Below are 115343 nucleotides of genomic sequence, written 5' to 3' on the forward strand. Positions count from 1 at the left end.
GAATCATACATTCTACTGGCATTGCTTAACTCCTAACAGTGCTAAAGCACCTTCTGGCAAATTAGCTGAATTAATCAATCATTCATTTGGTTCATTTGATAGTTTTAAAGAGCTATTTAGTAAATCTGCCGCTACTAATTTTGGCTCAGGGTGGACATGGCTTGTTGATAATGGCCAAGGTCAATTAGAAATTATTAATACAGCAAATGCTGACTTACCAATGAAGCATGGTAAAAAGGCATTATTAACGATTGATGTTTGGGAACATGCTTATTACATTGACTATCGTAATGCACGCCCTAAGTATATTTCTGAGTTCTTTAATCTTGTTAATTGGGACTTTGTTAGTGAAAACTTAGGCTAATAGCTACTAAAACTAATTAATAACTACTAAAAAAAGCGATCAAAATCACATTAATCACATTTTGACTAATTAACTGTTGTTTCACCTTGTTGGCTTTCTTGTTGATAAAGCATATCAAAATTAACCGGCGATAAGCATAATTGTGGAAAGCCACCTTTCATGACTACATCAGAGATAACTTCCCTTGCATAAGGATATAGAATATTTGGACAGAATGATTTCAATGCATGGTCTAACTGAGTCTGATCTAAATTAGAAATAGAAAAAATACCTGCTTGATGAATTTCAGCTTTAAATGCTATTTCATCACCACACTTAACATCACAAGTAACAACTAGAACTACTTCATAATGATCTGCTTCTTCCATTTTAGTAAACTGGCTATTTAACTGAACATTTAATTCTGGTTTCCATTCATTTCTAAATGCATGAGAGCCTTGTGGCACCTCAAATGAAATATCTTTAACATAAATTTTATGAATCTGGAAGTTTGGAGCTTGTTCTTCTGCCATTTATTTATTCCTTAATTTAATAACGTTCTCAAAAGATTAACTATTTAGTTTTGTGCAACAATGCATCTAATTTACCAGCATTTTCTAGTGCATACAAATCATCACAGCCACCAATTGGTTTATTATCAATGATAATCTGTGGTACCGTATAACCTGAAGTACGATCAATCATTTCTTGACGTAATACTCTATTTACATCAATCTTATATTCTTTAAATTGAACCTTTTTCTTTTTTAATAATGCAATTGCCCGTGTGCAATAAGGACAACTAACTTTTGTATAAATTTCTACCATAATAAAATATCCTAGTATATTTTTACGCACAAGATAAGAAAAATTAGCTTACCTTTTTAGTATGAATTGGTAATTTTTCATCTTTCCAAGCTTTTAGGCCACCCTGGAGATTATATACTTTTTCAAACCCTGCACTTTTAAGAATGACAATTGCTTGTTTGGCTGTATTACCGTGATCACAATAAACAATGATCGGTCGTGTTTTGTATTTTTGTAAAAACTTGGTACTTTCTTTTAAATTAGTAACTGTCGTTGAAATAGCATCAACAATATGACCTGCTTGATATTTTTTACCATCTCTTATATCAAGAAAAATAGCCTTTTGACGATTAAGCATATAAACTGCCTGTTGAGGCGAAATACCAAAGGCTTTTGATTTTAATTGCATTAATTCAAATATAACATAAATTAGAATTAGTACTGCAAATAGTGCTGTTAAGGCAATATTTTCCGATAAAAGGATTATGATATTCTCAATCATGGTTATGTAAATCTTAATTATTTTATGGTTAACTATATCTTAATTTAGCTAAGTATACCGATTACTTGATAGATTGAGAAGCAAAAAAATGCATACTGACGAAGCTTTAAGATAATTCATTAAAAGCATTATTTGTCGTTAAAGTGCGTAATGAGTTTCTCACTTAATGTATTATGTAATATATAATTTGGATGTGACTTTCTAAACACAAGACCAACTTTGCGATATGGCTTTGGTTCTTTAAAAGGAATATAATGTATTTTATCACTCTGATAAGGCGAGTACTTAATCGCAACTTCAGGTATAACTGTAACGCCCAAACCTGATGCTACCATATGACGTAATGACTCTAATGATGTAGTCGTACGATCAATATTAAATGGATGTTCACTTTGCGCACAAAATTCTAGCGCCTGAGTTCTTAAACAGTGCCCTTCTTCTAATAGCAACAATGGTTCTTCTACTAAATCTTTTAAGGTAATTTGATTTAGTTTAGTTAACGGATGGCCTTTAGGCACAGCAGTAACTAAATAATCATCAAATAAAGGTATAAATTTAAATATTTGTTCATCAACTGGTGCGGCTAATAAAGCACAATCTAGTTGTCCCTCTTTTAGCTGTGCTTCAATTAAAGGTGTTTTCTCTTCAACTGGGTGTAACTGCATATCAGAAAAATTATTTTGAAGCACTTCTAATAAATCAGGTAATATATATTGAGCAATGGTTGGAAACAAACCAAATTTTAATACTCCCTTTAATGGTTGATGATAGCTTTTAGCAACTAATTTTAAATCATTAACACTTTGTAGTATGACTCTTGCTTTATTAACAATAATTTTCCCTGCCTCTGTTAATAGAATACTTTTATGCTGTCGCTCAAATAAAACGACACCTAACTGATCTTCTAATTTTTTAACCTGCATACTCAATGCAGGCTGACTAACAAAACATAATTGTGATGCTTTAATAAAGCTTTTTTCATCAGCAATTGCCACAATATACTCTAAATCACGAATATTCATCCTACTAGATACACCATTTCTCTTTTGCTTATCCTTTTGTATGCTATTATTTAACTAAACTTAAATAATAACAATCACTAAAATAATATAAAGAAACGGAAAATTAATCCATGGCAATTAAGTCAAACCACTATACAGCAGAAAGTATCGAAGTTTTATCTGGATTAGATCCAGTTAAACGCCGCCCTGGTATGTATACTGATACAAGTAACCCCAACCATTTAGTCCAAGAAGTTTTAGATAATAGCGTTGATGAAGCATTAGCTGGCTTTTGTAAAAAAATAATTATCAAACTTTATCCAGATAGTAGTATTGAAATTATTGATAATGGCCGTGGTATGCCAGTTGATCTTCATCCTGAAGAAGGCATTCCAGGTGTTGAGTTAATCATGACTCGCTTACATGCTGGCGGTAAGTTTTCGCAAAATAACTATCAATTTTCAGGTGGATTACATGGTGTTGGTGTCTCTGTAGTTAATGCCTTATCAACTAAATTAGAAATAGAGATTAGACGTGATGGGAAGCGTTATCATATGGCTTTTAGTCATGGCGATATCTCTAGTGACTTAACTCAAACAGGCACCGTTGGACTACGCAATAATGGAACATCTATCAGATTTTGGCCCGATGCAAATTATTTTGACTTCCCAAACTTTGCACTAAAAAAACTAACTGCACTATTTGAAGCTAAAGCTGTGCTTTGCCCTGGTTTGGAAGTTATTTTTGAGAACTTACAAACAAATGAGTCTAAACACTGGTGCTATGATGACGGTCTATCTCATTACCTATTAGAAAAGACCATTCACCACCAATTACTACCGCCACAACCATTAGAAGGTCATTTTGAAGATAAAACTCAAGCCGTTAGCTGGGCATTAGCATGGGCTGAGGCGCCTACAAATGACTTAATATCTGAAAGTTATGTAAACTTAATTCCAACACCGCAAGGTGGTACTCATGTTAATGCTTTACGCTCAGGCTTATTAGATGCTATGAAAGAATTTTGCTCATTACGTAACTTACTACCACGAAATTTAAAATTAACCGCAGAAGATGTTTTTCATAACTTAAACTTTGTTTTATCAATAAAAATAGAAGAGCCACAATTCTCAGGGCAAACAAAAGAAAGATTATCATCTAGACAATGCTCACCTTATATTGTTGCAAAAGTAAAAGATGCAACAAGTCTCTGGCTTAATAAACATGTAACTGAAGCAGAAAAGATTGCTGAGATTGTCATTCAAAGAGCACAACACCGACTGAAAGCTGCTAAAAAAGTCATTCGTAAAAAAACCATTGCAGGGCCTCAATTACCTGGCAAACTAACTGATTGTATCAGCAATGATTTAGCCATGACTGAATTATTCTTAGTTGAAGGAGACTCTGCGGGAGGCTCTGCTAAACAAGCACGTGATAAAGAATTTCAAGCGGTTATGCCCTTACGTGGCAAAATACTCAACTCATGGGAGGTTGATTCATCTGAAGTATTAGCCTCTCAAGAAATTCATGATATTGCTGTTGCGGTTGGTGTTGATCCAGCTAGTAATGATTTAAGTGGATTGCGTTATGGTAAAATATGCATTCTAGCCGATGCAGATTCTGATGGTTTACACATTGCAACTTTACTTTGTGCATTATTTTTAAAACACTTTAAAGCACTTGTTGAAAATGGGCATATCTTTGTTGCCATGCCACCTTTATATCGGATTGATATTGGCAAAACAATTGAATATGCCCTTGATGAAGCAGAGCGTGATCAATTAATAAAAAAAGCACAACAAAGTAACAGCAAAAGTAAGATTAGTGTTATCCGCTTTAAAGGCTTAGGCGAAATGAACCCAATACAGTTAAAAGAATCCACTATGTCGCCAAATACAAGGCGATTATTACAATTACAACTCTCTGATGAATTTGATAGTGATGTAGAAGTATTAGATAAGCTACTATCAAAAAAACGCATTGCTGATCGTCGTCAATGGCTCTCTCAAGAAGGTGATTTAGCAGATATTTAAATCTATCATTTTTAGTAAGCTGACGTATTTTGATGCTCATTTGTGACTGTTTCATATTTGTAATTATAATAGCCGTAACCATAATTTGGCTTTTTGACCAAATTAAATATAAAGCCATCAATAGTAACGCCTGCAGAAGCAAATTTCTTCAATGTTAATTTAATTTCACGCTCATTATGTTGATTATCTGCAAATACAAGCACATTGATACCTGCTTGTTTCATAATCGATACCGCATCTGTTACTGCTAATATTGGTGCAGTATCAACAATAATAAAATCATAAGTCATAGAGAGCTTATCTAACAAAGTTTGTATTTTGTCACTTTTCAAAATATTATGTGAGCCCTGATTTAATTTGCCTGTTGGCATAAAATCTAAATTTTCAAACCTAGTTGTATTAATGGCTTCTTCTATAGATACATTTGACTGTAATACATCAAGAAAACCTGGCTGGCGCTTGTTTGGTGCTAAATAAACATGTAAGTCACCTCTTCTGATATCTGAGTCAATCAATAATGTTTTTTTACCAAATTCTGCAAAAACTTGTGCCAAATTAACTGAAATAAAAGATTTACCAATATTAGGCTTTGGCCCTGAAATTGTGATAATTTTATTTTGCTTATTCTCTTCAAATGATTTGAATATTAAATTTGTTCTAATACCTCTTAAGCTTTCAATATCTATATCATATGGATCAATTTCATGCAGCAACTCCAAATGATTACTTTTCAATTTCTTAAATTTTTTATACATTTTTTCTTGTACTAATGATTTAGCTAATGAACCAATCATTTCAAGATTAAATATCTCTTCTATTGAGACAGGGTCAGTAATATTCTTAAAGAGCTGTCTTCTAAATAGTATAAAAGCTATACATAATATAAGTCCCAGTAGACCAGCAATCATAACCACCTGCCCAGAGGGTTTATTGACAGGAATATAAGGCGTTGAGGCATGATCAATGATATCTAAAGAGCTAATTGTTCCTGCCTTTAAAATTTCATACTGCTGTATTTGCCTAAAAATATTTTCATAAACAATACTTTGCACTTTTTCAGTTCGCATTAAATTAATCACGACTTGATCTCTATCTGGTAAGGATTTAATTGTTTTTTCTAGTTCCTCACGTTGTGCTTTTAATTTAGAAATAGCCATCTGGGCTAATTTTAATTCAGGGTTATCCGCTGTTAATTTTACACCCATTTGATTTTGTCTTAGTTCTAATTCTGCAATTTTACTGTCATATTGGCTTAATTGTTCCAATAATAACTTTGAATTAGCAGGAATTGAAATATAGCCTGTTTTTGAACGATATTTATTTAACTCAGTTTCAGCACTTTGTAATTGGTTTTCTACAGTCGGCAACTGAGCTTTAAGAAACTTTAAGACACTTGCTGAATTAGCAGACTTCCTCTTAATATCTGATCTAACTGCTGAGTTAAGAATTGCATTTAATATTGCAACCATTTTTTCAGGTTCAGCACCTTGATAATGTAATGTTAAAAGATTACCCTTACTGATTGACTCCATAATATTCAAATGTGCTAAAATATTGGCAATTGCAGTATTATCATGAATTCTTTTCATTGAAAATGTAATACCTGTATTGGCATTAATATCTGCTACCTTAATTTTAATCGTATGAATAGCATCTAATTTAACCATTTCTGTTTTACCAATATCACCTGTAAGTAATAACTTGCCATTCGGTGCATAGATTTGGTACTTATTATTACCTAAATAAGTCACTTCAAAATTCTTGTTAATCCAAGCAGAACTGACATCAAACTGATCAATTTTTATTCGACTACCTCCCCAATCGTATTGGTTTAACCCAAACGTTGGTTTAGCTGGCTTGTTTGTATAATTACTATTTTGATAATTAAGCGCCATTCTATGCCCAATCAATGGAAAATAGTCAGGTGTCACAATAATATTCAAGCCAAGAGCTTTAACTACTGGAAGTAAAACACTACGAGACTTAATAATCTGTGCCTGCTTTGCAGCCTTAGAACCATTATTACTAAATAAAGGTAATGAATCACCAAGTAAAGATGTTAAATTATTACTCGCATCGTCATCTGAAATACTAATTAAAGCATTGGCAGTATAAACTGGTATACGAATCAGTGTATATAGTCCTGCAAAAAACATAAATATAACAGTTGTACTTATAAGAATAACTTTATGCTGGTTGAATAATACCAGTAATGCTTTTAAGTCAATCTTGTCATATTTATTTTGATTTTCGATATTTTTCATTCTAATAACCCATTACGTTTGTATTAACCACCAATACTAATAGCTAATGCTGCAGTCGATATTCCTAAACTTAAAATTGGAGCAACATAACCAATAACTTGGCCAACATTAGCAATTTTGCTTGTTGCAACAAATACAATATCATGTGGCATAAGATCAAATTCAGCTGCTAATAACAATGCATCAGGTGATTTTAAGTTAATTGAGTAAACTTCCGGTATATTTTTATAATTTCTAATAACATAGGTATATTCTGGCTCAGACTCACTAGTTACACCACCTGCTGCAACAATAGCATCACGTAATGACATTCTGTCATCTAACATATTGAAGACGCCTGTTTTCTTTGTTTGTCCAATAACATAAACTTGGTAAAGTCTATTATCGGGGACATACACAATGCTACCTTTTTCTAAAATCCAATTTTCCGAAGTGTTTACTGGAGAACGCAATGTATCAAGATTAATAATACTCGTTGCACCATTTTGTTTAACAACAACATGACGAGTATCAGCACAAACTGTTTGTTGATTATCTGTGCTATTTGTTAGTGCATTGCCACAACGCAAAGGCCCACCTGCTGCATTAACCGCATCTAATACTGTGATTGGCACATTTGTTACAGGTATCATTTTAGGTTCTCTTACCGCACCCATCACATTAATTTTTTGACTTTGAAAGTCAATTATTTGTACAGTTACTTGTGGATCTTTAAGGTATTTAGACAATTTTTCTGTAATTAAATCACGTGCTTGGGATACCGTTAGTCCTACAATTTTGACATAACCAATATAGGGGTAAAAAATTTCTCCTTCACTGTTAACTGTAAACCCAGACAATCTTGTATCATTGACATCATTAACTAAAGTACTTTGTGCAGTTAAGCTATTATAATCCCATACTTTAATGCTAACCACATCTTGATTACCAATTAAATAATCATAACCTTTTGCAGATGCACTAAAGCCTTTAGGTTTTTTATAATTGTATTTAAACTTTTTTTCATATGCTTGGCGTTGATGACGTTGCTGAAGTATCAATTGAGGTGTGATAGGAATTAAATTTGCTTTTTGCGCTTGGTTTTGTGCATTTAATGTAGGCGTAAACTCATCGTGTTCTGTCATATACATCCCAGGGAAAGTACAACCACTAAAAAATAATACGCCAATAAATAATAATAAATATTTTATAATAGACAGTTTTTTCAATGATTTCTCCAGACTTTTTTTATCCATATATCCATACAACTATTAATATCAACAGCCATTTTTTCAAAAGCATCTTTGGGTTTATTATAGGGATCAATAATCTCTAAGTTATTTAACCATTTCCCTAAAAGGTGAGCTTTACCTATTGCAAAAGGAAAATTAAGTTTAAGGTAGTCAATACATTCACTATTAACTGCAAGTAGTAAATCTGTGCTAATTAATTGTGTTATGCTTACTTGCCTTGCTTTATGCTCTCTAATATCAAAACCATAATATTCTGATACACTTTGTGCCTCTTCTGCAGCAGAATGATCAACCAAAGCTTTTATGCCAGCTGAAGCCACTTGAATATTTTCATTGATATTTTTTTTTAAATAACCTTCAGCGTAAGGGCTTCTGCATATATTACCAACACAGAGAATTAATACATTATTAAACAAACGGTGACAACTCCTGTAAATTCTTTAAGTTTATCCATAACAGTGATCGTAACAATATTCCACAGCCGTAATGTATAATAGCTTTTGACTTATTTCAACTTAAAGTTACTTAAGAGATTACAATTTATCTAAAATAAATCGCATAAAAAATTATCAACAAATAGACTAAAAATATTATATCATCATTTACATAACTATTTATCCATACTAACCTTTAAACTAGAAACTGGACTAGATGGATGTAAATCATATGAAATGGAAGCATAATTATATAATTAACTTAATCACAATCTTAGCATTTATGGTGTTAAGTACAGCCTATGCTGATACATCAACAACAGGCGCATCAACTACTTCATCAGCTGCTTTAACTAGTGCAGCTGACTCTCCTCAGTCAAAAGATTATTTTTTCACAAAAGATTATCAGAAAGTAGCAACATTACCTGCCTTTAGCCTTGGCGCTCCTGTAGGATTAGTGCCATCATGGGGTGTTATTTTTGCTGGTGCAGGTGGATTAACCAATAGTCCGTCATCAAATGACGTTGATGGTAGTCTTGCTTTTGGTTTTGGTATTGGGGATGCAATTAAAAATGTTGGCGGTGCAATTAGCTTAGGCATTGGTAGCGTCGACCCAACTGATGGTGGTGAATTTAACCGAGGCAATTTTGGTGTATCACTAGGACACTTCTTTACTAAAACACTCACAGCCATATCAGTTGGTGGACTAAATTTAGGTGGTTGGAATGATGGAGGCTCTGATGCCATGGATCCTTCATTTTATGGTGCTATTACACAAATATTACCTAATGATTACTTCCCAGTCATTCTAAATTTAGGTGTTGGTAATAATTCATTTTACTACCTAAAAAGTGATCAAAGACCAACTACACATGTTGGTGTATTTGGTTCAGCAGCTGTTTATATTCTGCCACAATTAAGTGCAATTGTTGATTATACTTCTGGCGTTACCACAGCAGGTGTCGGTATTGTCCCTATTGCAGCATGGCCGATCTCAATTACTTTATCTGTTTATGATATATTTGAATATGTACCTGATCATCCTAGAGTGTCATTTATGGGTTCTATTTCCTATGCATATACTTTCTAACCATTTTTCAAGGAGTATTTTAAAATGAATCGCGTGTTAACTCATTTAATAATTGCTTTTTCGACTTTAATATTTAGCGCATTAACTTATGGCGCACCTAATGATCAAAATAGCTCTGATGGTTCTGCAACTTCCCAAACACCAGGAAGCACGTCATCAGGTAGTGGAGGTGGAACGCCTGCAACAGGCGGCCGCGGTATTGGTGCAGCATTTACTGCTGCAATCACTGGTACGAATGGCTCAACCACCGCTGCTGCAAATAATGCAACTTTTAACGCCATCGCTGAGCAGACTAATAACACACCTTATAGCTATCGGTAATCTTTAATATATGACAAAAACACCTTCATGATTTCACTCTGATATTTTTCTTTATAAATTAACAAATAAAAATAGCGTGATAGATCAATTATCTTTTGATCAATTTTTTTAACTTTTGTGGTTGCTTTAAGTACACTTTCAGAAACACAACCTAAAGCATTGCTATTAGACACAGCTTCTATGACTGCCTCATTACTACCTAATTCCAACAATACATTCATTGATAACTGAAACTCGCTGATCTTCTTTTCAAGCACATTACGTGTTCCAGAGCCCTTCTCTCTTAATACCCAGGAATAGTCCAGCAGATCTTCTATAGTGGTGTTTTTATTATTCAGTAACGGATGATCATCTCTTGCAACAATTACTAAATGATCTTTTTGTAAAGGTACTTTTATAAATAAATCATTGATTACTTCATCTTCAACAAAACCAAAATCTATTTCATAATTAGCTAATTTATCTAAAATCTGCTGACTATTTAAAATCATTAAGCTTAAATCAATATTTGCATATGACTGGTTAAATATAATTAATTTCTGTGGTAGGAAGTAGTTACCAACAGTCATTGAAGCACCAAGAGATAAATTACCAGTTAATTTATTTCGATGTTTGAACATCTTATGAATTTCTTCCGCACCTTGTATAACCATCTGTACTTTTACTCGAATCGCTTTAGCATTCTCATTGAGTATAAGGTTACGCCCGACTCGATCAAATAACTTAACACCTAAGCTTTCTTCAAGCTTTTTTAATGCTAGAGATGCTGCAGGCTGTGATAAAAAGCATTTTTCAGCTGCATCTGTTAAACGACCACATTGAGCTAATGCCAAAAAAAGCTGTAATTGTTTTAAAGTAACCATATATTTATTTTTTAAATTTATACTATTAATTATATAAATTATACAAATATAAAAACACTTTGTACAATCATCTTAAACCAATAAAAGCAAAAAAAGGTTAATTCAAAATGTTAGAAAATATAACAAACAATAATGAAATTAATACATCAAAGCACATAATTAATATAGCTAAATCACTACTACCAGGGATTATCCTTACAGCAATTATCACATGTATAAGCCTTATCTTAAGTGAAATTCCGCAAATTAAACAATTAGGAATTAGTCCATTAATTATTGGCATTTTACTTGGTATGCTAATTACCAATACCATTAAAAATAAGCTACCTGTAAGCATTAATCCAGGTATTACTTTTTCGGCTAAAAAAATATTACGCCTAGCAATTATTTTATATGGGTTTCGCTTATCATTTCAACAAATTGCATCAGTTGGTTTTGATGGGTTTATCATCTCTTTAATCATGCTATCTAGTACTTTTATCTTAGGCATTGTACTAGGGCAAAAGCTATTTAAACTTGACCGTGATACTTCTATTTTAATTGCCTCAGGTAGTTCCATTTGTGGTGCTGCTGCAGTTATGGCAACTGAGTCAGTTTTAAAATCTGATAGCTATAAAAATGCAATTGCAGTTGGAACAGTTGTTATCTTTGGTACTTTAAGTATGTTTTTATACCCTGTTATGTATCAATTAGGTCTTATACCTTTATCCTCATCAGGGTATGGTATTTACGCTGGTGCAACTATTCATGAAGTAGCTCAAGTTGTTGGTGCTGGCAGTGCAGTTGATACTGCTGCGGCTAACACTGCAGTCATTGTCAAGATGACACGTGTTATGATGCTTGCACCACTTTTAATCATTGTTGGCATTATTCTATCTAAAAAAGAAACACTAAAAGCAAATACAAATATCAATACTACTCAAGCCAAATCATCTTGGTTAAAAATTATCCCTCTATTTGCGATTGGGTTTATTATTATTGCTGCAGTTAACTCATTACATATTATTGACCCTTCGATTGTAGGCCATATTAATAATTTAGATACCTTTTTACTCACCATTGCTATGACAGCCCTTGGCCTTGAAACACATATTTCAAAATTTAGACAGGCAGGCCTAAAGCCAATTATCTTAGCCTTTATCCTTTTTATCTGGTTAATATTTGGTGGCCTTGGTATTACTTGGTTGATATATTAGTTTTAACAATGCAAATAAGCCCCAAGTTCCTTCTAAAATAACAAATTTAACTATTATCAGAAATAAAAGACCGTAAACATCCAGATATTGCACCTTTTTTATATACACTTGCAGGTAATACTTCATCTTCTGTTGCTGTATAAATAAATTGATAGCCTAAAGCTGCATAAAAGCCATTTAGTTTGCCAGCAAGATTAAATGCTTCAATTAAATTTTTTTGATCATATCTATCTAGCCAAGGTTTAATCAACTCTAATTTAAGATTATGGTATACTTTACTTTGTGTATCTAAGTCTCTCTGATAAACAAGATTCCACAGACAAGCATTTAATGAAAAAAATGGATGACAAATCGCTATCTCCCCCCAGTCAATAATACCAACATTGTTTGATATTTGATTAAATATCAAGTTACCATCATGAAAGTCACAATGATTTAATGTCTCTGGAATCTGATAAGATTTTAATTTATCTGATAGTTCTATTAATTTAGTGGTTAATTGTACTAACTTTTTATACTCATAATGCCGTAAACCATCAACTTGTAATTGGCTTTGATGGTTAAGCAAATGATTGTATAAGGTTGGCAAATTATCCAATGTATAATCTTGTGCACCCAGTGCTCGTAGCAAAGAAGTTTTACCTTCAAAATAACGCTGTAATTTTGTATAAAATACAGCGCCTTTAATGAATAGATCAATCATTAATTTTTGATCCGAAAGCGCTCTTAATGATATATCACCAATACTTGAAATTAAAAATGCACATAATGGTTTATTAACTGCAACCAAATTAGGTATATAAGATAAATTTAATTGATTTAATAAATATAAAACTGATGTTTCAAGATAAAGTGATACTGGTGTTTGCTTAAGAAATATTACACGTTTGTCAGTTTTAATTCTATAAACAAATGACCACGGCATATTATTTATTTTTTGCTCAGATTCAACTACTTCACCGAGTTCATGCAAATATTTTTTTGCCCAAATAATTGCCCTATTATTTAAAACACTCATTAATTAAACTTTTAAGCAAGTTTTACACCATTAGGCACATCTTGGTCAGGTACAGCTAGAACCACACCATCTTGACGATGAAACCCTGTCACTAAACATTCTGACATAAAAGGGCCTATTTGCTTTTTAGAGAAGTTAACGACAGCAACTATTTTTTTGCCAATTAAATCATCTTTAGCATAAAGGTTAGTAATCTGAGCACTGGATTTCTTAATTCCAATATCATCACCAAAATCAATTGTCAGCTTATAGGCTGGTTTTCGAGCTTGAGGAAAATCATCTACTTGAATAATGCTTCCAACACATAATGCAACTTTTGAAAAATCATCCCAACTAATTTCATTCATCATCTTATTAATCCTTAAAAACAAAAAAAGCGCCTCTTTAAATTAAACATAAAAGAGTCGCTTTTTAAAAGATATGTTGTAAAGAAAAATTAATTTAGTTGTGATTACTCACCTTTTAATTTCTCTTTAATTAAATCACCAATCGTAGTTGGTGCCATTTGTTCTTGCTGCTTATAGTTTGCACGTGCTTTTTTCTCTTGGTCATCAGATAACGCTCTAACCGATAGCGTCACACTGCGACGCTTAGGATCAAGACCAACAATTTTCGCTTCAACTTCGTCACCTGTTTTTAATACATGACGCGCATCTTCAACATGCTCACGAGATAAATCAGCAACGCGGATAAAGCCTTCAATCTCACCACCTAAATCAACTGAAGCGCCATTTTGTTGGACTGTTGTTACAGTACCTTTAACAATAGAGCCTTTTTCATGTTGAGATGAGAAGCTTTCAAATGGATCAGATTCTAGTTGCTTAATGCCTAATGCAATGCGCTCACGTTCAACATCAACAGATAATAAAACAACTTCAATCTCATCACCTTTATGATAAGTTTTGATTGCTTCTTCACCTGATTTATTCCATGAAATATCAGAAATATGAACCAAACCATCAATACCACCATCAAGGCCAACAAAGATACCAAAATCAGTAATTGAGCGAATAGTACCTTTAACACGATCCCCTGCATTACACTTATCAGCATACGCTTTCCAAGGGTTTTCTTGACACTGCTTCATGCCTAGTGAAATACGGTGACGCTCTGCATCAACTTCTAATACCATCACTTCAACTTCTTGACCCATAGTCACTAGTTTATGTGGATTTGCATTTTTATTTGTCCAGTCCATCTCTGAAGTATGTACTAGACCTTCAATACCTTCACCTAATTTAATAAAGCAGCCATAATCAGCAATATTAGTCACTGTACCTGTAATCACTTTACCCACCGGCAAACTCTCAACAACCTGCTGCCAAGGATCTTCACCTAATTGTTTAATACCTAAAGAAATACGATTTTTCTCTTGGTCAAACTTAATAACTTTAACATCAATTTCATCACCAATTGTCAACATATCTCCTGGATGCTTAATACGAGACCATGACATGTCAGTAATATGTAATAAACCATCAATGCCGCCAAGGTCAATAAAGGCACCAAAGTCTGTGATATTTTTGACAATACCCTTAGTCACTGTACCTTCTTGAAGACGTGCTAATAGCTCATCTCTTTCTTCTTTAGTTTCAGACTCAATAACAGCACGGCGTGATACGACAATATTGTTACGCTTAGAGTCTAGCTTAATGATTTTAATATCAATATCTCTATCTTCTAAATGACTGATATCACGAAGTGGACGAACATCAATTAATGAACCAGGTAAGAATGCTTTTAAGCCACGTACTTCAACTGTATAACCACCACGAACATGGTTAACAATACGCCCTTGAACAATCTCTTCATCTTCACAAGCTTTTTCAAGCTCTCTCCAAACTTGTTGACGCTTAGCTTTCTCACGAGATAACTTAGTTGCACCCCATGTGTTGTCAATTGCATCTAATACAACTTCAACTTCATCACCAATTTGAACTTCAACTTCATTATCTCTATTTTTGAACTGTTCAACTGGTACAACTGATTCAGACTTAAGTCCTGCATCAACCCATACGAAATCTTTATCAATTGCTACAATCGTGCCTGTCATTGTATGACCAACACGCATTTCTGTTTCTTTCAAAGACGCTTCAAAAAGTGCCTTAAATGATTCACTCATATACATTTCCTAATTCATTAACCGATGTCTGGTTTAACTTAAGCTGTATCTTCTCTCATCGGGAAAAAAAGACCAACCACTTAAAAGCAGAAGTATTTTAACGGAAAATCATTCATTTTGCTAATATTTTGAACAAAAAAATGGATAAACTACTTAAATTGATAACGAGCGACTAGCTACATTAGATAAATTTTCTGTATTTTTTAATACTGAAAATAAGTCTTTTGGGTCTTCTAATGGTGGAATCATATTAACAACTTCGCCAATTTGATATTGTTGTGATAACTGATAAGTTAGACGTAAAGCTGAAAAATCTTCCAAAGCAATCCCAACAGAATCAAATAAAGTAATCTCATCTTCTGATGTCCTTGCTGGCTTTTGATTGGTAATTAATTCCCATAACTCAGCATACACTTTTGTTTCTGCTTCTTTATGAGTAAATCGTTGAATTTCACCTTCAATAAATGATTGATCAAAATACTCAACCACCGTTTTACTACGATGAAGAATACTTAGTTCAAGCTCAGTTTTTCCAGGGCAGTCACCGCCTAAGCCATTAATATGTACACCAGGTTTAACCCATTCATCTTTGATGACATCAACATGTTTTTTACATGCTGTACAGACGGTTATGATATCTGCACCTTCTACAGCTTGTTTGTGACTATCACATCGCGTTAATTGAATATCATAGCTTTTCATATTACGTTCAAATCGATCCATTGCTTTTGGATCTGTATCAAAATAACGAACCTCTTTAATATCACGCACTAAAAGATGCGCTAATACCTGGAAATCACTTTGTGCACCAGTACCAATCAGTGTTAAAACTGATGCATTTTCTCTTGCTAATAAATCTGAAGCAATTGCAGCTGTTGCAGCTGTTCTTAAGGCTGTTAGTGTTGTCATTTCACTAATTAATAAGGGATAACCATCTTCAATACGAGATAATTGCCCTGTCGCAACGACGGTTTGTTTATTTGATAATGGATTATTTGGATGTCCATTGACATATTTAAATGTAAATAGTGCATCATCTGCAACAGGCATTAATTCAATCACACCGCCTGGAACATGAAAAGCAGGTCTTGGCATTTTATCAAATGCTTGCCAACGCGCAAAATCTTCTCTTAGCGCTTGCATTAAATCCATAAAAAATGCTTTTAAGCCATGACGATGTATTAATTTAGCTAATGCCTCTACTGATAAAATAGTCACCATATTTACTACTCCTTTTTCAAAATGCACTTAAAAGTGATTTTTCTTCTCTTCAATGATACCATATCCAATGCTAGAGTAGTCTAACGAGATCAATGAATGAATGCAAACCTTACGCCTTAATCTATTGCTTAAAAATCAATCTAATAATAAATTTTTTAACTTTTCTTCTTTTACTTCTACTTCCTTGTAATACCGCGACTGTACTGGCAGATGTGATTTTGCTAATTTTAACTGTGAGAGTGCATAGGCAATTTTCCCTTGATAATAATAAGCTTCAGATAAATAAAAATGCATCAAGCCTACTTCTCCTAACTGATCATAGACTAATGCAAGCTTTTGGTAACTGCGATATTGATTAGGGTATTGAGCAATTAAATCATATAAATACCAACGGGCTTGATCAAACTTTTTTGAAGCAATCAAATAATCAGCATACTGAAACTTTAAAGCTTGTGATAATGGATATTGATTTTTTAATACCGTTAATATAGCTTCAGCTTTATTATAATTTTTAGATAAAATTAAAGCCTCTATATAAGATAAACCAATAATTAAATTATCATTACTTTTTTGCCATGCACCATCTAAATATTCTACAGCATGATTAGTTTGCTTATTTAATAAAGCCGTTAATCCTAATTTATAATCTTTTTCTCTTACCGTTAAGTTTTGATCTTTTTTAATTTTTTGATCATGATTGTGTGGCAAGCGCTTCATTGAGACAGCTAGTTTAATTTTAAGTAAACGGTAATTCTGATAGGAAGTAATAATATAGTCTCTAGCTTTAGTTTGCTTTTTTACACTGATAGTTTCTGCCTGACGTTTTTCTACGACTGGGTGCGTTAATAGTGGCTCTATCGCTTTATGATAATTTACTCTTGGTAAATGCGCTAAAAATTCAGACATTGCTGATTTTGGGTAGCCTGAGCTAACCAAAATTTGACCACCAATTCGATCGGCTTCATATTCATGTGCTCGCGTATAGCTAATTAATTGTTCAGAGGTTGCGGCAATTGAGCTTAAAACACCTGCCTGGGCAACTTCTGGTGAAATAGCACCACCAACAAGAATTGATGCAATGATTGCTGCTGCATTAATAACTAGTTGCTGTGTATATTGCTCATACATTCGATTGAAATGTTTCTGTATCACATGAGCAATCTCATGCGAAAGAACTGCAGCTAATTGTGCTTCATTATCTGTATTTAGAATCAAAGCACTATTGAGAATGATAATATTGCCAGGTAAGGCAAAGGCATTCACCTGATCTGATTTAGCAATATAAAAATCAATTTCTGTCGTTGGCTTTGATGAGTGGCTGACTAGATAATTACCTAATTTTTCTAAATAATCATTCCATAATAAATCAGTATAAATCGGTGTTCTATAACTAATCTGGCGTAAAATTTCATTACCTAATGCTCTTTCTTTAGGAGTAGAAATTAATGCGTATTCTGTAACAGCTTGGCTACAGAGAAATATGTTTATTAACAATATTAAACATAATCTATATAAATGATTTTTCATTACAAATACTATGACTAAGCCTTATTAGTATACCTTTATTAGTTTATCGTAAATGTTTGATAAAAACTGTAATAAAACAGCATTAGACAGTTGATCTTTTCAACTACTAAAATTAAATGATCAAAATAAAACCAGGGAGGGGTCACTATGCCACAGGATAAAAGAGTCAAGCAATTTGCATTACTTAACGAAATTTCAACTCAACTTTATGAGCTTGCATCGCCTTCATTAGCAAATCATTTAAAACTACCAGGCATAGAAACTAAAAAACTGCCTAACACGATACCTAAAACATATGTTCCAATACTGCTACAAGCAACGCCAGAAAAATTACCTAAAAATAAATTCACATTACATGCTGATATGATGCACAGCTATTTAAAAACAAATAAAACTAGCATCCTCTATGAAAGTAGTGGCTTTATCTTCAACAGTGAAGATACCTCATTGGTTGAATTTTTAATTGAGTTATATAAAGCTTATAGCAATGATTCATTTGAACAGCTAATCATAGCCATTGATAAAAGCGCCCCTATTAAAGCGCTAGCAAGCATTGCTAGTATTATTGATACTATCTATAAAAGCATATTTACTAAAATAGAAAACATATCAGATAATCCACTTTATCAACAATTTGCATTATCACAAATTTACTTTACCTTTCATCAGGATATATTGTGCTTTATTGCCAATAATGACTATATTCAACAATTAAACTCCATTCATAAAAATACAATTGATACGATATTAGCCTATCCAACTACACGAATACATCGAATATTATTAATTTTTGAAAACTTGCATAAATTATTGATTAAATATAATGATATTACTGAAATTAATACGATTTCTAATCAAAACCTTAATAGTTATACTTCTCAATTACATGATATATTAAATCAGTCTACTCCTTCACAGCATGAAAAAAATTTTATTCGTTTTTATATTGATAAATTCAAAGATTTTTCACAATCCTTTGCAAGTTTTGAAAACGATATTTTATCGATCCTAGATAAACTAAAAGATAATTCTGGCCAATACAAATTAACTAATATGCTAATAGAGTATTCTAATCAACTGTCTAAATATCTAGAACTATACTTAAAACTACAGCTATGCATAAATCAACTAACATCAATTATTAAAGATGAACTAACTGTAATAAACCCCAGTATAAGGAGTGTACTAATTCAGCATACAGATAACTTCAATAACTTTCTAAATAAGCAACATACAACAATATGTTTATTAATAAATAGTTTTAACAAACTCAATGCTATAGAACAAATACTTAAACCATTTGTTCAATTACATGACCAATATACCTGCAATTATGACAAACCCTATTATATTGAAAGCGAAAAGCAAAGAATTTTTGAGTTAATTAAATCAACTGTAAACCGTATTGATTCTAAGCAGGCCGAAATAGCACCTGAGCATTTATCAACCCAACACTTAGACAATAATGATTATCAAACTACTCTTAACCCAAACTTATTTAAGCAAAGCGTAGATAAGCCTGTTGAAAAATCTAGTATAAATGATATGGATAATTTTGATACTACTGAGTCTAAAATTAATTGCACAACACCACCACAGCATTTTTCAGATCATGATTCATCTAGCCATACATTACTTGAAAACTCACTAAAAAAACATTCACTGGCATAATCTTATAATGTGACCTACATTTAATTTATAGTTAGCAAATTATTGTTTAAACTTTTTTATTATATAATCAGATATTAAATAGGAGAAAATGATGACTAAAATAAAATACTTTAATATTAACAAATCATTGACATTAATATTTGGTATTTCATGTATGCTAATATTATCTCTAACAATATGTACCACAAATACTTATGCAACACAACTTAACAACAAAAAGCCACTTTCCAACCAAATAAGTAGTGATCATTCAATCACTATATCTGAAGTCATTCAAGCACAAAATGCTTGGGCAAAAGGCATTGTTACTATTGGAAATGCCTATCTTGATCATAAAGACTATCAACAAGTTGCAAAAAACTTAATTCAACAATTATATGCTTATAATTATGAAAATGGTATTGTTTTATTTAAACCGACCAAAGCTTCTGAAACACCATTTAGAAAAACAAAAGAATCTGCACTATCCTACTTTGTTGGTGACAATGTAAACTATAGCGAAGATAAAGGCTTTGCCATACAGCCATGGACTAAAGTTGTTTTTCATAATGATGAAATGTACTTCCATGGTGATATGGCTATTGCCATGGGCACCTATGACTTTACTGATACCAAAGGTAAAGTAACCAGTGTTGAGTATACCTTTGCTTATGTAAAAAACCCCAAAGGTCAACTTAAGATCGTACTACACCATTCATCCATACCTTATAGTAGCTAAAATTATATATTAATAAGAGTTTTCATTTTTTCTGCTAACATCATCATTTTCTAGTTCCATATGAAATATTGGCTCAGGTTGCCTCATTGCTTCTTCATTAGCAAATAAACCATCCTCACTTGGAGCTGATGGGACAATTTGATCATCTATGCCCTCTATTTCATAATCAGATAACTCACAATCATAGGGAGCTGAAGGGGCTAGAGGTGGATTCCATATACGCTCATATACTTCATCTATATCTTCTTGAGTAGGCCCACTATGCACAGTATAGCAATTATTTGACTCACAGACTGTTTCATAAAATATTTTAGCCCGATCTATTGGCTTGTTTAAAATAAATCTTACAGCATCACCACCTAAACTAATATCAAATGATTGAATATTACTTAAAAGTTTAATTCTTTCTTGATAATCTTCTTGTTGGTATAAGTCTAAAATTTCCCTTAAATTTAATAACCATGGAAATTGATTACTATAAACTGTTTGACTTAATAATTGATTAAATTGCTCGTAGCTATCTGATAATATATTTTCTATTATTCGTTGTATCTGTCTATCCGGATAATATCCCATCTCATGATAATTACTGCACAAATCGAAGCATTGTTTAATTGCATTTGCGTGTTCTTTATTTAAACTAACTTCATCTACTACAGCTTCAAAAACTTTATAAGATAAACTATTTTTATCTGGCAAATTTTGGAAAAAATAACTCAAAGCTGACTTTAAAACCCTCTCTTTAACATCTGGATCATTAAGTGATTCTCCTTGGTAAAGTTTAACTTGCTCTATCATATCATGTAAATTTTTCACTACTTTTGATGGGCCTTTCAGTTTTCTCATCGGCCCCATATTTTCATAATAAGATAAAATTGCATCACTAATTCTGTCGATATAATTCATAACCACAACCCTTATATTTATAGTCACTATTAAACAAATTGATTGATGTATTCCCAAAGTGCTAAGCCTATATTAAAAAAGAAAAACAAATCTAACTACATCAATTATTGATATATAATGTTAAATAATTAACATAAATTGACGGATTTATGGCAAACTATAGCATAAAGATCTATACTAACAACTTTTAGGCTAAAAATGATTCGAGTTAAAATTTGTGGTATTACAAATATAGAAGATGCCCTTTGTGCTTATCATTGCGGTGCAGATGCATTAGGATTTGTCTTTTATAATAAAAGCCCACGCTATCTAACAGCTGAAAAAGCCAAATTAATTATTCAACAACTACCCCCTTTTATTCAAACTGTTGGATTATTTGTTAATCATACTAAAGATGAGATTGATAGCATTTTAAATCAAGTACCTGTCAATCTATTACAATTTCATGGTGATGAATCTGATTATTTTGCACAACTATTTAAACGCCCTTTTATTAAAGCAGTCAGAGTAAAAGACGCATCTGATATTGAAAACGCATCGACTAATTATCCTAATGCACAAGGCATATTAGTCGATCACTATAAAAAAGATAATTTTGGTGGCACAGGAGAGTCTTTTGACTGGTCATTAATACCTGCTCACAGGATAAAGCCTATTATTCTAGCGGGTGGTTTAAATTGTCAAAATATTAATAAAGCCATTACGGCTGTTTCCCCAGATTCTGTAGATGTTTCTAGTGGTGTAGAAAAAGAAAAAGGCATTAAAGATCATAATTTAATCAAAAAATTCATCTCTTGTGCGAAATTGTCCATTATCTAAATAGGGAATATCTTAATACTCAAAAAGACATACGCTATATTTAAGTTTTATTAACCGATGCATAATGTACCTAGTTTAACAGGCAACCCCCTAGGAAGGAGCAGAGTTCTTAAAGGAAAATGAACTTAAATCAACACGGATGTTGATTGCTCCGACCGCTTTAAAATGTTACTCTAGTAACCAATTTAATTTATCATAAAGTAAACATCTATGGTTATTATCGCAAGTGTATTAATCGGATTAGTACTCGCAGCTATCACTTTTATATTATTAAATTATAACAAATCACATCAAAATGCAAAATACCAAAATATTAGCCATATGCTTAATGGCATCATTATTGGATTAGTTTTCTTTTGTGTTAGTTTTTTCAGTTGGTTTTTATTGCATTAATTCCATTAGGCAAAAATTAATTTTGAATATTATCTGACGAAAAATTATAGTTTAGGTATGTTCAACACAGTCATGACGCATATTAAATTCAATCTTCCAGCTATCATCTGAATTTTGTGCGTTGGCATTTAAAATAAGGGTACCGACTTCTGTTTGTGATGCTGATAGATAAACTGGCACCACATCACCTTTTTGATATTTCTCTGATTTTAGATTAATTTCAAGTTGATGCAACTCTTCTAGCTCTTCATTTGCAACATCTGCTAAAATTTCTCCTTCTTTATCTTCTCGGCGAACATTTGAGCCAAAAAACCTAAAATTCACTGGCTCACCAACAACAAGTCCAAAGCTTTGGTCAGATACAGTCACATTTGCGCCAGACTCCATACCAAATGGCGCCACACACAAAGCTTCAATTGGCGGCTCAAAGCCTGGAATTGCAGGCATCGAAGATTCCAAGCCAATATAATAAGACTGTGCACTTCCACCACGTATTCGAATTACCTTACCTGCTTGAACTTGACCAAATACAGAAGCACCTTTGGCAACACTTAAATCATAATCTGCACCGGATAGCTCAACTGCTGGATCACAGTTAGCTTGCATTAACCAACGATTTAAAACACTTAAAAGACGTTGGCGTAAAACTGATGATTTAAATACGCCACCATTAAATAATACTTTATTTGGCTTAATAAAATCTTTTTGTTCATGACCTTCAAGCGCTTTTTTTTGTTTAGTTAAAAAGTCAGCCAAATGGCGCGTAATAGCAGCATCTTGTGCATAATTAAGACTCATACGACTAACACCACTTCTAAGCCTATTAACCGGCTTATCATCTATCTCCACATTAGGGAAAAAGCCATCTAAAATTGTTTTAGCAACATCACTTTGAGTAATTTTTTCTTTAACTGCTCGACCAATTAACTTAGATGACCTACCTGGTATCACAACGGTTGCTTGCTCTAAAGAAGCATCAGATAATAAGCTTTCTTTGGCACTACGAGCGCTATAAGTTAATGATTGAACTTGCCATGGCTCTAATTTTTTACCGTTTTTAGAAAACTTTTCATTGACCATATAAGCTAATAACCAATCCATATTATCGCCACCAACAAGAATATGCTCACCTACAGCAATGCGCTTTAAGCTTAAATCACCTTCATGCTCTTGAACTGAAATTAATGTAAAATCACTAGTACCACCACCAACATCAACAACTAAGATCACATCACCAATTTGTACCTCATTTCGCCAATGATCACCTACTTGATCTAACCAACTATAAAAGGCAGCTTGTGGCTCTTCTAATAGAGTTAAATTATTTAAATCACTTAATCTTGCAGCTTCCGCAACAAGCTCTCTTGCTGCAGGATCAAATGAGGCTGGAATTGTTAAGGTTATTTTTTGTTGAAATAATGGTGCATCGGAAAATGCCCAATCCCAAGCATTTCTTATATGTTCAAGATAGTAAATAACTGCTTGTAAAGGTGAAAACTTTTCAATATCTTCAGCTGCATTGACAGGCAGAATCCCACTTCTTTTATCAATATGTTCCTGACAGAGCCAACTTTTAGCACTCGATACAACACGGTTTGGCGTTTTAGAAGCATGCTCTTTAGCATATGTACCAACAACCACATGACTTTCTTGATCCCATGGCAGAGCAATTTCTTCTGGTCGAATCGTTGCCGCATTAGGCATATAAATAAATGATGGCAATAATTTATGCTTATCAATTGTCCCTGGCTCAGTTACTTGCAATAAAGGAAAAGAAACAACTTTTTGAGGCTTGTCACCATCTTGGTTAATTTCACTATAAGTCACTGCGCAGTGTGTCGTACCTAAGTCGATACCAATGATATACTTTGCATCACTCATAGCTCAACCTCCGCTGGATTAACGATCGAAAGTTTAGCCTTATCTGTTACCTTCGGTAAGTTTATGCCACTAACCTGCCAGCCTTTATGAACTAATACACCTTGATAAGGTGGCTCACCCTGAATATCACCAATAATATGTATTTTCTGTGTATCAAACCCTTTATAAACGGTAATACTTGAGTCTTCATTTTCTTCTCTAATCGCTGTTAATTGAACATGCTCAGATAGTACTTTATTGCATCCTTGATGAACAATTCTTGCAGCAGCGCCCACTTCTTCATCAGTATAATTAAGAATTTCTTCATGTAGAAAATCAACCAAACGCCCATGCTTTTGTAACAGATGCAGTAGCTGCAAAGCAGCTGTTTGATCATGCTCTTTTAATAACATTGACTCACTTTTAATAGTGGATTGATTAACATCTGCCTCTTTATTTAAAGATACTTTCAAGGCATCTTTATCAGTTAATTCTTGCGTATTAACATCTACCTTTCCAAAAATAAGTGCGCTAATTCGCTTACCCCATGATAGTTTTATTTTCATTATTATTCCTTAATTAAAAACAAATTACTCAAACCACACTAATTTTAGCATTTTAATTAAATATATAAAGCTATCTTCGTTTAAGAAATCACTTAAAGTTAACCTATATCTATGCTAAAATTTTATAAATCCAATTTTTGGAGTCTTAAAAAAGCAATGAACGCTACTTATCACATAAATCAAAGCTATCAATGGAATTATGAAAACGGCCCTATATTTGAAGGCGAGATTCCAAAACGTCCTGATATAAAACCAATAAAACTATGGGATTATGAAATCAATTCCCCTATTGGTATCCCAGCAGGACCATTGCTTAATGCAAACTTCATCGCTTTATATGCAAGATTAGGTTTTGATTTGCCTGTTTATAAAACTGTACGCACAATTGAACGCCAATCCCACCCTAAACCTAACTGTTATTATCTTAAGCAACAAGATAGGCTAAAAGAAACTGATATTTTAGCTGACGCCATTACAACTAGAGATATGCCAGAGAATATAGAAGATATATCGATTACTAATTCTTTTGGTATACCAAGTAAACCGGTTGAAATTTGGCAAGCTGATATTGAATTAGCCAATTATTCAATTGATAGAAATCAACTACTTATTGTTAGCTGTGCTGGCACACCTGGCCTTAAAGAAAGAAATATTATAGAAGATTATGCACTGTGTGCTCAACTAGCAATAGAAGCAGGCGCCAAAGCCATTGAACTTAATCTATCCTGCCCTAATGTTGTCTCTAAAGAAGGAAGCATTTATCAAGATGCACAACTGTCTTCTGAGATTACTCAAGCTGTCAAACAAACCATTGGCTCAACACCACTTATGATTAAAATTGGTTATTTTAAAGAACAACAACATTTAGCAAATATTCTAAAAGCGAATGCACCTTTTATTGATGGTGTTGCTGCAATTAATACTATTCCAATGATTGTTCGAGATGAAAACGGTCAACAAGCACTGCCTGGAGAAGGTCGACTGACAAGCGGCATTTGTGGCAATGTCATTCATAATCTAGCCGTCAACATGGTACAAAAAATAGCCCATGAAAAACGCGCCAACCGTTATGATTTTATTATTTGTGGCTCAGGCGGCGTAATGGCACAAGAGCAATTTAATCAATTTTTAGATGCCGGCGCTGACCTTGCAATGAGTGCGACAGGCGCTATGTGGAATCCTTATCTTGCCTATCAGTGGCATTGTGCACAAGCCCAAGAAAATACCTCAGTTCAGCAAACACACTTATTAGCAGATTGACTCATTAAATAGTTTATTTCGACAAATAATTACATATAAACTCATAGCAATAACAGCAACTGCAGGGAATAAAACTGCATTAGCTAGTTTCAAATGTGCTAAATAACCATTTAATAACCCAACTAATGACCAAGATAATGTTGCAACAACATAAATAAATCCTGCCACATTACCTTGGATATTTTTATTAGCCGCATTTGACATCAAAGCACTGACCAATGAAAAAATCATCACATCGCCTAAAAGCGTTGGAAATAGTGATAACCAATACAAACTTTCAGTGATCACCCCCGGCTCAAACCATAAAATAACCCAGCTGGTAACAACGCCTATTAACATCATTATACATGCAATATAAAGCATTATTTTTTGAGAAAATAGTCGGTATAAAACTGGAATAACTAAACCACTGATAATAATTAAACAAACGCCAACTAAACTTACAAATAAGCCAATTCCACTAGCCGATAAATTAAAATGCGTCCTACCAATAACAGGGGCAAATAAGTAATAGCCTCCCCATGCTGCCTGATCTAAAATCAAAAGCATCACCAACCAACGCAATGTGGAATTTTTTAATATCTCTTTAATATTGTTATACCATAATAACATTTGATTGGCATATGCCTTATTTGTTGGCATATACGTATCTTTAAAATAAAATCCAATAAAAAGCCCTAATATTACACCACCTAAACCAATCACAAGAAATGGCCATAAAAAATAGGCATCTAAAAAACTAGCTTCAGCAATATGACTACTTAATAACGGCCCAAACATAAAGCCAATACCAATAAAAAATTGAATTAAACTAACATAGAGTACTTTATTGGTTTTTTCAGAAATATCATTAATAGAAGCCATACAGACAACTTTAGTTGCACTAACTAAATTGTATATAATAAAGCCAATCAATAAAATCCAAAAATTTTTAAGAAAAATCGCAATTATTGCTAAAAGTGCTAATACACCAATGCCTGCAACACAAATCAATAAACTACGTTTTCTGCCAATTTGATCTGAAATACTACCAATAATTGGATTAGAAAACATGGCCGCAAATTGCGTTAAACTTGCAAAAACACCATATAACCACAGCTTATCTGATTCAGTTACCTCATGTGAAAAAAAAGGTGTCACCTGCGAAAAAAAAATCAAGGTTGCTAAGGGGACTAACATACCAGAGATAAATTCTGATAATGTTAATATGCCATAGCTTTGTAGATATTGCCTTGGCAGCTTGGATACGTTTATCATTAGTTGTAATGTTGGTTTAATTATAATTAACTTCGTATCCTACAGCCAAAGTAATAAATGTCAATTTTCTAGTCTAAAACTTAATGAGCTAATTTTATGCCCTTAACAGATTGTAAAAGCATATCACCATAAGATGGTTTATTGGGTATGCCTTTTACTACTGAAAACTGTTGATCAAATGCTGCTTGTAATTGCTGATTTGAACAATGCTTAAAGCTTTCAATTGCTGCTTGTAATGCAGGGAAAAGTACTCCATCTAACTTAACCAATTCACTTCTTAAAGTGGTTAATGATTTAATGGTTGCTTTTGTTGGTGCATCTTTTGGATGATTTCGCCAATAGCTAATCCAATAGCTTTCAATTTGTTTTGAAACATCAATTTGCATTTGATTAAATAGCATAAAGCTACCAGCATTTAAGCCATGGGCTAGCGCATAATCTTTAGCACCATTTAATACTTTTACTTCTTGAGCTGCGGCATATACATTACCATCAGTAACATATTTATTAGCGGCAACCCCTTTAATCAATTCAGTACGCTCTGCCATTAGTTGAAAGGCTGTATTGACTTTTGTCATATCACAATGATCTGCATAGCTTGAACTAGCAGCAGCCAATGATAGAACTGAAGTTGCAATTAAGGTTTTCTTTTTCATTATATTAATCCCCCTAAAGTATTTTATGTTATTGTTGTAATTTTTGTGTGATTATAATGAAATTATTAGCCAAAAACAATTATGAATTATTGAAGTGATTGTTCAGTTTTTTTTAACTCTAAAACTCTATATATGATTCATTTGAACTAGAGCAATCATAATCTATTTGAAACTGATTTTGTTGGCTACTGTTAGAAACAAACTTGTTAGCATCATAACTCTTAAATAAAAAATTATCATAGGTCTTTGTTGTTAGTCCTTGATTTTTCATTTTTTCTTGATTACCAGTTAAAACTGCATCCCATTCTTCTTGAGTAATATCTAATAACTCTTTTGCAGAATCAAAATAATCTTTTGCTACTTGATAAGCTTTTGTTTGCTGTGGATCACTTACAAAACGATTTTGAAACCAATTAGTATGATGGGTTAAAATTCTAACTGATTGTAAAAAATATGCTTTTGTATCTAATATATTAACATCATGCAAAATATATTTCTTTTTATTTGCATCGCCTGTTACTTCATTTGCTAATGAAACTCCAGCAATTACCTTTAAAATAGTCAAAATGTGTTTAGCTGAAAAGTCCTCTGGCAGCGTTAATTGAGAACCCATTGCATAATCAATTAATTTAGCAAGATGTTTATTATGATCAATTAATTGATTATTAAAAATCCACCTAATACCTTCATTTATTAAGTCATCACGAGCATAAGATCTATTATTATGAATGATACAAAAATCACTTAGAAACCCTAATACTCTAATAGCAGCAAATAGATCCAATCCTTCCTTGGTTTCAAGCTTACTTCGAGATGGTACATATAATGGAGCCATTTTTTTAATAATTTTTTGATTGTCTAATTTTTTGCTAAAACCAAAATCAATTAAATGAAGCTTGCCATTTTTATCAATGACTAAATTATCAGATTTAATATCTAAATGTACCATTGGTTGATTTCTTTTAGATGATCGGCCACTATGCATATCATCAAGTAATTGAAATAATTGGATCGCTAAATCAAACTGCTGACTAATCGATAATTGTCCCTGATTTCTTATTAAATAACTTGGCAATGATTCACCTAAATAATGATATACAATATATTGTTTTTCATGGCCCTTATCACTGATTCTTTTATCAATAGCACCAATAGCAACCTGTTGATCTTGTGCAACTTGAACTTCATTTTCACTAACCAGCCTACCAGCTAAAGTTTGTTGAGATAAATCCGCTACTTTGATTGCATAGAGGCGACCTTCTTGATCTTCGGCTAAAGTTGCTTTTCCACAAGCACCTAAGCCTAACTGTTTAGTATTTATTGCTAAGATTTTTTTATCACAAGCACCTATATCAACCTGAATAAAGGAATGTGACTGATGACTTTGTTTATTATTAGGACCTCTTTGATGCTTTTTCTTAAGCGCATCTGGATTATGATCAAAATAATCTATAGCCGCTTGCCATTCTTGTTGTTTTCTTTCATCAGATTCCCAGTTAATTTTAGTTTTAACTTGTGCTTTAGGTAAATTATTTGGCATAAATCCCCCCTTTAAAAATTAATGTCGTCTTTACGACTACCCCGAAAATATATAGTATAATCAATTAAAATAAAAATAAACTAAAAAAATATTTCAAAAAAATATTTTTAAAAACAGATAGTTAAATTTAATATTGATGAATAAAATTACAATAAATTAATTTTCAAATATAACTGAGTTACTTTGATAAGATTCTATTTCCTGCTCTAAAAATAATTTATCTGGTTGCTGCATTTTATCTGTCAAGCCGAGATAAAACTGTGCATTTTTAAAATGGCTAAAAATGCTATGGAATATCTGCTCTTTATTACTTGACTGATTACTATCATACAAACTTAAACCAATATCAATCGCGTTTGTTACTATTTGATTATATTCATCTAATGTTTTATCTTGACGATTATTGATCTGAGTTAGTAAAGTCTGAATCGAATCTACTCTTTCAAAGCTACGATGTGACTTAGCATATGCTAATAAACGATTTAAAGCATAGTTAATTTCATCTTCACCTTGAGAACGATTAACTGCATCAGATAGCTCCTCATCTGTGATTTCATCTAAATATAATTCAACATCGTTTACAGTTTCCAAACTTTTCCCCTCCCCAACTATATGTGTACTACCATTATCAATGATTTTTAATTTTTATAAAAACTAAATATTATTACAAAGATTAATAGCTAAAAACAATCCCTTACTAAAGATAGGCGATGATGACTTATTGACTCTTATTACAATTCAATCAATCTATTTTCAATGACTTCTTTTTTTTCTCACCTTTCGCCCATGCTTTTCTAATTTTTTAACAACACTTTTATTTGGCTGATCTTTAAATGGATTTTCTGTTGGTTTTAACTCCAACATAATTGGCGTGCCTCGTAATTGAAAAGCATCTCTAAAATAATTAATTAAATATCGTTGATAGCTTGCCGATAATTTATCAACTAAATTGCCGTGAATGACAATTCTCGGTGGATTATGTCCACCCATATGGGCATATTTTGGCTTAATTCGATAACGCCCAACTAAAGGTGGCTGATGCTCACTAGTAGCTAATTTTAATATTTCAGTTAATTGTGTTGTTGGTATTTCTTTATAAGCACTGGTATATGCTTTATCAATCGACTCAAATAAATGACCTACATTACTACCATGTAATGCTGATATAAAATGAATATCTGCATAATCACTGACAAAATCTAAACGTCTTTTAATTGCTTCTCTTACCTTTAGGCGCTGACGATCACTTAAACCATCCCACTTATTAATCGCAATAACAATTGCACGTCCTAAGTGAATGGCAAAACCAATCATATGTAAGTCTTGATCAGTTAAACCTTCTTGGGCATCAGCAACAATAACTGCAACATGTGCATCTTTAATCGCTTCAAGCGTTTTAACCACTGAAAATTTTTCTAGCGTTTGTTTAACTTTACCCTTACGTCTTAAACCAGCTGTATCGATAACAGTAAAATCTTTTTCATAACGAGAAAATGGAATATAAATACTATCACGCGTTGTCCCGGGCATATCATAAACAACCACGCGATCCTCACCTAAAATACGATTGGTTAACGTTGATTTACCTACATTAGGTCGACCAATTAAGGCAAAACGAATGCCTTTAGTTTTTTCATTTAGCTGACTTTGATGATCAACTGGTTCACTTGGAAAATATGATGCTAAGGTATCTTCTATCAACTGTGTAATACCGCGTCTATGACTTGCTGCAATTGTTTTAATATCAAAGCCTAGGGTATAAAAGTCTGTTAACGATGACTCAATATCAATACCATCTGTTTTATTGACAACTAAATGAACATCTTTATTTTTAGTCCTAAGCATCTGAGCAATGGCTTGATCACCTGCTGTTAGACCAGATCTACCATCAACTAGAAAATAAACAATATCTGATTCCTCAATGGCTAATAAAGCTTGTTCAGCCATTGGTGTATCAATCCCATCTTCTTCACCTGCTAGCCCACCTGTATCAATAACAATATAGTCATGCCCTTGAAAATTTGCCTGACCATATTGCCGATCTCTTGTCACACCCGGCATATCATAAACCAATGCATCCTTTGTTTTAGTTAATGCATTAAACAACGTGGATTTACCTACATTAGGCCTTCCTACTAGTGAGACTACTTTAGTCATTTTTTATACTCTTAATGATTTAATTTTATACCTAAAAAACTATTGCCTAAGTTTAGCATATCTAACTTGATTTAAATACCTCATTAAGCGTTTGATTAAGTTTTTGCCATTGTAATGTAACGTTATGTTTATTAGATGCTTGGAATGCTTTAACAACAGCATCTTCAGCACTATAACGAATGGAGATAATGGCTAGATTCGTATTCGCCATTACCTGATTAAATTGAGTAATATTTTTTTGACTGTCATCAATAAAAATTACTGCTTTGATTTCAGTTGCTGATTTAGCTAATAATGTTTTTAACAAAATACCTTTATTCTGCCCAGCTCCAAATAAAACACCTTGTTCAAATGCAACTTCTCGAGGCTTTTTATTCATTAGAGCAACCAGAACATCCTTTTCAGTTAGGCCACTATCTTTTAAATTACCTAAACGATACGGATAATAATTGCCTTTAGGCATTGTAACATCAAAGCTATGACTAAAATTCAAGTCATTGTTATTTAAAGCTTTCAAAGTTGTATGATCAAAATCATGACCTCTTGATGTGATAACGAGCATAGGATAGCCTTGAGTTTTCAAATGCTGAATAATGCTAGGAATATCTTTTTCAGTTAAATGCATATCAGATAGTTCAAATAATAACCCTTGTGCTTTTAATAGCCCTTGAAAATTATTTGCTACTAATACTTTAGCATGCGGTTTATTTTTAAGTAAATGCTCTTGCCAGCTAAACCATTGATCACTACCTAAGTTTTGATTCATTGCCAATAAGGTATTATCAATATCATAAACGATTAATACATGGGATGGACCATAATTATTTGCTAACTCTATTGCTTTCGCATTAAGTGTAGAGAATTGATTACTGGTTATGGTTACTATTTTTGCATCGGCATAGCTTATGGATACCAAAATAGATAAACATAAACCAACTATATACTGTTTGAAGCTCGATAATCGCATCATAATGCTCCTAATTTATTTCATCATCATAACCATTGTCAAACAGTATACTGGCTTAGGTTTAAATCACAAGATATCATGTTTTAGAGCCACCTGTAACGCTAACGACTACTAAACCTGCAATGACAAATAAAATCACTGCAAGATAAACAGGTAAAAATACCCCAATAGAGACCAAAGGCCCTAAAAGTATCGCATTAACTGCCCAAGCAATACCAAAGACAGAAACAGTTCCACCCATGATTTGTCCCTGCTCATGATCGTCAACTTTACTTGAAAACCAAGCCAAAATTGCTGAATAAAACAATAATTGGAAAACTGAGGCTAAAATAAACGCAACATATTCCATTAAAACAGATGGATAAACTGCACTTAATAGTAAGGTTATACCTAATAATAATCCATTAACCATCACAAGGCTTTTTAATGAACAATATTTCTCCAAAATAGGTAAAATACCTAAAATGGCCACAAAATAACCCAAAGCTGCACAAACAAATGATAAGCCTATTTGTGCTTGATTTAAGTCAAACTCTGCTGATAAAACTAATGGGAAATTTTGCACATAGAATCCCCATGCTGCTTGCATAAACAAAAACGAAAATGCTAAAACAACCACTCGCTTATCAATAAACATCACTCTAAAGCTAAAAAACATATCAATAAGCCCTGGCAGTTTTCTAGCGCTTTTCTCAACTTGTCTAGTCTCTTTAAGAAATATCCAAACACTTGCCAAATTGACAATCGTAATTAAGCCACCAATTAAACAAGGTAATAATGTTTGCATCATACTATCACCTTGATAAATCTGACCAATAAGCGTTGTTAAACCTGGGCCAATAATAAAGCCAATTGAAGCAGCTAAAGTGACAAAGCTTAAGTTTCGTGTGATTTTATCCCTTGGTGAAACATCAATGATTGTAGCCTGTGCTAAACCAAAAGAACCACCAAATAAGCCAACAGTAAAGCGACTGATAATAAAAACACTTAAATTTTCAGTCATTATCGCAAATACTGATAAAAAGTAACTTAAGGCAACGCCTAATAATGCAATGACAAGTAAACGTTTACGCCCAAAAACATCCGATAAGCGTCCTAAAATAGAACTACCGAAAAACATACCCAAAGGCCATACTGCCATCGTTAGTCCATAATAGAAATAACGCACAGTTGCTGTTGTATCAGCTACTAAAAATAATTCATTACTCTTATCTAAGATTAATTCTGGGATAATTGGAAATATAAGCCCAAGGCCCATCACATCAATTGCAATGGTCACCATTAATATCAAAATAATGTAACCCGATGATATTTGTTTATTACTCATTGTTATTATCCTATTTTCACATACTCTTTTAAGCTAAAGTTTAAACTTAATTATTTCCAAATTGACTGATAATCTTCTAATGCACCACTAAATACTTCCAATTGGCCATTTTTTATTAAATAAAGCTCATCAACTAGTGTTTTTAGTAAATAGCGATCATGTGAGACCACAACCAATGCACCTTCAAAATTATTTAATGCCTCAGTCAGTGCTTGTCGCATATCCATATCCAAGTGGTTCGTCGGCTCATCTAATAGCAATAAATTTGGTTTCTGCCAAATAATTAATGCTAGTGCTAATCGAGATTTTTCACCACCTGAAAATGATGATAATATTCGATAAGAATCATCGCGACTAAAACCAAAACCACCCAGATAAGTTATCAATTCACGCTCAGTTACACCTGGTGCAATGCGCCTTAATAAGGTTAATGCATTGACACTGACATCTAGCTCATCTAACTGATGTTGTGCAAAATAGCCAATTTTAACACCTGAGAAAACTTCAATTAAACCACTTTTCGGTTTTAATTGACCACAAATGCCTTTAATTAACGTTGATTTACCTGCACCATTAATGCCTAATAAACCAATACGTTCACCTGAGCGTATACTAAATTTAAGCTTAGTTAAGATATCAACTTCATTATACCCTAATACAGCCTTATCAAATGTCACCATCGGGTTTGGCATTTTATTGGGCTCCTTAAACTCAAATCGAAATGGTGATGCCTCATAGATAAATTTAATTTTATCCATACGCTCAAGCGCTTTTAGGCGACTTTGTGCTTGCTTTGCCTTCGATGCTTTATAACGGAAACGATCAACATAAGATTGCATATGCGCAATTTGTGTTTGTTGTTTTTTATAGCTTGCATTATTAAGGGCAATTGCTTGCGCCCGTTCATATTCAAATGTTGAATAATTGCCTTTATAAAGCTTAAAAGCCTGATGCTCAATATAGCCAATATGTGTTACCACTTGATCTAAAAAATCCCGATCATGAGATACCAAAACCACAGCACCTTGATAATGCTTTAAAAAATTCTCCAACCAAATAATTGCTTCCATATCTAAATGGTTTGTTGGCTCATCTAATAACAGTAAATCACTCGGCGTGAACAAGCATTTCGCTAAATTAAGGCGCATACGCCAACCACCAGAAAATGATTGATATGGATTCTGCATCGCTTCATCACTAAAGCCTAAGCCATTAAGCATTTTAGCTGCTTTTGCTTGTGCTGAATAACCATCACATTCTGATAATCTCTGATGAGATTTCATCATTAAATCATAATCATTAATTGTCTCTGCATAAGCTAGATCTTGATATATTTTATGTAAATTAGCATCACCTGATATTACAAAATCAATCGCTTTATCATCGCTTTGAGTGACTTCTTGAGCTAAGGACTGTACACGCACACCACCTTTAAGCTCAACTGTCCCTGTTTGCACCTCACTTTGATGGTTAATAGTTGCTAAAAGAGAAGATTTACCACAACCATTATGACCGCAAAGTCCAATAATTTGTTTTTTATAAACCGAAAAGTTAATACCTTCTACCAAAGTATTTGCACCATGCGCTATAGCGACATTTCTAAATGTTAACATTGAAATAAACTCCAAAGTTTTCAACAGAATATTCTGTTGAAAATCATGTTCTTAATTATTAAATTTACCAAACTTTGGGTACACTTACCCTAAGATTTCACCAATTAAGGGGTGATGACTACTCGCATTGGAGTTGTAAGGATAAAGCAATACAACGCCATCTTAGTAGCCCTGCTCGGTTCAACGCCCTGTACGTATAATTGCTTCATTGGAATTAACCTTTTTATAAAATGAAGTCTGATAATAAATCAAGACATTTAAAAAATCAAGAAAATTAAATCCCTTTTCTATCGTTAAAAATATAATAATATATAATTGGCATTTAATCTGAATCTCATTTTAAACTATAAATATTTATTTTTGCTTTTTTACCGCGAATCTCAACCTGACCTATTTCAGTTAAACAAGCTTTATGTTTTGAGTTTAATTGTTGATAAGTATGCTCTGATAATAATAAATTTGTTTTATAGACTTTATTTAGTGCTTCCATTCGTGACGCAACATTCACAGCATCAGATATAACTGTACCATCCATGCGTTTATCAGTGCCAACCGTACCTAATACTAATTTACCCGTATTAATTCCTATACCAATTTCTACTTCTAATAATGCTTTCTTTTTACGAAAATAATTATATTTTTGTACAACTTCAAGCAATTGACACCCGCATTCAAATGCATCATTTGCTGATTTTGGAAATAAGGCCATAATTGCATCACCAATATATTTATCAATAAAACCATTGTGTTGATGGATTATTGGTTCCATATTAGCTAAAAATTGATTAATAAATGCAAAGGTTTCTTCAGGTGTCATTACTTCTGACATATTAGTAAACCTTCTAATATCTGCAAATAATATGCTCATATCCGCTTCAACATAATCACCTAGTTGAATATGTGTGACACTTTTTTTACCTAATAATTTAATAAAGTTTTTTGGCACAAACCGTTGATAGGCTTTATTTAAGCGAGTTGTTCTTGTATATAGCTTGGCATTTTCAATGGATATTGCAATTTGACCAGATAAGAATTTTAACTGTTGGCATCTATCTTCAGTAAACGTTTTTGGAATCATATTGTTCTCTAGATAAAGAATTGCCGTTATTTTGTTTTGACTAATCAATGGTAAACAAATAATTGATTTAACCTGATGATCACTAATATAAGGGTCACTATAAAAGTCGGGATTTTTAGATGCATTATCCAACACAACTGATTTAGCTGTATTAATTACATATTGTAAAACAGACTGAGCAATTAAATCAGATGAAACAGGCATCGACTCTAATAAGCTTGACATTTCACCTTGGGAATTCATATATGCTTCTATATAGAACTTTCCTTCTTTCGGTAATAGAACACAGCCACTTTGCGCACCTGCATTTTCAATTAACAAATTCAATAGTTTTGTTAATAACTCATCGATTACCATTGTAGAGGAAATAACCTCTACTGACTTTTGAATACTATTGATATTTAGTGAAACATCACTCACTTTTAATGTCTGTGTATTTAAATTAATATTTTTTTCAACCATATTATCTGCGACTGGATGACTTAAAATATTAGAAAATGATTTAGACAATACCTTAGTTTTTGTAAACATCTGTACACTATCATAGCATTGATATGCTGCCTGTAGATAATATCTAGCAACTGTATCGCGCTTCAATTCTAAATAATGTCGTCCAAGCCATTCATTAGCTATTGCTTCATCAAGTAATAACCGGTATTTTTTACCTGCATCAATCGCTTGTTCAAATGCTTTTTCAGCGGAACTAAAATCTTTAGTATACTGATTCCAAAAAGCTTTTATGATCAAGTATTTTGATAAATAATTATCAGGACAGTATTGTGCATATTTTTGGAATTTTTTTAACACTTTTTTTATAATTATTTTCATCTTTAAACGTTGAAAAAATGACGCATTTGATAGTGATTGAATATATGTTAATGCCTGATAAAATTTAAATACATTAAAGTTGTACGAACCAATTAAACTCTTACTAGGTTTACCTTTTAACCGGTTGACTATGTTTAATGATATTTTCTGTGTATCTAAAATAAAGGCTATTGAAAGCTTAATTAACAGCATTCTTGCATAAATCATATGATTAATTTCTTCATTTTGTTTATGCTCATTAAAATAATCACCAGCCAACTCACTAAAAGAAGTTTGATGATCAGAATGATATCTTAAATTATAAGCTGATTGCGCAATTAAGTTTAACCCTGTAACGGCAGTATTTTCTTCAAATATTTTTAATTTTTTTCTATATTGGTTAATATTATTAATTAACTCATTACAACCAACTCCCATAAAATATTGAAGAAAAAAATGATTCCATATTGATAGTGCAGCTGTATTTTTAACACCATAATGTACAGCTTGCTCATAATTTCTTAGTAAATCTTTTATAATCTGCTGAAGTGGTTTTTGATAATGAAGCACAACAAATGTAGTGGTAAAGATATGTTCAACTCTATCTCGTTTAATATTTATTCTATCTGACAAAATAAACACACGTTTTGCCCATTTCAGTGCTTCTAGAATATTTCCAAGTAAACTTACCATAAACATACAACCAGCTAAGCTAGTAGTTGAATTACGATAATAACCATATTTTAAAACTAATCGTAATGTTTTAATATTAGCCTTAAACAGCAAAGGTATATTTCTGTCTAAATAAGCCCCCTTAGCCAGGTTTGGTAAATGGGTAAATATAATACGAATATTTTCATCAGCTGTTTCTTTTAAATTAATAATATCCTCATCAGTATATTTTTTCATTTCTTTATTTGACTTTAGAATATCATAAATTAAACCAATTAAATTTGGTTTAATCGCTATAGATAAGCCAGCCTTTTTATATAGCTCTAAAATCATACACGTTACATCATGATAACGTTCTTGCCCTAATAAGTAATACCCATAAATATTAACAATCTGACTTTCATATTGAATATCATTTACATAGTGCTTTAATTTTTTTCGATACTTTTCCATTTCTTTAAATTGATTAGAATAAAAAGCACATTCCATAGCACCAATATTAATTTCACATAGATAGTTGTAATCTTTTTGCCAGTTTTCATGCTCTATCCACTTTAAACTCATCTGATAATAATTAAATGCAGCATTAAATGCAGCTGATTCCTTTGCATACCGGGCAGCTTGTCTATTTAGCTGAGTAATTGTTTTGATTTCTTCATCATCAATCTGGCCATCTTTTACATTAAAAGCTCGATTATAATGATCAACAATATTAAATAATGCTTCAGACTGAATATCATCACCAAGACAATCTAACAACAACTCTCTAGCTATAATCAAACTTGTCTGCTGTATAGCTTTATCATCAAGCAGTTCGTATGCTGCTTGTTTGATTCTATCATGAGTAAATTGATAAATTTTAGCTTCATAATACCTAGACTCCTGTGTAAGAATATAACCATGCTTTACTAAATTTTTTATATTAGATAAAACTTTTTCTAAATCCATATTAAAAATTTTTGCTAAAAGCTTAATATTAAACTCACTACCAATACAGGCTGCTGCACTTAATAAGTTACATGACTGCTGATCTAACTGTTCAATATTACCAATTAAAAGCTCAATAACATTATCACTAAATCGTTGTTGTTTAACTTGATTAATATCCCATTGCCACTGTATTAATTCATTATCAAAATATATAATTTTTTGCTGGTGAAGTGTAATCAATAACCGTTGTAAAAAAAATGGATTACCTAGTGTCTTTTCATACATAACTTCAACTAAGTCTGACACTTCATTAGTAGATTTATTTAAACTATCAACTAAATATTGATTGACATCTATTTTTGTAAGCGCCTCCAATGTGATTAGATCATAACCTATATTTAATTGTTTAATTTCACGCATTAAGCTTAAAAGTGGATGTGTATTATCAACTTCAGCTTCTCGATAAGCACCAATAATTAAAAGATAAGGAATTTTTTCTAAAATAAATAGTTTAAGTAATTCAAAAGAAGCAATATCAGACCACTGTAAATCATCTAAAAATAAGGTAATTGGCATAGATTGATTAATTAGTGACTTTAACAATTGTGTAATACCATGATTAAAACGATTTGTTGATTCATTACTATCTATGGTATCTGATGCCTCTACTTTACCTATTAGAAAAGACAATGTTGGAATAAAGTCTATTATTACACCTGCATTATCCCCAAGAGCTTTAAGTGTCCGTTGTTTAATTTTATCAAGTTGCTCTGTATTTTTTGTCAGTGTTTCCTTAATAAGCTTATCTAGTGCTTGAGCTATGGCATAATAAGGTATTGATCGTTTTAAATACTCATACTTTCCCGAAATTAAATAACCATGATGTTGTAATAGTTTTTCATTAAGTTTTTGCACTAGCATAGTCTTACCAAAACCTGATGCGCCTTGAATAAAAAGTACATTAGAATTACCAGCAGCTACTTCTTCATACCTTAAAAATAAAATATCTATTTGCTTATCTCTTCCATAAATTTTCTCTGAAGGTTTTAGCTCTTTAGATATATCTTTTTCAGCAATATCAAATAACTCTACTACCCCGTCTTTAATTTTTTGACTACATTTAGTCAAATCATACAACAATCCATATAAACTCTGATATCTTTTAGCTGGCTCTTTTTCAAGTAATTTCATCACAGTATCTGATACAACTCTAGGAATATTTGGATCAACTACATGTACAGGAATTGGCATTTTTGCAATATGTGCATAAATTAACTCATTTGCATCATTACCTTGGAAAGGTAATATCCCGGTTAATAATTGATAAAAAGTTACACCTAATGAGTAATAATCACTTCTATAATCAATATTATAGTTCATTCTAGCAGTTTGTTCAGGGGAAATATAAGGTAGTGTACCTTCTAGAGTATTAACATTCAGTTTACTTGTTTTTTGAGAAGCAATTTCCACTGAAAGTGAAAAATTGGTTATTTTAACCTGGTGACTATCATAATCATATAATATATTCAATGTATTGAAATTTTTATGAATAATATCATATGAATGAATTTTATCTAATGCCTCAACACATGGAATAGCAAATGCTAGAAAATTTGTTAAATTCATTTTTCCATTTGCATCTAAAATTTTCTGAATACTTTGATAAGATGAATCCTCTGTTACTATGGCATGCAGATTACCAGAGTTAATTAACTCAATAACTTTGGGAACAACATCTAATTGTTGTAATGATGACAGTACTTTATACTCATGCAATAAATAATTAATATCCGTCTTAGATGATATATCACTATTTAATTTTTTAATGATTACTCTAGTATTATCCTTTTCTCTAACTGCCATAAATAAACTAGTTACATTATCTTGTGATATCAATTTTAATTGGCTATAACCAAAGTTAACAAGCTTATTCATTACAAACCAACCTTCATTAATACTTTTAATTTTTTAAAATTATATTTATAAATATACAAAATAATATTAAATTTTTCCCATTTCATCTAAAATTAACAATAAAAGATAAGTCAATGAATTATATAATTAATAATTTCAAAGAAAACAGAAATTAAATATATTTATTTTTAAGTATAGAATGTATTATTTGATCAATATATTTAGAAATAGACTTAAGATAAGGCTATTACAACTTAATACCATAAAACGGTCAAGAAAAATGGCATATAAATTATAGCCTTACCTTAAAGCCTAAAGAAACTATAGCTTATGGTACAAGTGTTGATTGACTTGGTATCGTATGCACTTGCTGTTGATGTGTTTGGTTAAACACTTGTATTGCAGAGTTTACATCAGCATAGCTTGTGCTTGCTCCAATACCTAACATACAAAACAGAACGATTGCACCAACGAATTTAGATAAACTTTTCATTATCTACCCTCCTTATTTCCTTAATATCGAAACCGCTTATTATTATACTTAACTGCGTTTCTGGCACATGGAATGTCAGGCGTCATGATTAAGTGATAGCTTTAAAGATTTTTGAAGCTATGCGTCTGATTATACTGCTATTTAATGCTAAAATCAAGCTTTAATGTATAATTTTTTCAATTATTTTTGATTATTTTAAATAAGTGACTTAGCGACGTTGTTGTTCTTGAGTAATACAATGCTGCATCACACGTTTAAATGCTTCAATATCTTTTTCTGGGCAGCCTTTAAGTAAAAAGTCCCAGACTCGATCTGCCTCTTGGCCTAGAGTCATAACCAACATTTGCCCTTTATTCGTTAAGGTATGTAAGACAGAGCGACCATCTTCATGAGATTGCTCTCTTAAAATATAACCATTTTTTTCTAAGCGCTTTAATGAACGTGTTAAACTTTGCGATTCAAGCTTCAGCGCAGTCGCTAAATCAGATTTACTTGAGCGATCACCTTCAAAGACTAAAGTTACCAATAACATACGATCTAAGGGCGTTAGATTATATTCATGAGCAAATTGATTAAAATGCTTACGCCAAATGGATGTCATATCACGAAATAAAACCATTATTGTACTGAATTTTGAAATATCCATCATAAAAACCTTATTTTTTACATTTTGATCATTAAATTATCATAAATATACCGATACAACAATTCTCAATTTAGCAATATACTCACTCTTATTAGTATAGTACACCAAGTTACATCATTCATTCATTTATATTTATTGCGCCTAAATTGTATTTAAGTAATTTCTGTTAGCCACCAGCGTGGTTTTACCGCCACTTGGTAATTATCATCAACTTGATTATTTAAAAGGCGTAGAGCGCCTGCAACTGCAATCATTGCACCATTATCAGTACAGTATTCAATTTTAGGGAAATAGGTTTTAATTTTTAGCTTATTACTTAATGACTCAAAACCATTTCTTAATCTTTGATTTGCGCCAACACCACCTGCTATAACTAATCGCTTAAAGCCTGTTGCATTAATCGCTCTTTTTGATTTAATTAAAATCGTATCAACAACAGCTTCCTCAAATGCATAGGCTAAATCAGCTTTAGTTTGTTGAGATTGATCTGAATTCTGCCAAGCATTTAAAACGGCTGTTTTAAGGCCACTAAAACTAAAATCTAACCCTGGGCGATCTGTCATCGGCCGTGGCAGATGAAATATACCTTTGCGACCCGATTCAGCAAGTTTTGCTAATAATGCCCCACCTGGGTAGTCCAACCCTAATAATTTAGCTGTTTTATCAAACGCTTCACCTGCAGCATCATCAATGGATTCACCTAATAATTGATAGTGGCCAAAGGATTTAACTGCAATTAATTGCGTATGTCCGCCAGAGACTAATAATGCCACAAATGGATACTCTGGTTTATCATCTTCAAGCTTTGATGCCATTAAATGCCCTTCTAGGTGATGAATACCAATAGCAGGCACTTTTAAGGCATAAGCCAGCGATTTAGCAAATGCAGCACCCACCATTAATGCACCAATTAATCCTGGGCCCTTCGTATAGGCAATTGCATCAATCACTGATTTATCTAGGTGATTATTTTTAAGTAGTTGCTTTAACAATGGTAAAAGTTTTTTGACATGATCTCGAGATGCTAATTCAGGTACCACACCACCATATTCTGCATGCATTTTTGCTTGAGTATAAAGAATATGGTCAATTAACTGATCTTTATTCGTATCATAAAGTGCTAACCCTGTTTCATCACAGGATGTCTCAATAGCAAGAACAATCATTAGTTTAGCTTATATTAAGTGCTTGGCGAACATAGCTTTCGAATAAATCACCGAATTCAGAGTGCTTACGCGTATATTCAAAATTTGCAATTAAAAACCCAAGTTTATCACCACAGTCATAGCGTCGACCATCAAAACGATGCGCAATTAATCGTTGCGTTAGAGCCAGTTGCTCAATGGCATCGGTTAATTGAATTTCTCCACCAGCGCCTTTATTTTGCTTACTTAAATGATAAAAAATATCCGCAGGTAAAATATAACGTCCAACAATGCCTAAATCACTTGGCGCATCTTCTGGCTTAGGTTTTTCAACCAAATGTTCAATCGATAAATCATCATCGCGCAAAGAAACCATACCATAATTAACAGTCTCTTCTTTTTCTATCGGCTGTACAGCTATAACACCACATTTATGATATTCATAAGCTTCAACCATTTGCTTTAGACAGCCAACACCTCTTGATTCAATTAAATCATCTGCCAATAACACAGCAAATGGCTCATTGCCAACTAATGGACTTGCACAATTAACCGCATGGCCTAAGCCTAAAGCTTCAGTTTGTCTGATATAGACACAAGTAACATCTTTTGGCAGCATTGACTGAACTTGCTCTAAAAATTCTAGCTTATTTTTTTCTAATAATTTTGTTTCTAGTTCAAAGTTTTTATCAAAATAATCTTCAATGGAGCGCTTATAAATCGATGTAACAAAAATTAATTCCTTAATGCCGGCATCAATTGCTTCTTTGACTGCATACTCAATTAATGGCTTATCAACAACCGTTAACATTTCCTTTGGAAGTGCCTTTGTAGCAGGCAGAAATCGCGTACCTAATCCCGCAACCGGAAAAACAGCCTTTTTAATCATTATAATTTACTCTTTGTATCTTTAGTTTTGTGCTTACTTTTCCTAGCACACCTACCTTTACAATAGCCTACTAGTATACCCAATATAGCGCCAATGACAAATGCAATTAAAATAATTATCACCAAAGGTAAAGTAATTTCTCCAAAGAAATAATTTAATAATACAACATGCGCATTTAAAATTGAAAATGCGATAATAATAACCAATACGATAATTAAAAAAAGCCACCACAGATATTTCATTTAATCTTCTCCTTGAGGCATCTGTATAAAACAAAAAAGGCATCACTTAAGATGCCTTTATTAGTTTAATGTATTCTCCAATGCGATAAAAGAAAAAGCATTGATTTAGAAGCTAAATTAAATACTATCTGTATCATCTAGCATATCCGGCTCATCTCCTGCTTGTTGTAAAGCTGCAGATAATGACATTTCAATCTCTTCCATACTTAAAACATCTTCTTCTTCATCAAATGTTTCATGCTCACGGCGACGTTCAAGATGATAAGCAAGGCCTGTACCACCAGGAATTAAACGACCAATTAGTACATTTTCTTTCAAGCCTCTCAGTTCATCAGACTGGCCACTAACAGCCGCTTCAGTTAAGACACGAGTTGTTTCTTGGAATGAGGCAGCAGATAAGAAAGATTCCGTTGATAGTGATGCTTTAGTGATACCCAATAACACAGGTTCACATAGTGCTTCAATTTTACCTTCTTCACGCAATTTATCATTAGCTTCTAGCACTTGAACTAACTCTAGTTGTTCGCCTGTAACAAAACGACTATCACCAGGTGCTGTAATAAAGACCTTACGTAGCATTTGGCGAATCACAACTTCAATGTGTTTGTCGTTAATTCCTACACCTTGTAAGCGATAAACATCCTGAATTTCATTAACAATATAATCAGCTAATACATGGATACCTTTTAATCTTAAGATTTCATGTGGATCAAGTGGACCATCAGAGATAATCTCACCTTTATCTACATGCTCCCCTTCAAAAACGTTAATATGACGCCACTTAGGAATCATAATTTCAACTTGATCATTATCTTCAGGTGAAATCACCAAACGACGCTTACCTTTTGTTTCTTTACCAAAGCTCACAATACCAGCAACATCCGCCATAATCGCAGCATCTTTTGGTCTACGTGCCTCAAATAAATCAGCAACACGTGGTAGACCACCTGTAATATCTTTGTTTTTAGAACCTTCTTGTGGAATACGAGCAATGACATCACCAACTTCAACTTTATTGCCACTTTCAAGGTTAATAATCGCACCTGCTGGCATAAAATAACTGGCTGGAATTTGTGTATTTGGGAAATTTAACTCATTACCTTTTGCATCGATAAGGCGAATCAATGGCTTAAGCTCACGCCCACCAGATTTTTGCGCATCGGTAATTACAATACTACTTAAACCAGTTAACTCATCCGCTTGACGATTCATCGTAATGCCATCAAGGAAGTCAACAAACTCAACTTGCCCTGCCACTTCTGTAATTACTGGATGTGTATGTGGATCCCATGTTGCAACAATATTACCTGCATTTACTTCTGCTGCATCTTCTGCTGTTACAACAGCACCATATGGTAATTTATAGCGCTCACGTTCACGACCAAACTTATCAACAACAGATAACTCGCCTGAACGAGAAACAACAACTAAATTACCCTCTTTATTACGTACCGTTTTTAAGTTATTAAACTTAAGATGGCCTGCATTTTTTACCTGAACTTGGCTATCTGCAGCAGCCTGAGAAGCCGCACCACCAATGTGGAATGTACGCATAGTTAACTGTGTACCAGGTTCACCAATAGACTGTGCTGCAATCACACCAACTGATTCACCAACATTAACCCGATGTCCTCTTGCAAGATCACGGCCATAGCACATAGAGCAAAGACCACGTCTTGTTTGACAGGTAATTGCTGAGCGTACTTTGATATTATCAATAGCTGCTTCATCAATTAAGAAAAGTAGTTTTTCATCAATTAATGTATTTTGTTCAATTAATACCTCATCACTACCTGGGCGACAAATATCTTCAGCTGTTAAACGTCCAAGTACGCGATCACGTAATGGTACAACAACATCACCACCTTCAATTAATGGTGTCATTAAAATACCATCTTCTGTGCCACAGTCTTCTTCAATAATGACTAGATCTTGCGCAACATCAACTAAACGACGTGTCAGATAACCTGAATTAGCTGTTTTTAGTGCCGTATCAGCCAAACCTTTACGTGCACCATGTGTTGAGGTGAAATATTGTAATACCGACAAACCTTCACGGAAGTTTGCAGTAATTGGTGTTTCAATAATAGAGCCATCTGGTTTTGCCATTAGACCACGCATACCAGCTAACTGTCTAATCTGAGCTGCTGAACCACGCGCGCCAGAGTCAGCCATCATATAAACTGAATTAAATGATTCTTGTGCTGTGGTTTTGCCAGACTTATCTTTCACTTTTTCTTTAGAGATGACTTCCATCATAGCCTTAGCTACTTGTGAATTAGCTCTTGACCAAATATCAATTACTTTGTTATAACGCTCACCATTGGTTACTAAACCATTGGCATATTGATCTGAGATTTCTTTTACTTGATCTTCGGCTTGAGATAAAATATTTACTTTTTCATCAGGTACTAACATATCATCAATACCAATTGAAATACCAGAACGAGTTGAATAGTGGAAACCTGAATACATTAACTGATCAGCAAAGATAACCGTTGCTTTTGTACCAAGACGTCGATAACTCTCATCAATTAATTTAGCAACTACTTTTTTAGTTAATGGCTTATTAATTAAAGCAAATGGAAGACCATCTGGTAAGATATCAGATAGTAGCGCCCTACCAACTGTAGTCTCTACAACACCACTTTCTGAAACATAATCACCTTTTTCATTTAATACTTTATGATTAAGGCGGACTTTAATTTTTGCTTGCAGATCAATTTTACCAGCATGATAAGCACGCTGGACTTGAAGTAAGTCAGAGAATAATTTACCTTCCCCTTTGGCATTAATGCGCTCGCGCGTCATATAGTAAAGCCCTAGAACAATATCCTGTGTCGGGGCAATAACTGGTGTACCATGTGCAGGCGATAAAATATTATTCGTTGACATCATCAATGTACGTGCTTCTAGCTGCGCTTCTAATGATAATGGTACGTGTACCGCCATTTGGTCACCATCAAAGTCAGCGTTAAAGGCAACACAGACTAAAGGATGTAGCTGAATTGCTTTACCTTCAATTAATACTGGTTCAAATGCTTGAATACCCAACCTATGTAGTGTTGGCGCACGGTTTAACATGACCGGATGTTCACGAATCACTTGATCAAGAATATCCCAAACGACAGCTTCTTCTCGTTCAACCATTTTCTTAGCTGCTTTAATGGTTGATGCATGCTCTTGAAGCTCTAATTGACTATAGATAAAAGGTTTAAATAACTCTAAAGCCATCTTTTTAGGTAGACCACACTGATGTAGCTTTAAGGTTGGACCAACCACAATAACGGAACGTCCTGAATAATCAACACGTTTACCTAATAGGTTTTGACGAAAACGACCCTGCTTACCTTTAATCATATCAGCTAAAGATTTCAACGCACGCTTATTAGAACCTGTTACTGCACGTCCACGGCGACCATTATCTAACAAAGCATCTACTGCTTCTTGTAGCATCCGTTTTTCATTTCTAACAATAATATCAGGCGCATTTAGTTCTAATAAACGCTTTAGACGATTGTTACGGTTAATCACACGACGATATAAGTCATTTAAATCTGATGTTGCAAAACGCCCACCATCTAATGGTACCAATGGACGTAGATCAGGTGGTAGAACCGGTAAAACCGTTAAAATCATCCACTCTGGCTTATTACCTGAATCTGCAAATGCTTCTAATAACTTCAAGCGTTTGGTTAATTTTTTAATTTTTGTTTCAGAATTTGTTGCAGGTAATTCTTCTCGAATGGTTTCAATTTCAGCAGTTAGATCAATTGCACATAAAAGTTTATGAATTGCTTCGGCACCCATTAAGGCTTCAAACTCATCACCATATTCTTCCAATGCATCTAAATAGGTTTCTTCTGCCAATAACTGACCACGTTCAAATGGTGTCATACCAGGATCAGTAACTACATAAGCTTCAAAATACAAAATACGCTCGATATCGCGTAAAGTCATATCAAGAAATAAACCAATACGAGATGGTAGAGATTTTAAAAACCAGATATGTGCCACTGGACAAGCTAACTCAATATGTCCCATGCGCTCACGACGTACTCGAGACTGCGTAACTTCAACACCACACTTCTCACAGATAATACCACGATGTTTTAAACGCTTATACTTACCACACAAGCATTCATAATCTTTCACTGGACCAAATATTTTAGCGCAGAACAAACCATCACGTTCTGGCTTAAAGGTACGATAATTAATCGTTTCCGGTTTTTTAACTTCACCGTATGACCAACTACGAATCATTTCCGGGGATGCAAGCGCAACGCGAATACGGTCAAACTCTTGCTCTTTACCTTGTTGCTTGATAATGCCAAGTAGATCTTTCAAGGTTATTCTCCCATTTATAACATTTATCAATTAGCTTAAACACATAAGGGCTTTTATCTAAAAACCCTTGTTTACCTTTTTATTGTGACGACTCTTAAGCAATCAATCAGAAGATAATTCCATATCGATACCTAAGGCTCTGACTTCTTTCATTAATACATTGAAAGATTCAGGCACACCTGCATCAATATACTGATTACCATCAACAATATTTTTATACATACGTGTTCTACCTGTGACATCATCTGATTTAACCGTCAACATTTCACGTAATGTATAAGCTGCACCATAAGCTTCAAGTGCCCAAACTTCCATCTCACCAAAGCGCTGACCACCAAACTGTGCTTTACCACCTAGCGGTTGTTGCGTTACCAGCGAGTAAGATCCAGTAGAGCGTGCATGCATTTTATCATCAACCAAATGGTTAAGTTTTAGCATATACATATAGCCAACTGTTACTTTACGTTCAAATGGCTGCCCTGTTCTGCCATCATATAAGGTCATTTGTCCAGATTCTGGTAAATCACAGAATTGTAATAATGACTTAATATCAGCTTCTTTGGCACCATCAAATACTGGCGTTGCAATTGGTACACCCGTTTTAAGATTATGTGCAAGCTCAATGACTTCTTGATCATCTAGCTCATCTAAATTCTCTTTTTTATCACCAAACTTATTATAAACTTCTTCAAGCAGTTTTCTGAGCTCTTTTGCTTTCACCTGCTTTTCAAGCATAGCATTAACTTTATCGCCTAAGCCTTTGGCAGCTAATCCCATATGAGTCTCTAATACCTGTCCGATATTCATACGTGAAGGTACACCTAATGGATTCAGTACAATATCAACTGGTGTTCCATCATTCAAATATGGCATATCTTCAATTGGTAAAATACGTGAAACAACACCTTTGTTACCATGACGACCAGCCATTTTATCACCTGGTTGAATATGGCGTTTAACTGCTATATAAACTTTAACAATTTTTAACACGCCTGGTGATAAATCATCGCCTTGAATTAATTTCTTACGCTTTTCATTGAATTTTTCATCATAAGCTTGACGTGCTTCATCCATTTGTTTTTTCGCAGCTAATAAAGCATCGGTAATTGATTGTTCATCGACACGAATACCAAACCATTGATCTAATGGTGTCTCTTCTAAATAGTCTGCTTTAATTTCTTGACCTTTCTTAAGCTTATTAGGCCCTGAAACTGCTTTTTTACCAACCAATAGCGCACCTAAACGCTGACGAACGACATTTTCAATAATGCGGTATTCATCATTTAAATCTTGACGAACACGTTCTAATGCTTCTTTCTCAATTGATTCTGCACGAGAATCCTTTTCAACACCATCACGGGTAAAGACTTGAACATCAATAACAGTACCATGCATACCAGTAGGCATACGAAGTGAACTGTCTTTGACATCAGATGCCTTCTCACCAAAAATAGCACGTAGCAATTTCTCTTCTGGTGTTAATTGTGTTTCAGCCTTAGGTGTTACTTTAGCAACTAAAATATCACCTGGCTTAATTTCAGCACCAATATGAACAATACCTGCTTCATCAAGCTTCGTTAATGCACTTTCTGAAACATTAGGAATATCAGATGTAATCTCTTCTGGTCCTAATTTGGTATCACGCGCAATACAGGTTAACTCTTCAATATGAATTGATGTATAACGATCTTCTTCTACAACACGTTCAGATAATAAAATTGAATCCTCAAAATTAAATCCATTCCACGGCATAAAAGCAACCATTAAGTTCTGTCCTAATGCCAACTCACCTTTATCTGTAGAAAAACCATCCGCTAAAATGTCGCCTTTAACAATGTAATCACCTGGCTTGACCAAAGGTCGTTGATTAATACAAGTCGTGTGATTTGAACGTCTAAATTTTGTTAAACGATAGATATCAACCCATGAATCACTACCAGCAGACTCTTTTTCATCGACTTTAATAACAATACGTCCACTATCGACATCTTCTACAATTCCAGAACGTTGCGCAACAATACAGGCACCTGAATCACGAGCAACAATACGCTCCATTCCTGTTCCAACTAACGGCTTATCTGCTTTTAGTGTTGGAACTGCTTGACGTTGCATGTTAGAACCCATTAAGGCACGGTTAGCATCATCATGCTCTAAGAAAGGAATTAATGCTGCAGCAGCAGAAACCATTTGTTTTGTTGATACATCCATAAACTGAACTTGATCAGCTGTACTAAACATTGCCTCACCTTTAAATCGGCATTGAATCAACTCATCAGTCAAACGATTATCCTTATCTAGAGATGCCGATGCTTGCGCAATAACATATTTGCCTTCATCCATGGCAGATAGATAAGAAATCTCATCGGTTGCTTTACCATCAACTACTTTACGATAAGGCGCTTCAAGAAAACCATAGGCATTGGTTCTAGCATAACAAGCCAATGAATTAATCAAACCAATATTTGGTCCTTCAGGCGTTTCAATTGGACATAAACGACCATAATGCGTTGGATGCACATCACGTACTTCAAAGCCTGCACGATCACGTGACAAACCCCCTGGACCTAATGCTGAAATACGACGCTTATGAGTCACTTCTGATAATGGATTATTCTGATCCATAAACTGCGATAATTGACCTGAGCCAAAAAATTCGCGAATTGCTGCAGTAATTGGTTTAGCATTAACTAAATCTTGTGGCATTGCTGATTCACGATCAACCAATGACAAACGCTCTCTAACAGCACGCTCTACTCTAACTAAACCAATACGGAATTGATTTTCAGTCATTTCACCAACGCCACGAACACGTCGGTTACCTAAGTTATCAATATCATCGACTTCACCTAAGCCATCACGAATACTGATTAGCTCACGAATCACAGCAATGATATCTTCTTTCGTTAACACTGAAGCGCCTGTTTCATCTTTATAACCCAGACGTGAATTAAATTTCATACGACCAACCGGTGATAAATCATAGCGATCTTCAGCAAAAAATAAGCTATCAAATAAACCTTGAGCAGACTCGGCTGTTGGTGGCTCACCTGGACGCATCACACGATAAATTTCAACCAAAGCATCCATTTGAGAGTTTGCCACATCTAGCTTTAAAGTCTCAGAAATATAATTACCACGATTTAAATCATTGGCATAAATCGTTTGAAACTTAAATAAGTTTGCTTGAAATAATTTTTTCAGAGCTGGATCTGTAACTTCTTCATTGGCACTAACAATTAATTCACCTGTTTGTGGGTCAGCCACATCTTGATAGAATGGTCTGCCAAGCACATAACTTAATGGCACTTCAACTGAAGTAATTTTAGCTTTCTGCATATCTTTAACAGTTTTTGCAGTAATTCGTTTACCTTGAGCAACGATCAACTTGCCATCTTTATCTTTAATTTCAAACTCAGCTGTCATGCCTTTTAAGGTAACTGGATCAATTGACATGAATATTTTATTATTTTTTACTTCAAAATCAATTGGATCAAAAAACTCAGCCACAATCTCCTGATTACTATAGCCTAATGCTTTTAATACAATAGTAACTGGAAGTTTACGACGCCTATCAATTCTAGCATAAACATTGTCTTTTGGATCAAATTCAAAATCAAGCCATGAACCACGGTAAGGAATAATACGCGCTGAATATAATATTTTACCAGCAGAATGCGTCTTTCCACGATCATGATCAAAAAAGACACCTGGGGAACGATGAAGTTGAGATACAACAACACGCTCAGTACCATTGATAACAAATGTACCATTGTCAGTCATTAATGGGATTTCACCCATATAAACTTCTTGCTCTCTAACATCTTTAACTACTTTTTCATCAGCAGAAGCTTCTTTATCATAAATCACCAAACGAAGCTTAACTCTTAATGGCGCTGAATAAGTAAGCCCTCGAATTCTACATTCATTTTCATCAAAAACAACTGGGCCAAAACGATAGTTAACATAGTGTAGCTCAGTATAACCTGATACACTCGTAACTGGAAAAACCGAACGAAAAGCTGCTTCTAAACCAATATCTTGACGATCATCTGGTTTGTGGTCTCTTTGTAGAAAGTCTTTATATGAGTCGACTTGAATGGACAACAAATATGGGACATCCAAAATTTGCGGTAATTTACCAAATTCTTTGCGTATACGTGTTTTCTCGGCATATGAGTAAGGCATTGGATATTCCTCTAAATTGAGTTTGCTCTCTTTTAAATAAAAACTGTTTACCCAAAAATTAAAGCCATAGGGAAAATTTCAGTTTACTGCTTATCTTATATAGCAGAAAAGGCTCATGGTGCATAGACCATCAGCCTTTAAAGTTATCATGTCAAACTTAAAATTACTTAAGTTCAACCGTAGCGCCAGCTTCCTCAAGAGACTTTTTAAGCTCTTCAGCTTCTTCTTTACTAACTGCTTCTTTAATCGTTGTTGGTGCGCCATCAACAGCATCTTTAGCTTCTTTTAGGCCAAGACCAGTTGCTGCACGAACTGCTTTAATGACGTTAACTTTTTTATCGCCAACAGTTTTCAATACAACGTCAAATTCAGTTTTCTCTTCAGCTTGTGCTGCATCACCTGCTACAGGACCAGCAACTGCCACAGCTGCTTGCGCTGAAACACCGAATTTTTCTTCCATCATTTTAACTAGGTCACATACATCCATAACGCTCATTTCAGAGACGGCATCTAGGATCTGTTCTTTAGTAATAGACATTTTATTTTCTCCTAACTAACATAGATCGTTAAACATTTAACGTTTGTTTTCATTTATCTTTAGTCTTTATGCAGCTTGCTTTTTATCGCCAACTTGCGCCATTACACGAACCATCTGTGCAGTTGGTTCATTTAACGTACGAACGAATTGCGTTACAGGTGCTAGCATCACACGAGCTAAACTTGCAAGCGCTTCTTCACGTGTTGGTAATTTAGCAAAGGCTTCAAGTTTCTCATCAGAGAAGATCTCACCACCCATTGCCAAACCTTTAACTTCTAACTTTTTATTGTCTTTAATAAAATCACGCATTAAACGAGCAGCAGCACCAGGTTCTTCCATAGAGAACGCTAACACCATTGGCCCTTTTAATGTTTCAGTCATACAAGCAAATTCTGTGCCTTCTACAGCACGTTTAGCTAGTGTATTTTTGACAACTTTCAGATAAACATTATTTTGGCGCGCTTGAGCACGCAAATTATTCATCTGAGTTACAGTTAGACCACGATAATCAGCAACAGCCGCAGACAAAGCAGTCGAAGCGATTTGGGCAACTTCAGTTACAATCGCTTTTTTATCTTCTAGTCTTAACATTGACTTCTCCAACTTTTGTCTACGTCTTGCTTTTATGGGTTTAACGATGTTATCGGATTGATTGAAAAGTTAAATTTCTCTCCAATTTAGGCCAACCATCGTCTGCGTAGGCCATAAAACACATTTATTTTACGATTAAGCCCTAAATATAGAGCGCCTACGGTCTTTGACACCACAAGCTTTTATACCTAAAAGCTTTAAGGCCCAAAGAATTCTTTTTCACAAAGGCAGGTAGTTTACACAGTTATTGTACTTAAGTCCAGCGCTAATCCTGGCCCCATCGTACTTGAAATACTTACCTTCTTTAAATAAACACCTTTAGCAGCTGTTGGCTTAGCTTTTTTAAGATCACTCAACAATGCTTCAAGGTTTTCTTTTAAGTGATTTTCATCAAAATCAATTTTTCCAATCGATGTATGAACAATACCAGCTTTATCAACACGATAACGAACCTGGCCCGCTTTCGCATTAGTTACTGCTGTAGCAACATCAGGTGTAACCGTTCCAACTTTTGGGTTTGGCATAAGACCTTTAGGACCTAGAATCTGACCTAATTGACCAACCACACGCATTGCATCTGGTGAAGCAATAACAACATCAAAGTTAAGGTTTCCTTTTTTAACTTCATCAGCCAAATCATCCATACCAACAATATCGGCACCTGCTTCTTTTGCTTTATCTGCATTTTCACCTTGTGTAAATACAGCAACACGCACAGTTTTACCTGTACCATGTGGCAATATAGAAGCACCACGAACAACTTGATCTGACTTACGAGGGTCAACACCCAAATTAACCGCAACATCAACTGACTCATTAAATTTTACTTTAGAAGTCTCTTTTAGTAATTTAATACTTTCAAGAAAGTCATACTGTCGAGTTGATAGCACTTTTTCACGAATCATCTTAAGACGCTTTGATAACTTAGCCATTATTCAACACCCTCCGTTACGATTCCCATACTACGAGCGGTACCAGCGATTGTTCTAACGGCAGCATCCATATCAGAAGCTGTTAAATCAGGCATTTTAACCGTAGCAATTTCTTCTAATTGCTCACGAATTACTTTACCATTGGTTTCTTTTGATGGGTTAGAAACACCTTTTTTCACTTTAGCTGCTTTCTTTAATAAGAAAGATGCTGGTGGCGTTTTCATAATAAAAGTGAAACTACGATCACTATAAACCGTAATAACAACAGGCACAGGAGATCCTGGCCCCATACTTTGAGACTGTGCATTAAATGCTTTACAGAACTCCATAATATTAACACCATGCTGACCTAATGCCGGACCAATTGGTGGCGACGGGTTAGCCTGGCCTGCTTTTACCTGCAATTTAATATATGCAGCAACTTTTTTAGCCATTTTTATTACTCCTAATTTCAAAGGTTTGGGTATAGCGCCTATGGCAAGGCTCCCCTTTTATTTACTTAATATAAATAAATCACATTAAGTCTCTTTTTCAACTTGAGAAAACTCAAGCTCAACTGGTGTTGAACGACCAAAAATAGAAACAGCCACTTGTAGGCGACTTTTCTCATAGTTAACTTCTTCAACAACACCTGTAAAATCAGCAAACGGACCTTCAAGAACACGAACCACTTCACCTGCTTGAAAGACAGTTCTAGGTTTCGGCTTACCTTCTTCTTTACTGCTTTCTTCAACGGCATTTAGAATTGCCTCTGCTTCTCTGTCCGAAATTGGCGCAGGCTTATCACTTTTTCCACCAATAAAACCACTAACTCTTGGCACACGACGCACCAACTGCCAAGTCTGTTCGTTCATTTCCATCTGGATTAATACATAGCCTGGAAAAAACTTACGTTCACTTTTGCGTTTTTGACCCTGCTTCATTTCAACAACTTCTTCAGTAGGCACTAAAATCTGCCCAAAAAAGTCCTCAAGAGCCGCTAGTTTAATTTGTTCTTCTAGCTGAAGTTTAACGCGTTTTTCATAACCTGAGTAAGCTTGAATCACATACCATTTAAACGCCATCTTTATTCCACTTAATTTATAAAGTTAAACCTACTATATTGCAATAATCATTCTGACAATGTATAAAAACAAACTGTCAAACAACCACATAATCAATGCAGCCACTAAAACCACACCAATGATTAATACCGTTGTTTGCACCGTCTCTTGGCGCGTCGGCCACACTACTCGACGCATTTCACCTCTTGCAGAACGAATAAAACCCCAAGCTGATTTCCCTTGGCGAGTTAATAGCGATATTGCCATTAAAATAATCACCAAAACAACAAAGCCTGCAATTCTAACTGGCATTGCAATTTCTTCAGCATAAATTGAATTAGCAACAATACTAATTGCTAATAAAAATACAATACCGATCCAAATAAGACCATCTTTACCTTTTAAAGCAGCATTATTTTCAGAACCACGCTCAACTACTGGCGCATGCTGATGATTTTTATTCAATAATTTTGCTTTACTATGCTTAGAATCAACTTGCTTATCAGACACAGTCGAAGCCACCTTTATTACTAATATACATACAAAAACGGTGCGTCATCTTAACATAGATTAACGCACCGTTCAAGCGTTTATTTTATATGGCAGGCCAGGAGGGACTTGAACCCCCAACCTGCGGTTTTGGAGACCGCTGCTCTGCCAATTGAGCTACTGGCCTATAAAATATTATTACATTAAAAAATTAAGCATTTTATTACTTAATGATTTTTGCAACAACACCGGCACCAACAGTACGACCACCTTCACGAATCGCAAAGCGAAGACCTTCTTCCATTGCAATTGGCGCAATCAATGTAACATTCATCTTAATGTTATCACCAGGCATAACCATTTCTACACCCTCAGGTAACTCAATTGAACCTGTTACATCAGTTGTACGAAAGTAAAACTGTGGACGATAACCTTTAAAGAATGGCGTATGACGACCACCTTCTTCTTTAGAAAGTACATAAACTTCTGCTTCAAATGTGGTATGAGGTGTAATTGAACCTGGCTTACAAAGTACTTGACCACGCTCAACATCTTCACGCTTAACACCACGCACTAATAAACCAACGTTATCACCAGCACGACCTTCATCTAAAAGCTTACGGAACATTTCAACACCAGTAACTGTTGTTCTTGTTGTATCTTTGATACCAACAATTTCAACTTCTTCACCAACTTTAACGATACCACGCTCAACACGGCCAGTCACTACTGTACCACGACCAGAAATTGAGAATACATCTTCAACTGGCAATAAGAATGGCTTATCTGTATCACGCTCAGGCTCAGGAATATAGCTATCCATAGTCTCCAACAACTCAACAATAGCATTTACATACTGCTCATCACCTTCAATAGCTTTAAGCGCAGAACCTTTAATAATTGGTGTATCATCACCTGGGAACTCATATTGATCAAGAAGCTCACGCACTTCCATTTCAACTAGATCCAATAATTCTTCATCATCTACCATATCGCACTTGTTTAAGAAAACTACGATATAAGGCACACCAACTTGGCGTGCAAGCAAGATATGCTCACGAGTTTGAGGCATTGGGCCATCTGCAGCAGAAACAACCAAAATTGCGCCATCCATTTGTGCAGCACCAGTAATCATATTTTTAACATAGTCGGCGTGACCCGGGCAGTCTACGTGTGCATAGTGGCGAGCATTTGATTCATATTCAATATGTGAAGTTGAAATGGTAATACCACGTGCTTTTTCTTCAGGGGCATTATCAATTTCATCGAAATTTTTAGCTTCTCCACCAAACTTATCGCCAGCAACTTTAGAAATTGCAGCTGATAATGTTGTTTTACCATGATCAACGTGACCGATTGTGCCGACATTAACGTGCGGCTTACTGCGGTCAAACTTTTCTTTTGCCATTTTCATTACTCCGAGGTTTTTAACAAATTTATCTAAAAATCAAAATCTATAATTTTTTTGAAACCTTTATTCTACACTTTTTAAGCCAAATTCATACCATTTTATGGTGCTCACAACCAGACTTGAACTGGTGACCTCTTCCTTACCAAGGAAGTGCTCTACCGCCTGAGCTATGTGAGCAATATATGTTAATTTTACTAAACTTACAAGCCAATCACTTCAACAATACCTTATAACTGGAGCGGGTGATGGGAATCGAACCCACACTATCGGCTTGGAAGGCCGAAGTTCTACCATTGAACTACACCCGCCTAAGATATTTTATTGCTTCTCACCTCATCTGTGATTGAGCATCCCATTATTTATAAAAACATAAGCTTAATGGTGGAGGGGGCAGGATTCGAACCTGCGAAGGCGGAGCCGTCAGATTTACAGTCTGATCCCTTTGGCCACTCGGGAACCCCTCCAAAGTGCCAATTCGGGATAATCATAGGCAAATCACACTGGCAGGTCAACTGTTTTTTTATTATAATTTCTATAGTGTATAAATAATGCTCAAATCAATAGCATAAACCCAATGAAAAAACATTATTTCTTTGTATTACTACTTTTTATTTTACCTAGCATTGCCTATGTAGATAACACAATCTATACATGGGTTGATAACAACGGTCAACGCCATTATTCTAATACGCCACATGCTGATGCTCGCATTGTTGACTTACCCAAACCAACAACCATTCAAGATAATAACTTTCCAAGTAAATTAGATCAAATCAATCAAAATACCCCACTTTCAAAAACGCAAAATATCATACTAATCTCCCCTAAAAACAATCAAAGCTTTCATTTTATGCGCCATCATATTTTAATTCTAGCTAACGGCATTGAAGCCTATTTAAAGTCAAATCCAAATAGCAAAATACAGGTACTATTAAATAACAAGCTCATCTTAACAACTTCAGATTACCCTATTGAACTAATTACACCAACACCTGGTACATATAAGCTTACAATTAAGCTACTGCATAATAATAATACACTAGTTGGCAGATCAAATTCAGTTAAATTCATTATTCTACCTTATCCTCGTAAAGAGCAAGCAGGCACAACTAAGGCAACAAAAGAAGGCTATCAAAATGAAATTGATGGTACAAGCTATCAAGATTTTTATTTAGAGCATCAAAATTCACAGATTCAACCACAAAAACCTTTTAAGCCAACTTGGCAGGATTATCAGAACCAGGTTAACCCTTCTTCTAATTAAAAAACTTAAATACGCCCAACAGAAATAACCCCCCTAATACCTTGAATTTGGCTTTTTAATTTTTGTAATTGCTCGGTATCAATAATAGCAATACGTAAATATAAATAATCCAAATCATCTTTTTTCATTAGCTGCATTTCAGATTTAAATACTGATATATGTTGATCAGCTAATAAATAAAATATTTGTTTAGAGAAGTTATCTCGCTCAAACCCTGTGACTAATAAATCAACCACATAACGCTTTTTATCTACTTTACCCCAATAAACATCAATCACTCGCTCAGGTGATTGCATCATTAAACGCTGCATATTTTTACAATCAAGTCGATGAACTGATACACCACGACCTTGCGTAATATAGCCTAGAATCTCATCACCTGAAACTGGCTTACAACAACCGGCTGTATGTGATAGCAAATTATCTATACCATAAATAACCAAATCTGACTCTTTAATATCTCGCTCTGCTTCACCATGAAATACAGATGATTTAGCTATTTGAACATTTTCTTTATTAGGCTTAACTTTTGAATAATGCTCAACAATATGATTTGCGATTTGATTGAGTCTTAAATCTGCTGTTTCAATTGCTGCAAATAAACTTTCTTCATCTTGATGATTAAAGTGTTCTGCTACTTTTTCATAATCGACTTGTTTCAATTCTGCTTTTTTCAGTTGATTGAGCAAACGCTCTTTACCTAAAAGTGCATTTTCTTGACGATTCTGTATTTTAAACCATCGTAAAATACGTGTACGAATCTTAGCTGAATGAACAAAGCCTAAACTTTGATTTGCCCAGTCAAGCGATGGCCTTGGTTCTTTATGGGTTAGTATCTGTACTCGATCACCAGTTTTTAACTGATAAGTTAAATTAACTATTCGATCATTAACCTTTGCACCTCGACAGCGGTGCCCGACTATTGTATGAACATAATAAGCAAAATCAAGCGGCGTTGAACCAACAGGCATATCTAACACATCACCATCTGGGGTAAAAACATAAACTCGATCTTCAACAATTTCTTCAATAATATCTTTGGTATTTTGCTGATCGAGATAATCACTTTCTTCAATTAACTGCTTCTGCCAACCCAAAAGTGAGCGCATCCACTCAATACGCGCTTCAAAAGACGGATCATACTGAACCCCCTCCTTATAGCGCCAATGTGCAGCGACTCCCATTTCAGAGTCTTGATGCATTTGAAATGTTCTAATTTGCACTTCCAAAGTACGTTCGCTTGGACCAATTACAACTGTATGGATCGACTGATAGCCATTAGGCTTAGGCGTTGCTATATAATCTGAAAATTCACTTGGTATTGGTTCCCATAACTGATTAACCAAAGCCAAAGCACTATAACAGTCTTCAATATCATCAACTAGAATTCTTAAAGCTCTTATATCATATAAATCATTAAAATTTAACGCTTTATTCTTAAGTTTTCGCCAAATACTATAGATATGTTTGACTCTCCCTGAGACATCAAAATGTGTAATAGGGCTGTCGGCTAATTTAGATTTAAGTGCCTTAATACAATCATCAATATAAGACTCACGTTCAAGGCGTTTGCGCTTTAGTTGTTTGGCTATTTTTTTATATGCAACTGGATACAAACAAAAAAATGCTCGATCTTCCATCTCCCATTTAAGCTTAAACAAACCCAAACGATTTGCTAGTGGTGCATAGATATCTAAAATCTCGCGCGCCATAATGTTTTTATAATTTTCAGTCCAATTATCTTTATTAGAGCGCAATAAACAAACACGTTCCGCTAATTTAACCAACACAATTCGTACATCTTTAATCATGCTTAACATCATACGTCTAAATTGGTCAACTTGAGTTATTTGTGACTTTTGATTCTGCAGCATACGCACTTGCGCCATATTATTTGCACCATCTAATATGGATAGTACTTCATGACCTAAACGCTCTAAAATAAAATCAATCTCTACATGTCCGCCGTAATAAAGCTCAAATAAAAGGCCTGCTGCGATGGTTTCTTCACCAACTTCTAAATCAAATAAAATAGAAGCAATTTCAACACCGACTTGAAAACAATTACCACCTAATTGACTTGGCATATCAATGCCAATAGACATTGACAAATCAATTGCTTCACTAATTGTATTAAGTTGATCTTTAGGATAAAAGCATTTCACTTTCTCAAGCCAAGAATCAAACTCTACATAACCTTCTTGTGTAAATCGGTATTTATCTGTAATTTGAACCATTTAAGCCTCTTTAACGCTAGCTTATTTTATTGATTATGCTTAAAGATTAAATATCCATTATTATGCAAATTTAGCCTAATGGCTATTTTTTTATTAAATGAGTCATATGCCTTTTGACTAAATAGTTTACACGCTAAAAAAGCTAATTAAATTAGGCCAAGATACATTAACGCAATTTCTTGCGCTCTGTGTCAAATTGAAGAGATATTTTGCAATGTTGTTGCATTAATTGATTAATTTCTTCTTTTGCTTGACGCTTAATTTCTCTGATTTTATCTTCTACATCCATCATCATTTCATTCATAGAATTTTTTTCTAATTGATGCTGTTCTATGGCACAATTTTTATGTTGACGTATTTGATGTAATGCCCAAAATAATGCTTGTATAGCGACAGGCTCTTGTTGCAGTCGCTCAAATGAAAAAGTTTGATGACGACGATGACGGCCTTTATAACCATTACCATTATTACCAACGACAACAACAACTTCATCTGATGATTTTTTAGTCTTTGGCGGTGTTGATTCTTTTGGTTGGTTTTTAGTTTCCACTTCTTTTTGTGTGCTTTTATCTTTCTGCCAACGACGCAAAAAGTTAACAATTTTAATCATGTCACCATAACCAATCAAACGACGAACTCGTTCGATGGTTACGCGCTCATTATTTTTAACAATTGTCTCTGCTGCCTCAACAACTTGCTCATACGTTAATTCTTGATCTGCCATATCCTCAATACCTTTAGTATTTATTCAATTCCTTAACTTAGTTACGTGGTAATTTTATTTTTATCTAATTGGACGTTATCTACTACTTTCATTTGTTTTACATCATTGATAAAGTGGTCAAATAACCATGCCGTATCCACAGGCCCAGGCGCAGCTTCAGGATGAAATTGGACTGCTGAATAAGGTAGATGAGCATGCTCAATTCCTTGAACACTTTGATCATTTAAGTTTCTAAACGATACATTCCATTGATCCGGCAGTGTTGCTTCATCAATACCAAAGCCATGATTTTGTGAAGTCAAATAACAACGATTGGTTCCTTCATGTAAACAAGGATGATTCTGTGCCCTATGGCCAAATTTTAGTTTATAAGTTTTCGCACCAATGGAAAGCCCTAGAATTTGTGCGCCCAGACAAATCCCAAAAATCGGTTTATTGGAATGTAATGACATAGCTTTCTTCAATATTTCTATTGTTACTTTACACTGTGCTGGGTCACCTGGACCATTTGAGATAAAAATACCGTCATAAGCTTCCTCAGTATAATCATAATCATAAGGAACGCGCTTAAAGCGAACGCCCTCATAAGCACATAAATGACGCCAAATATTTGCTTTCATACCACAATCAACGACGATAATTGTTTTCTCTCCCTCGCCTTTTATAGTTACTTCACTCGCTGTTACTTCACCAACAAGATTTTTTTGATTAATATCAATAAATTTCTTCGGCAGCTTATCACCAATAACAATGGCGCCTGCAACAACACCATGTTGACGGAGCACTTTTGTTAATGCACGTGTATCAACATTGGCAATTAAAGGTGTCTTTGTTTTTTTACACCAAGCCTCTAGTGACATCTCTGACTTATCTCGAGCATAAAATGGTGCAAGCTCTGAAACGACCATGCCTGATGCATGAATTTGATCACTTTCCCAAAAATCTTCTGCTTCAACACCATAATTGCCAATCATTGGATAAGTAAAGACAACAATTTGGCCTTTATAAGATGGATCGGTTAATACTTCTGTATAGCCAACCATCCCTGTATTAAATACAACTTCGCCAAAATTTTCTTTCTCAACCCATAATGGGGAGATACCTTCAAAGACTTCACCTGTTTTAAGTATAAGTTTAGATTGATGCATAGAATTATTTAAACCGTTGGTTAGATTGTGCCAAGTCTAAAGGAAAATGATCCATTATTCAAAATTTATTGTCAAATAAAGTCTAAAGATGAGCATCTTTTTAACCACTAACAATTAACTATTGGTTGGTTTTATCATAATCTGTTAACATAAATGCCATACAAATAATAGGACTAGGCCTTAATAATTACATCGATGGATATATCTATACTAGTTGTTGAAGATGAAGCCCCGATTCGTCAAATGGTTTCATTCGCGCTTAAACGCTGTGGGTTTAACCCTATAGAAGCATCGACAATTGCTGAGGCTAATGAAATTTTAACGCAGCAAAGTATTCAATTAATCCTCCTTGATTGTATGATGCCCGATAAAAGTGGTATTAACTGGCTGACTAAATTAAAGAAAAAACCATCCTTTCAATTACCTGTTATTATGCTAACTGCTAGAGCTGAAGAATCAAATAAAATTAGAGCATTCGATGCAGGTGCTGATGATTATATAACAAAACCCTTTTCACCCAAAGAACTACTAGCACGTATTAACGCTGTATTAAGACGAAGCTATCGCCTAGACAACTTAACTGAAAATAATGAAATCCCAGCTAAATCACAACAGCTTATAGCAGGGGGTATTATATTAGATGTTGATAATCATAGGCTTACTTTAAATGGTAAAAAAACTAAAATTGGTCCGTTAGAATTTAAGCTATTACATTATCTGATGCGCCACCCCGATAAAGCATTATCACGCGAAAAATTACTTGATAAAGTCTGGGGTGATCAAGCAGATGTATTAGAACGAACTGTTGATGTGCATATCAGAAGAGTTAGAAAAATTCTTGAAGCTGAAAACTTAGAATATTTAATTGAGTCAGTCAGAGGCATTGGTTATCGCTTTAATACGGATAATCCATAATGAAAGAAATCGATCAATCTGAACGTTTAGTTTGGGCTAAAAGCTTTGCTGAAGGCCTAACTGATGGTGTTGTTATTTTAGATCAAGCCATGCAAATAGTTTGGTGGAATCGTGTTGCTAAACGCCTACTTAATCTTAATAAATCACATCAAAATGAAACAATTACAGTAATACTTCATTCTCCCTCTTTCTTTGATTATATACAAAGTAATGAGCGTGGCACCATTGAAATGCCTGCACCACAAGCCCCAGATAGAATGCTATCTTTATTACTAATACCCTATAGTGGCTTTAGCATTCTAATTGCCCAAGATATTTCTTATCGTCACCATATCGATCGTATGCGTCAAGACTTTGTCGCTAATGTCTCACATGAAATGCGTACACCATTAACGGTTATTCAAGGTTATTTGGAGATGATGCAAGATGAGGTTGTTGAAACTTTACCACACTGGCAAAGCTACATCCATCAAATGAACCAACAAATGCGCAGACTTGAATTTCTACTTGAAGATTTATTATTACTGACAAAATTGCAATCTCAAGACTTATCTGAAGATGAAGTCACAACGGTTGATGTAGCGCAAATACTATTTGATTTGGTTGAACAAGCAAAAGTTTTAAGTAATGGCAAACATCATTTTCATATTGATATTAACCCCAATTTGAATATTTCTGGCCAAGCTAAAGAACTTGAAAGCTGCTTTAGTAATTTAATTACCAATGCCGTACGTTACTCACCAGATGGTGGAAACATTGATATCGTCTGGTCACATGATCAAGCTGGGGCCCATTTTTATATTAAAGATCAGGGTATTGGCATTGCTGAAAAGCATATTCCACGCCTAACTGAGCGATTTTATCGTGTTGATAAGGGCCGCTCACGTAAAACAGGCGGTACAGGCTTAGGTCTTTCAATTGTAAAATATGTATTATTACGTCATCAAGCAAATTTATATATTCATAGTGACCTTGGTAAAGGTAGCCTCTTTCGCTGTGATTTTCCCTCTGATAACGTTTTATGGCAAAAAAGTAATAAAAATTAACTAAAACGCCCATAACAGGATATTCAAATACATTGATTATAAATACAATATTTCGTATGTTATACAATCAAGATAATCACCATGCCTAGTGTTTTTAAAAATTATTTCTCCCATCCATTAGTTTTATGCCTATGGGTATTGTTTTTTCTTTGTTTAATTGTTTCTATTATCTCTCAATTATTTATTGATTATTGGTATTGGGCATTATTACCAATTGTAATTGCACCATTTTATGAATGGTATGCACATAAGTTTCTCTTACATGCCAAATTATCGACTAAATATAAGAAATTACGCAGCTTTCAAATTAAGCTACATCATGAACATCACAAACAACCTCACTCACTAAAATATCAGTTTGCTCCACCTTTAGCTGTTGTCATTCACTTAATCCAAACCTACCTTTTATTTTCACTGATTACCTTAAGTTTTAGTATTGCAATCGTCCCATTTACTGTCGGTGTTTTATACTATCTTTTTTATGAATGGATGCATTTGGCACACCATACAACAAGCTATAAACCAAAAACAAACTTAGGTCAAAAATTAAAAAGAGCGCATATGCGTCATCACTTTTATAATGAAAACTATTGCTGGGGTATTACAAACCCAGTCGGTGATATTGCCTTTGGCACATTTAAATCAAGAGATAATGTTGCCAAAAGCTCAACTACACATAGTATTTCTGGCTATCATACCAATTAGCAACTTGTACTACTAATGAGGTTATCAATATCTTGATATAAAATTTTAGCATTGCTATCTAAATTACTATACCAAATACCAGTAAGGTCATTACCTAGATTAGGGTCACTCAGACTAAAAAATTGACTCAGTGTATGGGATCTAACATAAATAAGGTGTATATTTTGATCCCCATAAGCTTTATTTAGACTGACTAAATCACTATAGCTATCATCAAAGTGAAAAACACACTTCATTTTAGTTTCTTTCATATCAGTATGATTATAAGCATCGATTATTTTTGGTAATTGGCATACTTTATAGTTACTCGTACATTTCAAGTAATGATAGCCACCATTAACAGTTAAATCATTTAACTTAGAAGACGGTTTGGTTTGATTTTTATAGATATACTGATAAATACTACCTTCTTGATTAGGAGTTAATCCGGTACCTGGATTCCAATAATGTGAATAAGCCCAATCATTTAATGGCTGCTCAGTTGAGTTAATTGCAATACCACAATGATGTGCCATGCATACTTGAATTGCTTCAATAGCACCTTGAGCTGCTCCATTTAAACCACCCGGATAATCAATGGTATAGTCCATATCAAATGTGCATAAGCAACGATCATGGCCTTTAACTGGATATGAAATTGTATCTGCCTGTGCCTGGTAACTACAAAGGCTAAAAAGAGCAAGTAAACAATATAGTTGTGTTTTCATAAAAACCTCATATTTAATTAAAAACTTAAATTATCTGAATTTGATAAGTGATAATAAACTAACAACCGCTAGTTAAGCTGTAGCTGTGACCATTTAAACAATAGTATTTACCTTCAGCTTTCAATGATTGGATATGATCATTAATAAAGCCACCATCATCCATTCCAGGGCCATCACCTGCGATACCTGTTGTACTACCACCACCCCATACAATAGCAAATACATTATTTTCTAATAAATCAGCTAAGTGACCATAACGCCAATTATACTGACTTGACGCTGATGCAACATAGTTATCATATGACATTAAATTATCCGTTGGTTTAATCGATAAATATTCAAGATATGTCATCTCTTTTTCATTAGATGGTATATCATAGTCGGTTAAATCAGCCATTGATATATTTAAAGCTTGCATTAGATTTGATGATAAATTATTTAATAGGTCATCATTTAACGACGCATCACCTAAGAAATAGTCAACAGCAGTTGCACCATGTGATACATCAGTTTCTGCTTTACTCTGCATATGAGCACCTGGTGTTTGCCATAACATCACAGGAATATTATTTAAATTACGGCTGACATTACCAACAAATTTTACATAAACACTCCAGTCATTGGCATTATATAAATAAGGATTTAAAACTATACCATCAACAATCGTATCTCGTTCATATTTATCAAATGCAATATATTGGGGATTATCTAGTTTATTTTTATTATCATAGACATTGAGGGCTTTTAGAAAACTTGCTTCGCCTAAAGCAACACTATTAACCAATGATGGATTGCGATATGCTTGGTGTATCCAACCATGACCACTAGATTGACCAGCCCAAATTGCATCTTCCCAACCAAATGACACATTAGGTGCTACTGAGTTAATAATTCTGTTAATCGATTGAATATAACCTGGTAATGTATTATCAATACCATCTAATGATACATTTACATCAATACCATAATGTGCTTTTACATAATTCATTGCATATTGAATGCTTGATGTAACAGAAACAGGCAATGCTTGTAATTGCTCAATCGTTAAACCACTAGATTTATGTGCCTCACCTAAAAAATCTGGATTTAAAATAATACTTCCATAGGTTTTGTTATAGTCTAGTTCAACCGGATTAGTCTCTAGATAATGTGCCAATAAAATCAGGTTAATATAGTGTTTTTGAAGGTTATCAATATTCTGCAAATCATTGCTTAATGCATAACTCCATGAACCTGACGCATTCGCCGAATAAAATACCATAACTGGTATCACAGGATGCTGAAATTTATCAGTTAATTCCTGTGCCGTTTGAATAGTCACTTTAGAAGCACTTTGGCTTGGATCAACAATATTGCCAGTATCTGATGTTCCTGTTGGACCTGCATACTTATCAATTGCATTAATAGATGTTCTTGATAACATTAAATTTTTACTATAATCGCTATTAACTGTTTCTGTACCCATTGCAAAATAACTAGGCCATCCTTTGACTTGCAAATTAGGTAGTACTTGATTTTTAATCTCAACAGATAAGTTTGTTGTATCAGAAGTTAACGGATAGTTTGTTTTTTGATTAATTTTAACCACTTTAAATGGTGCTTGAACAAAGCTTGCTGAAATAATAATTGGTATATCATCGGTAACTGTAGCTGTTAAATAATGAATATCTCTTGCTGTCATCGATTGATTATTCACAGCAAATTGATAGTTAATACCTGAAGCACTACCAGAATTTAAGTGATAAGTAACAGGATTACTAACTAAGGTAGGCTCAATACTAATTGCCTGTTGAGCAAACGATCGATGAAATGCTTTAGATAATAGTAGCGTTACATGATCTGAGTCATTCTGTTGATACTGCGTATAGACAATACTTATTTTTGCAGGTTGTAATACACTAACCAATTGATTTGGTGAGGCACTACAAGTTGTAGTCTGTGGCTTAAGACTTAAAGATTCACCTTGTGTGACAGAACTCCACCATAAGCCACAAACCTGATAAGGCTGATTAATAATATCATCTGCCTTGATGTTAAACTGCATTTTCTGTCCCTGATAGACAATTGTATTACCATTTTTATCTTCTAAATTAACTGTAACGCTACCATTTAAAGCTATTGTTTTATTTTCGTTTTCTATATTTTTAATGGTAAATTGGTAATTATTATTTTGACTGGGCGGGCTTGGTGGCTGTGAACTACATTGTGCTAAACCCCCCTGATCTATCCAACCATTAGCTGTATTTGGTGTTGGTGTAGCAACTGAACAACCTGACCTATCTAAACAACGGTATGCCTCTATATTAAAACAGGCATAATCACCATAACTAGCATTGCCTTTGAACCCATCCGGATACTTTGCAAATGCATGGCTAATTACAGGTAGCGATAACATAGCCGTTGATATTAATAAATTAACTTTTTTAAAGATAAACATAGACAACCTCCTAATCTATGTGAATTTAGATTTCCTAAAGATATTTTATAAACTCATACCACTGAAACATAGTAGTGTTGCGTATCGTACTATATCAGTCATTTAAAAGTACCCCTCATTTTTATAGGTATAATTATGGCAAAATTTGCTATATAGGAACTTATTTTATATTCATTTTTAATTACTTTTTATTCTTAAAATCATTTTTCTATAAATTACAATTTTACCTAATTATTTGAGGTATTTTGCAGCCGCACAAATAACTTATAATCAAATAAATAAAAATCAAATAACAACTTACAAAAACTGGAGGGTTGAACATTATGCGTTTCTTAAAATATAAAAACATACGCTCTAATATCAATAAGGTATCACCTATACTACTTAGTCAATATGCCAAAACTCGACTAAATTTGCCAGAAATGCAAAATAGTCAAATGGCAGATGACCTCAAAAAACTAATTCTATATACAGAAAAAAATCCTAATGCATCTGGTTTAGCATGTACCGCTTATCTAATAGAGTTATTAGAACAATCTGATGAGCAAAATGAATATACACTACTATTAATCGGACTACTCAATGCAATTTTAAACGTCAATATTTCAATTTATTATGCTGGATTTCTAGCACAAACTATTATTCACAGAACACCCCAGTCAATTGCAAATAATTACAAACATATTTTAGAAAAATTGTTACATAATGCTTAAAGCAATAAATTCTACACCTAGCTAAAATTAACTATACTTAAATAAATAGTTTAAGTTAGGGAAGTTATGATTATGGATAATCAAAAACGTGTTCTTATTGTCGGTGCTGGACCGACCGGTTTAACTGCTGCTGTTGAATTAGCAAGAAGAGGAATTATTCCCACTGTCATTGATAAAAAAACTTCTGCTTCAACCCTTTCAAGAGCAGTGGGTATTATCCCTGATAGTTTAAAAATTTTTGAAGCTTCAGGCATGACTGAAAAGTTACTATCTGCTGGTATTAAAATTTATAATGGTCATTTACATTTTGATACAAAAGAAGTCTTAGAGCTTCAATTTCAAGGCGTTGCCCACCCGTATGATTTTCTTTTATCGCTACCACAAGATCAAACTGAATCTATCTTAAGTCAAACACTTGCTTCACTTGGTGGACAAGTAACTTATGGTCAAGAATTAACTGACTTAAAAGAAGTTAATGGTAAAATTCAAGCGACGCTAAACAATAAAAATATAATTGAAGCAGACTATCTTATTGGTGCAGATGGTATTCGAAGTAACGTTAGAAAGTGTATTAATATTGATTACCCCGGTATTGATTTAGAGGAAATTTGGTCAATTGCAGATATTGATGCAATTAACTGGCCATTTGATAAGAGTGTCAGTATTTATCGTCATAACGATAATGCCAATGTCACTTTTATTATACCAATTGCAAAAAACCGCTATCGCATAGTCTCAAATACAGCTGATGCCTTAAAAACATTGCCTGTACCCATAGACGTGACACAGACGCATCGCCAAGGTACATTTAACATCTCAGTTAGACAGGCTGAAAGTTATCAAAAAGGTAATATTTTTCTTGCAGGCGATGCAGCCCACTGCCATTCACCTGTCGGTGGTCGCGGCATGAATTTGGGCATTGCCGATGCTGCTAAACTAGCTGAATTAATTGCTGAAAATAATACTGAAAATTACACAAAAGAAAGGCACGATGCTGGAAAAGCAATTGTTCAAGCCAGCGAAAAAGCACGTCTTTTAATGACTAATCCCAACAAATCATTTATGTTAAAAACGGTTATTAAAGTTGCTTCAATGATTAGCCCGATTAAGAAAAGCGCTGCTAAAGCAATGCTTGGTGTGTAAAATACCAAACCTAAGTATTAATCTCTACCGATAAATTCTGAATCTTTATCGTGTAATGATATAAAAAATTTTCAAGTTTAATATTACTGACCCAAGGGTTTTTATGATCATAATTAATTTTCATAAATAGCTTATTATTTAAGTAAAATAATCGCTCCTTTGGTGAAACTTTCAGCGTAATACCACTACCTTTAAACATCGATTTAAGCACTGACTCACTAGCATAAGTAAAAATAAAATCACTTAAGGTATGCTTAATCCCCATTGCCGCATTTGGCATAGGTAGTGATGAGCTTTTAATATTTCTTCCATCATAATCAATGGAAAAAATCGTTCCTCCCCAACCTGAAGCTGCAACTAAAATAATATGCTTTGGATTAACTTCTACGATTACTTCCGAAGTATAGGTTTGTGTTTTACCATTAATGCTATAAGTTGCTGATAATATTTGATTTGAATGATAGTTAATATTTAATTGCTCAGGCGTAGGTAAATTAATGTTAACGCCCTTGGCAACCTCAACTTCTGGTGTTTCTGTTGATTTAACCCGAAATAATGCACAAGAAGTTAAACTGAAACATAACATAACAAGTAAAAGTAGTTTAATTGATTTCATTACAAAGTTTATTTAATTGTTCATAGCGTTTTTGTAGTTAAAAAATTATTGCATAACCATCTATAATTAAGCAATCAAATCTTGATCAATCACAGCCTATATTTATTTTCAAAGGTGTGATAATTTACATAATAACTTTAAAAATCAGATATAAAATGGATGTTTACTATGCCAATAAAGATGAATACTCATTTGCGAAATTTACTAATCATACTTATGATGGCTCCTTTATCACAAACATTATTTGCCCAGGATTTATGTACTACTTTGGCTCAAGGTTCTCGCCACTGGGATGATAATGGCAGTATCATAACTGCTAAAAAATCAATTATTAGTTGCAATTATTCAGGCAATGACTTAGAAGTTACAAGTAAACCTGTGGCTGGGTCAACAGATAAAGCAATTGTTAGTTTAAAGCTTAAAAAACATGGGCTATTTTGTCCTGATGCTGGTGGTGATATTCCTGTTATCTGCAAAAATAATACCATTCAATACGACTCAAGCACCACAATTAGTCAAACAGCTAAACTAAATTCATTTAAATTATTTAATTCTGAAGTCGATGGTCTATTACTAAGCTTATCAGAATCTAATGGTCAATATCACGCTGATGGTACAGGCTCTGCTGAAGATGCTTCGCTTGATATTCATTTAAATTCAAATACTGCCCAATATCAAAACTTGATTAATTATTATTTAAGGTAATGCATGGTTACTTACAGTAATAATAAACCTAATAAATCCTTTTAAAATAAATTAACTATCCTTGTACCATGACAGGCATTGGCTTTGCTTGGGGCTGAAACTCCAATGCCTGCGGTGGTAGAGGGCGGTTTTTATGTTTAAATTTAGGCTTAGGATACATTTGAATATGACCATTCTGTGCATCGACAATAAAGAATTTATTCGGCGTTGATTGATTTTTATTTGCCACATAAACCATATAAAATGTTTTATTACCATCAAGTTTAATCGTTTGTGTTTTTTCAATCACTGCATTATCTGCTTGACCATGCTTAATAATGCCTGCTTGTACAATAGTTTGCGCTTCTTCAGATGTTAAATTAAGTGGTTCTCGCTGCATTTTATAAGGTTTATTTTTGTCTTTTGGTGATGCTAATGCAACTGAGGTTGTTGTTGCACAAAACGTTGCAATCAATAAAGTTGAGGCTAGCTTTTTCATAATCTTCTCCTGTGTTATTCAACCTTGCTGTGACATAATTAAGTTTAAAAGGCGAATGTAATAGCAATATGACAAAATAGACTTTTTATGTAACAAGTTTGTTACATAAGATCGATCAAGGTAATAGACCATGACAAAAACACAAGTGCTTATCGTTGATGATGATCAGTCCATTGGCGAGTTATTATCTGAATTTTTAGAAAAATTTCACTATCAAGTTACCATCGCTAAAGATGGCATTAGCATGAAAAAGCTTATTAAAGAAAAAATATTCGATATCATCCTCTTAGATATTATGCTACCGCATATTAATGGTTTTGAATTATGTCAATTTTTAAGACAAGAATACAGCATACCAATTATTATTATCAGCGCCCTAGATGATGACAGCGATCGTATTTTAGGTTTAGAAGTCGGTGCAGATGATTATTTACCTAAACCATTTAATACGCGTGAATTACTAGCGCGCATGAAAGCCTTATTAAGACGTAGTAGTGGCCAACTGGTTCAAACTAAAGTACAAGGTCATATCATTGAATTTGATCAATGGCGCCTAGATCATCATCGTCATGTGTTAATCAACCAACAAGATATTGTAATTTCTCTCAGTAGTAAAGAATACCGTTTATTGGATGTATTTTTAACACACCCAAATCAAATTCTTTCACGTAATCAAATTATGGAAAAGCTCTATGGACGCGACTTTGACCCTATGGATCGAAGTGTTGATGTCTTAATTGGGCGTTTGCGTAAAAAAATTGAAACTGATTATAAAGCCCCTAAACTTTTAAAAACAGTTCGAGGAGAGGGTTATCAATTAGTAACAAAACCTAAAGTATTAACTTCATTGGACTAATTTTTATGAAAACATCTTTAGCTAAAAGTACTTATTTAATCTTAATCACAGGGTTATTATTTATTGGCCTTTTATTATGTTTAGTTGGTTTTCAATTAAGAGAGTTATCTGGTGATAGCATTTATGGCCGACTTGCACAAATGAATATTTTACAAATATTAAATGATACCAAACAAAGTATTAGCCAACTAAAAAGACGCCTAGAGAGCATTCCTGGTATTGAAGTTAAAGTACACACACTTAGAAAAAATAACCCACAAAGAAAACATATTCCAATACTAACTACAGGTGATATTAAGCCCCCATTTAATTGGGATAAACCAATCTTACTTAAACATAAAAACCAATTATTACTGATTAAATTTTCACCCTTTAATCGCATCACTGTATTAACAATTATTTGTATCTGTGTGATGGTTTTATTAATTATGTTAATGCTTTATCTGTGTTTCTGGGCAGTAAAACGATTAGAAAAAATAAATTTATTAGCCATTGAAGCTTTATCACAGCTATCAAAAAATATATACAGTCAAATCATCTTACCCATTGAGCATAATGATGCACATAAACTATATACTTCAATTCAGAGCATTCAAACGATCTTACAACAAGCCTTACAAAAAAGAACTCAAATGCTTGCTGCTATTTCACATGACTTAAAAACACCGATCACACGAATTAAATTACGGGCAGAATTATTAGAAGATGATGATAAACGCGATGCATTATTAAATGATATTAACCAACTAGAAACCATGATTGCTTCAATTTTAACCTTCTCAAAAAACTTTATTGAAGAAGAAAATGCCATTGATTTTGATTTATCATTATTAATTGACTCAATGGTCAATGATTTAGTCGACCTTGGCTATAAAATACAAGCAGAAATTCAAGAAGGGATCATTTATCATGGTCGCATGATGGCCATTAAGCGTGCGATTACTAATTTACTAGATAATGCGCTTAAATATGGCAAAGAAGCCGTTGAAATTCACTTACAGCAAAGCACTAATACAATTATTTGTAAAGTCACAGATCAAGGCTTTGGTATCAAAATAGATAACTATGAAAAACTCTTTGAGCCTTTTTATCGGGTCGATCAGAGTCGTAATCATGATATTCCAGGCTCTGGCCTTGGCTTAAATATAACCAAAGAGATTATAGAAGGTCATGGTGGTAGTATTAAATTATTACCCAATAAACCTTCTGGTATCATTGCTTTAGTTGAGCTACCCCTTTAAATCTATGATAGCAATTCATTTTGATGCTTTTTAATCCAGTCTTTGGTTTTTTGTGGAATACTTTCATGATGATAAATCATCTGAAAAAATTCTAACTTTAACTGAACTTCATCACCATACATTTCTCTTAAACTTAAAACAAATTCATCAATAATATCATAATCTGGCTTTTGACCAATCTGCATTAAAATGCCACGATTACGCTTTTGCCAATAAGCACCCATTGCTGTATCTAGCCATTGAACCATTTCAGGTGTTAAACCATGATTTTCTTGTGGTTGATTAGCACCTGTTTTAAAGCCTTTCTCCCATATGCTATGTTTAAGTTTGGCATATTTCTTTCCATATAGATTATAAATAGCCCCATGGACTTTTTCAGCAATTTTAATGCCAATATCACTTTGAGGATCTTCGTTCACATGCTCTTTAATTTCTTGGCAAATCATTTGCCAACGCTTCTTAAATGCTTCTTCTGTTGCAGGCCTTTTGCTTGTTAATTCTTTTTCAAACTCAGCATACGTTTTTAGCTCTTTTTCATCTAAAACTTTACCCGCCCAAGTTTTTTGTAAGTCTTCTGTCATACGATATACCTCAATTAATGCAATTGTACTTTTCCAATTAATCAACTGATCATCAACACACGATCTTATCACCTGCTCTAAGGCATCAATTGTGTTATTTAAAGATCTTTTTTTATCCTCTAAAAACTCTAGCTGCATTTTAAGATGAGATTTTAAGCTCATCTTTTGAGCTAAAAGATCTTTAATTTGACTTAATTTAAAGCCAAATGATTTTAATGCAATGATCTGCTGCATACGATTTAAGTCTGCTTGTGAGTACAAACGATAACCATTTACTTCTCTAAGTGATGGTTGTAATAAACCAATTTCATCATAATGATGTAATGTTCTTACTGAAGTATTGGTTAATTTAGCAAATGCTTTAATATACCACTTTGTCATCATCTATACCTCGCTTGCAAAATACAGCTTACATAATCACGTAACGTTAGGGTCAACACATATTTTAAAATTTTTTATCAATTTCAAATCTACATTCATTTTAGGATAGGTTATGCTTAATATAAAACAAACTAACTAGCTAAGGGTTAACTGATGCAAAAGGTTATTATTACAACATTAATATTAATACTATCTACTGTAAGCTATGCTAGTACTTTAACAACTGAAACGCCATCGAATAAACTATTTGTCTCAATGCTTGCTAATAAGATTAATAGTCAACTTGAAACGCTATCTTATGCAGTGACTGCCTTAGGTAAAACCTATGCTGCCTTGTATAAAAAAAACAATACATTATCACACAATAGTCAAAAAATTATCGTCAAATCAAGTGTCGAAAATAAAGGTATTCGTGAGCTATTTCTCTTTGATCAATCTCACCAAGGATTAACCTATCGCTCACCTGTTATTTCAAGCTACATACTTAATGATCAACCATTAACCAAAACACAGTGGTATGAAATCAATGCATTAATTGAAATTACACCAACGATGATTACACTTTATAATATTTTTAACGATGGTTGGGTCTATATTACAACTGAAGATAACATCATGGCCATTTATCCTTATGTACCACTTGAACAGGCCGTTAATAATAAAAATCCAACTGAAACGACTTTCTATCAAGCAGCAAACTTTAAAGATAAAAAAGCTGGCTGGTCTGAGCCTTATGTTGATTTAGTGGGTGATGGTTTAATGGTGACAACATCTTACCCCATCTACAAAAATAACCAATTACTTGGTGTTGCCTCAATCGATATTACCATTGATAAATTACTTAAGTCTTTAGCTTTACTGCCATTAAATCAGTTAGGCAGTTTTACACTATTTACTGCCTCTGGCAAACTCATTACTAACCTGTCAAAAAATCAAAAAAGTCAAAAAAATCTAAATAGTCAATTGACTGCTAAACTGTTCAAAAAAATAAATACTCAAACCAATCAAGTCAGCCAAAACCAGATATGCTATCAAAATACGTACTATCAAATCTATGCGACAAAGATTAAGGCCAATAACTGGGTTTTAATTAATATGGTTAAAACAAATGATCAATGTAAAAGCTAAATTATTTAATCTTCTAAAAAAACAGGATAACCTTCGGGTTTAAATTGATTAACATTAGCTAAAAAATTATCATCTCGCATCGGTATAACCGCATGATCGTAATTAAACGTATTTAGTAAATGGTGCATGGTTTTATTATCATGTTGGTCATCACCATGGATTTGATACCAACTGACAATTGTTGGTGTTACAAATCTTCCATATGGATTTTCAGCTGTCTCATTTGTTTCATTCGTTTCATTCGTTTTTGCAAAACGCATCGCATGGGTTAATGCACCCTCTTTATGATAGACAATCATTATATGATTATTAATAGTTGGAATCTGACCAATTTCTCGTGTGATTAACTCACCATGAGCGCTATAACTACCATGGGTCACTTGGTTATTTTTAGTCCAAACTGCAGCATATTCCCAATCATGGCGATGACCGCCGCCAATATCATTTATAATTTGATCTTTTTTAAAATACAATGCAAAAAAATGTGCACAGTATTGATCTGAATGATTGCTAATACAAACATAGCGATGTAATGTATTGGATGTATCAAGGAAGTTATTCATGCGACAGTCTTTACCTAAACTATCACCTACACTTGGATAGATGCCACTATTTTGTTTACCATCTTTACTAATACCGGCACTTGGTAAACAACCATCTGTATCAAAATCAAATACAGGTGCAATGGATTGTATCTGATCATACATATCATTTGGTAGTGCTTCATCTAATTTCATAAAATCATCTGAGGCATAAACTATATTCAAGGCGCTATTAATCATACAAATAAGATAAACGATTAGTTTAGTCATATTTAAATCCCTTTTATATTTAGACTTACCCTAACTACTATAACTTAGATTAAACATGATAAAATAACTTCTCAAATATAATTTCACCACTTATTACTTGTATCTTTGGTTAAAAACAGCAAAAATAAGGCAAATTTTCTATTAAATAAAAAAGGCACACTTTATGTCAGAAAAGTATATTTTTTCAATGCACCGAGTCAGTAAATTAGCTGGCCCTAATAAATATATCTTAAAAGATATCTCACTGTCATTTTTTGATGGTGCAAAAATTGGTGTTTTAGGCCTAAATGGTTCTGGAAAATCAACCTTATTAAAAATTATGGCAGGCTTAGATACAGAAATCGAAGGTGACGCATCACCAAGAAAAGGTATAAGCATTGGTTATTTACCACAAGAGCCTCAATTAGACCCAACTAAAGATGTTAAAGGCAATGTTGAAGAAGGCTTAAAAGAATTAAAACAAATGCTAACTGACTTTGATGAATTATCCATGAAGTTCTGTGAGCCTTTAAGCGAAGATGAAATGAATAAATTGCTCGTTAAGCAAGGCGAATTACAAAATAAGATCGATGCAGCAGGTGCTTGGGAACTTGAGCGTAAATTAGAAGTCGCAGCAGAAGCATTACGCCTACCACCTTGGAAAAGTGATGTTACCAAACTCTCTGGTGGTGAAATTCGCCGTGTCGCTTTATGTAAACTACTGTTATCATCACCTGATATCTTATTATTAGATGAACCAACCAACCATTTAGATGCTGAGAGTGTTGCTTGGTTAGAACGCTTTTTACATGATTATAAAGGCACTGTTGTCGCTGTAACACATGACCGTTATTTCTTAGATAATGCTGCACAGTGGATATTAGAGTTAGATCGTGGCGAAGGTATTCCATTTAAAGGCAATTATTCAAGCTGGCTTGAACAGAAAGAAAAACGTATTCAACAAGAAAAACGCCAACAGGCAGCTTATGAGCGCACCTTAAAGCATGAACTAGAGTGGGTTAGACAAAATCCAAAAGGACGTCAAAGTAAATCCAAAGCAAGAATTGCCCGCTTTGAAGAGTTAAATTCACGAGAATTTCAAACGCGTAACGAAACCAATGAACTATATATTCCACCAGGTATGCGCCTAGGTAATCGTGTAATTGATATTGAAAATTTAGATAAAAGTTTTCAGGATAAAGTCTTAATCAATGGATTAAATATGAATGTGCCAGCTGGTGCTATTGTTGGTATTATTGGCGCTAATGGCGCAGGTAAAACAACCTTTTTTAATATGATTGCTGGCAGTGAAACACCAGATGAAGGTAGCATTTCAATTGGTGAGACTGTCTCACTTGCCTATGTCAATCAATTTAGAAATAGTCTTGATGATAATAAAACTGTCTGGGAAGCAATATCCGATGGCTTAGATGTTATCAGCGTTGGTAGGTATGAAACACCCTCTCGCCAATATGTTGGACGCTTTAATTTTAGAGGTTCTGACCAACAAAAATTTGTTAAAGATTTATCTGGTGGAGAAAGAAATCGCCTACACCTTGCTAAACTACTTAAAGCTGGTGGTAATGTTTTATTACTCGATGAGCCAACCAATGACTTAGATGTTGAAACCCTAAGAGCGCTTGAAGAAGCAATACTAAATTTCCCTGGTGTCGTCATGGTTATCTCGCATGATCGCTGGTTCTTAGATCGAATTGCCAGTCATATTCTAGCCTTTGAAGGTGATTCTAATGTCACTTGGTTTGAAGGTAATTATCAAGCATATATTGAAGATAAGAAAAAACGCTTAGGTGATGATGCAATTAATCCACACCGCATCAAGTATAAGAAACTACACGCTTAATTATAGGTTTTGAGAGGGTTTTTACTTTTGTCATTTGATGTGACTTTTTCTTATTGGTCTTACTTTGAAAATAGACAACACCAAGCCCTGAAATAATAATTAAAAACATACCGAATAACATACTCACACTTAAACTACCGTTTAGATAAATCAATGAAATAACTAATGAAAATACAATATTACTATAATAAAGTGCTGAGACAACTTGTGGAATGGTAAATTGAGTTGCTAAAATCAAGCCAGCTTGAGATACAAATAACAAGACACCGGCAATAATTAAAATACCAATATGATGTAAGCTATGCCAATAAGGAATAGAAATTAAACCTGAAATAACCGTTGCTACTAAAAAATAATAAAATAGACTTTTAATACTATCATCTTTTGTTAATGCCTTTTTTTGCATTAAAATTGATAATGCTGCTGAAATAGCTGAACCTACTGCTAATAATGCACCGAAAGAGAAGACTCCTCGATCAAAACCAATACTAAATAATACACCTAAAAACCCAACCACTACCATCGGGATAACCAGTAAATTAAGTTCATTTTTAAATAATATAAAGCCAAAGATAATTGCCCATAATGGAAAGGTATTAAATAGTAAAATTGCATCAATATAAGGGATATAACTTAAGGATAAAAATAATAAATAACTTAGTCCAAGACTAAAGATGGCACGTAAGAAATGATAACGTTTTACACTTGAGAATTGATTCAGCGATATAAACTGCCATTTATATTTACGAATTACAAACAGCATTGTTAAAAATAAACAAACAATACTTTGCATAAAAATTAATAATGGCATTGGCGTTTCAACAACATAGGCTTTAATTGTCGCAGTTAAAACTGCATATGCTAATGCGCTTGCCAATGAAAACACAGCACCTATCATCAACGATTTATTCATTTTTTATATCCTTAGCCACTAATCGGTCTATTAATTAGTTATTCATATTAATTATATTTGCAATAAGCAAATTATATTATAATATTTACTTTTTGCAAATATTTTTTAAACAATTTGCAAATTATTTACAATAAGCGGTATAATAACTATGTTTTAATTAAGTAATGGTAACTATCATCATGTCGAATCATGAAAATGCAGGTACACGCCTGAGAAAAGCCCGAATTGCTGCAGGTTATAAAACAGCTAAAGCCTTCTGTCAGGCAAATAATATTCCGACATCGACCTATTCGCTACATGAAACGAATAAACGTTGCTTAAAGCCACAACTAGCTGAGAAATATGCCAAATTACTCGGTGTTAATGTTGCCTGGCTTTTAACTGGTCTTGGTTCCTGCTGTCCACCTTCTAGTGAGCAATCAACACAGCGTGTATTATCAACAGAAGAATTAAAAGCACAATTAGCAAAAAGTCAAAATAACCAATTTAATGCAATTATTGAACAAAGTTTTAGCATTCACGATAGCCAAGTAAATTTATTATTATTTACTAAATTAATTGTTAAAATAGTTAAAATGCTTGATGAAACGAATCAAAGTTGGGATTTATATCGAATTACTCAACAGGCAACTGAGCTATATCAGGATATTATTGAATCAAGTGACTTAGCAGAAGAACAACTAAACATGGTTAATTTTGCGATTAAGAACTTAAAACGCAATACAAATCGCATAAAAAAGAAGCGTGATTAATAAAAGTTAGCCTAATTTATTTCAATGTAACTTATTGAATGAAAAATAGTTAGTTCAAAAATTAGCATAATTATATTACATAAAATATATTTACTTCTTAAATCGTATTAATCCCTTGAAAAAAATACGTTAAACTTATATAACAGGCGGTCTAACATGAAAGCAAACGCTAGGGGATAACCATGTCAGATGATGAGATTTATGATTATCTTGACGATGATAGCCAACAACAGGATCCAAATTACCTGTTATTAAAGGCTACTGAACAGAATGATATTGATCGATTAAAGCAATTGATTGAGCAAGGGGTTAGTCCAAATTTTACCTTTGTTAAATATAATGGTAAAGAAACAACACCCTTAACTGAAGCCATTGCGCGCGGTCATGAAGAAATGATTCAACTAATCATTGATACTGACGTTCAATCCATTGATCAGTTATCACTATATACTGCATTAACGGCAAAAGATGGTAACTTTAATCGTCAAACTGTACAGCTTTTATTATCACATGGTGCAAAAATTAGTATTGAACTAATCAATAAAGTCAAAGATTTAGATTGTATTCAATACAGTGCAATTCATGCAGTGAATACTAATCGCATCGATCATTTAAAACAGTTACTGGATGCGGGCATTAGTCTTGATTTTCAAATTAATGACTATCTTGATTTAAAAACAAGTCCTCTTGATCGAACCATTTCATTGAATAAACCAAAGATCGCCCATTTTCTATTAAAAGAAGCAAAAGTTGATCCTAATCAACCAATTAATGGTTTTAGTTTATTGCTACAAGCCATTGATCATAAAAAATTTGAACTTGTGTCTGTTTTACTAAAATTTGGAGCGATATTTTATGAGCATGCCGGATAAAAAAGGGTTTTTCCCACAACACTCAAATGAAACTGTTTTAGCACAACGTAGTCTCGGTAATGCAGGGCTAGGTGGGCTTGCTATTTTAGCTGATGCACTTGGCAATAAACAAGTTTCTGAGCAATTAAAAGAAAACTTTAATGTAGAAACGCTCAAACGTTCATTTGAACATGGTAGTTTAGAGAGCTCTACAAATATTACTGAGCTTCAGCAAGAGATTTCTAAAACTACAGAGCCTACAGCCCAAAAATCATCTAGCCCTACTGGATTATTTGGACCAGATGCGCCTAGCATGCCAGGCCCAGATAAAGGTAATAATTTTGAACGTTAAATCAAATCATCCAATAAACTACTAGCGCCAAAACGAAACGTTTTTCGATGAATAAAGTCATCACCTAATTTTTCTTGGGCTAGTTCTAAGTAGTTAATCGCATCTTTTGGTGTTCTAATTCCACCAGATGCTTTAAACCCACATAATACCCCCTGATTTTGACAATCTTTAATTACATCTAACATGACAGATGCTGCATCAAGCGTTGCACCAACTACTACTTTACCAGTCGATGTTTTAATAAAATCAGCACCTGCTAAAACTGCATCAATCGATGCTTGTTTAATGAGTTGAGAGGATTTCAATTCACCAGATTCAATAATAACTTTTAATATTTTATCATGACACATTGCTTTGATTTGTTTTATTAATTCAATTGACTGTTCATCTGTTTGATTAGATAACAAATAGTTCTGATAAGGAATTACTAAATCGATTTCATCTGCACCTTGATTAAGAGCAAATTCAGCTTCTTGAATCACATTACTTACGGGTTGATCACCGTTTGGAAAATTAATCACAGTGGCAATTGGGATTTGCTTATCTAATATTGCTTGTGCTTTCTGTATAAACCTTGAATAAATACAAATTGATGCAACAGGTATATCTATATGATTTGCTTTTTGACATAAAGCTTCTATTTCTGAAAAATGACCCTGTTCATCTAATAAGGTTAAATCGATTAATGAAATAATCTGTTCTTTATTAAACATCGTATTTTACGACCCATTAAGATTTTACTATAAAAATGATTTACCATAGCTTAGAGGTGCTAAGCCCATAAACGATGCAATACTCTGGCCAATATCAGCAAAACTATCACGTTGACCAATTTCAACGGATATGGAATTATCTTTATTCCAAGCTAATACTGGAATGTGCTCTCGCGTATGATCAGTTCCAGGCCAAGTAGGATCACAACCATGGTCGGCTGCAACAATGACTAAATCACCTGCTTTTAGTTGCGCATCTAATTCTGGTAGGCGACTATCTAAATACTCCAACGCTTCTGCATAACCTGCCACATCACGTCTATGCCCATAACTTGAGTCAAAATCAACAAAATTAGTAAAAATTAAACTGCCTTGATCGGCATTATTTAATTCATTAAGCGTTTGATTAAATAAATCATCAAGCCCTGTGGCTTTTATTTTTTTACTAATACCTTGATGAGCATAAATATCAGCAATCTTACCAATTGAAATAACTTCTCCACCAGCTTGGGTTAAATAATCAAGTAATGTTAGCTCTGGTGGTAAAATTGAATAATCACGACGATTGCCAGTGCGTGTATAATTCCCATTTTTACCAACAAATGGTCTTGCAATAACTCGTCCAACCATTAAATCCATTTGATCTAAAATCTCTCGTGCTTTAAAAGAAATGTCATAAAGCCTTTCTAAACCGAAGTGTTGTTCATGTGCTGCAATTTGAAATACGCTATCGGCTGAAGTATAGACAATTGGTTTTTTACTCTGGCAATGGGTATCACCAAGACGGTTAATAACTTCAGTACCCGATGCATGACCTGCATCTAAGATACCTTCATCTAACTGGCATACCTTAATCCAACGCTCTAAAAATGTTTTTGGAAAAGTATCACCATAATCTGAATGCTCAAAATAATGCCAATCAAATAATACCGGAACACCTGCAATCTCCCAATGACCACTTGGTGTATCTTTACCAAAGCTTAATTCTTTGGCAAAACCATAATAGCCACAAGGTTTACCATCAAATCCAAGCGAATGCGTTAATGGCTTTCCTCGACTTAATTGGGCCGCTTTTTCTAAACCTCTTTTCGCTAAATTTGGTAGTTTAAGTGCTCCTTGACGTCCCTTTGTATTGGCTTTGCCAGTAGCACAATAATCGACAATATGACCTAAAGTATCAGCACCAACATCACCATAGTTTTTTGCATCTTCACTATAGCCAATACCAAAAGAATCCATTAAAAGAATAACAACACGCCCAGTTAGATTTGTGAATTCTGTCATCTTAAGATTCCTTCAATTAAAAAATTATCATATAGAATTATACAACACCTTCATTGCTGAAAACAGCATCCACAAATGCATTGGCATTAAATTGGGCTAAGTCATCTACACCTTCGCCAATACCAATAAACCTTACTGGAATCTTCAAAGCTTTAGCAATAGCAAAAATAACGCCGCCTTTAGCTGTTCCATCAAGCTTTGTTAATGTAATGCCATCGACTTTTACTGCTTGATTAAATTCCTGTGCTTGTATTAACGCATTCTGTCCAGTTCCTGAATCAAGAACAAGCATCACTTCATGCGGTGCTGATGCGTCAAGCTTTTTCATGACTCTGACAACTTTTTGTAATTCTTGCATTAAATGACCTTTATTATGTAGCCTACCTGCGGTATCTGCAATGACCACATCAATATCACGTGATTTAGCACTAGAGACTGCATCATAAATAACTGAGGCACTATCAGCACCTGTATGCTGAGCAACAACAGGTACTTCATTTCTAGCACCCCATGCTTGTAATTGCTCTACAGCAGCAGCTCTAAATGTATCGCCAGCTGCTAACATAACACTTTTGCCCTGACTTTGAAATTGCTTGGCTAATTTACCAATGGTTGTTGTCTTACCAGCACCATTAATTCCAACCATTAAAATCACAAATGGTTTTTTCTCACTATCAATTACCAATGGTTGTTCAACGGGTAATAGAATCTGATTTAAACGCATCTTAAGAAGTTCTGTTAATTGTTCAATTGATTGTAATTCATTACGTGAGACTTTATCTCTAATGGCCTCAATAATCTCACTTGTGGCTTCAACACCAATATCAGCTGTTAATAGTTTCACTTCAATCTCATCGATTAATTCTTCATCGATAATTTTTTTACCTAATAAAATATCAAATAAACCATTGCCTAATTTGGCTCGAGTTTTACTTAAACCTGATTTTAAACGAGTTAAAAAGCCTTTTTTCTCAGGTATTGCCACCTCAGAGCGTAATGATTGAGAAGTTTTATCTAATTGATCTTCTGATGCTTTCTCTTTTGCTTTTTTAATAATTTCTTGATCGCTAATTTGCTTATCTTCTTTAGGCTTATCACTACGAAATCGTTTAAAAATACTCATAATCTACAACTATTGAACTTATATTTATTTAGGCTGAATCAATTGTGCCTTAAAAGGCATATCTCTGCAAGTCACTGGCATTATTTAGATTATGTTACTGCTCATAGGTGCTTGTAACTTGAGTGCCTTCTTGATGATAACTTTGCATAAATACAGCTTCTGGTATTCCTTCATTTTTTACAATGACATAATCATCTTTCTGATTATTAGATTGACGAAAAAAACTTTCATTAATTTCAATTGGCCCAGCAGTAAAGCGCTTAATGATGACACCATTACTATATTCATGTCCTAACAAATAATGAATTAATTGATCATCAGAAGAGTAATCTTTTTGATAACCTTCAAGCGCCTGTGATAAGTCATCTAACAAGCTCTGTAATACATCATGGTCAATCTTATTTAATAAGAAATCTCTTGTACCATTTTTATTAATCAAGGCTAATTTTTCTGACGCTCTAAAGAAAAAACGCGCCATCGATAATAAACCATACTGATCTGCAATAGAGAGATAGCCTGCAGAATTATCAATAGTTGATTTATAAATGCCTAAAGCTTTATGAAATGGTAAATTATACCACTTTGGTTCTAGTGGTAATATTTTTCTTAATAGCTTCATATGCTCAAATAGTAATCGGCTAATGCGTTTTGGTAAATCACTTGGCTCTTTACCCTTATTTATCCAAACGATAAAATCCTTAGTTTTTTCAAATAATACTTCTGAACTTTTTATCACATGAAAATTAAAGTCATCTTTAGAGGCATCTGATTTACGAAATACCGTTGCCAAAGAAAAACTATGATAAAGCATAGAGGCAAACATTGCATTTAAAGGTGCAGGCATGACAAAGTTAAATAGCCCCATTAAACCCATATAGGCACTTGCCTGACCTAATAAAAATCCATTTTTACTCTCTAGTGAACGAAATGCTTTCTCAGGACATTCACCTCGACAAACATCTCGATTATACTCAAAAGCTGATATCTGAATTAAACTAGTATACGTCATAACAGGCAATGATATATACGGGATTTGAGATAACAACTTACTTTGAATAGTGCTAATGGGAAAAAATAATGGTAGCTTCAAGGATTGGCCAATATGATTCAATGAACTATGCTCACACGCTTCAATTGTTCGTTCTTTTTTGGCATTTTCAATCATCGCTTGCTCACTGTAATTAATTTCAGTAGCTAATCCATAAGTTAATGGGAATACATAAACAACTGCATTTGCCGCAACTACTACAAGTGCATCTGAAGCCATATTAGCGATTTGGTAACTGATTGATTGATTCATAGCATCTAATTCATCATCAGGTTCTGGAAATACTAATTGATTTAAATAATTTAATGCGATCACTGAACCAAAGGTAACTAGATGATAGAATACCAATTGACGTGCAATCGGTTGTACCTGTGGCCTATGATACAGGTCATATAAATCCCATGGAAAATTTGCAACTGCCTTTAAACCTGCATAAAAATTACTACCAAATTTAAATGCTTGATCTTTCATATTATATAAAGATAAAAATTCAAACATAGCAATCACCCTGTAAAGTCCATTTTACCATCTACTTAATTATAATGATTATCTCTTATTACAAAATAAGATATTTCAATGGTTTTGTAACATTTAATATGAAATAATCAAACAAATTAACTGTTTAATTTAGATACAATCACGATTAGATCAGAAAAATAAATTGCAATGTAACTTTTCAAAATAAAACAATCTACCGATCACTTGACTCATAAGGCTAACCTACTTGCCTTTTAATACGCTTTAGCATAGCCTTTAAACTATAGAAAAAGAGAAGGAATTCATTTTTATGGAACGTATCTGGTTGAAACATTACCCAAAAGAAATCCCTCACGATATTATATTAAAGCCACATGAAAATTTAGTCTCTATTTATGAAACTGCCTGTAAAAATTTTGCTAAACGACCTGCAAATGAGTGCTTGAATCAACAAATTAGCTATGAAGATTTATTTCAACTAAGTACACAATTTGCAGCCTTTTGTCAAAATACGCTCAAATTAAATCAGGGTGATCGTATTGGCATTATCTCACCGAATTTAATCCAGTTTCATATTGTTATGTTTGGCGCATTACAAGCGGGTTTAACCGTTGTTGGCATTAATCCACTTTATACCGCTGAAGAACTTGAATACATCTTTAAAGATGCTGATTTAAAAGCGATTGTAGCACTTGATTTTTATACTGATAAAATTGAGAAAGCCATTGTAAAAAAACCAATTGAACATATCGTTTTATTTAGCATTGGTGATATGTTATCAAGCTATAAGCGTATTTTAATCAATGGTATTATTAAATATGTTAAACATATGGTACCAAAACACAATCTTAAGAATATCCATCAATTGCTGGATGCGCTTGAAAGTGCCGAACAACTAGAATATACAAGACCACAGATTATTGGTGAGCATTTAGCTTTTTTACAATATACCGGTGGTACGACAGGACGTGCTAAAGGTGTGATGCTATCGCATAGTAATATTGTCGCCAACGTTAAACAAGTTCATGCCTGTTTAGCACCTGTATTAAAAGGTGATGAAGTTTGGTTGGCACCACTGCCTATGTTTCATATTTTTGCTTTAACAGCATCATTGGTGCCATTATTAACGTTTGGTGCAATGAATCGATTTGTGCCTAACCCACGAGATATTAAAGGCTTTGTCAAAATTGCACAAAAACCATTCCATCTGATGACTGGTGTTAATACTTTATTTAATGCACTTGCACATAATGAAAAATTCCAAGCACTTGATTTTTCAGAGTTAAAAATGACTTGGGCTGGCGGCATGCCAGTACAACAAGCTGTTGCAGAAAAATGGCAAGAAGTTACAGGTTGTGTATTACACGTTGCCTATGGCTTAAGTGAAACATCTCCTGGTGTGAGTGCAGATCCATATGATGAACCCAAATTTAGTAATTCCATCGGTTATCCTTTTCCATCAACGCTGATCTCAATTCGTAATGAAGATGGCCAAGAGGTACCATTTGGTGAATCGGGTGAAATTTGGATTAAAGGTCCTCAAGTGATGACAGGTTATTGGGGTAAACCGCATCGCACTAAAGAAGTCTTAACTGAAGATGGCTGGTTTAAAAGTGGTGATGTCGGCATTATGGATGAAACCGGACGTATACGCCTTGTCGATCGTACTAAAGATATGGTCATTGTCTCTGGTTTTAATGTCTATACAACAGAAGTTGAGGAAGTTATCTCTAAAATGCCTGAAGTCTTAGATGTTGCTGTTTTAGGTATTCCACACCCTAAAACAGGTGAAGCCGTTAAAGCACATGTTGTATTAAAGCCCGATGCTGAAGTAACTGATAAGGCAATTATTGAATATTGTCGTGAACATCTAGCGCGTTATAAGGTTCCTAAATTAATCACCTTTGATACATCTCTGCCAATGAACCAAGTAGGTAAAATTCTAAAAACCGAATTACGCAAACGTCCTGAGAATATCAACCCACCACCAATGAATGGCAATGGCAATGGCAATGGCAATGGCAATGGCAATGGCAATGGCAATGGCAATGGCAATGGCAATGGTCATGATAACAACAATCACCCCAATACCAACCAACAAACAGAAAAAGCTTAATTTAACCTTTAGGGCTTACGCATCATTTTTTCAACTTCACCCATATGATTTTCTTCTTCAACAATCATCTCACGAGCAAACTCTTCTAAAATAACACAACGATCTTTTGTTAATTCTAGGAGTTGATAATATAATTCAAGCCCGTTTTGCTCATGCTCTAAGCTTTCATCTAAAATGGAGTTAATATCATGTTGATGTGTTTCTAATAATTCACCAATACTTAAAGATGGATGGCCTTCAAAATGAGTAATCATCTCTCCTACGCGCGTTGCATGCATTAATGATTCCTGTGCTTGCTCGGCTAACCATTTGGTAATTGGAATTCTACTATGGCCATAAACCATAAATGAATAATGCGTATAACGCACGACGCCAGCCATTTCTAATTCTAAAATACGGTTTAATACTTGCATAATTTGTGTTTGATCACAGTTTTGTAATTTCATTAATCTTATTTCCTTATCTCAAATAATATCCTTCCAAAGCCTATTACCTAGTCTAACAAAATCTTGACCATAACCAAATGATTAAATCAATAATCCCTCTGAAATAAGTCATTGGAAACTATCGATAAGCCAACTATAATAAGTAAATGATTTTAAAAAAATAAAAGGCCCACTACACAATGAGACGGAATTTATATCTTGGCTTTGGTATTATCATTCTTATAATTGCAGCATTATTATTTATGGTGCATGCAAATATCTGGTGGTTAATTGGTTTTTTACTGGTTTTAGCGATAATTGCTGTACATGACTTAACCCAAAGACGGCACTCAATTTTAAGAAATTTCCCAATTTTAGGCCATATGCGCTTTATTCTTGAATTTTTTAGACCTGAAGTACAACAATATTTTATTGCTGATGATAAAAGTGAATTACCGTTTAATCGTGAAACGCGCGATGTCATTTACTCAAGAGCTAAAGGGGAAAATGACACGATTGGTTTTGGTACAGAGTATGACTTAAATGCTGAAGGCCATGAGTGGGTATTACACTCATTAAACCCAAAACATGTCAGTGAGGTACAAGAACATATTACCATTGGTAATAGCCAGTGTAAGCAACCCTACCAAGCTTCACGCCTCAATATTTCAGCAATGAGTTATGGTGCATTATCAGAAAATGCAATTAAAGCGCTGAATAAAGGTGCTAAAATTGGTAAATTTGCCCATAACACTGGTGAGGGGGGATTAACTGAACATCACTTACAAGGTGGTGATTTGATTATGCAAATTGGTACTGGATACTTTGGTACGCGCACCCCAGAAGGTAATTTCTGTGAGGAAAAATATAAAGAAAAAGCAAACCTTGATGTCGTTAAAATGATTGAAATTAAGATCTCCCAAGGTGCTAAACCTGCGCATGGCGGTGTTCTACCTGCTGCTAAATTATCAAAAGAAATCGCTGAAATTCGTGGCGTACCAATGGGTGAAGATGTATTATCTCCTTCAGCACATACCGCATTTTCAACACCAGAAGAATTATGTCATTTTATCAAAAAATTAAGAGATTTATCCAATGGCAAGCCAATTGGCTTTAAACTATGTATTGGTAAGCGCTCTGAATTTTTAGGTATTTGTAAAGCAATGTTAAAGACTAAAATTTATCCTGATTTTATCACAGTCGATGGTGCTGAAGGTGGAACGGGAGCAGCCCCCATGGAATATGCATCACATATCGGTGCCCCCTTAAAAGATGCATTGATTTTCGTCCATAATGCTTTAGTTGGGGTTAATCTACGTGAAGAAATTCGCGTTATTTGTAGTGGTAAAGTTGCAACAGGCTTTGATATGGTCCGCTACATGGCTATGGGTGCTAATATGTGTAATGCTGCTCGAGCTATGATGTTATCCGTTGGCTGTATCCAATCACGCCAATGCAATACCAATCAGTGTCCTGTTGGTGTTGCAACTCAAAGTAAGCGTTTAATGAAGGCTCTTGATGTTGATGATAAGAAAATGCGCGTTGCGCGTTTCCATGATGCAACTGTCCACAGCTTCCTTGAAATCATTGGTGCTATGGGTTTAGATACACCGTGTGAATTAACACCCCATATGATACTAAGACGTGTCGATGCCAATAATATCCGTGCATATGATGATATTTATCATTATATTAAACCGGGCGCTTTACTTAAGGATGAAACAGTACCTGAACATTTTAAACAGTTCTGGCAAGATGCTTCAGCTGAAAAGTTCTAATTCTTTTTCGCCAAATCTAACACTTTAATAATCGGTTGATGCAACAGCATTTTCAATGATTGATTAATTGGTTGAACCAATTGATTATCTTTATCACCAATTGGTAAATAAAGCGCTAATGCTACATATAGTTCATCAAAATACAGCTGATCTAAATTACAGCATAAAATATACTTTTCATCATCTTGATAGATAATACGTTTTGCACTTAAACGATTTAATACTCGTTTTAAATCATCAACACTCACATTAGGCATAATGTTTAATAATTCAGAAAAACGCGTAATCTGTTGAGTAGATGATTTTGCATATAAATGTTTAATAGTCGTCATCGCAATATTAAAGGCTTGCATTTTATATACCGAACGTTGCGCTTGCGATAAATGTAAACCTTTAACAACAATCGCACCAAGAAGAAATATATACCAAGCAATCAATACCCATAATATAAATAATGGAATGGCAACAAGCGTACCATAGATAAGCTCATAAGTTGGCACAAGTGTCACATATAAGGTAAATCCGTACTTAACCACTTCAAATAAAATCACCGCAACTAAAGATCCTAAAATTGCATGTATTAATTTCACTTTTACAAAAGGAATCACACGATATAAAAATACAAAAGCAACAAAATAAAATAAGCTTGGTAGCATTAATAATAATTTACCTGCACCCTGTAATGTCCAATCATTAACCCACTTTAATGATAAAAGATAAGAACTCAATCCTAAGCCTAAGCCAAATAAGATCGGACCTAAAGTAATAATTGCCCAATAGAGTAAAAATGCATTGATAAAACTACGCTTATGCTCTACTTGCCAGATTTCATTAACCGCATGATCGATTGAGCGAATCATAAAAATACTAATAATAAATAAAGCCAGCGTTACAGCAACAGGTAAACCAATACGCTTAGAAACTAATTGATCAATATATTGACCAATGACTTCACCTGTATGCGGTGCAAAATTATTAAAGATAAAGCTCTGCATTTTTTGATCTAGTTGGCCATAATCTGGAATTAGACTAGCTAAAGTCATCATCATAATTAGAAATGGCACCATTGCTAAAAGACTTGTTAGCGTTAATGAGGCGCCTCTAGCCATTACATTTGAATCAACAAACTGTTTTAAAACCCAAAGCCAAAAGCGTATTGTTCGCTTGAACATAATTTGAATATTAAATGATTCTTTTTGCATCGATCACTGTACTTCTTTTATTGCCTACTCTATAAGTATAAGTGAAAATTTTCTTATCGGCTAAAATGCTTTTTATAAAGTAGCTGCAATACTTGTACTAATAATGCAAAACCAAAAGCACTGTAGATATAACCCTTATCAATCGAGATATCAACACCTGAAGCAATAATAATGACACCAATTAAAAGTAAGAAACATAATGCCAATAACTTAAAATTCACTTCTTTAGCTAATGGTGCTAAGTATTTAGCAGCAACTAACATTAACGCACATGAGACAAGAATCGATAAACTAATCACCCAGAGATTATCAATTAAGCCAATTGCTGTGATAATACTATCTAATGAAAAAACCATATCAATTAAGATAATCTGCACAATCGCACTTAGGAAAGTCTTTGCTGTATGTGATTTATTGTCATGATTTGGGAAAAACAGTAAATACACTTCATGCAGTGCCTTAATAATCAAAAACGCACCACCAAAAATCAAAATTAAATCACGGATACTAATCGCATTACCAAAAATATTAAATAAACTATCGGTTAGCTGCATTAAATAACCAATAAAAAATAGACCAACAATACGCATTAATGCTGCTAATATGATGGCAATTTTTTGCGTTTTCTTCTGAATAGATTCTGGCAATTTAGCCGTAATGATATAAATAAATAACAAGTTATCAATTGCTAAAATACTTTCTAATAAAGTAATCATTAAAAAGCCTGATACAAGTTCCAGCGGAACGTCCAAAAAAGTCATCTCCTAAATTATTCAATCGATTCCATTTTATGAATAGAAATTAATCAATGTCAATAGCTAAAATATATAAAGTTAAGATTTTTTATGCTTTTAAATTAACTTAAATATATCAATACGAATAAAAAGCATTTACAATAAGTGACGATTTTGATACCACAAAATCATTTAACTATTGATGAAAAAAAGCATAAAAAGGTTTATTATCAATGCCTTATATACTAGTAATCTACTACAGCCGCTATGGAAAAACCAAAGACTTAGCATATCAAATTGCCGAAGGCGTTTTAAGCGTTGAAGGTATCGAAGTAAAAATACGAACCGTTGCTGAAATCGTAACTACTACTGATAAAAACACAGCAATAACTGAGCAAGCTGAGCTTTGCGTTACTCAAGAAGAGCTTAAAAACTGCGCGGGTTTAATCATTGGCTCACCAACTTATTTTGGTAATATGGCTGCTGCCATGAAACATTTCTTTGATTCAACTTCTGATCTTTGGATGACAGGCGCATTAATTAATAAACCAGCTGGTGTCTTTACTTCAACTGGTGGTATGCATGCAGGTCAAGAAGCAACACTTTTAAGTATGATGCTACCACTTTTACACCATGGGGCTTTAATTACGGGTATACCATATAGCTGTAAAGCACTACATACAACAACTACAGGTGGTAGCCCTTATGGTGCATCTCATCATGCAGGTGGTGTTATTGCAAATCCAATTTCTAAAGATGAGAGCGATGTCTGTAAAACATTAGGTAAAAATGTTGCCACCTTAGCGAAAAAGCTTCAAGATTAAATATTTTTTACTAAAAATCATATATTTAGGCACGATAAATCACCTCTCTACAACTTAATTTATCATACATTTTAAAATCCTTATAAAAACCATTATTTGCATAAATCAACGCTATTCTATATAATAATCTTGATATCCGGGGGCGATTATGGATTCGACGGGAATTACAACGCTTTTTCGGTGCATGTCGAGGGTGCTATCTTACCTCGTAAAATACGATGCAAATTGTCATAATAACTGGCAACAAAAACAAAAAATCTCGTGTACCAGCTAACGATAATGCGTATGCTGGTGTTGCAGCGAAAGCTGCTTAATTCAGTCTAAACAACTGAACGCGAACGTTGGTTACTATTTGTCTGTAGGTAGTAAGTCCCAACGGTCATATTTTTACAGACTCGTCTAAGGGCTACACCTGTTAGCGCCTTGATTAAACTTTAAACGGGTACACTTTAGACCTTCCCTGACCATCGGGTAGTTTAAAGCAAGCATTAAAGATCGGTCTAAACATGTAGAGCCAAAAGCTGAGGATTTGCGGACGCGGGTTCAACTCCCGCCGCCTCCACCATTCACCAATTCCACCTACTTCTAAGCACATCCAACAAAGCCCATAAAATTCTTTAAAATCAATGAATTAAAGCGTTTTCCTGATCATCTCAACTCCATTTTCATCTATCGAAATCCATTTGAATCCACGTTCAAAGTGGGGTAACATTTGGGGTAACTTTAATGATCGTCAATATTGGAATTTAGCGAATGGCAAAAGTTACCCCACTTCAAATCAAAAATGCACAACCAAAAGATAAGCCCTATAAAATTTATGATGAGCAGGGCCTATTTATGATTGTTAACCCCAATGGCAGTAAATGGTGGCGTCTAAAGTATCGTTTTCAAGAAAAAGAAAAAACTATATCTTTAGGTGTCTATCCAAAAATATCCCTTAAAGAAGCACGAGTAAAACGTAACCAACATAGACTTATTATAGAATCTAAACATGATCCATCAGAAGTAAGAAAAGAAAAAAAATTAAAGGAACGTAGTGATCATTCTTTTGCACACCTAGCTCTTTTATGGCATAAGAAAAAAGCAACTAACTGGACTACAAAATATTCTGACAGCGTTCTAACCAGAATAAAAATAAACCTTCTGCCTTATATTGGCAAAACAGATATCAATGATTTAACACCCAAAATAATGCTAGAAGTATTACGTAAAATTGAATTAAGAGGCGCAATTGAAACTGCTCATCGTATTAGGTCTATTGCTAGCCAAATCTTTAAATTTGCTATTGCTATGGATATATGCATCTCTGATCCAACTCGAGATATTGGTGCAGCTTTAGCTGTCTCACCTACTAAACATTATCCATCGCTTACAAACCCAAAAGATATTTGCATCCTATTGCATAAAATTGATAAATATCCTGGTAGCTTCACTACGCGCTGTGCCTTACAGTTAGCCGCTTTATTTTTTGTTCGTCCTGGTGAACTTGCACAAGCAAAATGGTCAGAATTTGATTTAAATCTCAAACAATGGCATATTCCAGCTGAACGTATGAAAATGAAGTCAAAACATATCGTTCCATTATCAAAACAAGCGATAGACATCATACAAAGCCTATCTACATATACCGATCATAGTCCTTATTTATTTCCACACACTAAAAGTTGGAAACAACCAATGAATCGTGAAACACTACGTTGCGGCTTAAGGCGAATCGGTTATAAATCAGGTGAAATGACAACACACGGATTTCGTTCTATGGCTTCTACTCGCTTACACGAACTTGGATGGCCAAGTGATATTATTGAGCGTCAATTAGCACATGTTGAGCGCAATAAAGTCAAAGGGGCTTATAATTATGCTGAACATTTAGAAAAAAGAACTGAAATGATGCAATTCTGGGCAGATTATCTTGATCAATTAAAAATCTGCAGATTTTAGTAATTTAGCTGTGACAGTGTGACAACTAATTATAAAGCATTCTCATATTAACTATGAATATCATAAGTAGAGACTCTGTTTATCTATGCTTAAATATCTATTGCAATAAAAGCTGAATAGTTTGGATGTTTCCTATAAGAATTATTTTTCTTTCTTTCATAATATGAACCTAAAAATGTAATATATTCATAATTCATTCTTTTTAAAATGTTTTGAGCTCTACTATTAGCATCTCTATTCGGAAAATTTAAACCAGCTCTTAATCTTATTTCATCATAACTGAACTTAATACCATGAACCTTTTCAATAAAGATTAAATCAAGCCACATTAAATTTTTCTTTTCAAGCCAAAAATCTAATATCAACTCAACTGCATTATCATCATTATAAAATTCAAAATACTCTTGCTTTTTCTTATAATAAAGACCTTCTTTAACATTAATATACATACCATAGTTCTGTTGGACAAAATTTACTTTTTTACCATGAGGTAATGTAAACTGACGTTTTTTCAATAGTCCCACTGGCATATTTTCACATTCTTCATCTAATTTTTTGAAAACTCCTAAGGGGTTTTCTTGCCAATAAACTTCTGTTTTATGCGTTCTTAAAATAGCCTTCATAGGGTCTTTAACTATATCATCGACATATTCCATTACAACATCTTTAAAAGCCTGATATTTAAGAGTAGTTTCTGGTGAAAAACTATATTGATAGCGTAATCGATCTTGTGCTAAAGCAAACATACAATATGCTGACCATCTAGAATAAAGTATTTCAAACAACTCAGAAATACCTAAGTTATTATTATAACTATCACTCTTTGGTGAAGAGATAGACTTATGTTGTTTTCCTCTGCCTGTAGATTGCTCATTTATCCAATCCTTTTCATAAGCCTTACAATTGTAAGCCCTCATCCACTCCCTAATTAAGTCTGCAATAGAGATCTTCCCTATTGACTCATCATTCATTACTCTATAATAATTACGTAATACCTGATCTGTTGGATTTTCAAAGTCTAATTTTTCACAATAAATTAAGTGAACGATGAATCTATCATAATTCGTTTTATAATCATCAAGAAAGTAATACATAGTCCGTTTATAATTTTCCACCACGTAAAGATGAAAAAGTTGTTCGTCCATTTCAATATATGGATTTCTTATTTTATCTGGAATAATAGTAATGTATTTATTATTATTTTCATCCACTCTATTAATAAAAGCTTCAAGATGTTCGATAGCAACCATATACAGCCATGAAAATAAAAATAATGCTTCATTTTCAACTCTCACTTCATCATTAAGAAAGCCTAACGACAATTTAATTTTTCTGTATACACTCTCGAAAAATTCAAAGTTACTTTTTAGATACAATCCATTATGATAAAACATGATTTATTACCCTTCATTAATCTTGTTATTTAGACGAATCTCTATGTTTATAAAAAGCAGCTAATTTTGACAAATAATCTAACTTCAATCTTTTCTTGGATTCCTCTATATATTTTTTTGTTTTCCTCGCATCATAAATTCCTAATACTTCAGAAATACTATTAATTGAAAACTTAACTGAGTATGCTTCTTCAAGTATTAAAATATCTACTATTGGTAATAAATAGCCTGATAATAATTTTCCACCAAGTTCATCAATACTTCTATGCCCTTTAATAGCATAAAGCTCAATATAATCATTTTTATCAACTCTTGATTTTGATGATAACTTTTCGAACAATCCATTTAATAGATCACCTGCAAAGTTAAAAGCAAATGCATGTGCCTGTGACTTGATTCTTGTAAACTTCTTACTATCATTACTACCTATTGGGTTTTCATAAAAATATGGTAGCCCCATTAATCTGGCGTGTTTTACTGTTAATGGTGATATTAATAGTTCGTTAAAGAACATACTAACATCATTATACTTTTTCCAATAAATCTGTTCATTATTAGTACGTTCAGAGTTACCATCACTACTTAAATACCTGAACCAACATAATGCATTCCAGCGATGAAACAATGCTTCAAACAATTGATTAACCGACCATGTCATTACATCAGCATAATTTTTAATATCAAATTTATTATTAAATTGAAACGTGTGTAAATTCAGTTGTTCTTTGCATTCTCTAATGAAAGGTTTTCCCTCATATTCTTTCATTTCTTCAACATTAGCAAAGCATAAGTGTAATTTATCAATCTCATATCCTTGGAATCTATCCGCTTCAGCAGCATAAAAATCACAAAAATCTTTAAGATCACGATCAAAGTATTTAATTGCAATAGTTTGATTAGTGGAAAATCTGTAATTATACCAAGCAGAGCCTGGTTTATTTGAAAAAGTTTTATTCATCTGATCCACAAGACTAGCATAAGCATGTGTCATATTTAGACCTACGGATACAACAGCTGCATAAGAACCAACAAATGCTCTGAAATATCGCGCTTTCTCTTCTGGATTTTTTATATATTCACTCTGTTTAAATCGCTTCAAAATATCGAAATAAACTTTATCTTCTTGAAAAAATAATTCTATATTTCTACTCTTCATACATAAACCTTAATTTAATTAACTTAGTAGCTTATTCTTTAATGCGAATTGAAATTAACAATGCAATAAAAAAACAAATAATTAACATCAAGAAAACTAACTGATAACTATTTGCTGAAGACATTGAAATAGGTAAGCCTTTATGATCAAAAAATGACAAAAATAGCCCGACTATTTGGATCATTATAGAACCTATGAGAATGGAGAACATATTGGTTATTCCTAAAGCAAGTCCAGACATATGACTATTAACAATCTTTGCTGCTCTTGTATATGCGGGAATAATGCCTGCATTAGACACTCCATATATAAAAAACATCAATGGCAACAGACTAATATTTATTCTTGGGATATAAATTATGACTATCATAACCATTAGAGAGAAAAATGCAGATAGCCTCATTAATGTTACATTCTTAACTCTTAAACCCACCAGCCCAAATAAAGAACATCCAACGATCATACCAATAAAAATAAGACTAACTATAAATGCAGACTGCGTATGACTTAAACTTCGAAAACTCTCTGTGTAATTCACTCCCCACATTTCTGCAAATACTGTTGTAGGCCCATAAAGACAACCAATATAGATACAATTAACCCACAAAGGTTTTATTTTCAGTATACTCTTAAAGTTTCTCAATGCTTTAAAATCATGCTTTGTCTTCATATCATTTGTATTCATTGGCAACTTTACAAAAAAGAATCCAATACTGATGATAAAAAATAACAATGAAAAGCTAACCATAGTCAATCTTGGCCCAAGATTATCTATATAATACCTTAATGGGCCTTGACCAAACGCAGCTCCCATCATTCCCATTGCCTGTGTAATCCCTGTTAATATTGAAAACGTTCTTATTGAAAAATAGGTTGATGCTATTCTTAATGTCCCTACAAATGCAAATGCACCACAAAAGCCCATAATAAACCTAGATAATAAAGCTGGCAAAATGCTTGTAGACTCAACGAATAATATACAAGCAACCCCTGTTATTATTGATGCTAAAGCCATAATCCTTTTTGCACTAAAATAATCTGTTAATGGGCTCCGTTGCAACTTTGACAAGTTATCTTAATTTAACTTACTCTAGTTGCTTTTACAGTTGGGCTTAACTTATGAATCCATTTAAATATCGTCAATTTGAAAGCATCTTTATCCTACAATGCGTTCGTTGGTATTTAAAATATGGTTTAAGTTATCGTGATTTATCTGAAATGATGAAAGAGCGTGGTATTGAAGTCTGTCATACAACCATTTATCGATGGGTTATACACTATTCCCATGAACTAAAGAAACGTAGCAACTGGTATCGTATGGGTAGAATTGGTAATTGGCGTGTTGATGAAACCTATATTAAGGTTAAAGGTAAATGGAAATATTTATATCGAGCTGTCACAAGGGATGGTAAAACCATCGACTTTTACTTATCACACACTCGAAACACCAAAGCTGCTAAACGCTTCCTATCTAAAGCGTTAAAGAATAATAAAGACTGGATTCCATCAAAGATTAATACTGATTTAAATCCAGCCTATAATCATGCAATAGCTCAGTTAAAACAAGAGAATCCAAGCTACGCACACATTGAGCATCGTAAGAATAAATATCTCAATAACATTGTTGAACAAGATCATGGCAAGTTGAAACGATTAATTAAACCGATGCTTGGATTTCAGTCCATGAAAACAGCCAATGCTACGATTACTGGATATGAAGTGATGCGCATGTTTAAGAAAGGGCAATTTAAGATTTGGTTAGAAACTAAACGACAAACTGAAGCACAGTTTATCAATGAATTATTTGGTATTTATGCAGCCTAATTGTATCTGGATGAAAGCATTTTATAACTTTTAGAAATAGTTGCAACGGAGCCCAAAATTTAAACTTGTTATATATTAATTGTTTATTCATTTGTCATATGATTGTTATATAAAAGTCGCTATATTAACATAAGCTTATTGTTTTAGTGCATAAAAAGCTTAAGAAATATAACTACTTTGACAAACCTCATCCAAATACCTGTTTTAATGAAGATGATTCTTCAATAGAGAATGTAGCCCCTGTATGATAAAAAGGTGCAAACGGATCATTGAGCTTATAATTTTTGCTATCTTCACAATAGCGAATATATTCATTTCTAAAATGTAAACTCTCTTTATCGTCTATCGATGGAATAATACTGATTCCTTTACTTTGTATAATGCCAAATAGCCCAATCATGCGTTGTTGATCTACCCTACTTTCAAACAATTCGCCCAAACTATTGTCATCAATATTTATTTTAACTCCATCAGGTAAAAATTGAAAAAATTGAGCCAAATCATCAAGATTCAAACTATTTAGTTTAGTTCCTCTAAAGTTAACTGTTGTAATATGCCCTGGAATTGCACCAACAAATTGCAATAGTTGTGATTTATCTAATGAAGTACATAAAGGTTGATTGCTAAAATCTAGCTCAGTTTCATTTATTGGCGTCGATTTAATCTTATTGCAAAAACACCTAAAATTACCATCATATTGTATTTTCATTTAAAGGATATCTTTTGTTTCAAATAAAAATATATTTTGACCAATAAGCACTCTAAAATACATACAATTTTTATTACAGTAAAAATCACACATCTAATTATGTCAGTATTTTAGAGCAATTTAGTTAATACAATAAATGCTAGATTATGCTTTCATCTTAGCTAAAGATTCAACTAGCGCATGTTTCGCATCATTTAATAATGCCTCTCCATGGGCACTTAATAAATGCTTAAAATCTAAGGCAAGTATTGGCTTAAACCCTTGAGCTTTAATTCCTGTTGCTTGAAGCCAGATATCAGAGATTGAGGCTTTGCCAAAGAAGTTTTGTGATTTATAAAGCTTGGCTGTTTCTTCACTAAAATAAGGGTCTTGCTTAGTCCAGTTTTTAATGCTATCACAGCTAATTATCACACCCCCATTGGTATTTAAATACAAACAAGCTTCAGGAAAGTTCGAGTGAATAAAAGGTATTATTTGCATATTTTTTACTGGCAATTGATTAGTTTCATCTAAATAACCATCAATCTTTGCACCATGTTCATCTGTCATGCCAGCTAATGCCCAAAGTGAAGCATCTTGATAACGTGCTTTATAAAAAGCATCATCACGGCCATGAAATGAACCAATTCTTAAGATATGTTTGACATGACCTAATCGATCAAGCACTTCTAAACCTTCATCAGATAACTTAACTGTGTTAATTAAGGTTAATTCACTACCTTCTTTTAGAATAATCATATTACGGCTATGCTGTAATCGTACACCTTCAAATGTAGTGACATTACTACCAGTTACCATATAAATATTCTCTAAAACTGATTCAATATTACTGTGATTAATCATCATATTTTCGTTACACATTTTCCCTTATCCTCCTTCTTATATTAATTAAGGGCGCGCATTTTATCGAATTAAACTATATTGTCAATCATTAAATTCCATTTTTTTTGACATTACTTGATTTGTTTTAAAAAAAATTCAAGTCTTAACGTGAAATATGGCCGACTTGTTGACGTATTTGCCATAAAACTTCAACATCTGATTCAGAGATAGTACTTAGTTGACCAACGCTTAATGCTTTAACTAATACTTCACAAGTATGCTCAATGCGATTAACGCCAAAAAATGCCTCTTTTAATGAATCACCATAAGAAAGTACACCATGTTTAGCTAAAATCATATTTTTACTTTTTTCTAAATAAGGGCTAATTGCATCAGCAATTAATTCACTACCTGGTCGTGCAAAGGCTACAATTGGAACAACACCTGCACAAATGGCTAGTTCCGATAAGATATTATCTGGAATCGATGCTAACTCTGGCTTAGCGACTGATAAAGCAATTGCATTAACAGGATGTGCATGAATGACAGCTTGAGCATTGGTTCTTTGATAGATACGTAAATGTAGTGGTAATTCTGATGAAGGCGTATTTTCAATGATTTCACCTTCAAGACTTACAATAGCAAAATCATCCTTTTCCATCCCCCATAAATAACTACCACTTTTGGTAATATAAATCTTATTATCATACTTAAAGCTGATATTACCATCACAGGCCGCTAAATAGTTTTTTTCAAATAATTTCTCACCAATAACAACTGTTGTTTGCTTCAACGCATCTAAAGTAGATTCATTAAATCGCATGGCATGGCTCATCTATTATTACATCTTTAAAAGTTTTTTGATCATATACGCCTGTATCTAAGATCCAACCTGTGACCAAAGTATATGGTGTTATATCAAACGCTGGATTATCAACAATAATATGATCTTGTGACCATTGGATAGAATGATCTTTATTACTAAAGCCTCTTACTTCAGAGTCTATACGTTTTTCTATGATGATTTCATCACCTGAGTCAATGCTTGTATCAATCGTTGTATAAGGCGCTGCGACATAAAATGGAATCTTATGATACTGTGCTAATATAGCAAGCCCATAAGTGCCAATTTTATTTGCAAAATCACCATTTTTAGCAATGCGGTCAGCACCAACAATAACAACATCAACTTGTGCCTGCCCCATTAAACTTGCTGCCATATTATCGCAAATTAAGGTATGCTTAATACCCAATTTATCTAATTCCCAAGTTGTCAACCTTGCCCCTTGTAATAAAGGGCGTGTCTCATCAACATAAACATGAATAGCTTGATTATGATCATAACATTTTTGTATGACACCTAATGCCGTACCAATGCCAACAGTTGCAAGGCTTCCTGTATTACAATGTGTTAGGATATTGTTATAAGGCTTTAAGCTTTCAGCACCATAATTAGCCATTTTCTGACAAAGCGCTACATCTTCATTAAATAAGCCTTCTGCTGTATTCACTAAAGCAACTGGATAATTATCTTTATTTAATGCAGCTTTCATTTGATTAAGATTATTCATCAAATTAACAGCCGTTGGCCTGGCACGTTTTAACTGTTCAATCGCATTTGTTAATTCATTTTTATTGGCACCTTTTTTTGCCATATGCGCAATAAATATCGAAGCTGTAATCCCAATTAAGGGTGCACCACGAACTTTTAAAGATTGAATAATATCAATCATCGTTTCTAACTCATCGCATTTAAGCCAAACTTCTTTATGTGGTAGCTGTGTTTGATCGAGAATTTCAAATACGTTATGTTCATATCTTAATGCCCTTGAGATTAAATCTTGCATAGTACCCTCCATCGATTGAATTAATGATAACTAAACGCTTGCTACATCTAAAGCAATATCTTCTTTGAGTAATTCTGAAACTAAAGTTAAACTTGCCTCAATCGAGTTATTTTTCTCAGTCAAAGTCAATTGCTCAACGGCTAATATCAAAGCTTGTTTTTCGATCATTTGACGTGATGTATGACAGTCAATTGATAGAAAATCTGCTACTTGAGCGCTACCTATGGTACGTCTTATGATTTCAATGGCGCAAAAGCCTATCATTTCTACTTTTAGCTTGGTTTTATCAAAGTTTAAGCCTACTAATAGTTCAATACTTTGATTGTAGATATAGCTGATTGTATCTTTTAGCCATAATTGAAATTTTAATTTCTGTTTGTGGTCATTTTTTAAATGGTAGTTACTTGCTAAAAGACTAATGAATAAGTTTGCTATTAACATACCAATATCAAAACTAATAGGGCCAATTTTAGCAAACTCAGGGTCGATGGCTTTCATCTTGTGTTGATTTAGCATAATTGACCCTGTATGCAAATCACCATGAATTAAGGCATCTTGTTTGTTATAATAGATTTGCTGTAATTTAGCTCTTGTTGCCTGTAGATGCGTATTCTCAAAAATATGCGTTTTAACCCAAGTTAGATTTTCTTCAAGACACAGTACCCCATTTGGATAGTCAAGACCAAAAGGATATTCAAAAACAAATAAACGCGTAATCTCCTGTAATTCAACAATACCTTCCTTATAACTGATATTACTGCCTTGTGGCGATTGATCTTCTGGAATATTATTTGCATATGATGCAATCATTTCAATGACTTGTGCTTTAAATTGATTAAATATTTCTCCTTTTATTAATGCATCTCGTATGACAACGCAATCACTTAAATCCTCCATTAGCATTAAGTGATGCTTTTCACTGTAATAATATACTTCTGGATAAGCGCTTTCTTTCATTTGAGCAAATTTTTCTAAAATATCTGCTTCAAACAAGTTACGTTCACTATTAATTGCAATTGCTTGATAACGATAGGCAAACGGTGGTGCATATTTAGCAATTAAGGAAAAATCATTGAGTAATTGCAGGCGAAATACTTGATTAACATTACCTTGTGATAATTCACTTATTTGATGGATTTCACTTTGAAATTTTGCTGGTAGTTGATTCAACTGAGTTAATTGATTAACGACCTGTTTTAATTTTTCTTTTGACATTAAAGCATGATCATTACAACTTAGTTCATCAGACATCTTATCCTCGCCCTTTTATTTAAATACCTTTTAATATTTGATGGCGGGCATTGTAAACATAAATTATGCTTAAGTCATGTTTTAAAAGTTTTAAAATATGAAGATGATCTTTTACTTAATTGTACTTTATACGGCTAATAATTAACTTATAATAAAAATAGATCAATTGATTGTGATGATAATATGAACCTTATTCTTATCTCTTTTCTAATACTTATCTTATTTTTACTTGGCCCATTGTATTTACTATTAAGTGGTAAGGTTAAAATTGGCTTAGATTGGCGAACTGCCAGTCACGCACCTTGTCATTTTTTAAAAAAATATCCAACAGAAAACGAGGCTGTGATCGTCTTATTTTCAGCTAAATCATTTAACTGGCGTGGTGCATTTAGCACCCATTGCTGGCTTGCAACTAAATTAGCCTTAGATAATGACTATACCATTTACCAAGTCATTGGCTGGAATCAATATAAAAATAAACCGATTGTTGATATCTCTACTGGTAATCCGGATAAGCTCTGGTATAACGCCTTACCTAAAATTGAAGCCATTACAATTGGCAATCATAACAAATCATTAATTGAAAAGCTTAAAAACATTGTCAATGATTACCCCTATGCTAATACCTATCATGCTTGGCCTGGGCCTAATAGTAATACCTTTATTAACTATCTAATTAAAGAATTACCTCAATTAAATTTTACCACACCCTATAATGCATTGGGCCGTGATTATTATTTAAAACTAAAACTCAACCACCTATCTATTTTGGGGTTAATTGGCTATCGTATTTCTTTTAAATCATTTTATTTAACATTACTTGGATTAACCCTTGGTATTTCCTTTAAACCACTTGGCTTTATTATTCCAGGCATTGGTTTAGTTGCTATTTTTAAACGATAATACGTTAAATTTTGCGATCATCTATTTCTATGTTATAAAAATATTTCTATCTTATATTTAAATCTAAGGATATTAATCTATGAAAACAGTTCTTTGCTATGGTGATTCAAACCTAAGAGGCTTTATACCTGGCTCTTTTAATGAAACAACAGGCCTTTCAGGGCGCTATGACAAAAATCAACGTTGGAGCGGTTTATTACAACAAAAGCTAGGCAATCAATATGATATCATAGAAGATGGTGTTAATGGTAGAACAACTAACCTAGATGAAATTACCCCTGGTCGTGCTGATCGTAATGGCTTAAAATCTTTACCTGTTGCGCTAGAAGCAGCCTTTCCAATTGATCTTGTTATTTTTTGGTTAGGTACCAATGATACTAAACTACAGTTTAATCGTAGTGCAGATAAAATTGCCGAAGGCTTAAAAACATTAATTAATCTAGTTAAACTTTCCGAAAAAGGCCCAAATGGCGCACCGCCAGAAATATTAATTATTGCCCCACAACCGGTTATTAAAATAAATGACATACACCCAGAATTTGCGCTCGATGCAGATGAAAAATCGAATCAACTGGCAAATGCTTATCAGAAGCTTGCTGAAAAAGAGAATTGCCACTTTTTTGATGTTGGCCAAATAATTACTTCAAGTCTAATTGATGGTGTTCATATTGATGAAAATGACAATAAAAAAGTCGCTGAAGTCATTTATAATAAAGTACTAGAAACACTAGAAGTTTACGCCTAACACTGGATGATAGAAAAACGATGAATCAGATAATCGATCAATTAAGAAAACTAGAAGAATCACTATGGATTGCTCATAAACGATTTGATTATGATTATATGGATCAAATTCTTGATGAAAATTTTTTTGAATATGGACGTTCAGGAAAAATATATTCAAGATCAAAAACAATGTCACACCAATACCAAGATATCTTAGCAAAAATACCACTTGAAAACTTTCAAATGCATGATATCAGTGATCATGTCAAACAAGTAACTTATATCAGTGAAGTAGGTATAGAAAAATTACGTGCCAATAGAAGTTCAATTTGGATCAATAAGAATAATCAATGGAAGTTAATATTCCACCAAGGCACACCAATTGATAATCTAGCTTTTCTACCTAAATCACCAAGATGTAGCTTTAGATTACTATCAGAAAGTCATCAAGATAGACAATTACTTGAGTATTTAGATACAAATCCCATCAATATGGAATTTTTCCCAAATGGTGCCAAATCTTGTGATGAAATTCCAAAGATGATAGAACGCTTTATTAATAATTATAAACAATATAATACACCAATATTTATGTTGTTTAATCAAAAGAATGAATTTATTGGTAGGGCTGGATTTTCTTATGTTTCTGAATTAAACGCTATCGAAGTAGGCTATGTAATTGATCATATACATTGGAAAAAAGGTTATGCGACAGAAGCACTGAAAACACTCTTAGCTTGGGCAACTTATCATTTTGACTGTCAAGAAATTTTCGCATTTACTGGTATTAATCATATAGGATCTATCAAGGTCATGGAAAAATCTGGCATGCAATATATATCAAATCGCATCTTAAAAGGTATTGAGTGCGTTTTATATTCATACCAAATAAACTAACCTTCTTTGAAAGCGTAAATTTAGCTGCCATAATCATTAAAGTCTATAACGCATATATGAAGTTAAGGAAGCTTGTGATTGACCATTTAGACCACCTGGTTTTAACCGTTAAAAATATTGAAGCAACCTGCAAGTTTTATGAACAAGTATTAAATATGCAAGTGATTACTTTTAAAGGTAGTCGTAAAGCACTTAAGTTTGGCCAACAAAAAATTAACCTACATCAAAAGGGTTATGAATTTGAGCCAAAAGCATTAAAGCCAACACCTGGTAGTGCTGATTTATGCTTTATTACACAAATGCCACTAAATCAACTGATTGATCAACTAAAAGCTCAACAGATTATGATTGAAGAAGGTCCAGTCAACCGTACTGGTGCTTGTGGTGATATTATCTCTGTTTATTTTCGAGATCCAGATCATAATTTAATTGAGATATCAAATTATGTTGAAAGCTAAACTTGTTAAATACTTTGAAAGTTTACGCTATATACTAGCAGCAATTGGATTTTATCTTGCCTATCAACCAAATAATACATCAGCTGAAGCAATAGCCTACTTGGTATTATGGGCGGTAGTACCATTAGCTGGGTTAACAGGACTTGAATCCGTTTTTCTATCTAATGAAACTGCCATAGCTAAAGGCCGTGAAGCCGGTAGTGCTTATCAAATTCAATCAGGGTTAAACAATCTTGCCACAGCTATTACTGCATTTATTATCTGGTATTTTCAATGGGGAATGAAAGCGAGCGTAACAATTATTTTTGTTTTATATATCTTTTTTATCTTATCTTCTATTAATCATAGTATTGAATATTTTAGACAAGAAAATAAAAAACTTATTCATCTTTTTCGGCCAATGATTACACTGATTTTAATACTTGTATCATTACCAATTATAATGCCAGGATTTTAATTTTAGATTTTTATTTATTTAATTAACTGCCGTAAACTATCAGAAATTTCAAAAAACCAACACGCAAGCTCAGCACTCTGGTCATAAGATGTTTCAATAACTTCATCTTGAAACCATAAGCCATTTTCAGCCTGTATTTGCACAAAGTAAGATGATATTTCCTTAATCGCAAATAAATACAAAGGATTTTTTATAATTTTATAAAGAATCGAAAGCGCCCAGGCTAATTTATGACTAAAACGACTACTTAATACATTAGTATGACAAGATAAGGCATAATCAGTATATGCTTTGGCATACTTTAAATATTTTTCATCTTTTGTCTCTAAATACAGTAAGCTTAAAAATGCTGAAGGATATGCCAGCATAAAATAAAGTTGATTTGGCTGTGCCTTACTTACACAACAAAAAATTGCCTGATCTTGGCTAAAGTCTGTAATCGGGTCATTATTTTGATTAAATCGTAAATAGAATCGCGCTAATAAATCAGGTTGTTTATCATAACAATCACACAAATAATTAGCAGCTTCAAAAGCTTTAGTCAATTGATCACGCTCTAGATTAATCAAACCTTGATAAGCAGCAGTTAAAACATCTGTTATACCAGTATCAAGTTCTTTTTTATTTGTTTGCCCAATTTGATATTGATTAATATAGTTATAAACTGGCTCTGAAAGCTCTTTTATATCAAGTTTATAGGCCGCCCTTTCTATCCAACTATTCATATAAGCCCAAAACTCAATATACTCAGGCTTGATACTTTTAGTTGTAGCATTCCATAAAAGATCACCATCTTTTTGCATATAATTAACTTTAATATTATTAATCACTCTCTTAGCTAAATCCTCCCGTTGAGCATTAATAAACATCATCGGTGCCTTATAGTAACAGGTTAAATCACTTGCATGATCACCAAAACTACCATCTTTATTAAGATGGCTCGAAAAATAATTTAATGTTTTTTGTGCACAATCCGTCATTTGTTGTAAAATATCCAATGTACTTTTTTCTAAAAGCGCATTTGTTGTATTAGTCATAAGCAATACCTTAAAAATTTTATATAATGGATCTTAATTACTTAACAATATGCTGATTTAAAAGATTTGTACCATATAAATTTTTTAATAAAATCTCCAGTCAGGTTGCGTATCCTGCCAAATATCTCTTTGCAAATCAAGTAACTCTTGATTGAAGCTCTGCCACTGTTTCATTTCTTTATTTTGCTTATGTTTAAGTTTTTGATATAAGGCTTGTGCTTCTTTTTCTGAGACTTGTTTGCCATTTTTATAAGCAATTACATTTAATTGTGGTTTATGATCTTTACCTATACTACGTGAGATAAAAACCGTTTGAATATCTGGTTGATAAAATGCTTCTAGTGCTTGATTGTATTGCTTTAGATTAACCCAACCAACGCTACCATCTTGAGGATCGCCTACTTTTACCCAACCATCCTTTTGATAAACTTTAATTAATTTTGTACTCGGTGATACTTGTTTAATTACTTGATCAGAATTAGCCTTAGCATATAGATTAACCCTATCAACTTCTTTTGACTCTTTGGCTAAACTATAAGCTGAAAATGATAGACTCATCACAATAATAGCTATTATTTTTATCAATCGCTTACATCCATTCATCTTAATTTACCTCCCTTTATCCATCACCTAATTTATTGTAATCAACTAGGACTGGTTAATTCAATTGTGCTATTAAAACTTGTTAAAATTAATATAAACTAAGATAATTAAGCTTACTCGTTTATCATTAAGTGGGGTTTTAGAATATGATAAAAAAATTAATCTATATCATTAGCTTGTCAATATTTCTGACTGTATGTGCTTATGCTAATAGTCCATGGTTAGATTTTAATAAACAACAACAATTAAAGACACTCACCCCCCTACAATACGATGTGACTCAAAATGATGCAACTGAGCGTGCATATCATAATGCCTATTGGAATACAAAAAAAGAAGGTATTTATATTGATGTTGTCTCAGGTGAGCCGCTATTTAGCTCAACAGATAAATACGATTCAAAAACAGGCTGGCCAAGTTTTACAAAACCCATTGATAAGAATTTTATCATTACCAAAACAGACCGCGCCTACTTTTTTATCACACGCACTGAAGTTCGTTCGAAATATGCTGATTCTCATCTAGGCCATGTTTTTGGTGACGGGCCACCACCAACACATAGGCGTTATTGTATTAATTCAGCTTCTTTAGTCTTTATTCCAAAAGATCAAATGAAAGAAAAAGGTTATGGCGAGTACTTATATTTATTTGATCAACCCAAAAAACAATAAGATTTACTTTCTTTCAAGCTGTTTATGATCGATTCTTTCATAAAATGAAAGCATACAAGGTAATACAAAGAGGATTAAAAATGTTGTAAACAATAATCCAAATACAATAGAAATTGCCATTGGAATTAAAAATTTTGCTTGTAATGATGTTTCAAATAATAAGGGCAATAAGCCAACAATTGTGGTAATCGATGTCAGTAAAACCGGTCTAAGCCTTGTTTTGGTTGCTTCAATAATTGCATCAACTGCCTTCATACCACTCATACGCTTTTCTTTATAAAAGCTTAATAAAATGATCGAGTCATTGACAATAATGCCTGATAAGCCAAATAAACCAAATAATGATAAAATAGTCATATCATAGCCTAGTAGTAAGTGCCCGACAATTGCACCAACAATTCCTAATGGAATCATTGACATCACCATCAATGGCCAACTATAGGATGAAAAAAATAAAGCTAAAATAATATAAATGAGAAATACACCGATAACTAAGCCTGTTAGCATATCAGAGAATGTCTGTGCCTGCTCTTGTGATTTACCACCTAAATCATAATTAACCTGATAAGCTTTTTTTAATTGTGATAGGGTATTTTCTGCTAATGAATGTAAGACTTCATTGGCATTGGTTAAATTACTGTCAATTTCTGCTGTTACATTAACCACCATTTTCCCATCTTGGTGAATCATACGATCAAAGCCACTAATTGCCTTGATTTTAATTAATGTCTGTAATGGCACCATTGAACCATTTGGTAGTTTGATTGGGAAATTTTCTAACTTTAATAAACTATCCTGATCATCATCCGTTAAAGATAGGCTTATATCAATCTCATCTTGACCTTCGGTAATTCTTTGCACTAAAACACGTGAGTAACCTGCGCTTACTTGTTTTGCAACTGATTTAGTTGTCACACCTTGGGCAATCGCTGATGGTTTTAACTCGAAAATCCATTGCTCTTTACCAAAGGGCAGATTATCAGAGATATTTTTCACACCCTGATACTGACTTAAACGCAGCTTAATATATTCTGCTGCCTTTTTAAGCTTTGATGCACTATTACCAAATAGGCGAATATCAATATCTCTTCCAGGTGGACCTGCAACGGGCGATGAGATTATCAACTCTTCTATATCATCTGATGGGCTTAATTTTGATCGCCATTTATGAATAAACTCATCATTAGAAATTGAACGATCATCTGGCATTGATAGTTCAACATTTAAATGGCCAACATTATCACCACGCTTCTGCCTTTGGTCACCTCTTAAATCAGCTGTTTTACCCATTACTTGGGTTACAATTTGGACTAAATTTGGCTCAGTTGGATGTGCTTTTTTTTCTGCTTTGGCAATTTCATTTAATACTGTTTCAGCATGGTTTAAATATTGATGAATTACTTTTTCAGGTGTACCTGGTACAAATACTGTATTTAACTTAATAATATTTGAATCAGGCATTTTAAAAAAAGTAAAAGGTACATGTCGACCAATAAGTAAGCTTATGGTTAATATGATACATAGCATTGCAAATACAATGACCGTATAACGCCATTTTAATGCCACTGATAATAAACGATAAAAATAAATATCACGAAAATATTCAAATCCATAATCAAGCTTCATTCTCATCTTAGAAGTCGACTGATGCTTCATTTTTCTAAAGCTACTTTTAAGATGATTAGGTAAGACTAAAAAGCATTCAAATAATGATGCGATAATGACACAAATAACCACTAATGGAATTGAAAATAAAACTTGCCCTATAATATCTGTCACTAGCATTAAAGGTAGAAATGCGGCAATGGTTGTTAGTGATGAAGCTAAGACAGGCTTTAACATTCTTCTTGCACCTAGAATTGCAGCCTTATAAGGTCTTGTTCCTAAACTAAATTCTCGATAGGCATTTTCACCAACAACGATCGTATCATCTACAATAATCCCAAGTGTCATGATAATGGCAAATAAACTGACCATATTAATTGAATCACCTGATATATATAAAATATAAAAAGTTGCAAAACAAGAAATTGGAATGCCCACAGCAACCCAAAATGCAACGCGTAGATTTAAAAATAATATCAATACAATGATAATAAACACTAAGCCAGTTAAGCCATTTTTAACTAATAATAAAATTCGATCTTTAATTAATGTCCATGTTTGATCATAAATAACAAGATTAATACCTGACTTTAAAGCATCTTGTTTTTGTATTTCATACCATTGAAACATCATCTTTGCCATTTTTAAGGTGCTATCACTTTGCGTTCTTAATAGCTGTAATTCAATCGCTGGACGATTATGATAAAATACCGTTGTTTCACCATCTTGTTTATCTAGCGTAATCTTTGCAATATCCCCAACAGTTGTTACTTGTAAACTATCTGTATCAGTAATTGGAATACCTGCGATAGATTCAATACTTCTTACCGCTTTAATAAAACGTAAATCCCGTGCAACATCTTTTTCTCCGGCTGTACCTAGTGGTGCATCACTACTATATTGATCTATAATTTGCGCAATTTCTGGCAAAGTCATATTCAAAGCACGTAATGTCTCTTGAGAGACTTTAACTGCAAATTCAAGTTTTGGTAGACCGATAATATTAATCTTTGCAATCCCCATTTGTAGTAGCTGATGTTCATAGTCATAGGCTAGTTTACGCATATCTTGAAGTGACTCATTACCTGAGATAATAATTTTTGCAACCGGTTCATATCGCTCAATCTTAGTAATCACAGGCTTTTCAGCATCTGAAGGTAAATTAGAGATTGCAGATACCCGCTGTTGGACATCTTGGTAAGCTTGTGCCATATCGGCTTTTTCTTTAAATTCTAAAACAAGTGTACCAACACCTGATTTTGCAATACCACGAAAAGTCTTTAAATTATCTAGGTCTCTTAAGTCTTTTTCTAAAGGCACAATAATTGAACGTTCAACATCAGATGCTGATGCACCAACCCAAGGAATATTAACCGTAATATAATTAATCTGAATATTGGGTAAAAACTGAGTATTTAATTTATAAAGACCAAATATCCCTGAACCAATCATAATAAACATCAATAAATTAGCAGCTACTTTATGCTGCACAAAAAAAGCAATAACACCCTTATTAATTTTCATCGCTAGCCACTTGTTTTAAATGATGATCATTTGTTTGATAGCTTACTTTTAGCCCACTTCGCGCTCCAGGAATATGACTTAACATAACCAAAGTACCTTCAGCCAAACTTGATGGTTTAATTAACTGATATAATTGCCCATTATCACTCAGCCAGCGTCCAGTTAACTCAACGGAATGTTTGAATAAATGATCGTCTTTAACTGTATAGATAAATTGATCATGATAAATTGCTGAGATTGGCACTTTAAATGCTTGGATTTCTGGTAGCTTTAAATACAATTTGATCGTTTTACCAAACGGTATATTGGCTGATGTATCCACACTTGAAAAATAAGCAACATGCCCTGTACCAAGCTTAGAGACATTATCACTTATACGTTTTAAGTCAAAGCAATTTGATGAAGCCTTTAAATCTTGGCATGCAGTAATCTCTGTTAGACTAATTTTAGTTAAAGCCTGGTATAACTTATGATGAATAACACCCTCTAATTCTGTTGCATTAGGATCATAAATACTAAATAAGCGCTCGCCTTGATTGACAGTTCTTCCAACTGAGACATACTGATCAGTGATAATACCATCATATGGTGCATAAACTTTGGTCTCTTTGATATTTTTCTCAGCTAATCTTAAATTTGCCTCTGCTTGATCTAATTCAGCTGATAAACTCTTTGAATTTAAAAGGCAGTTTTCTAAATCATAAGACCTTTGGCTGAATTGGCTTTGCATACTAACAACTTTTTCTTGTGATATATCTAATTCTGATTCTGATGTATAAGTGCTTTCATGTAGTGATTTCAAGCGCTCGTAATGAGATTGTGCTAATTCAAGTAGTGATTTTGCTTGTGTTAATTGTGATTGGTTTAATTTACACTGGGCGTTATTCTTATCTAATTTAACTTTGATTAAATTAATTGTCGCTTTTTCTTTGGCGAGATTAATCGTATAGACTTCTGGATCTAATTCTATCAATAATTGACCTTTTTTTACTTTTTGACCAACTTTAAAATGAATCACCTCAATACGTGACTTTAAAAAAGATGACACAGAAGTATTGCGCCTTGAGATCGCTGTTGCTGATATTAATACAATCGGTTGGTATTGACCAAGTTTGAGTTTTTCTACTTGAATATATACTCCCTTACTAAGGGACTCATTTGAATCAGCTTTAGATTTAAACCATACTAGGCTCAATGAAATAATCACAACAAT

At 33.6% G+C, this 115343-nt stretch carries 102 protein-coding genes, 4 tRNA genes and 1 other RNA gene (2 of these 107 only partly in view); 35 read left to right on the forward strand and 72 right to left on the reverse strand.

Translation table 11 applies throughout. From position 1 onward, the window contains the following. A protein-coding gene (locus tag KFE69_12675) for a superoxide dismutase [Fe] (protein UTW42322.1) crosses the window boundary here: on the forward strand, nt 1-364 show its 3' portion. 215 nt of this gene lie to the left of the window's left edge; the window shows 364 of its 579 coding nt (coding positions 216-579); its start codon lies off the left edge, out of view; it ends in the stop codon at nt 362-364. Nucleotides 365-429: 65 nt separating this feature from the next. Here KFE69_12675 and secB read toward each other — a convergent pair whose 3' ends face one another. The 4 genes from secB to KFE69_12695 form a co-directional block, all read right to left on the reverse strand. Continuing rightward, nucleotides 430-876 (reverse strand): protein-export chaperone SecB, encoded by a 447-nt coding sequence (gene secB, locus KFE69_12680; protein UTW42323.1) that lies wholly within the window; start codon nt 874-876, stop codon nt 430-432. Between the two features lie 40 nt (nt 877-916). Continuing rightward, nucleotides 917-1171, reverse strand: a complete 255-nt coding sequence (grxC, locus tag KFE69_12685) for a glutaredoxin 3 (GenBank protein UTW42324.1) — start codon at nt 1169-1171, stop codon at nt 917-919. Nucleotides 1172-1214: 43 nt separating this feature from the next. After that, on the reverse strand, nt 1215-1652 hold the full coding sequence (locus tag KFE69_12690) for a rhodanese-like domain-containing protein (protein UTW42325.1): 438 nt from the start codon (nt 1650-1652) through the stop codon (nt 1215-1217). A 128-nt stretch (nt 1653-1780) separates the two neighbouring features. Continuing rightward, on the reverse strand, nt 1781-2674 hold the full coding sequence (locus tag KFE69_12695) for a LysR family transcriptional regulator (protein ID UTW42326.1): 894 nt from the start codon (nt 2672-2674) through the stop codon (nt 1781-1783). A gap of 110 nt (nt 2675-2784) precedes the next feature. Between KFE69_12695 and parE the strand changes: the two genes are divergently transcribed. Continuing rightward, nucleotides 2785-4686 (forward strand): DNA topoisomerase IV subunit B, encoded by a 1902-nt coding sequence (gene parE, locus KFE69_12700; GenBank protein ID UTW42327.1) that lies wholly within the window; start codon nt 2785-2787, stop codon nt 4684-4686. Nucleotides 4687-4697: 11 nt separating this feature from the next. On the opposite strand, the gene KFE69_12705 is transcribed toward parE, so the two are convergent. The 3 genes from KFE69_12705 to KFE69_12715 are packed head-to-tail and all read right to left on the reverse strand — an operon-like array spanning nt 4698 to nt 8598. Next, nucleotides 4698-6950, reverse strand: coding sequence for a polysaccharide biosynthesis tyrosine autokinase (locus KFE69_12705; protein ID UTW42328.1), 2253 nt, complete (start codon nt 6948-6950; stop codon nt 4698-4700). Nucleotides 6951-6973: 23 nt separating this feature from the next. Then, nucleotides 6974-8158: a polysaccharide biosynthesis/export family protein gene (locus KFE69_12710; GenBank protein UTW42329.1), complete on the reverse strand. Its 1185-nt coding sequence runs from the start codon at nt 8156-8158 to the stop codon at nt 6974-6976. After that, a complete protein-coding gene (locus KFE69_12715) occupies nt 8155-8598 on the reverse strand; it encodes a low molecular weight phosphotyrosine protein phosphatase (GenBank protein ID UTW42330.1) in 444 nt (147 codons plus the stop codon). Before KFE69_12715 ends, KFE69_12710 begins: the two co-directional genes overlap by 4 nt. Nucleotides 8599-8848: 250 nt before the next feature. On the opposite strand from KFE69_12715, the gene KFE69_12720 reads away from it, so the two are divergent. Both KFE69_12720 and KFE69_12725 read left to right on the forward strand, forming a co-directional pair. After that, nucleotides 8849-9706 carry a hypothetical protein gene (locus KFE69_12720; GenBank protein UTW42331.1) on the forward strand — a complete coding sequence of 286 codons (858 nt, stop codon included), beginning with the start codon at nt 8849-8851 and terminating at the stop codon, nt 9704-9706. Between the two features lie 24 nt (nt 9707-9730). Next, the gene (locus KFE69_12725; GenBank protein UTW42332.1) at nt 9731-10027 is read left to right on the forward strand and encodes a hypothetical protein; all 297 of its coding nucleotides are present in this window, start codon (nt 9731-9733) and stop codon (nt 10025-10027) included. Here the strand turns inward: KFE69_12725 and KFE69_12730 are convergent. Beyond that, nucleotides 10018-10890, reverse strand: a complete 873-nt coding sequence (locus KFE69_12730; GenBank protein UTW42333.1) for a LysR family transcriptional regulator — start codon at nt 10888-10890, stop codon at nt 10018-10020. The genes KFE69_12725 and KFE69_12730 overlap by 10 nt on opposite strands. A gap of 107 nt (nt 10891-10997) precedes the next feature. Between KFE69_12730 and KFE69_12735 the strand changes: the two genes are divergently transcribed. After that, on the forward strand, nt 10998-12086 hold the full coding sequence (locus KFE69_12735; protein UTW42334.1) for a YeiH family putative sulfate export transporter: 1089 nt from the start codon (nt 10998-11000) through the stop codon (nt 12084-12086). 46 nt (nt 12087-12132) lie between these two features. Here KFE69_12735 and KFE69_12740 read toward each other — a convergent pair whose 3' ends face one another. From KFE69_12740 to KFE69_12760, 5 genes are all read right to left on the reverse strand, one after another. Next, complete coding sequence (locus KFE69_12740; protein UTW42335.1) at nt 12133-13104, reverse strand: aminoglycoside phosphotransferase family protein; 972 nt, start codon at nt 13102-13104, stop codon at nt 12133-12135. A gap of 11 nt (nt 13105-13115) precedes the next feature. Next, complete coding sequence (locus tag KFE69_12745) at nt 13116-13451, reverse strand: tRNA-binding protein (protein ID UTW44082.1); 336 nt, start codon at nt 13449-13451, stop codon at nt 13116-13118. A 104-nt stretch (nt 13452-13555) separates the two neighbouring features. Continuing rightward, nucleotides 13556-15226: a 30S ribosomal protein S1 gene (gene rpsA, locus KFE69_12750; protein UTW42336.1), complete on the reverse strand. Its 1671-nt coding sequence runs from the start codon at nt 15224-15226 to the stop codon at nt 13556-13558. Between the two features lie 153 nt (nt 15227-15379). Continuing rightward, nucleotides 15380-16444 (reverse strand): ornithine cyclodeaminase, encoded by a 1065-nt coding sequence (locus KFE69_12755; protein ID UTW44083.1) that lies wholly within the window; start codon nt 16442-16444, stop codon nt 15380-15382. A gap of 138 nt (nt 16445-16582) precedes the next feature. After that, nucleotides 16583-17941, reverse strand: a complete 1359-nt coding sequence (locus tag KFE69_12760; GenBank protein ID UTW42337.1) for a M48 family metalloprotease — start codon at nt 17939-17941, stop codon at nt 16583-16585. Between the two features lie 180 nt (nt 17942-18121). On the opposite strand from KFE69_12760, the gene KFE69_12765 reads away from it, so the two are divergent. After that, on the forward strand, nt 18122-19645 hold the full coding sequence (locus KFE69_12765; GenBank protein ID UTW42338.1) for a hypothetical protein: 1524 nt from the start codon (nt 18122-18124) through the stop codon (nt 19643-19645). 91 nt (nt 19646-19736) lie between these two features. Then, complete coding sequence (locus KFE69_12770; protein ID UTW42339.1) at nt 19737-20363, forward strand: phosphoribosyl-AMP cyclohydrolase; 627 nt, start codon at nt 19737-19739, stop codon at nt 20361-20363. 9 nt (nt 20364-20372) lie between these two features. Here the strand turns inward: KFE69_12770 and KFE69_12775 are convergent, their stop codons facing one another. Continuing rightward, on the reverse strand, nt 20373-21269 hold the full coding sequence (locus KFE69_12775) for a hypothetical protein (GenBank protein ID UTW42340.1): 897 nt from the start codon (nt 21267-21269) through the stop codon (nt 20373-20375). Nucleotides 21270-21467: 198 nt separating this feature from the next. Between KFE69_12775 and KFE69_12780 the strand changes: the two genes are divergently transcribed. Further along, nucleotides 21468-22088: a phosphoribosylanthranilate isomerase gene (locus KFE69_12780; GenBank protein ID UTW42341.1), complete on the forward strand. Its 621-nt coding sequence runs from the start codon at nt 21468-21470 to the stop codon at nt 22086-22088. 444 nt (nt 22089-22532) lie between these two features. On the opposite strand, the gene KFE69_12785 is transcribed toward KFE69_12780, so the two are convergent. Both KFE69_12785 and KFE69_12790 read right to left on the reverse strand, forming a co-directional pair. Then, nucleotides 22533-24362, reverse strand: coding sequence for an Hsp70 family protein (locus KFE69_12785; protein UTW42342.1), 1830 nt, complete (start codon nt 24360-24362; stop codon nt 22533-22535). Further along, entirely contained in the window at nt 24359-24907 is a 549-nt protein-coding gene (locus tag KFE69_12790) for a DUF2760 domain-containing protein (GenBank protein UTW42343.1), read from the reverse strand. The genes KFE69_12785 and KFE69_12790 overlap by 4 nt, the downstream gene beginning before the upstream one ends. Nucleotides 24908-25018: 111 nt before the next feature. On the opposite strand from KFE69_12790, the gene KFE69_12795 reads away from it, so the two are divergent. Further along, nucleotides 25019-26167 (forward strand): dihydroorotate dehydrogenase, encoded by a 1149-nt coding sequence (locus KFE69_12795; protein UTW42344.1) that lies wholly within the window; start codon nt 25019-25021, stop codon nt 26165-26167. Here the strand turns inward: KFE69_12795 and KFE69_12800 are convergent. From KFE69_12800 to KFE69_12930, 27 genes are all read right to left on the reverse strand, one after another. Continuing rightward, nucleotides 26156-27424 (reverse strand): MFS transporter, encoded by a 1269-nt coding sequence (locus KFE69_12800; protein ID UTW42345.1) that lies wholly within the window; start codon nt 27422-27424, stop codon nt 26156-26158. The genes KFE69_12795 and KFE69_12800 overlap by 12 nt on opposite strands. A gap of 80 nt (nt 27425-27504) precedes the next feature. Next, entirely contained in the window at nt 27505-28080 is a 576-nt protein-coding gene (locus KFE69_12805) for a hypothetical protein (GenBank protein ID UTW42346.1), read from the reverse strand. Between the two features lie 118 nt (nt 28081-28198). Continuing rightward, entirely contained in the window at nt 28199-29620 is a 1422-nt protein-coding gene (locus tag KFE69_12810; GenBank protein ID UTW42347.1) for a protein kinase, read from the reverse strand. A 156-nt stretch (nt 29621-29776) separates the two neighbouring features. Continuing rightward, entirely contained in the window at nt 29777-30211 is a 435-nt protein-coding gene (locus KFE69_12815) for a hypothetical protein (protein UTW42348.1), read from the reverse strand. 162 nt (nt 30212-30373) lie between these two features. Next, on the reverse strand, nt 30374-31777 hold the full coding sequence (der, locus tag KFE69_12820) for a ribosome biogenesis GTPase Der (protein UTW42349.1): 1404 nt from the start codon (nt 31775-31777) through the stop codon (nt 30374-30376). 61 nt (nt 31778-31838) lie between these two features. Beyond that, nucleotides 31839-32747: a DUF2608 domain-containing protein gene (locus KFE69_12825; protein ID UTW42350.1), complete on the reverse strand. Its 909-nt coding sequence runs from the start codon at nt 32745-32747 to the stop codon at nt 31839-31841. A 73-nt stretch (nt 32748-32820) separates the two neighbouring features. Then, nucleotides 32821-34071, reverse strand: coding sequence for an MFS transporter (locus KFE69_12830; protein UTW42351.1), 1251 nt, complete (start codon nt 34069-34071; stop codon nt 32821-32823). Nucleotides 34072-34121: 50 nt separating this feature from the next. After that, nucleotides 34122-35684, reverse strand: a complete 1563-nt coding sequence (locus KFE69_12835) for an ATP-binding cassette domain-containing protein (GenBank protein ID UTW42352.1) — start codon at nt 35682-35684, stop codon at nt 34122-34124. Nucleotides 35685-36018: 334 nt separating this feature from the next. Then, nucleotides 36019-41106: an AAA family ATPase gene (locus KFE69_12840; protein ID UTW42353.1), complete on the reverse strand. Its 5088-nt coding sequence runs from the start codon at nt 41104-41106 to the stop codon at nt 36019-36021. Nucleotides 41107-41413: 307 nt separating this feature from the next. Further along, nucleotides 41414-41578 (reverse strand): hypothetical protein, encoded by a 165-nt coding sequence (locus KFE69_12845; protein UTW42354.1) that lies wholly within the window; start codon nt 41576-41578, stop codon nt 41414-41416. 208 nt (nt 41579-41786) lie between these two features. Continuing rightward, nucleotides 41787-42224, reverse strand: coding sequence for a winged helix DNA-binding protein (locus KFE69_12850; protein UTW42355.1), 438 nt, complete (start codon nt 42222-42224; stop codon nt 41787-41789). A 152-nt stretch (nt 42225-42376) separates the two neighbouring features. Next, a complete protein-coding gene (tsaD, locus tag KFE69_12855) occupies nt 42377-43390 on the reverse strand; it encodes a tRNA (adenosine(37)-N6)-threonylcarbamoyltransferase complex transferase subunit TsaD (protein ID UTW42356.1) in 1014 nt (337 codons plus the stop codon). A 4-nt stretch (nt 43391-43394) separates the two neighbouring features. Beyond that, nucleotides 43395-44258, reverse strand: a complete 864-nt coding sequence (gene galU / locus KFE69_12860; protein ID UTW42357.1) for a UTP--glucose-1-phosphate uridylyltransferase GalU — start codon at nt 44256-44258, stop codon at nt 43395-43397. Continuing rightward, nucleotides 44258-44500 carry a LapA family protein gene (locus KFE69_12865; GenBank protein UTW42358.1) on the reverse strand — a complete coding sequence of 81 codons (243 nt, stop codon included), beginning with the start codon at nt 44498-44500 and terminating at the stop codon, nt 44258-44260. The genes galU and KFE69_12865 overlap by 1 nt, the downstream gene beginning before the upstream one ends. A gap of 117 nt (nt 44501-44617) precedes the next feature. Further along, entirely contained in the window at nt 44618-48847 is a 4230-nt protein-coding gene (gene rpoC / locus KFE69_12870; protein UTW42359.1) for a DNA-directed RNA polymerase subunit beta', read from the reverse strand. 102 nt (nt 48848-48949) lie between these two features. Beyond that, the gene (gene rpoB / locus KFE69_12875; protein UTW42360.1) at nt 48950-53032 is read right to left on the reverse strand and encodes a DNA-directed RNA polymerase subunit beta; all 4083 of its coding nucleotides are present in this window, start codon (nt 53030-53032) and stop codon (nt 48950-48952) included. Nucleotides 53033-53195: 163 nt separating this feature from the next. Next, nucleotides 53196-53570, reverse strand: a complete 375-nt coding sequence (gene rplL, locus KFE69_12880; GenBank protein UTW42361.1) for a 50S ribosomal protein L7/L12 — start codon at nt 53568-53570, stop codon at nt 53196-53198. A 66-nt stretch (nt 53571-53636) separates the two neighbouring features. Beyond that, complete coding sequence (gene rplJ / locus KFE69_12885) at nt 53637-54161, reverse strand: 50S ribosomal protein L10 (protein ID UTW42362.1); 525 nt, start codon at nt 54159-54161, stop codon at nt 53637-53639. Between the two features lie 236 nt (nt 54162-54397). Beyond that, a complete protein-coding gene (gene rplA / locus KFE69_12890; protein UTW42363.1) occupies nt 54398-55093 on the reverse strand; it encodes a 50S ribosomal protein L1 in 696 nt (231 codons plus the stop codon). Continuing rightward, a complete protein-coding gene (gene rplK / locus KFE69_12895; protein ID UTW42364.1) occupies nt 55093-55527 on the reverse strand; it encodes a 50S ribosomal protein L11 in 435 nt (144 codons plus the stop codon). Before rplK ends, rplA begins: the two co-directional genes overlap by 1 nt. 84 nt (nt 55528-55611) lie before the next feature. Further along, nucleotides 55612-56157 (reverse strand): transcription termination/antitermination protein NusG, encoded by a 546-nt coding sequence (gene nusG, locus KFE69_12900; GenBank protein UTW42365.1) that lies wholly within the window; start codon nt 56155-56157, stop codon nt 55612-55614. A gap of 33 nt (nt 56158-56190) precedes the next feature. Next, nucleotides 56191-56448 (reverse strand): preprotein translocase subunit SecE, encoded by a 258-nt coding sequence (gene secE, locus KFE69_12905; GenBank protein UTW44084.1) that lies wholly within the window; start codon nt 56446-56448, stop codon nt 56191-56193. Nucleotides 56449-56736: 288 nt separating this feature from the next. Continuing rightward, nucleotides 56737-56812 (reverse strand) — tRNA-Trp (locus KFE69_12910). 36 nt (nt 56813-56848) lie between these two features. Next, nucleotides 56849-58033: an elongation factor Tu gene (gene tuf / locus KFE69_12915; protein UTW42366.1), complete on the reverse strand. Its 1185-nt coding sequence runs from the start codon at nt 58031-58033 to the stop codon at nt 56849-56851. Nucleotides 58034-58137: 104 nt separating this feature from the next. Further along, nucleotides 58138-58213, reverse strand: a tRNA-Thr gene (locus KFE69_12920). 57 nt (nt 58214-58270) lie between these two features. After that, nucleotides 58271-58344 (reverse strand) — tRNA-Gly (locus tag KFE69_12925). Nucleotides 58345-58415: 71 nt separating this feature from the next. Next, nucleotides 58416-58500: transfer RNA gene (locus KFE69_12930), tRNA-Tyr, on the reverse strand. A gap of 110 nt (nt 58501-58610) precedes the next feature. Between KFE69_12930 and KFE69_12935 the strand changes: the two genes are divergently transcribed. Continuing rightward, nucleotides 58611-59300, forward strand: coding sequence for a DUF4124 domain-containing protein (locus KFE69_12935; protein ID UTW42367.1), 690 nt, complete (start codon nt 58611-58613; stop codon nt 59298-59300). Between the two features lie 5 nt (nt 59301-59305). On the opposite strand, the gene KFE69_12940 is transcribed toward KFE69_12935, so the two are convergent. The 3 genes from KFE69_12940 to carA form a co-directional block, all read right to left on the reverse strand. Then, nucleotides 59306-61537, reverse strand: coding sequence for a bifunctional (p)ppGpp synthetase/guanosine-3',5'-bis(diphosphate) 3'-pyrophosphohydrolase (locus tag KFE69_12940; protein ID UTW42368.1), 2232 nt, complete (start codon nt 61535-61537; stop codon nt 59306-59308). 166 nt (nt 61538-61703) lie between these two features. Continuing rightward, on the reverse strand, nt 61704-62261 hold the full coding sequence (locus KFE69_12945) for a DNA-binding protein (protein ID UTW42369.1): 558 nt from the start codon (nt 62259-62261) through the stop codon (nt 61704-61706). A 41-nt stretch (nt 62262-62302) separates the two neighbouring features. Further along, nucleotides 62303-63409 (reverse strand): glutamine-hydrolyzing carbamoyl-phosphate synthase small subunit, encoded by a 1107-nt coding sequence (gene carA / locus KFE69_12950; GenBank protein UTW42370.1) that lies wholly within the window; start codon nt 63407-63409, stop codon nt 62303-62305. A 195-nt stretch (nt 63410-63604) separates the two neighbouring features. Between carA and KFE69_12955 the strand changes: the two genes are divergently transcribed. The 3 genes from KFE69_12955 to KFE69_12965 all read left to right on the forward strand — a co-directional run bounded on the left by KFE69_12955 (nt 63605) and on the right by KFE69_12965 (nt 66075). Beyond that, nucleotides 63605-64324, forward strand: a complete 720-nt coding sequence (locus tag KFE69_12955) for a response regulator (protein UTW42371.1) — start codon at nt 63605-63607, stop codon at nt 64322-64324. Continuing rightward, nucleotides 64324-65370 (forward strand): phosphate regulon sensor histidine kinase PhoR, encoded by a 1047-nt coding sequence (phoR, locus tag KFE69_12960; protein UTW42372.1) that lies wholly within the window; start codon nt 64324-64326, stop codon nt 65368-65370. The genes KFE69_12955 and phoR overlap by 1 nt, the downstream gene beginning before the upstream one ends. An 81-nt stretch (nt 65371-65451) precedes the next feature. Then, nucleotides 65452-66075, forward strand: coding sequence for a sterol desaturase family protein (locus tag KFE69_12965; protein UTW42373.1), 624 nt, complete (start codon nt 65452-65454; stop codon nt 66073-66075). Here the strand turns inward: KFE69_12965 and KFE69_12970 are convergent. Together KFE69_12970 and KFE69_12975 are read right to left on the reverse strand one after the other, a co-directional pair. Continuing rightward, the gene (locus tag KFE69_12970; GenBank protein ID UTW42374.1) at nt 66072-66782 is read right to left on the reverse strand and encodes a hypothetical protein; all 711 of its coding nucleotides are present in this window, start codon (nt 66780-66782) and stop codon (nt 66072-66074) included. The two genes, KFE69_12965 and KFE69_12970, sit on opposite strands and share 4 nt — an antisense overlap. Before the next feature lie 58 nt (nt 66783-66840). Next, the gene (locus tag KFE69_12975) at nt 66841-69219 is read right to left on the reverse strand and encodes a hypothetical protein (protein UTW42375.1); all 2379 of its coding nucleotides are present in this window, start codon (nt 69217-69219) and stop codon (nt 66841-66843) included. A gap of 323 nt (nt 69220-69542) precedes the next feature. On the opposite strand from KFE69_12975, the gene KFE69_12980 reads away from it, so the two are divergent. Then, nucleotides 69543-69932 carry a hypothetical protein gene (locus KFE69_12980; GenBank protein ID UTW42376.1) on the forward strand — a complete coding sequence of 130 codons (390 nt, stop codon included), beginning with the start codon at nt 69543-69545 and terminating at the stop codon, nt 69930-69932. A gap of 72 nt (nt 69933-70004) precedes the next feature. Next, the gene (locus tag KFE69_12985; GenBank protein ID UTW42377.1) at nt 70005-71075 is read left to right on the forward strand and encodes an FAD-dependent oxidoreductase; all 1071 of its coding nucleotides are present in this window, start codon (nt 70005-70007) and stop codon (nt 71073-71075) included. 10 nt (nt 71076-71085) lie between these two features. Here the strand turns inward: KFE69_12985 and KFE69_12990 are convergent, their stop codons facing one another. Further along, on the reverse strand, nt 71086-71691 hold the full coding sequence (locus tag KFE69_12990) for a DUF3261 domain-containing protein (protein UTW42378.1): 606 nt from the start codon (nt 71689-71691) through the stop codon (nt 71086-71088). A 168-nt stretch (nt 71692-71859) separates the two neighbouring features. On the opposite strand from KFE69_12990, the gene KFE69_12995 reads away from it, so the two are divergent. Further along, entirely contained in the window at nt 71860-72396 is a 537-nt protein-coding gene (locus tag KFE69_12995; protein ID UTW42379.1) for a hypothetical protein, read from the forward strand. A gap of 55 nt (nt 72397-72451) precedes the next feature. Here the strand turns inward: KFE69_12995 and KFE69_13000 are convergent, their stop codons facing one another. Beyond that, the gene (locus KFE69_13000) at nt 72452-72874 is read right to left on the reverse strand and encodes a hypothetical protein (GenBank protein ID UTW42380.1); all 423 of its coding nucleotides are present in this window, start codon (nt 72872-72874) and stop codon (nt 72452-72454) included. Between the two features lie 130 nt (nt 72875-73004). On the opposite strand from KFE69_13000, the gene KFE69_13005 reads away from it, so the two are divergent. Then, a complete protein-coding gene (locus KFE69_13005) occupies nt 73005-73730 on the forward strand; it encodes a response regulator transcription factor (protein ID UTW42381.1) in 726 nt (241 codons plus the stop codon). Between the two features lie 5 nt (nt 73731-73735). Then, nucleotides 73736-74971: a HAMP domain-containing histidine kinase gene (locus tag KFE69_13010; GenBank protein ID UTW42382.1), complete on the forward strand. Its 1236-nt coding sequence runs from the start codon at nt 73736-73738 to the stop codon at nt 74969-74971. 2 nt (nt 74972-74973) lie between these two features. On the opposite strand, the gene KFE69_13015 is transcribed toward KFE69_13010, so the two are convergent. Further along, nucleotides 74974-75933 carry a MerR family transcriptional regulator gene (locus KFE69_13015; protein ID UTW42383.1) on the reverse strand — a complete coding sequence of 320 codons (960 nt, stop codon included), beginning with the start codon at nt 75931-75933 and terminating at the stop codon, nt 74974-74976. Nucleotides 75934-76086: 153 nt separating this feature from the next. Here KFE69_13015 and KFE69_13020 point away from each other — a divergent pair, with 153 nt between their 5' ends. Continuing rightward, nucleotides 76087-77061 carry a hypothetical protein gene (locus KFE69_13020; GenBank protein ID UTW42384.1) on the forward strand — a complete coding sequence of 325 codons (975 nt, stop codon included), beginning with the start codon at nt 76087-76089 and terminating at the stop codon, nt 77059-77061. 5 nt (nt 77062-77066) lie between these two features. On the opposite strand, the gene KFE69_13025 is transcribed toward KFE69_13020, so the two are convergent. Then, nucleotides 77067-77873, reverse strand: coding sequence for an NPP1 family protein (locus tag KFE69_13025; protein UTW42385.1), 807 nt, complete (start codon nt 77871-77873; stop codon nt 77067-77069). Nucleotides 77874-78036: 163 nt separating this feature from the next. On the opposite strand from KFE69_13025, the gene ettA reads away from it, so the two are divergent. After that, a complete protein-coding gene (gene ettA / locus KFE69_13030; protein UTW42386.1) occupies nt 78037-79713 on the forward strand; it encodes an energy-dependent translational throttle protein EttA in 1677 nt (558 codons plus the stop codon). Here the strand turns inward: ettA and KFE69_13035 are convergent. Then, entirely contained in the window at nt 79688-80626 is a 939-nt protein-coding gene (locus tag KFE69_13035; protein ID UTW42387.1) for a DMT family transporter, read from the reverse strand. The two genes, ettA and KFE69_13035, sit on opposite strands and share 26 nt — an antisense overlap. Nucleotides 80627-80805: 179 nt before the next feature. On the opposite strand from KFE69_13035, the gene KFE69_13040 reads away from it, so the two are divergent. From KFE69_13040 to KFE69_13050, 3 genes are all read left to right on the forward strand, one after another. Continuing rightward, entirely contained in the window at nt 80806-81378 is a 573-nt protein-coding gene (locus KFE69_13040; protein ID UTW42388.1) for a helix-turn-helix transcriptional regulator, read from the forward strand. Between the two features lie 182 nt (nt 81379-81560). Continuing rightward, the gene (locus tag KFE69_13045; protein UTW42389.1) at nt 81561-82250 is read left to right on the forward strand and encodes an ankyrin repeat domain-containing protein; all 690 of its coding nucleotides are present in this window, start codon (nt 81561-81563) and stop codon (nt 82248-82250) included. Further along, nucleotides 82240-82581: a hypothetical protein gene (locus KFE69_13050; GenBank protein ID UTW42390.1), complete on the forward strand. Its 342-nt coding sequence runs from the start codon at nt 82240-82242 to the stop codon at nt 82579-82581. Before KFE69_13045 ends, KFE69_13050 begins: the two co-directional genes overlap by 11 nt. Here the strand turns inward: KFE69_13050 and deoC are convergent. The 4 genes from deoC to KFE69_13070 form a co-directional block, all read right to left on the reverse strand. After that, complete coding sequence (gene deoC, locus KFE69_13055) at nt 82578-83294, reverse strand: deoxyribose-phosphate aldolase (protein ID UTW42391.1); 717 nt, start codon at nt 83292-83294, stop codon at nt 82578-82580. The two genes, KFE69_13050 and deoC, sit on opposite strands and share 4 nt — an antisense overlap. Before the next feature lie 27 nt (nt 83295-83321). Further along, entirely contained in the window at nt 83322-84578 is a 1257-nt protein-coding gene (locus tag KFE69_13060) for a phosphopentomutase (GenBank protein UTW42392.1), read from the reverse strand. A gap of 37 nt (nt 84579-84615) precedes the next feature. Continuing rightward, the gene (ftsY, locus tag KFE69_13065; protein UTW42393.1) at nt 84616-85701 is read right to left on the reverse strand and encodes a signal recognition particle-docking protein FtsY; all 1086 of its coding nucleotides are present in this window, start codon (nt 85699-85701) and stop codon (nt 84616-84618) included. A gap of 94 nt (nt 85702-85795) precedes the next feature. After that, complete coding sequence (locus KFE69_13070; protein UTW42394.1) at nt 85796-87247, reverse strand: hypothetical protein; 1452 nt, start codon at nt 87245-87247, stop codon at nt 85796-85798. 289 nt (nt 87248-87536) lie between these two features. Between KFE69_13070 and KFE69_13075 the strand changes: the two genes are divergently transcribed. After that, entirely contained in the window at nt 87537-89342 is a 1806-nt protein-coding gene (locus KFE69_13075; protein ID UTW42395.1) for an AMP-binding protein, read from the forward strand. A gap of 8 nt (nt 89343-89350) precedes the next feature. Here KFE69_13075 and KFE69_13080 read toward each other — a convergent pair whose 3' ends face one another. Then, nucleotides 89351-89788 (reverse strand): bacterioferritin, encoded by a 438-nt coding sequence (locus KFE69_13080; GenBank protein ID UTW42396.1) that lies wholly within the window; start codon nt 89786-89788, stop codon nt 89351-89353. 179 nt (nt 89789-89967) lie between these two features. On the opposite strand from KFE69_13080, the gene KFE69_13085 reads away from it, so the two are divergent. After that, a complete protein-coding gene (locus KFE69_13085; protein UTW42397.1) occupies nt 89968-91545 on the forward strand; it encodes an FMN-binding glutamate synthase family protein in 1578 nt (525 codons plus the stop codon). Here the strand turns inward: KFE69_13085 and KFE69_13090 are convergent. Continuing rightward, nucleotides 91542-92747 carry a YihY family inner membrane protein gene (locus KFE69_13090; GenBank protein ID UTW42398.1) on the reverse strand — a complete coding sequence of 402 codons (1206 nt, stop codon included), beginning with the start codon at nt 92745-92747 and terminating at the stop codon, nt 91542-91544. The two genes, KFE69_13085 and KFE69_13090, sit on opposite strands and share 4 nt — an antisense overlap. 53 nt (nt 92748-92800) lie before the next feature. After that, nucleotides 92801-93499: a TerC family protein gene (locus KFE69_13095; protein ID UTW42399.1), complete on the reverse strand. Its 699-nt coding sequence runs from the start codon at nt 93497-93499 to the stop codon at nt 92801-92803. A gap of 215 nt (nt 93500-93714) precedes the next feature. On the opposite strand from KFE69_13095, the gene wrbA reads away from it, so the two are divergent. The 3 genes from wrbA to KFE69_13110 all read left to right on the forward strand — a co-directional run bounded on the left by wrbA (nt 93715) and on the right by KFE69_13110 (nt 96246). Continuing rightward, complete coding sequence (gene wrbA / locus KFE69_13100) at nt 93715-94305, forward strand: NAD(P)H:quinone oxidoreductase (protein UTW42400.1); 591 nt, start codon at nt 93715-93717, stop codon at nt 94303-94305. 138 nt (nt 94306-94443) lie between these two features. After that, nucleotides 94444-94870: a transfer-messenger RNA gene (gene ssrA, locus KFE69_13105) on the forward strand. Nucleotides 94871-95058: 188 nt separating this feature from the next. Beyond that, a complete protein-coding gene (locus KFE69_13110) occupies nt 95059-96246 on the forward strand; it encodes a tyrosine-type recombinase/integrase (GenBank protein UTW42401.1) in 1188 nt (395 codons plus the stop codon). An 89-nt stretch (nt 96247-96335) separates the two neighbouring features. On the opposite strand, the gene KFE69_13115 is transcribed toward KFE69_13110, so the two are convergent. From KFE69_13115 to KFE69_13125, 3 genes are read right to left on the reverse strand one after another with little or no spacing between them, the layout of a single operon-like run. Then, nucleotides 96336-97640: a hypothetical protein gene (locus tag KFE69_13115; GenBank protein UTW42402.1), complete on the reverse strand. Its 1305-nt coding sequence runs from the start codon at nt 97638-97640 to the stop codon at nt 96336-96338. A gap of 25 nt (nt 97641-97665) precedes the next feature. Further along, the gene (locus tag KFE69_13120) at nt 97666-98796 is read right to left on the reverse strand and encodes a hypothetical protein (GenBank protein ID UTW42403.1); all 1131 of its coding nucleotides are present in this window, start codon (nt 98794-98796) and stop codon (nt 97666-97668) included. A 31-nt stretch (nt 98797-98827) separates the two neighbouring features. Further along, complete coding sequence (locus tag KFE69_13125) at nt 98828-99811, reverse strand: MFS transporter (GenBank protein UTW42404.1); 984 nt, start codon at nt 99809-99811, stop codon at nt 98828-98830. Between the two features lie 104 nt (nt 99812-99915). Here KFE69_13125 and KFE69_13130 point away from each other — a divergent pair, with 104 nt between their 5' ends. Further along, nucleotides 99916-100620, forward strand: coding sequence for an IS6 family transposase (locus KFE69_13130; GenBank protein ID UTW42405.1), 705 nt, complete (start codon nt 99916-99918; stop codon nt 100618-100620). 187 nt (nt 100621-100807) lie between these two features. Here KFE69_13130 and KFE69_13135 read toward each other — a convergent pair whose 3' ends face one another. From KFE69_13135 to KFE69_13155, 5 genes are all read right to left on the reverse strand, one after another. After that, the gene (locus tag KFE69_13135; protein UTW42406.1) at nt 100808-101329 is read right to left on the reverse strand and encodes a hypothetical protein; all 522 of its coding nucleotides are present in this window, start codon (nt 101327-101329) and stop codon (nt 100808-100810) included. Nucleotides 101330-101473: 144 nt separating this feature from the next. Further along, nucleotides 101474-102175: a hypothetical protein gene (locus tag KFE69_13140; protein UTW44085.1), complete on the reverse strand. Its 702-nt coding sequence runs from the start codon at nt 102173-102175 to the stop codon at nt 101474-101476. A 139-nt stretch (nt 102176-102314) separates the two neighbouring features. After that, nucleotides 102315-102974: a class II aldolase/adducin family protein gene (locus KFE69_13145; protein ID UTW42407.1), complete on the reverse strand. Its 660-nt coding sequence runs from the start codon at nt 102972-102974 to the stop codon at nt 102315-102317. After that, nucleotides 102964-103998: an S-methyl-5-thioribose-1-phosphate isomerase gene (gene mtnA, locus KFE69_13150; protein ID UTW42408.1), complete on the reverse strand. Its 1035-nt coding sequence runs from the start codon at nt 103996-103998 to the stop codon at nt 102964-102966. The genes KFE69_13145 and mtnA overlap by 11 nt, the downstream gene beginning before the upstream one ends. Nucleotides 103999-104028: 30 nt before the next feature. Next, the gene (locus KFE69_13155; GenBank protein UTW42409.1) at nt 104029-105249 is read right to left on the reverse strand and encodes a phosphotransferase; all 1221 of its coding nucleotides are present in this window, start codon (nt 105247-105249) and stop codon (nt 104029-104031) included. 183 nt (nt 105250-105432) lie between these two features. On the opposite strand from KFE69_13155, the gene KFE69_13160 reads away from it, so the two are divergent. The 5 genes from KFE69_13160 (at nt 105433) to KFE69_13180 (ending at nt 108690) form a co-directional block, all read left to right on the forward strand. Then, nucleotides 105433-106152 carry a DUF3750 domain-containing protein gene (locus KFE69_13160; GenBank protein UTW42410.1) on the forward strand — a complete coding sequence of 240 codons (720 nt, stop codon included), beginning with the start codon at nt 105433-105435 and terminating at the stop codon, nt 106150-106152. A gap of 79 nt (nt 106153-106231) precedes the next feature. Next, nucleotides 106232-106897: an SGNH/GDSL hydrolase family protein gene (locus tag KFE69_13165; protein UTW42411.1), complete on the forward strand. Its 666-nt coding sequence runs from the start codon at nt 106232-106234 to the stop codon at nt 106895-106897. A 20-nt stretch (nt 106898-106917) separates the two neighbouring features. Beyond that, a complete protein-coding gene (locus tag KFE69_13170; GenBank protein ID UTW42412.1) occupies nt 106918-107775 on the forward strand; it encodes a GNAT family N-acetyltransferase in 858 nt (285 codons plus the stop codon). 56 nt (nt 107776-107831) lie between these two features. Then, nucleotides 107832-108233 (forward strand): VOC family protein, encoded by a 402-nt coding sequence (locus KFE69_13175; GenBank protein UTW42413.1) that lies wholly within the window; start codon nt 107832-107834, stop codon nt 108231-108233. Continuing rightward, nucleotides 108220-108690 carry a hypothetical protein gene (locus tag KFE69_13180; protein ID UTW42414.1) on the forward strand — a complete coding sequence of 157 codons (471 nt, stop codon included), beginning with the start codon at nt 108220-108222 and terminating at the stop codon, nt 108688-108690. The genes KFE69_13175 and KFE69_13180 overlap by 14 nt, the downstream gene beginning before the upstream one ends. Nucleotides 108691-108704: 14 nt before the next feature. Here KFE69_13180 and KFE69_13185 read toward each other — a convergent pair whose 3' ends face one another. Continuing rightward, a complete protein-coding gene (locus KFE69_13185; GenBank protein UTW42415.1) occupies nt 108705-109727 on the reverse strand; it encodes a hypothetical protein in 1023 nt (340 codons plus the stop codon). An 84-nt stretch (nt 109728-109811) separates the two neighbouring features. Beyond that, the gene (locus KFE69_13190; protein UTW42416.1) at nt 109812-110330 is read right to left on the reverse strand and encodes a hypothetical protein; all 519 of its coding nucleotides are present in this window, start codon (nt 110328-110330) and stop codon (nt 109812-109814) included. A gap of 149 nt (nt 110331-110479) precedes the next feature. On the opposite strand from KFE69_13190, the gene msrB reads away from it, so the two are divergent. After that, complete coding sequence (gene msrB / locus KFE69_13195; GenBank protein ID UTW44086.1) at nt 110480-111001, forward strand: peptide-methionine (R)-S-oxide reductase MsrB; 522 nt, start codon at nt 110480-110482, stop codon at nt 110999-111001. 3 nt (nt 111002-111004) lie between these two features. On the opposite strand, the gene KFE69_13200 is transcribed toward msrB, so the two are convergent. Together KFE69_13200 and KFE69_13205 are read right to left on the reverse strand one after the other, a co-directional pair. After that, a complete protein-coding gene (locus KFE69_13200) occupies nt 111005-114130 on the reverse strand; it encodes an efflux RND transporter permease subunit (protein UTW42417.1) in 3126 nt (1041 codons plus the stop codon). After that, nucleotides 114120-115343, reverse strand: partial view of a biotin/lipoyl-binding protein gene (locus KFE69_13205; GenBank protein ID UTW42418.1) — the 3' portion only. Its footprint extends 51 nt past the window's final position; 1224 of the gene's 1275 nt are visible here — the last part of the coding sequence; its start codon lies off the right edge, out of view — the gene reads right to left on this strand; it ends in the stop codon at nt 114120-114122. Before KFE69_13205 ends, KFE69_13200 begins: the two co-directional genes overlap by 11 nt.

The sequence above is a fragment of the bacterium SCSIO 12844 genome, assembly GCA_024397935.1.
GTDB lineage: Bacteria > Pseudomonadota > Gammaproteobacteria > Francisellales > Francisellaceae > M0027.

Excerpts from the sequence above, each read along its gene's own strand:
- secB (UTW42323.1), bottom strand. The coding sequence starts at position 876 with ATGGCAGAAGAACAAGCTCCAAACTTCCAGATTCATAAAATTTATGTT.
- grxC (UTW42324.1), bottom strand. The coding sequence starts at position 1,171 with ATGGTAGAAATTTATACAAAAGTTAGTTGTCCTTATTGCACACGGGCA.
- KFE69_12690 (UTW42325.1), bottom strand. The coding sequence starts at position 1,652 with ATGATTGAGAATATCATAATCCTTTTATCGGAAAATATTGCCTTAACA.
- KFE69_12695 (UTW42326.1), bottom strand. The coding sequence starts at position 2,674 with ATGAATATTCGTGATTTAGAGTATATTGTGGCAATTGCTGATGAAAAA.
- parE (UTW42327.1), top strand. The coding sequence starts at position 2,785 with ATGGCAATTAAGTCAAACCACTATACAGCAGAAAGTATCGAAGTTTTA.
- KFE69_12705 (UTW42328.1), bottom strand. The coding sequence starts at position 6,950 with ATGAAAAATATCGAAAATCAAAATAAATATGACAAGATTGACTTAAAA.
- KFE69_12720 (UTW42331.1), top strand. The coding sequence starts at position 8,849 with ATGAAATGGAAGCATAATTATATAATTAACTTAATCACAATCTTAGCA.
- KFE69_12725 (UTW42332.1), top strand. The coding sequence starts at position 9,731 with ATGAATCGCGTGTTAACTCATTTAATAATTGCTTTTTCGACTTTAATA.
- KFE69_12730 (UTW42333.1), bottom strand. The coding sequence starts at position 10,890 with ATGGTTACTTTAAAACAATTACAGCTTTTTTTGGCATTAGCTCAATGT.
- KFE69_12735 (UTW42334.1), top strand. The coding sequence starts at position 10,998 with ATGTTAGAAAATATAACAAACAATAATGAAATTAATACATCAAAGCAC.
- KFE69_12740 (UTW42335.1), bottom strand. The coding sequence starts at position 13,104 with ATGAGTGTTTTAAATAATAGGGCAATTATTTGGGCAAAAAAATATTTG.
- KFE69_12745 (UTW44082.1), bottom strand. The coding sequence starts at position 13,451 with ATGAATGAAATTAGTTGGGATGATTTTTCAAAAGTTGCATTATGTGTT.
- rpsA (UTW42336.1), bottom strand. The coding sequence starts at position 15,226 with ATGAGTGAATCATTTAAGGCACTTTTTGAAGCGTCTTTGAAAGAAACA.
- KFE69_12765 (UTW42338.1), top strand. The coding sequence starts at position 18,122 with ATGCCACAGGATAAAAGAGTCAAGCAATTTGCATTACTTAACGAAATT.
- KFE69_12770 (UTW42339.1), top strand. The coding sequence starts at position 19,737 with ATGACTAAAATAAAATACTTTAATATTAACAAATCATTGACATTAATA.
- KFE69_12775 (UTW42340.1), bottom strand. The coding sequence starts at position 21,269 with ATGAATTATATCGACAGAATTAGTGATGCAATTTTATCTTATTATGAA.
- KFE69_12780 (UTW42341.1), top strand. The coding sequence starts at position 21,468 with ATGATTCGAGTTAAAATTTGTGGTATTACAAATATAGAAGATGCCCTT.
- KFE69_12785 (UTW42342.1), bottom strand. The coding sequence starts at position 24,362 with ATGAGTGATGCAAAGTATATCATTGGTATCGACTTAGGTACGACACAC.
- KFE69_12790 (UTW42343.1), bottom strand. The coding sequence starts at position 24,907 with ATGAAAATAAAACTATCATGGGGTAAGCGAATTAGCGCACTTATTTTT.
- KFE69_12795 (UTW42344.1), top strand. The coding sequence starts at position 25,019 with ATGCTAAAATTTTATAAATCCAATTTTTGGAGTCTTAAAAAAGCAATG.
- KFE69_12800 (UTW42345.1), bottom strand. The coding sequence starts at position 27,424 with ATGATAAACGTATCCAAGCTGCCAAGGCAATATCTACAAAGCTATGGC.
- KFE69_12805 (UTW42346.1), bottom strand. The coding sequence starts at position 28,080 with ATGAAAAAGAAAACCTTAATTGCAACTTCAGTTCTATCATTGGCTGCT.
- KFE69_12810 (UTW42347.1), bottom strand. The coding sequence starts at position 29,620 with ATGCCAAATAATTTACCTAAAGCACAAGTTAAAACTAAAATTAACTGG.
- der (UTW42349.1), bottom strand. The coding sequence starts at position 31,777 with ATGACTAAAGTAGTCTCACTAGTAGGAAGGCCTAATGTAGGTAAATCC.
- KFE69_12825 (UTW42350.1), bottom strand. The coding sequence starts at position 32,747 with ATGATGCGATTATCGAGCTTCAAACAGTATATAGTTGGTTTATGTTTA.
- KFE69_12830 (UTW42351.1), bottom strand. The coding sequence starts at position 34,071 with ATGAGTAATAAACAAATATCATCGGGTTACATTATTTTGATATTAATG.
- KFE69_12835 (UTW42352.1), bottom strand. The coding sequence starts at position 35,684 with ATGTTAACATTTAGAAATGTCGCTATAGCGCATGGTGCAAATACTTTG.
- KFE69_12840 (UTW42353.1), bottom strand. The coding sequence starts at position 41,106 with ATGAATAAGCTTGTTAACTTTGGTTATAGCCAATTAAAATTGATATCA.
- KFE69_12845 (UTW42354.1), bottom strand. The coding sequence starts at position 41,578 with ATGAAAAGTTTATCTAAATTCGTTGGTGCAATCGTTCTGTTTTGTATG.
- KFE69_12850 (UTW42355.1), bottom strand. The coding sequence starts at position 42,224 with ATGGATATTTCAAAATTCAGTACAATAATGGTTTTATTTCGTGATATG.
- tsaD (UTW42356.1), bottom strand. The coding sequence starts at position 43,390 with ATGATTGTTCTTGCTATTGAGACATCCTGTGATGAAACAGGGTTAGCA.
- galU (UTW42357.1), bottom strand. The coding sequence starts at position 44,258 with ATGATTAAAAAGGCTGTTTTTCCGGTTGCGGGATTAGGTACGCGATTT.
- KFE69_12865 (UTW42358.1), bottom strand. The coding sequence starts at position 44,500 with ATGAAATATCTGTGGTGGCTTTTTTTAATTATCGTATTGGTTATTATT.
- rpoB (UTW42360.1), bottom strand. The coding sequence starts at position 53,032 with ATGCCTTACTCATATGCCGAGAAAACACGTATACGCAAAGAATTTGGT.
- rplL (UTW42361.1), bottom strand. The coding sequence starts at position 53,570 with ATGTCTATTACTAAAGAACAGATCCTAGATGCCGTCTCTGAAATGAGC.
- rplJ (UTW42362.1), bottom strand. The coding sequence starts at position 54,161 with ATGTTAAGACTAGAAGATAAAAAAGCGATTGTAACTGAAGTTGCCCAA.
- rplA (UTW42363.1), bottom strand. The coding sequence starts at position 55,093 with ATGGCTAAGTTATCAAAGCGTCTTAAGATGATTCGTGAAAAAGTGCTA.
- rplK (UTW42364.1), bottom strand. The coding sequence starts at position 55,527 with ATGGCTAAAAAAGTTGCTGCATATATTAAATTGCAGGTAAAAGCAGGC.
- nusG (UTW42365.1), bottom strand. The coding sequence starts at position 56,157 with ATGGCGTTTAAATGGTATGTGATTCAAGCTTACTCAGGTTATGAAAAA.
- secE (UTW44084.1), bottom strand. The coding sequence starts at position 56,448 with ATGCCAGTTAGAATTGCAGGCTTTGTTGTTTTGGTGATTATTTTAATG.
- tuf (UTW42366.1), bottom strand. The coding sequence starts at position 58,033 with ATGGCAAAAGAAAAGTTTGACCGCAGTAAGCCGCACGTTAATGTCGGC.
- KFE69_12935 (UTW42367.1), top strand. The coding sequence starts at position 58,611 with ATGAAAAAACATTATTTCTTTGTATTACTACTTTTTATTTTACCTAGC.
- KFE69_12940 (UTW42368.1), bottom strand. The coding sequence starts at position 61,537 with ATGGTTCAAATTACAGATAAATACCGATTTACACAAGAAGGTTATGTA.
- KFE69_12945 (UTW42369.1), bottom strand. The coding sequence starts at position 62,261 with ATGGCAGATCAAGAATTAACGTATGAGCAAGTTGTTGAGGCAGCAGAG.
- carA (UTW42370.1), bottom strand. The coding sequence starts at position 63,409 with ATGCATCAATCTAAACTTATACTTAAAACAGGTGAAGTCTTTGAAGGT.
- KFE69_12955 (UTW42371.1), top strand. The coding sequence starts at position 63,605 with ATGGATATATCTATACTAGTTGTTGAAGATGAAGCCCCGATTCGTCAA.
- phoR (UTW42372.1), top strand. The coding sequence starts at position 64,324 with ATGAAAGAAATCGATCAATCTGAACGTTTAGTTTGGGCTAAAAGCTTT.
- KFE69_12965 (UTW42373.1), top strand. The coding sequence starts at position 65,452 with ATGCCTAGTGTTTTTAAAAATTATTTCTCCCATCCATTAGTTTTATGC.
- KFE69_12970 (UTW42374.1), bottom strand. The coding sequence starts at position 66,782 with ATGAAAACACAACTATATTGTTTACTTGCTCTTTTTAGCCTTTGTAGT.
- KFE69_12975 (UTW42375.1), bottom strand. The coding sequence starts at position 69,219 with ATGTTTATCTTTAAAAAAGTTAATTTATTAATATCAACGGCTATGTTA.
- KFE69_12980 (UTW42376.1), top strand. The coding sequence starts at position 69,543 with ATGCGTTTCTTAAAATATAAAAACATACGCTCTAATATCAATAAGGTA.
- KFE69_12985 (UTW42377.1), top strand. The coding sequence starts at position 70,005 with ATGGATAATCAAAAACGTGTTCTTATTGTCGGTGCTGGACCGACCGGT.
- KFE69_12990 (UTW42378.1), bottom strand. The coding sequence starts at position 71,691 with ATGAAATCAATTAAACTACTTTTACTTGTTATGTTATGTTTCAGTTTA.
- KFE69_12995 (UTW42379.1), top strand. The coding sequence starts at position 71,860 with ATGCCAATAAAGATGAATACTCATTTGCGAAATTTACTAATCATACTT.
- KFE69_13000 (UTW42380.1), bottom strand. The coding sequence starts at position 72,874 with ATGAAAAAGCTAGCCTCAACTTTATTGATTGCAACGTTTTGTGCAACA.
- KFE69_13005 (UTW42381.1), top strand. The coding sequence starts at position 73,005 with ATGACAAAAACACAAGTGCTTATCGTTGATGATGATCAGTCCATTGGC.
- KFE69_13010 (UTW42382.1), top strand. The coding sequence starts at position 73,736 with ATGAAAACATCTTTAGCTAAAAGTACTTATTTAATCTTAATCACAGGG.
- KFE69_13015 (UTW42383.1), bottom strand. The coding sequence starts at position 75,933 with ATGACAAAGTGGTATATTAAAGCATTTGCTAAATTAACCAATACTTCA.
- KFE69_13020 (UTW42384.1), top strand. The coding sequence starts at position 76,087 with ATGCAAAAGGTTATTATTACAACATTAATATTAATACTATCTACTGTA.
- KFE69_13025 (UTW42385.1), bottom strand. The coding sequence starts at position 77,873 with ATGACTAAACTAATCGTTTATCTTATTTGTATGATTAATAGCGCCTTG.
- ettA (UTW42386.1), top strand. The coding sequence starts at position 78,037 with ATGTCAGAAAAGTATATTTTTTCAATGCACCGAGTCAGTAAATTAGCT.
- KFE69_13035 (UTW42387.1), bottom strand. The coding sequence starts at position 80,626 with ATGAATAAATCGTTGATGATAGGTGCTGTGTTTTCATTGGCAAGCGCA.
- KFE69_13040 (UTW42388.1), top strand. The coding sequence starts at position 80,806 with ATGTCGAATCATGAAAATGCAGGTACACGCCTGAGAAAAGCCCGAATT.
- KFE69_13045 (UTW42389.1), top strand. The coding sequence starts at position 81,561 with ATGTCAGATGATGAGATTTATGATTATCTTGACGATGATAGCCAACAA.
- KFE69_13050 (UTW42390.1), top strand. The coding sequence starts at position 82,240 with ATGCCGGATAAAAAAGGGTTTTTCCCACAACACTCAAATGAAACTGTT.
- deoC (UTW42391.1), bottom strand. The coding sequence starts at position 83,294 with ATGTTTAATAAAGAACAGATTATTTCATTAATCGATTTAACCTTATTA.
- KFE69_13060 (UTW42392.1), bottom strand. The coding sequence starts at position 84,578 with ATGACAGAATTCACAAATCTAACTGGGCGTGTTGTTATTCTTTTAATG.
- ftsY (UTW42393.1), bottom strand. The coding sequence starts at position 85,701 with ATGAGTATTTTTAAACGATTTCGTAGTGATAAGCCTAAAGAAGATAAG.
- KFE69_13070 (UTW42394.1), bottom strand. The coding sequence starts at position 87,247 with ATGTTTGAATTTTTATCTTTATATAATATGAAAGATCAAGCATTTAAA.
- KFE69_13075 (UTW42395.1), top strand. The coding sequence starts at position 87,537 with ATGGAACGTATCTGGTTGAAACATTACCCAAAAGAAATCCCTCACGAT.
- KFE69_13080 (UTW42396.1), bottom strand. The coding sequence starts at position 89,788 with ATGAAATTACAAAACTGTGATCAAACACAAATTATGCAAGTATTAAAC.
- KFE69_13085 (UTW42397.1), top strand. The coding sequence starts at position 89,968 with ATGAGACGGAATTTATATCTTGGCTTTGGTATTATCATTCTTATAATT.
- KFE69_13090 (UTW42398.1), bottom strand. The coding sequence starts at position 92,747 with ATGCAAAAAGAATCATTTAATATTCAAATTATGTTCAAGCGAACAATA.
- wrbA (UTW42400.1), top strand. The coding sequence starts at position 93,715 with ATGCCTTATATACTAGTAATCTACTACAGCCGCTATGGAAAAACCAAA.
- KFE69_13110 (UTW42401.1), top strand. The coding sequence starts at position 95,059 with ATGGCAAAAGTTACCCCACTTCAAATCAAAAATGCACAACCAAAAGAT.
- KFE69_13115 (UTW42402.1), bottom strand. The coding sequence starts at position 97,640 with ATGTTTTATCATAATGGATTGTATCTAAAAAGTAACTTTGAATTTTTC.
- KFE69_13120 (UTW42403.1), bottom strand. The coding sequence starts at position 98,796 with ATGAAGAGTAGAAATATAGAATTATTTTTTCAAGAAGATAAAGTTTAT.
- KFE69_13125 (UTW42404.1), bottom strand. The coding sequence starts at position 99,811 with ATGGCTTTAGCATCAATAATAACAGGGGTTGCTTGTATATTATTCGTT.
- KFE69_13130 (UTW42405.1), top strand. The coding sequence starts at position 99,916 with ATGAATCCATTTAAATATCGTCAATTTGAAAGCATCTTTATCCTACAA.
- KFE69_13135 (UTW42406.1), bottom strand. The coding sequence starts at position 101,329 with ATGAAAATACAATATGATGGTAATTTTAGGTGTTTTTGCAATAAGATT.
- KFE69_13140 (UTW44085.1), bottom strand. The coding sequence starts at position 102,175 with ATGATGATTAATCACAGTAATATTGAATCAGTTTTAGAGAATATTTAT.
- KFE69_13145 (UTW42407.1), bottom strand. The coding sequence starts at position 102,974 with ATGCGATTTAATGAATCTACTTTAGATGCGTTGAAGCAAACAACAGTT.
- mtnA (UTW42408.1), bottom strand. The coding sequence starts at position 103,998 with ATGCAAGATTTAATCTCAAGGGCATTAAGATATGAACATAACGTATTT.
- KFE69_13155 (UTW42409.1), bottom strand. The coding sequence starts at position 105,249 with ATGTCTGATGAACTAAGTTGTAATGATCATGCTTTAATGTCAAAAGAA.
- KFE69_13160 (UTW42410.1), top strand. The coding sequence starts at position 105,433 with ATGAACCTTATTCTTATCTCTTTTCTAATACTTATCTTATTTTTACTT.
- KFE69_13165 (UTW42411.1), top strand. The coding sequence starts at position 106,232 with ATGAAAACAGTTCTTTGCTATGGTGATTCAAACCTAAGAGGCTTTATA.
- KFE69_13170 (UTW42412.1), top strand. The coding sequence starts at position 106,918 with ATGAATCAGATAATCGATCAATTAAGAAAACTAGAAGAATCACTATGG.
- KFE69_13175 (UTW42413.1), top strand. The coding sequence starts at position 107,832 with ATGAAGTTAAGGAAGCTTGTGATTGACCATTTAGACCACCTGGTTTTA.
- KFE69_13180 (UTW42414.1), top strand. The coding sequence starts at position 108,220 with ATGTTGAAAGCTAAACTTGTTAAATACTTTGAAAGTTTACGCTATATA.
- KFE69_13185 (UTW42415.1), bottom strand. The coding sequence starts at position 109,727 with ATGACTAATACAACAAATGCGCTTTTAGAAAAAAGTACATTGGATATT.
- KFE69_13190 (UTW42416.1), bottom strand. The coding sequence starts at position 110,330 with ATGAATGGATGTAAGCGATTGATAAAAATAATAGCTATTATTGTGATG.
- KFE69_13200 (UTW42417.1), bottom strand. The coding sequence starts at position 114,130 with ATGAAAATTAATAAGGGTGTTATTGCTTTTTTTGTGCAGCATAAAGTA.